Origin of the sequence: Sulfuricella sp. T08 (genome assembly GCF_000971475.1) — a bacterium.
In the GTDB taxonomy this organism is placed as follows: domain Bacteria; phylum Pseudomonadota; class Gammaproteobacteria; order Burkholderiales; family Sulfuricellaceae; genus Sulfuricella.
The window spans coordinates 145591-233137 of record NZ_DF967585.1; the positions used below are offsets into that span (position 1 = coordinate 145591).

Consider the following 87547-nt stretch of genomic DNA (forward strand, 5'->3'; position numbering starts at 1 on the left):
TGTCGGTGCAGCCCGCTGCGAACAGTCCTGCTTTGACGAAGCCAAGGCGCTGCGCACCGTGGTCAATAACTTCCTCGACGACATGCACCGCCCGGCCCTGCCATACAAGTTCAAGTTCAAGTTCTCCGGCTGCCCGAACGACTGCGTCAACTCGATTCAGCGTTCCGACATGGCCACCATCGGCACCTGGCGCGACAGCATCCAGACCGACGACGTACTGGGCAAGAAGTGGTTCGCCAAGCACGGCATGGACGAACTGGTCAACGACGTGATCAGCCGCTGCCCGACCAAGGCGCTGTCCCTGAAGAACACCAAGGACATCTCCACGGCCGAAGGCATCTCCAGCGTCGCGATCAACGACACCCAGTCGATGCAGATCGAAAACCACAGCTGCGTACGCTGCATGCACTGCATCAACGTCATGACCGGTGCCCTGGCTCCGGGCAAGGACAAGGGCGTGACCGTCTTGATGGGCGGCAAGAGCGTGCTGAAGATCGGTACCACCATGGGGACCGTAATCGTGCCGTTCATGAAGCTGGAATCCGATGAGGACTTCGAGCAGTTGGTCGAACTCGCTCAGAACACCATCGACTTCTTCGCCGAAAACGCCCTGGAGCACGAGCGCACCGGCGAAATGATCGACCGTATCGGCCTGGTTAACTTCCTGGAAGGCATCGGTCGCGATATCGACGCGAACATGATTCTTGAGCCGCGCGCCAATCCTTATGTCCGTACTGATGGCTGGGACGAGGAAGTCGAGAAGGCCAACCAGCGCAAGGCAAGCGCAGCCTGACGCAGCAAGACTGAGAGCAAGCACTACTCGTAACCCGCATGCCGGAAGGCATGCGGGTTTTTCATTGCCCTAACGCTTCGCGAGTTTTCTTATGCTTCCGGAATGGCTCCGCTTGATTCCAGAGTCATCAGGCTTTCCGCCTCCTGCTGGAGGAGAATGAGCTTGTCGGCAATGTCCGGGGCGCGATTACGGCACGCCACTTCCAGGCGCAGAGCGGCAATTTCAAGTGCGGAAATGCCACAGTAGAGCGTGCCACCACGCAACCTGTGAGCCAGCGCCTCCACTTTTTCAAGATCGGCAACCAAATAGGCTGCCTGAAAAGCATCCAGGCAGGAAGGCAATTCAGCAAGCTGCATCCTCAATGAAGTCAGCCAGCTCTGTCGGCAGCCACCCGCCCGCTCCATACCCAGACCGGCATCGATGATCGGCAGATCAGAGTGAGGCGAATCGGGAAAACTCTCCTCCACATTCCACTCCTCTTTTTTTCCGGCACCTTGGGCAGTAACTTGCGCGAGCGGACACCATTTCTCGATGGTCTTGCGCAAAGCCTCCTCGGTCAGGGGTTTTTCCAGATAGTCATCCATCCCGGCAGCCAGGTAGCGTTCCCTGTCCCCGCTCAGTGCATTCGCGGTTAGCGCAACGACGGGAGTCAGCTTACTTCCCTCCTGCAACATCCGGATGCGCCTCGTCGCCTCGATGCCATCCATCGCCGGCATATGCACATCCATCAGGATCAGGTCGTACTGCTGCCCGCCGCAAGCCTCCACGGCAGCGACGCCATCCGCCGCCTCGTCCACGGCAATACCCCACTGATGCAACAAAATCGTGTTCAATTTGCGGTTGATTTCGTTATCGTCCACCACCAGTATCCGTAGCTGCACCGGCAGCGCAGCCGGCGCCGGCTTTTCCTCCTGAACCGTGGAATTTTCCCGCTCCAGGCTCTCAAGCGGTCGCGGAAGTAGTAAAGCCGTCTCCCCACCCGCTTCCTTGAGGCAAAGCGAAATCGTGAATCGGGATCCTTTGCCTGCCGCGCTCTCAACCGCGATGGCGCCATTCATCAATTCAACCAGACGCCGGGTAATTGCCAGGCCCAGCCCGGTGCCACCGTAGCGGCGGGTGATCGAGGCATCCCCCTGGCTGAATGACTGAAATAGCTGCCCCAGTTGCTCGTCAGTCATGCCGATACCCGTGTCTGCCACACAGATTTCGATCTGGCCGGTGCCGTCGCTTCCATCCAGATACTTCACTGTGACAGTGATTGCGCCGGAGTGGGTAAACTTGATGGCATTACCGAGAAGATTGGCCAGGATCTGACGAATACGGGATGGATCGCCCATCAGGCTGGCGGGCAAACCCCGGTCGATCTCCAGGATCAGGCGCAATCCCTTGCTCTGTGCACTGGGCGTATAGAAGAGGATGCATTGCTCGATCAAGTAGCCCAGATCGAATGCCAGACATTCAACCGACAGTTTGCCCGCTTCGATCTTGGACAAGTCCAGGATGTCGTTGATAATCGCCAGCAAGGTCTGGGAGGAAGTTTCGCAAATCTTGAGGTAATCCTGCTGGACATTATCGATGTGGGTTTTACCCATCAAACCGAGGAATCCGATCAGGCCATTCAAGGGCGTGCGGATTTCATGGCTGACGTGGGCGAGGAACTGGCTTTTTGCCTGATTGGCCAATTCCGCGCTGCCTTTTGCTTGCTCGGCCTCTTCCTTGAGCCTTGCCAGATCTTTCGTCCTCGCCTCGATGCGCTCCTGCATGTTGGTGTAAGCCGATTGCAATTCTCCCGCCATAGCGTTGAAACCATGCTCCAGTTCCGCCAGCTCGCCGCCGGAGTCCACCGCAACACGAGTATCGAGATTGCCACGGGTCATGCGCACGACCGCATCGAGCAGGCGCGACAATGGATGGGTGAAATCGCGGCTCATGCGCAGCGCCAGCAGCAAAGCCCCGAAAAATCCGAATAAGCCGATGGCCAGACTGATCATGATGAAACGGCTTTTACGCTGCTGAGTGGCGGCCGTGGACAGCTCCACGTAAACCCGCCCGAGCATTTTCTTTTTCTTGCCGTTATTACGTTCCGCACGGTCAAACAGACCATATTCGTCAATGTCATTTTCACTCTGGTAAATCGGCGCTGCAAAAATCAGGGAATCCTTTCCGGTCGAATCTAGCTGGCCGACACCAGCAAGCTTGGCCACTTTATAATCGAATTGGCTGGGTCGACCGCTCACTGCGAGGATCTTGTCACGGTCATCGGTAATGATGATCGCATTGACGTCTTCTTCCTTCATCACCGCCTGAGTGAGCGCCTGAAGAATTTCGCGGTTGCCGGAAAACGCGCCATATTCGCTGGCCGGCGCAAGCTGACGGGCGATCAACATGCCGCGCGATTTCAGGGCGCCATCCATTTCCGTAATGCCACTGATCATGACCAGTATGCTCAACAGAGTGGCAACAACGACCACCGGGAGCATCGCCAGGAACAGAATTCTGTATTTGATGCTCCAGTGTTTCATAGCTCGCCCTCTGAAGCGCGCTTCAGTTTGTTGTTCAGGCTGGCTTCATCGTCGAGGCTAATGCCGAGCGAGCGGGCAACCTGAGCATTGATGCCGACCGAGAAATAGCGAGGTGGCTGGGGCAGCGGCAAACGCCGGTCTGCCGCCAGGCGCTGGATCATTTCCGCTGCCTGCTGGCCGATTTGCTCCGGCACGCTGAACACCGCCGCAATCGCGCCCGCCTTGACATAGGAAGGCGAAAACCCGAGCAACGGCACTTGATGGCGGTAGGTAGTAAGAAGAATGCTCTGGACAGTATTGCGGTTGTAGATCAGCGGATCGGGAACCGCCAGAATCACATCGCTTTCACCCAGTAGCCGCTTCAATTCCGGCAACAGGTCGGCTTCGCCCTCCACCATCCCGACAATCGCCACCAAGCCGGCCGCCTTGGCCGCCGCACTCAGCGCCGTAGCAAGTTCGGTGGAATTGGGGGCCAGCAGGATACCGACTTTCGTCCGCCCGGGAAGAGCGTGGCGAATCAGGGCAAACTGGCGTGCCCACGGCTGGTCAAGGTAGATCGCGGAAAAATTACGTGGATCGCCATAACGCCCGTTCTGCCGGGCAGTTTTCTCGAACGCCGCACGCGGCACCAGCACGCTGAGCACGGGTTGAGGAAGATTTTTTTGCGCCAGCTCCTCCATTGCTCCAGTACCGACCGCCACCAGCAACTGTCCGGGATCGGCGCGGAGGGAGTCCCCTTCCTTCAACGCTATCACTTTGACCGGCAGCCTGGCCGTGCCGCCATTCTGGGAAAGGACCGCGCGCAGCTTGTCCACCACCTGGGCGTAGGCGCCGCCTTCCTCGCTGAGCACCACAGTTACCCCATCCAGCGCTGCTGCCGTGAGCGGCAGGCAGAACATGGCCAGAGTGAGGCATAGAGCGGAAAGAAAGCGCCAGTAGTGCATCAGGGTCTCAGATGTCCAGCTTCAGATTAAGCCAGGCAGTGCGGCCCGGCGGCTGGTTCACAGCTTCATATTCGAAATAGCGCGCATCGAAAAGGTTCTGCACCACCAGTGCCAGTTCGCCGTTTCCGTTCCCCGATCTGAAACGATACGCCAGACGGCCGTCCCAGCGTTCGTAGGCATCGACTTTTTGCACACCACCCAGCGCCCTCACCTCGCCCACATGGTAGCCGGTCAGACTGCCGCTCCAATGTGCATCGAAGCTGTGTGCAAGCATCAGGCTGTGGCTGTTGGTGGGCACTGAATTGGTATAGGGCTGTTCGTTTTCATTGGGGCTGGAAACAATAGCGTGGGAAAGGCCGTAGATCAGCCGCGTACGCTCTCCCGGCCGCCACTGGAGCTGCATTTCGAAACCTTTGATGACGGCACTGCCATTGTTGAAACTGCCCAGCGAATCCACCCCATAGCAGGCCACCCCAGGCGCAGTCAGCCCGACTGGCACATTGGGCGGCAGCACAAAGCCGCCCGGCATAGGCAGCGTACCCGTGGGATTGCATGGATTGTAATTATGGGGTGAGATCAGGTCGCTCAGCTCGTCGTGAAACAGGCGGAAATCGGCATCGAGCCGGGAAAACTTGCCGACATAGCCGATTTCCGTCGACTTGATACGCTCCGGTTTCAGCCCGCCGACTGCGTAGCGGACGATCCAGTCATACGGAGCCGGCAGCGGAACACGATAGCGGTTGTCCGCCTCTTGCTCGTACAGGGTTGGGGTACGTGTGGCACGTGAATGGCTGGCGCGCAGCGTATGGCCCGGGGAGAAATGCCAGTTCACCGCCACCCGCGGCGTGACGTCAGTACCGGTAAAATCATTATTCTCGGCCATTGCACCCATATTCACCACCACCTCGGGCTTGACGCGCCACTCCAGGTTACCGAACAGACGTGCAAGATGGAAATCAAAACTATTCTGCCTGTTCAGATACAGTGGCCAATAGGTTCGGTCGAGGCGCACACTGCCACCCCATACCAGGCGCGTGGCTTCACTGGGCGAGAAGATGTGCTGAACTTCGAGATCGTAGCGATGAGCTTCCACACCGGCATTGAAGCTAAGCCCGGTGTAGGGTGGCATGGCATAGAGGGTATCCCTGGATTCCTCGTAGCCATGATAGAACTGGACGCCGACTTCGCCACCGGCATCCAGATGCCGGCGCCAGTGCACCAGCTGAAAATTGTTGGCCACCTGCTTCTGACGCGTATAGAAGCTGTCCGTGCCGAATCCCTCCTCGCGCATCCCGCCGTTGTAGCCGAATTGCAGCTCCAGTTCGTCGCGGACATCCAGGTGGTAATCGGCACGCAAGGTCAGCTGGCGGATACGTTTGTCATCCTGTTTGTTGGCCTCATGCTTCGTATCGTTTTTGATCGGGTCGAATATTCTCGCCTCCTCTCCCGCATCGTTGCGCAGCCCCGCTGTCATGCGCCAGGTGAAATCGCCGTCACCGCCGCCGTAGCGTGCCACCGCTTCTCCACGGCCGCGCCCGGTGCTGAGCGAGAGGAATTTCCCCTGGGTTTCGGCGGAGTGGCGGGTGGTGATATTGATCACCCCAAGAAAAGAATTGGCACCGTAGCTGGCCGAATTCGGCCCACGGATCACCTCAATGCGCTCGATGTCATCCAGCGCCAGCGGAATGTCGTCCCACAGCACCCCGCCGAACAGCGGCGAATAGACCGAGCGTCCGTCCACCAGCACCTGCATGCGATGGGCATAGGCGTCGCTCAAGCCATGGTAGCTGACCGTGCTGTTGGTGGTATACACGTTGCTGGCGTGGTAAGCGACATACATGCCCGGCACCAGCCGAAATATCTCGGCCAGATCCCAAGCGCCGGAATCCCTGATCATCTTCCGGTCGATTATCGTCACTGCCGCAGGCGCTTCGTCCACCGGCTGGGAAAGACGCGAGACACTGAGCACGACAGGCATTTCGTCCAGATAGACACTTTCTGAAAATGTACCGTTTTCACCTGCCGATGCCATGCCGGCAGAGAGCAACTGGGCGCTTCCCAGCAGTCCGGATATTAAAATGGAAAAAGATTTGCTCAGGTCGGCCTCTTGCCTGAAGTGGGTTGATACGCTTTGCGCACAGATAGCTGGTCACGGCTCTTGATTTGGGCAAGCCCGCTGATTTTGGAATAAACAGTAAATTACCAGAAACCCTCCCCAATTCGTATAGGGGATTCCCTCATACTATGGCCCTATCCATCACAATCAGAGATCAAGCTTCAGATTAAGCCATGCTGTGCGACCCGGAGGTTCGTTGTCGTGGCGAAATTCGAAGTAATGGTTATCGGCGAGGTTTTGTACCACCAGGGCTAGTTCGCCCCTGGTCGTTCCGGCCTGGAAGGCATAAGCCAGGCGGGCATCCCAGCGGCGATATGAGTTGACATAATATAATGGGTTTTCCTGTGGGCCAGTATCTGTCTCTGGAAAATGTACCGCCCCCGTCTTGTACCCCATCAGGCTCGTGCTCCAGCGATGGTCGAAGCGGTGGGTGAGCATCATACTCTGGATGCTGGTGGGCACCGCATCAGTGTAGGTTATCTTGGCCTGGTTAAGACTGGAAACCAGACTGTGAGAAAAGCCATAAACCAACCTGGTGCGAGGCCCGACATTCCATTGCAACTGGGTCTCGAAGCCCTTTACCGCAGCATTGCCGGGATTGAGGTTACCCAGACCTACCGACGTTCCATTTTCGACGATCAGATCGCTGAATTCATCCCTGAAAATCCTGAAATCCACGTTCAAATCGGAAAATTTGCCCAGATAGCCGATTTCGGTGGAATCCACCCGCTCCGGTCGCAATTTTTGTTTGACCACCCCAAGAGCCAAGTAGGGATCGGCGAGGACTTTCTCATAATTGGTCGGGGTCCGCGTGGCTTTGGAATTGCTGACACGCAGGGTATGCCCGGGCAGGAAATGCCAGTTTGCCGCGACACGCGGAGTGATATCCGTTCCGGTAAAGCTGTTTTCCTCCAGCATCGCCCCCAGATTGAACACCAGATCGGGGTGCGCGCGCCACTCCAGGTTGCCGAACAGACGGCCCAGGTGAAACGGAATCGCATGGGCATCGGGCACCTTGGTAATGCTATTTCTCAAATAGTACGGCGCATAAACGTTGTCATAGCGCATACTGCCGCCCCACACCACGCGAGTGCTCCTGCTGGGCGAGAAGGTGTGCTGCACTTCCAGATCATGACGCTGCGCAATAACATCCATGTTGTAGCTGGTCGCACCATTGATATCGGTCCCATAGCTGCTCTCATAACCATGATAGTACTGCACCGATAGCTCCCCGCCATCCTCCAGGGCGCGCTGCCAGCGCAACTGTTCGAAATGATTGTCAGCGCGTTTCCAGAATGGGTGCGTCGTCCCAGCATCCCCTTCCTGCCGGTCACCACCGTTATAGCCAAACTGAAATTCCAGTTCGTCCGTTGCATTGACCCGATAATCGCCACGCAGGGTAAATTGCTGAACTTTCCTGTCGTCGAACTTGTTCTTGTCCCACCCACCCTGCGTGGACAGGGCATTCACGATGATGGGATCTTCTCCCTTGTCGTTGCGCACGCCCGCCGTGATGCGATAGGTCAGGTCGCCTGCATCATTGCGTCCGCCGTAGCGCGCCACGCCTTCCTCTCGGTTGCGGCCGGTGGTGAGAGAAACGAACTTGCCCTGAGTTTCCGAAGGATGGAGAGTAATGATGTTGATCACCCCCATGAAGGAATTGGCGCCATAACTGGCGGCATTCGGGCCGCGAATTACCTCGATTCGCTCGATATCGTCGAGGGCAACTGGAATGTCGCCCCACAACACCCCGCCGAACAGGGGGGAATACACCGAACGTCCATCCACCAGAACCTGCATCGAGCGCGCGTAGGGATCGGACAGCCCATGGTAGCTCACGGTGTTGTCCATACTGTAGCCGCGCGCAGAATGGTAGGACACCACCATGCCCGGCACAAGGCGGAACACTTCCGCCAGATCCCAGACGCCGGATTCCTTGATCATCTGCCGGTCGATCACCGTCACTGCCGCGGGCGCTTCATCCACCCGCTGAGAAAGGCGCGAGACGCTGAGTACGACAGGCATTTCGTCCAGATAGGCGCTTTCAGAAAATGCGCTGTTTTCACCTGCCGATACCATGCCGACAGAGAGCAACAGAGTGCCCCCCAGCAAGCCGCACCCGGAGCTGAAGCGAAAAATAAAAAGGGAATTGCGCACGTAACCCTCCCAGGCCACAGTTTTTATAGTTAAATAAACCAGCTATTTTTTTGAAATTACAGACAAATTACCAGAAAACCCTCGCATTCGCCTAGGGTTTTTCCTTATCGATATTTGGGCCAAAAAGTCGCAAATATGGATCTTGAGCCTGCTAATCGAGCCAGCGCACCAGGTAGAACAGCCGAAAACCCTCGGACGAACGCGAGGGGCCGAACACCACGGCGGGCACGAGCCGCTTGGCAGGATCGGCGCCGGTTCGCGCCTCCTCCTCGGAAGCTTTCACCTCCACGCAGTTTTCCGGGAAACGCTTGCGATTGGGAGTCGGCGCATAAACCAGCGCGTAGCATTCGTGGGCAAGGTCGGTATCGGGGTCGATCAGGGAGGATTTCATGGTCGTTGGGCCCAAGGGCTGTTCCGCCCGTAGCAAATCAGGAATATTCATTTTACTAGGTTATGCATTCCCGGTCGCGCTTCCCGCCGCACAGCTGGCGTGACTGTATACTTAGGAAAGTTCGTACACCCCAATATAGCGCTGAGGAATCATGACAGACATCGATACGGCATCCGGCAACCCACGGCCTGCAGACTCGCTCGTGACCCTCACCCATGTGATTTACGCCCTGCACGCATTCACGGTGGTCACCGGCATCATCAGCTCGGCATTCATCCTGACCGCGTTCCTCACCGGCTGGCCGTCGATCCTCGCGGTAATTCTCAACTACCTCAAACGGGACGAGGCGCGCGGCACTTATCTCGAATCCCACTTCCGCTGGCAGATACGCACTTTCTGGTTTGCACTGCTGTGGGTGATCATCGCCTGGCTGCTGATTTTCACCCTGTTCGGCATTCCCTTCGCAGCGGCGATCTTTGTCATCGCCGGCCTGTGGGTGCTGTACCGCATCGTGCGGGGCTGGCTCCGGCTCAACGACAGGCTGGGAATGCCCATTCAGGAATAAGCCATGCGTATCGTGATCGCCCTGGGCGGAAATGCCTTGCTGCGCCGGGGCGAACCCCCGACCGCCGCCAACCAGCGCCGTAACGTGAGGATCGCGGCCGCAGCCCTGGCGCCCATCGCCTGCCGGCACGACCTGGTGATTTCCCACGGCAACGGCCCGCAGGTCGGCCTGCTGGCATTGCAGGGCGCCGCCTGCAGACCGGATGAACCCTATCCGCTGGATATCCTCGACGCGGAAACCGAGGGCATGATCGGCTACCTGATCGAGCAGGAACTGGGCAACCTGCTGCCGGATCGCCGCTGCGCCACCCTGCTGACCCAGATCGAGGTCGACCCGAATGACCCCGCCTTTGGCCATCCCGACAAGCCCATCGGTCCGGTCTACTCGGAAATCGAAGCGCAGAAGGTTGCGCAGGAGCGGGGCTGGAGCATTGCGCGCGACGGCGCACACTTCCGCCGGGTCGTTCCCTCGCCCCGTCCGCAGCGGATCTTCGAACTGAGCGTGATCGAACTCTTGGTGAGCCAGGGGGTGGTCGTCATCTGTGCCGGGGGCGGCGGCATTCCCGTCGTGAGCCGCGAAGACGGCAGCCTGATCGGCGTCGAAGCCGTGATCGACAAGGACCTGGCAAGCGCGCTCCTGGCCCGCGAACTGAAAGCCGACACCCTCATGTTGCTGACCGACGTCGACGCGGTTTACCGGGACTGGGGAACCCCGCACGCCCGCGCCATCCGCCGCATCACCCCGCAGGCTCTGCGCGAACTCGATTTTGCACCGGGTTCGATGGGGCCGAAGGTCCGGGCCGCCTGCGAATTTGTCGAGCAGACCGGCGGCATGGCCGGCATCGGACAGCTCAGTGACGCCCTTGTGATCTTGGACGGCAAGGCCGGCACGGTGATCGTAATGGATGCAGCATAGGCTGCACAGAGACAGCGTTCACCCTCATCCACGGCGTGGTCAGCCAGAGCACTATTGGCGTTGAATCAGTTCGCGGGGTGCCGCGATAGCTCGTGCCCAGACTTGCAGGATCAATGGTCGCCTTCCCTGGTTTTTTGCATGGACTGCTTCAGGCGGCCGATGGCGCCGGAAACTCCGGCCTTCAATTCCTCCCATTTTTCGCCAGTGGCGGACTTCAGGTCGGCAAGCTTTTGCTCCGCCGCCTTCAGTTCCGGCTCCAGGTCCTGGATTTGCCGGTCAAGCTTGGCCTTCCCTTCCCCGCTAAGCTTCTTCGCCTTCTTTTTGAGTTCCGCCATTTTCTTGTTCAGTTCAGCCAGTTCCTTCTGCGCCTTGCCGACGAACTCGTCGCGCTCCTGCCTGGCTTTGGCTTTCGTGGCGTCGACGGCCTCTCCGGCTTCTTTCCGTACATCTGCGGAGCCCGCCTTGGGTGGTACGTCTTCCTTTTTTTCGGCTGCGGGCACGCTTAATGCCAAGCCCAACAACACCGGCAACAACAGACTTTTCATCATGGATTCCTTTCGCTGGTCGGCCCTGCATTGACTCGATGATAGCCCCGCAAAGGCAGCACTTCACGTGCGGCACAAAACTTCCGAGTTTTTCTGTATAGAGTAAGCAGCGCTGATGTTCAAGTTGAGGCCGGACCCGCAGCGCTACAGGTCGCCCCGATGCACCGAGATCCCACAGTGGGTGGCCGCCTCTGCCCCGATCACACGCCTTTAAAGCAAACGCAGTTTATCCGCGCCCGGCGATTTAAGCAGGACGGCTATTCCGTCTCAGGCTCCGCCTGCGTGGAATCGACTGCCCCTTCGCCGTTTTGCTCCGGTCCGGGCGCCGGCTTCTTCGCCTTGCCTTTCTTCGCGGCCGCCATCCGTACTTGCTCGGGAAGGGGCTTGGCCGTTTCGATGAGCGGCTTCAGCGTGGGCAGCAAGTGTTTCAGGACTTGCGCAGAAAGTGATGAAGTGAACTCATACTTTGCTGCATCTGCACCGGGCACGAAGGCAGTTAGCGTGCCGAAGAAGCGGTCCCCGATGAAGAAAACAAACGTGGCGGAGCGGTTCACTGCGCGGGATTCCTTGATCGCACCCGCCGACGAGAAGGTGACATAGCGATGATCGCCAGTGCCGGTCTTGCCGCCGATCGGGATCAGCGTGCCGTCTTCTCTCACGATGGCGTGGGCAAGGCGCACGGCCGTACCCCCCTCCACTACATCTATCAGCACGCTGCGCACCGTAGCTGCCAGCTCAGGCGTAAACAGACGCTCGCTTTTAACGGGTGTGCGCTCGACGATGGTTTCATAAGGAGTATCTGCACCGAAGCGCATGCCTTCAATCATCACTGAGGGAGCCCGGACCCCATCGTTGAGTATGATGCCCATGAGTTCGGCAAGTGCAGCGGGGCGATCCCCGGAACTGCCGATGGCCGTGGCCAGCGATGGAACCAGTGAGTCGAACGGATAGCCGAGCCGCTTCCAGCGACGATGAATTTCCAGGAAGGCCTCCACTTCGATCAGGCTGCGGATGCGGATATCCTGTGCGTTCCTGTGCACGGTCCTGAGCAGCCAGTCATAGACGTCAATGCGTTCGGCAGCACTGGCCTCTATCATCTCCTTGTACTGTGCAACCGGATGAGTGCTCAGGTAGCGCACTAGCCACAACTCCAGCGGATGGACGTGCGCAAGGTAGCCCTGGTCAGCCAGCGAGTATTTTCCCGGGCCGTAGCTCTCATACATGGCGCGGAGGGTACGCCCGTCAGAACCTTTGAATCCGGGCAGGCGAGATTCCATGGATTTGGCGAACTGCTCCAGGGTAGCCAGCGGATAAAGATAACGGTAAGCCGCCGCGAGCCGCCGCGGAGTGGGCCGAATGCCGGAAAAGAAAATATCCTCGATCTCGGCTGCCGACTTGCCTTTGTATTTATGGTAGAAGCGGATAAGGAACTCCTTGCTTTCCTTGTCCGCAAAACGCTTCAGGTATTCCTGACGCTGCGGGTCGTCCATGTCCTTGAGGATATTCGCTCCCGGAGTCTGGAACATGGTGTAGCGCACGATATCCCGCATCAGGCGGATATAAACCAGGTTGACGGAAAAGCGGGTGGCTTCGCGCACGCTGATGACCCTGCTGTCGTCCTCGTGCTTGAAGTTGTGGAAGACATGCACGCCGCCGCCGGTAAAGAACTGCTCGTGCGGGCTGGCCGAATACTTGCGCTCCATGGCGGCGTCCAGCATGGCCGCGAGGCTTTTGTCCTCGCTTTGCAGCAGATGGTCGATTGCCCAGCGGGTAATGTTGTCACCGGGCTCCACCTTGACTTGCCGCAGTTCTTCCGGTGGCAAAGACGCATATAGTCCATGCAGTTTTTCGATGATTTCCAGGTAGGTCACCAGCGTTCTCAACTTGGCGGTGGAACCCAGGTCGAGCTTGGTGCCCTGGTTGATATCAAACGGCTGGTCGAAGTTGTCGGCCAGTATCCTCAGCTTTGCGCCCTGGGGCGTCAGTTCGTGAAGCGTAAAACTGTATATGATCTTGCCCGGGTCGGCTTCGCCCAGCATATGGCCGCCGTAGAGTCCGGCGGCGCGCGCCGACTCCGGTTTCCTGAGATCGCGCAAGATATCCGTGATCTTCTTCTGCCGGTCCCCGTCGAGTGTACTTTGCACGGAGAGGTCCATGCGGTCCAGCTCATATAGGCGGGGCAACCCCAGGAGGGAAGCCAGGTGTACACGCACGGCGCTGGCCGCCTTGCGTGGCAGAAAATCCCCGGTTTCTTCCGGAACTGCAGCAGAAAGAAACTGGAGATGCACCTTCAGGGCGGCGTCCCTGACAGTTGGGGAAATCACGCCGGCTTGCGCCAGTACCCTCAGATGGCTGTTCGTCAGCTCCTCCAGGCCCTTGCGCTCTTTCGCCAGGTAAGCCGATGGCCGGCGCTGGGCGATCATGAGGCTCAACACGTGCTTGTATACCTTTGCGAACTCGCCGATGTCAGCTTCGTTCGACGGCAAGGACTGCAACGTACGATTGACGTAATTGAAGTTCCACCCATACCAGGCCCACAGCCCGTCACCGATGCCGTTCACTTCCCCGAATCCGGCAACCGCGGCGAGTGGAACCGTATTGAGGTAGTTCACCACGATACGCCGACGCGCAGGCAGCGTGTTCTCCCCGTCCAGATAAGCGCGCACCGAAGCGGATGCGATCTGCTGCAGCTTGTCGCCGGCGGAGAGGGTCAGGCCATTGGGGGAGTGTCGGTACTTCTCGATTTGCGTGGCCAGCGTGCTGCCTCCGGGCACGTCATGCTCCGGGCGGAATAGCTGGATCACCTTATCCTGCACGGCCTTCCCGAGCCTGAACCACTCCACGGCCGGATTCTTCATGGCATGGCTGGGGTCCAGCAGATCGCGGTTCTCGATGAAGAGCAGGCTATTCACAACGACCGGAGGAACCGCCTCGAAATTCTTGTAGACGCGCACCGGGGAAACCGCCTTGAAAAATGGCTGGCCACTGGAATCCGTCACGAGCAGACCGGCCTGTGACTTCTCCCGGTAGGGGGCGAACAAACCTCGGTCGATCAACTCCTGCATGCGCGGTGATAGCCGTGCCTGGGAGCTCACCTGGAAACCCTGGCCAGCAAGGCGCGGGGTCATGGTCGACAACCGGCTGTAGCCCAGACGCTCGTCGTAAGGTCCGGCCTGGGGGATGGACAGGCCCGGATTAGGCCCGCTCTTCATTGTCCAGCGTAGGTCCTTGGCAAGCCGCGACAGGTAATCCGCCTGGAATGCCGAAGATTCGGCTTCCCTGAAAAAAAGGATACCCAGTATGACGAGGACGAGAATGGCGAGGATCAGGAATGCGAAGAAAATTCGCCTGAGCGTGCGTTTGATGATGCCGGATCTACCGAGATGGTTTTGTTCCACGTTTATCTATTGAATAAGGACATAATCCGACTGCAAATTGTACCCCAAATTGCACCCGTCACGAGAAAAGCCGGGCAATGAACCGTCCCGCTCAGTGGGCGCTTTATCGGTCTGGTTGTTCCTTGCCAAACGGAACGCTCGACCCACTGCCGATGTCTCAGATTCTATCGAATATTCCAATTGTCCTGCTAGCGGGCGTGGCGCGAAATCATGAACATCTCTCACCTGTGGTTTCTTGTTGGAACATTATTTATCGGCTGGCCGGCAGCCGCATGGTGCCAGGATACTCAAACGGAAATCCAGCGTCATTTACTCGAACGCCAGCAGCGGCAACAGGAATTCCAGCTCAAGCAACAGCAGTTCTCGGATAGCTTGAACACCAGGCTCACACCGGAGCAACAACGGCAGATGGAATCTCTCCACCTGGAGCAGCGCCAACGCCAGCAAGAACTGCATCAGCGGCAAGCCCAGCAGTTCGAACAAGGACTGCAAACCGTCAAACCCGAGTCGCCGGACCTGCAACAATTACAACTCGAAATTCAAACCCGGCAATTCCAGCGCGAGCAGGAACAGCAATCACAGCAATTCAAGCGGGAGCGACAGAAGCGTCAACAGTAAAGCAACAGGGAGAAATGGACAGGGTGCGCAGAGCGCACCCTGGATAGGCTTATTGCACTACAGAAACATCTGCCTTTCCGCTTTTCTTGTTGAGGGCATAACTGAAGCGGGGCGGATTCACCACGAAAGAGATCAGCATGAACACGAAGGCCAGCGCGGCCCAACCGAAGAGTGCCTGGACTAGGAAAGCAATCTGGCCGTCACCATCCAGCGCCACATAGTGCTGCCCCTGCGCACCGATAAACAGCATAAACCTGCCCAGGTCGAACCCGAAACTTCCAAACGCCAGCCAGAACGAGGCGGCCACAGGACAAAGGAAAATTGCCATAAACATGCGCCACAGGTAATCGGATATGTCTTTCATGTTCCAGTTCTCCTTTAGGTGAAACAACAGTTTTCTGTTTTCTTATTCTCCGCTACCAACCTGAATTTATTTAACCGCACCAAATCTCTGATCCAGCGATCTGACAATACCTGCAATCTGAAGAATACCAACATCATTCTGAAATGCAAGTGCTTCTATTATTTAGATATTCAGACCAACAAGTCGCCATATGCAGATTGAGCGCGCCAATCGAGCGAGCGCACCAGATAGACTTCCGGCTTACCTCCCAGAACCATACCAACATCATTCCTGATGCACCGGCTGGCGGGGGGTCGCATGCGCCGGACGCGGGCCGCATTGCGCTATTTCCCGATATCCAGGAAGGGCTTGGTGGAAAAATAGAGCAAGGCGGCAATGGCCGCCAAATAGACAACGAAGCGCAGCGGATTTTCCCTGATCACATCGCCTAACGTGCGATGTCTTCCCGTCCGTCCGAGTTGCGCATATTCCTCCCTGACCCGGTTCAGCCGCTCTTGCTGGTAATTGTCGATGAGCACTTTGGCCTTCTCCAGTTCATTCTCATCGTGCAGCCATATGCTAGGCACCGATATGCCCCAGTTTCCCGCGGGAGTCTCGTAGAAGTCGATCTCGTTGCTGCGCAATAATTCACGGACCTCTTCGGCCTCGTCATCGGGCACGTTATGCAGGGAGAACAATTTGACGGGCATGTTCGTACTTTCTCAGTCCGGGTTTTATTGGGAGCTAAGCCGGGTCATCGCCACTCGTTCAGCACGGCCTTGATCGCCTCGTCTGACACAGGTGTCGGCAGTACCGCATCGATGCGCATGCGCTCGCGCACCCTGTCCAGCGCGTGCGTATCCTGAGGATCGTAAAGGACCAGTATCCGGGTATCCTTGAACGGCTGTGCCGTCGCCAGCAGGGATTCGAGATTGCTCAGGCGATCACGAAAATCCGACTGGAAATAAAAATCCGCCACGATCACGTCAGGCTTCAGCTTGCGCACCAGCGAAACCGCCTTGCGCACCCGCCACTCGGTTGTCACTTCGAAACCGAGCTGTTTGTAGAGATCGGGCAAGCGGCCGTGGGTGATGAATTCGATTACAGCGAGGAGGGATTTGGGTTGGGGGGTCATGGTTGTTTGGTTCTGGCTTTCTGGTTTTGTAGGTGCGCCATGCGCACCGTTTATTTGGGCGCCGGGGCCACTACACCTTAAACTTTGGCCACTGGTTGTAACCAATAGCAGGGGCGTTTGATTTAAAGGCATTGATGTACTCGACCTCCTTCTGGCTTACTTCCTTGTCCGTTGCTGTTTCAGACTCCCAAAGAATTTCCTTCCGGATGGTGATATCTCGCCTTTGCTCCCTCGTAAAATCCTTTTCAATTAGCTTGTCGTCGGCACTACCGAAATAGTTGATGCTATCCGTCAAATCTTTGCCGACATAAATTTTCCCGTTGGGGTAGGTAATTTTGTAAATCACCTTCATGGTTGGCCCTCATACTCAGGTTTTGTAGGGTGCGCCATGCGCACCGTTTATTTAGGTGCCGGGGGTAGCCCGGCGGGCTAGTTGCTTTCTTTAAACGGCTAAAGAAAGTAACCAAAGAAAGCCGCCCCTATCCACCGCCCCTTCGGGGTTCCCTGCGCTGCTCGCCGAACCGGGCGGCGGCGGAACTCGCGCTTTGCGCTCAGACAGTCCTCGCCGACATCCCCCGGCCCGGCTGTGCTGCTCGGCGGCGGCCCAAGGGGACAGAACAACAAAACAAAACCGCCCTACCCAGCCCTCCCCAGCGGGGAGGACACCCAAAAACCGGGCTCCGCCCACAAAACCCAAATCCCCTTCTGCGCCGCCTCGGTTTTCCTGAAAATTCGGGGGCCGTCGGCGAGGACTGTTTGAGCGCGCAGCGCGAGTTCCGCAGCCGCCCGGATTTTCAGGAAAACCGAGGGAAGCCCGAAGGGCCGGCGCGGCAGGGTGCCCTTTTGTTTGGTTACTTGTATTTTGGGCAAGCAAAATAAAGTAACCTGCTGCCGGGCAGCCCCCGGCATCTAATAAACTGCGCGTAGCGCACAAAACAAAACCGAAGCAACCCCTTTTAACTGATTGGCTCCGGCCTCATTGCCACCCCTAGAGTTTCGCCTGCGTTCGTACCCGTACATCAGCCCTGATCTGCTCGCGCTCTTTGTCATCCGCTGCAAGGGCGGCGTGGTACTTCTCGCTCAGCCGTGTAGCTTTCGACTGAAGGCTATGCACTGCGACCAGCTTAGTTTCCAACTCAGAGTGCGCAAGGTGCTCATAGTTGGCGCTTGGATCAGGCACTTCAGCTTCCAGTGTCTTAGCCGCAGAAAGATCTGCCTCACATTCGCTAAGCCATTGCTGGAGCGCACCTGATCCCAAGTGGCCTATAGCCGACGCAACTGCAGTGTGAGAGTTTTTGGCTCGCTCTAGGAGGGACGGAAGGTTCTGCACAGCGGTTCGTAATTCGTTTACGGCTTTACGTAACTCCAGTCGCAGGTCAAGGGCCTTCATCTGTCCGGATCGGCGATAGCTGATGTAGCCCATCGTCGCTCCAGCAATGCCCGTAATGGCTCCGATCGTACCGGTGATTGCTCCGGCGTAGCTTAACCAAGCGGGTTCAGACATTTACATTCCATCGGTGAATGAAGGCATTCATTAGGTGCCCAATTAGATTTATAGACACCACTACAATAACAAAAAAGGCGCAGTCCCCTGCGCCTTTTTTAGTCAGCCGGTTAATCCCAGCTCAACGCTCCCCCACTCTGATACTCCGTCACCCGAGTCTCAAAGAAGTTCTTTTCCTTCTTCAAATCCATCATCTCGCTCATCCACGGGAAGGGATTCTCCGCCCCCGGATAAAGCTGATCGATCCCGATCTGCTGGCAACGACGGTTGGCGATGAAGCGCAGGTATTCCTTGAACATCGAGGCATTCATGCCGAGCACGCCGCGCGGCATGGTGTCTTCGGCATAGGCGTACTCCAGTTCCACCGCCTTCTTGATCAGGCCGGCGATTTCGACACGGAATTCAGGCGTCCACAGGTGCGGGTTTTCCATCTTGATCTGGTTGATCAGATCCACGCCGAAATTCAGGTGCATGGACTCGTCGCGCAGGATGTACTGGTACTGCTCGGCGGCACCGACCATCTTGTTCATCCGGCCCAGCGCGAGGATCTGCACGAAACCGACATAGAAGAAGATGCCTTCCATGATGCAGGCGAAAACGATAATCGAGCGCAGCAGCTTCTGGTCGTCTTCCGGCGTGCCAGTCTTGAAGTTCGGGTTGCACAGGATGTCGATGAACGGGATCAGGAATTCGTCCTTGTCGCGGATCGACGGGATCTCGTGGTACATGTTGAAGACTTCGCCCTCGTCCAGCCCCAGGCTTTCGACAATGTACTGGTAGGCGTGGGTGTGGATGGCCTCCTCGAACGCCTGGCGCAGCAGGTACTGGCGGCATTCCGGCGCGGTGATATGGCGGTAGGTGCCGAGCACGATGTTGTTGGCGGCGAGGCTGTCGGCCGTGGTGAAGAAACCCAGGTTGCGCATCACGATGCGGCGCTCGTCCTCGGTCAGACCGTTGGGGTCTTTCCATAGCGCGATGTCGCGGTTCATGTTCACTTCCTGCGGCATCCAGTGGTTGGCGCAGGCATCCAGGTATTTCTGCCAGGCCCAGTTGTACTTGAACGGCACCAGCTGGTTAACGTCGGCGTCGCCGTTGATGATGCGCTTGTCTTCGGCCTTGATGCGGCGGGTGTCGTGGATACCGGTGAGGGCAGCGGAAACGGGCTCGGCAGGTTGTGGTGTGACTGGTGGCATGGGCATGGCGGCTCTGGTTGGTGTGGTATCTTCGAAACTTAGCATATTATTGTCTCCTTAAATTACTTCTTCACCGCAGTTCATGTAGGTTGGGTTAGGCGCGGTTTTTTGCGCCGTAACCCAACAAACCCAAACTTCACCAAAAGTAGGCACCTCTAGGCGAAACCAACATTTTTAAGGAAGATTGGGTTTGTTGGGTTACGCGATAAAGCCGCTAACCCAACCTACATGACCGTGGTTAGTTGTTTTATTACTGGCAGGCCTCACATTCAGGATTGTCAATCGAGCAGAACTTGGTCTCCGCCACCATCCCCCCATCCACCGGCACGGCGTTCAGCGCGCCGGCCTTGGAGGTGGATTTCTCGGCGTGGGTGGCGCCCAGGCTGCGCAGGTAGTAGGTGGTCTTGAGACCGCGAATCCAGGCCAGCTTGTAGGTTTCGTCGAGCTTCTTGCCGGAAGGCTGGCCGATGTAGATGTTCAGGCTCTGCGCCTGGTCGATCCACTTCTGGCGGCGGGCGGCGGCTTCGATCAGCCAGCTTGGGTCGACCTCGAAGGCGGTGGCGTAAAGCTGGCGCAGTTCGGCCGGTATGCGGTCGATCTTGGCCAGCGTGCCATCGAAATACTTGAGGTCGGAGATCATCACTTCGTCCCACAGCCCGGCCGCTTTCAGGTCTTCCACCAGATAATCGTTGACCACGGTGAACTCGCCCGACAGGTTGGATTTGACGTAGAGGTTCTGGTAGGTCGGCTCGATGCTGGCAGAGACCCCGACGATGTTGGCGATGGTCGCGGTCGGTGCGATCGCCAGGCAGTTGGAGTTGCGCATGCCGAACTGCTTGATGCGGCTGCGCAGGGCTTCCCAGTCGAGGGTGGCGGACTCGTCCAGCTCCAGATAACCGCCGCGTGCCTCGCGCACCAGGGCGTTGGACTCGTGCGGCAGGATGCCGCGGTCCCACAGGCTGCCGGTGAAGGTGGCATAGCGGCCGCGCTCTTCGGCCAGCTCGGTGGAAGCCATGTAGGCGTAGTAGGCCACGGCTTCCATGCTGCGGTCGGCGAATTCGACCGCAGACTGGCTGGCGTAGGGAACACGCAGGGCGTGCAGGCAGTCCTGGAAGCCCATGATGCCCATGCCCACCGGACGGTGCTTGAGGTTGGCATTGCGCGCCTTGGCCACGGCGTAGTAGTTGATGTCGATGACGTTGTCGAGCATGCGCATCGCGGTGCGCACGGTTTTTTGCAGCTTGACCGTGTCGAGCACGCCGTCTTTCAGGTGCGCTACCAGGTTGACCGAACCGAGGTTGCATACGGCAATTTCGTGCTCGTTGGTGTTGAGCGTGATCTCGGTGCACAGGTTGGAGCTGTGCACCGTGCCCACGTGCTGCTGCGGCGAGCGCAGGTTGCACGGATCCTTGAAGGTGATCCAGGGATGGCCGGTTTCAAACAGCATGGTGAGCATCTTGCGCCACAGCTGCAGAGCGGGAATCTTCTTGTGCAGCTTGAGCTCGCCGCGCGCGGCCTTGTCTTCGTAGCCTATGTAAGCCTCTTCAAACGCCTTGCCGAACTTGTCGTGCAGGTCGGGCACGTCGTTCGGGCTGAACAGGGTCCAGTCGCCGGCTTCCATCACGCGCTTCATGAACAGGTCGGGAATCCAGTTGCAGGTATTCATGTCGTGGGTGCGGCGGCGGTCATCGCCGGTATTCTTGCGCAGCTCCATGAATTCCTCGATGTCGAGGTGCCAGGTTTCCAGGTAGGCGCATACCGCGCCCTTGCGCTTGCCGCCCTGGTTCACCGCCACGGCGGTGTCGTTGACCACTTTCAGGAACGGTACCACGCCCTGGGATTTCCCGTTGGTGCCCTTGATATGGCTGCCCAGCGCGCGCACCCGGCTCCAGTCGTTGCCGAGTCCGCCGGCGAACTTGGAGAGCAGTGCATTTTCCTTGATCGCTTCGTAGATGCCGTCGAGGTCGTCGCTCACCGTGGTCAGGTAGCAGGAGGAAAGCTGCGAGCGGCGGGTGCCGGAGTTGAACAGGGTCGGCGTCGAGCTCATGAAATCGAAGCTGGAGAGCACATTGTAGAACTCGATGGCGCGGGTTTCACGGTCGATCTCGTTGAGCGAGAGGCCCATCGCCACGCGCATGAAGAACGCCTGCGGCAGCTCGATGCGGCGCTCGTCGATGTGCAGGAAATAGCGGTCGTACAGGGTTTGCAGGCTGAGGTAGCCGAACTGCAGGTCGCGCGAGGCCACCAGGGCAGCGCCCATGCGCTTCAGGTCGAACTGCGCCAGACGCTCGTCGAGGCGCTCGGCTTCAATACCCTGCTTGATGAAGTCGGGGAAATACTCGGCGTAACGGGTCTCCATGTTGGCCTGGCTGGTGGTCTCGCCCAGCACTTCCTTGCGGATGGTGTCGAGCAGCAGGCGCGCGGTGACGTAGCTGTAGGCCGGCTCTTTCTCGATCAGGGTGCGGGCGGAGAGGATGGCCGCCTTGCCCACTTCCTCGATCGGCACGCCGTCGTACAGATTCCTCAGGGTATGTTCGAGGATAGGCTGCGGCGTAACGGCCTCGCCCAGTCCAGCGCAAGCGGATTGCAGCAGCGCGTTGAGGTGCGCCATGTCGAGCGGGCGGGTCAGGCCATTTTCGATGACATTGATGACATGTGGCGCGGCAGCGGGCTGCTCCAGCTTCTGCCGGGCGCGCTCCTGGGTGCGCTGCTCGCGGTACAGCACGTAGGAGCGGGCGACGTCGTGCTCGCCGGAGCGCATCAGCGCCAGTTCGACCTGGTCCTGGATATCTTCTATATGGAACGTGCCGCCGTTGGGCTGGCGACGCATCAGGGCGGACACCACGCTCTCGGTCAGCGCGGCGACAACCTCGCGAACGCGCGCGGAAGCCGCACCCTGGCCGCCATTGACGGCGATGAACGCTTTGGTCAGTGCAATCGAGATCTTGGCGGGTTCGAAACCGACCACTGAGCCGTTACGGCGGATGATCCGGTATTGGGCATAAATGGATTCACTGCCCGTCGCGGTTTCGCCGGAACCGAAATTCGAGGCTGCAAAAGGGGAAGGCGAAACGGAATCGGTAGAAAGCTGCATGGGTGGTTATCCTCCTGATTTATTATTGCGGTACATCTGCTTGGCTAACCTCTTGTCCACAACATATCCACTACATATCCACAACATGTTGTGTCTGGGCTATCAAATTACCACTAATTCTAGTATCGCGGTTGACAAAACGCAACCAGAATTTCCATTCAATTTTCATCTGCCGTGTAAGCCGCTGTGGGCGCCAAAGTTGTAAAAGGACCATTTGTTGGATAGTCTGAAATGGAGAGGGTTTCATCACATGCAGCCATCGCCACTAACCGTATTCGTCGCGCGCGGCCTGACCAAGACTTACCACATGGGAGAAGTGGAGGTACCGGCCCTGCGCGCGCTGGATATCGAGATCTACCAGGGCGAGTTCGTCGTGCTGCTGGGGCCTTCGGGCAGCGGGAAATCGACCCTGCTCAACATCCTCGGCGGCCTGGACACGCCCACCAGCGGCGAGGCATTCTGGCGCGACCACAACCTGGCCACCTCCGGCGAGCGCGAACTGACCGAATACCGGCGCGATCACGTCGGCTTTGTATTCCAGTTCTACAACCTGATTTCCAGCCTCACCGTGCGCGAGAACGTCGCCCTGGTGACCGAGATCGCGCCCAAACCGATGACGCCGGAAGAAGCCTTAAGACTGGTCGGACTGGAATACCGCATGGACCACTTTCCTTCCCAGCTATCCGGCGGCGAGCAGCAGCGCGTGGCCATCGCCCGCGCTATCGCCAAACGGCCGGACGTGCTGCTGTGCGACGAACCGACCGGGGCGCTCGACTACGAAACCGGCAAGGTGGTGCTGGAAGTGATCGCCAGGATCAACCAGGAACTCGGCACCACGGCGGTAGTGATCACACACAACGCCTCCATCGCCGGCATGGCCGACCGGGTGATGCGCATGGCCGACGGGCATATCGCCTCGGTGGAGACCAACCCGCACAAACTGACTCCATCGGAGTTGTCATGGTGACGTTAAACCTGGTGAGGGGTGAGGAGTCCGGGGTGAGGAGTTGCCACCCTCCGTTCTCCTCACTCTTCACTCCTTACTCCTCACTCCCGCAATGAAAGCCCTCGACCGCAAGCTGTTGCGCGACCTCTGGCAGATGCGCAGCCAGGCGTTCACCATCGCCCTGGTAGTGGCCTCGGGCATCGGCTCCTTCATCGCCTTGCTATCCACTTACGATTCGCTGCAATGGTCGCGTCATTCCTATTATGAGGAGGCGCGCTTTGCCCAGGTGTTCGCCGACGTCAAGCGCGCACCCCGGCCGGTGGAACGGCAAATTGTCGAATTGCCGGGGGTCGCCGCGGTGGAAACCACCGTGGTACAGGATGTGACCCTGGATATCCCGGGCGTGGCCGAGCCGGTGATCGGCCGCATGATCGGCCTGGCTAACGGCGGACAGCCCAGCCTGAACCGCCTGTTTCTGCGCCAGGGCCGCCTGCCTGAAGATGGAAAAAGGAATGAAGCCCTGGTTTCGGAGGGATTTTCCAAGGCACGAGGGCTTAAACCCGGCGACCACATCGCCGCCCTGCTCAACGGCAAGCGCGAAACCCTGGATATCGTCGGCATCGTGCTATCGCCGGAATACATCTTCGCCTCCCGCGGCGGCGAGATCCCGGACGACAAGGGATTTGGCGTGTTCTGGATGGAACGCGAGCGCCTGGCGACTGCCTTCGACATGGAGGGCGCATTCAACCGCGTGTCGCTGAGTCTGGCACCGGGGGCCAGCGAGGCGGCGGTGATCGATGCCCTCGACCACCTGCTCGAACCTTACGGCAGCCTCAGTGCTTACGGCCGCAAGGATCAGAACTCGCACCGCATCCTGAGCCAGGAGATCGACCAGCAAAAAACCATGGCCACGATTTTCCCCACCATTTTCCTCGGCGTGGCAGCATTCCTGCTCAACGTGGTGCTGGCCCGCCAGGTAGCCACCCAGCGCGACCAGATCGCGGCCCTGAAAGCGCTCGGCTATACCGACTTCGCCATCGCCGCCCACTACCTCAAACTGGTGCTGGCGATCGTGCTGGCCGGCATCGTTCTCGGCTTCGGCATCGGCGCCTGGATGGGCTATGAAATGACGGCGATGTATACCCTGTTTTTCCACTTTCCACGCCTGATCTACCGCATCCAGCCATGGATTGCCGTGGTGGCGTCAGGCATCAGCCTGGCAGCCGCCGCGGGCGCTGCGCTCGGCACCGTGCGCAGCATCCTGTCACTGGCGCCGGCGGAAGCGATGCGCCCGCCCGCCCCGACCCGCTACCGGCGCCTGCTGCTGGAACGGCTCGGCCTGGCACATCTGCTCTCACCCCAGGCGCGCATGGTGATCCGCACCCTGGAACGCCGCCTGCTGCGCACCCTGCTGACCACCTTCGGCATCGCCTGCTCGGTTGCCATCCTCGTGTCCGGGACTTTCTGGCGGGATTCGGTGAACTACCTGATCGATGTCCAGTTCTACATGGCCGACCGGGGCGATGTGAACGTGGTGTTCGTCAATCCGGTCGCCCGCAGCGCCCTTTATGAAATCGGCCGCCTGCCCGGCGTGCTGCGCACCGAGGAAGTGCGCTCCGTGCCGGTGCGCCTGCGTGCCGGCCATCACACTTACCGCACCGCCGTGTCCGGCTTTCCCCCGGATGCGCAACTGCGTCAGTTGCTGGATACCGATTTGCACCGCGTACCCCTGTCTCCCGACGGCATCCTGCTCTCCCGGCGACTGGCAGAACGGCTGGCGGTCAAACCCGGCGACCGGCTGACGCTGGAATCCCTCGAAGCCACCCGCGCGAAACGTGAAGCCGTGGTTGCCGGAGTCGTCAACGACCTGGTCGGCCTTTCCGCCTACATGGACATCGCCGCCCTGAACCGGCTGATGGGCGAGGGAGAATCCATCTCCGCCGTGGCTCTGACGCTGGATCCGGCACTGGCAAAGGAATTTTATGCGCGCCTCAAGGAAATGCCCCAGGTCGCCACGGTTTCCATCAAGGGTGAACTGCTGCGCAGCTTCCGCGAAACCAACGCCCGCTTCCTGCTTTTTTTCACCGCCATCGTGACCGCATTCGCCGCCGCGATCGCGGTGGGCGTAGTCTACAACAGCGCCCGCATCTCCCTGGCGGAAAGATCCTGGGAACTGGCCAGCCTGCGCGTACTGGGTTTCACCCGTCACGAGGTTTCCGGGCTGCTGCTGGGCGAGCTCGCGATCGAAATCGCACTGGCGATCCCGCTCGGCCTGTGGCTGGGCTACCTGTTGTCAGCGTTGATCGTTTCCATGATGACTGCCGAGACCATTACCTTCCCGCTTGTCATCACCTCCAGCACCTATGCCTATGCCGCTCTCGTCATCCTGGCCGCCGGCGTGGCCAGTTCGCTGATCGTGCGCCACCGGGTGGATCACCTGGATCTGGTGGCAGTATTGAAGACCAGGGAATAAACGGGCAATCCCTGGCTACCATCCAGACATCAGTTTAAAGAAATACGAAAATTCAACGTTCCTCCGGCAATCAGACTGAACAGGTTCAACAAGCCGGCCTTAAGACCGACAGGCCGCCAAAAGTGAACTATATTTATTCTATCTAAATAATCAGGAGGAGGAACACATGGCCACCTACCGGATCGGCTCCAGCGGAGAAGAAGTCAGACAAATCCAGGTAAGGCTGCAAGCGCTGGGTCTATACCGAGGCCCGATCGACGGCGCCTTCGGCGGCGGCTCCGAAGTTGCTGTAAAAGCTTTCCAGCAGAATACCGGCCTCGAAGTGGACGGCGACGTCGGCCCCATTACCTGGAAAACGCTGTTCAATGCCAAAATTCCAGCCCCCTCTCTGCTCTCCAAACCACTCGACTATCGCTGCCTGGCGCTGACCGGTGCGTTCGAAACCAATTCCGGCTTTCCCGACTGCTTTGCCGGCCTCTCTGGCGATTTCGACGGCCAGGGCATCAGCTTTGGCGTGTGCCAGTGGAATTTCGGCCAGGGTTCGCTTCAGCCGCTGCTCAAGGACATGATAGTGCAGCACCCCGATATCGTCCGGTCGATTTTCCGGGAACAGCACGACGTACTGGCCACAGTACTGAACGCCGGCAAACGCGAGTTGATGAGCTTCGCGGCCAGCATCCAGCACCCGGTCCGGCACACCATCAACGAGCCGTGGTGCGGCATGTTCAAGTCCCTCGCCAGAACGCAGGAATGCCAGGCGATCCAGCAGAAATACGCGGCGACACTGTATCAGTCGGCGCTCAGCCTGTGTTCCGATTTCGGCCTCTGGTCGCAACGCGCTGCCGCCCTGATGTTCGACATCAAAGTGCAAAACGGCAGTATCCGGGACCTTACCAAAGCACGGATACTGGCGGATTTCGCCAGCCTTGCGCCCGATCTGCCGCGCACAACGCTGGAGGTGGAGAAGATGAAAATCGTCGCCAACCGCCGCGCCGAGGCGGCCAACTCGCGCTGGGTCGAGGACGTCAGAAGCAGGAAGCTTTGCATCGCCAAAGGCGAAGGCATAGTTCACGGTATCCGCTACAACCTGGAAGAACAATTTGGCATCGTGTTAACTGAATAAGGAGAACGATCATGGCTGCTGGCAAGAAAACGAAGACACCCCAACGCGCCTACAACGTCCGGCCGGACACAATGGATTTTCGCGACAAGATGTACGAGGCGACGCTGATCGAAGTGCCGAAGCGCATCCCCCTGGAAAACTATGCAAAGGTGCAAGTACCCGTACTCAACCAGGGCCAGGAAGGTGCCTGCACCGGCTTCGGGCTGGCGACCGTGGCCAACTACCTGCTGCGCAAGCGCAAGGAATTAAAAGGCAAGGACTCGGTCAGCCCGCGCATGCTGTACGAAATGGCCAAGCGCTACGACGAATGGCCCGGTGAAAAATACGATGGCTCCAGCGCGCGCGGCGCAATGAAGGGGTGGAACAAGCATGGGGTGTGCGCCACATCGGTGTGGCCCTACGACCCGAAAAAACCCGACCCGCGACTGACCGAGACGCGCCTCGCAGATGCCGCCGGGCGTCCGCTGGGAGCCTACTTCCGCGTCAACCACCAGGATCTGGTGGCGATGCACGCGGCGCTGGCCGAAGTCGGTATTCTGTACGCCACCGCCAGCGTGCACGCGGGATGGGAAGCAGTGGGCGAAAATGGTGTGATCCCGCTGCAGGACGAGATACTGGGCGGCCATGCGTTCGCCATCGTCGCCTTCGACGAGCGCGGGTTCTGGATCCAGAATTCGTGGGGTCCGGACTGGGGGCAGCAAGGCTACGCGCTGGTCACCTACAAGGATTGGCTCGCCAACGGCACCGACGTGTGGGTGGCCCGGCTGGGCGCGCCGGTAATACTGGAAACTGCCGCCAAGGGCGCCGCGCCGCGTCATGCCGGCATCGCGCGCGCCAAAGCCTACTCCTATCCCGATCTGCGGCCCCACATCATCAGCATCGGCAACGACGGAGCGCTACGTACCAGCGGCACCTTCGGCACCACGGCTAGCGACGTGGAGGAAATTATCAAGCAGGACTTCCTGCGCGTCACCCAAAGCTGGAAAAAGAAACGCCTGCTGATCTACGCCCACGGCGGACTGGTGAACGAGGAGTCGGCCATCCAGCGCGTCGCCGACTACCGCAATGCGTTACTGGAGCAGGAAGTGTACCCGCTGGCCTTTAGCTGGAAAACCGACGCCTGGACCACGATCAAAAACATTCTGGAGGACGCCCACCACCGGCGCCGCCCGGAAGGTTTGCTCGATGTGGCCAAGGACTTCATGCTTGACCGGCTCGACGACGCACTCGAACCTCTGGCGCGGATGCTGGGCGGAAAGGCGATGTGGAGCGAGATGAAGGAAAACGGTGTGTTCGCCACGATGAAGGAGAATGGTGGAGCACGCATCGCGCTTGGCCACCTGAACCAGCTGCTGGCGCAGGATCCGTCGATAGAAATCCACTTTGCCGGTCACAGCGCGGGCAGCATTTTCAATGCACCGATTATCCAGCTGCTCACCGCCAAGGGAAAAATCGCCACCGGCCCGATGAGCGGAGCGACCGGCCTGGGCCGCAAGGTCGAAACCTGCACCCTGTGGGCGCCCGCCTGCACTGTCGATCTGTTCAAGCAGGCCTACCTGCCGGCGGTCAAAAGTGGCAGCATCAAGCGCTTTGCCCTGTTTACCCTCACCGACCAGGTGGAACAGGACGACAATTGCGCCAACGTCTACCACAAGTCGCTGCTGTATCTGGTGTCCAACGCCTTCGAAGAGCGGGTGCGCATCCCGGTATTCCAGCCAGATGGCGAGCCGATCCTGGGGATGGAGAAATTCGTCCGCACAGACGCCGAACTCTCCGCGCTGTTCAAGAACGGCAAAGCCGACTGGGTACGCTCACCAAACACCGCCGAGGACGGCTCGCCCATTCATTCCACAGCACGCCACCACGGCGATTTCGACGACGACAAACCAACCGTGCTCGCCACCCTGGCACGTATCCTCGGCCATGGCACGTCGCAAGCGCCGTTTGAATTTGCCCGTACCCCCGCGTCGCTGCGGGCGCGCAGGCTGAGATTGAGCTAACGATCATGGCGAACCACCGCCACGGATGGTGACCATCGGTTATAACGATGCTGATCTCTGGCTGTACCTGCAGTGCAGCCAGAAAACGCCAAAGTCAAATGGAATCTGGTAGTGCTGTCGAGCAGACAATACTTAAGCCCGGCAGGCTGCTAGAATCCAAACATGATGTGGATCAAAAGAACACTACTCGTCCTGCTCGCTATCGCCTTGCTCGGTGCGCTGGCCATGGCATTCCGTCCGCAACCGGCGCTGGTGGAAGTCGCTGAAGTCACGCGCGGCCCTTTCGAGCAGGTCATCGAGGACGACGGCAAAACCCGAGTGCGCGAACGCTACGTGGTGTCCGCTCCGCTCGCCGGCAAACTCCAGCGGATTACGCTCAAGGCCGGCGATGCAGTCACAGCCGGCATGGTGCTGGCGTTCATTGACCCCAGCTCGCCTGCCCTGCTGGATGTGCGCACCGAACGAGAACTCACCGAACGCGTAGGCGCAGCTGAAGCAATCAGGCTGCGCGCCACGGCCACAGTCGAACGGGCTCGGGCGGCGCTGGACAAATCCCACTCCGATCTGGAGCGCACCCGCAAGCTGGCTGCAAAAAACTTCGTTTCAGCTGCCCAGCTGGAACAGGTTGAACTTGAAACCAAGATCAGCCTGCGCGAACTGGAGGCAGCCCGCTATGCCGACCATGCCGCCGCACACGACGTATCAGTGGCCCGCGCCGCCCTGCTCCAGGTTCGCGGCGAAGCCGCCGGAAAACCCTCAGCGAGGCGCTGGGAAGTGCGCACCCCGGTTTCCGGCCAGGTTCTCAGGGTAGTGCAGGAAAGCGAGGCCACCGTCGCAGTGGGTACGCCGCTGTTGGAAGTCGGCCAGCCCGCCGAGCTCGAAGTGGTGGTGGATGTACTCAGCACCGACGCGGTACAGATCAAACCGGGCGCTCCGGTACGGCTCCTGCGCTGGGGAAAAGCAGATCCGCTCGAAGGTCGCGTCAGGCGGGTGGAGCCGGCAGCCTTTACCAAGGTTTCAGCCCTGGGAGTTGAGGAGCAGCGCGTCAACGTTGTGATCGACCTCACCTCTCCCGCCGAAAAATGGCAATCACTTGGCGACGGTTACAAGGTGGATGCGAGCATCATCGTGGCGAGCCTGGATAATGCGATCAAAGTGCCGGTCAGCGCGCTATTTCGTGACGGGGGGCAATGGGCAGTATTCACCGTCGCCAACGGCAAGGCCGTCAGACGCACGGTGCAACTGGCCCGGCGTGGCGGGCTGGAAGCAGTGGTGGAAAAGGGCCTGCAACCTGGTGAAAAAGTCATCGTGCATCCCGGCGATACGCTCAAGGACGGGCGCCGCATAAAGATTACAGCTGGTGTATGATTAATTTTTTCAGCAATTTTCTGTAACAATAATGACTAAGAACACCGCCATCCTGCTGATTTCCTGTCCAGACCGCAAAGGCCTGGTCGCGGGCATCGCCGATTTCCTCTACCGCCACAACGCCAACATTCTGCACGCCGACCAGCATCAGGACAGCGAACTGGGCCTGTTCCTGATGCGCGTCGAATGGGATCTGCACGACTTCGATCTGGAGATCGGCCAGTTCGAGCAGCACTTCGCGCCGATCGCCGAAACATTCCAGATGCAGTGGCACCTGGCACAATCGGCCTCCCGCCCGCGTGTGGCGATCTTCGTGTCACGCTATGACCACTGCCTGGTCGATCTTCTCTACCGCCACCAGAGCGGCGAACTTCACTGCGACATTCCGCTGATCATCGGCAACCACGACGACACCAAATGGATCGCCGATTCCTACGGTATCCCGTTCCAGCACATCGCAGTACACAAGGACAGCAAAGAGGAAGCGGAAAAGACCCAGCTCGCCCTGCTGCGCCACCATCACATCGACCTGATCGTGCTGGCGCGCTACATGCAGGTCTTGTCCGCAGACTTCATCCGGCATTACCCGAGCCGTATCATCAACATCCACCATTCCTTCCTTCCTGCCTTCCTCGGCGCCAAGCCCTATCACCGCGCCTTCGAGCGCGGCGTCAAGCTGATCGGCGCAACCAGCCACTACGTCACCGAAATGCTCGATGACGGCCCGATCATCGAGCAGGATGTCGCCCGCATCTCGCACCGCGACGCGATCGACGATCTGATCCAGAAAGGCCGCGACCTGGAAAAGGTCGTACTATCGCGCGGGGTGCGCTGGCATATCGAAAACCGCATCCTGCTGTATGCCAACAAAACCGTGATTTTCGACTGAAAATGCTGGCGGAACTCAGCGAACTGATCGGCTACCCGGCAGCTATCCTCACCACTGTGGCCTTCGTACCTCAGGCCTGGAAATCCTGGCGCACCCGCGACCTGTCCGGCATCTCCCTGCCGATGTATGCCCTGTTCACCCTCGGCGTCGCATTCTGGCTGGCCTATGGGCTGCTCATCGGCAGCACACCTATCATTATCGGCAATGGCATCACCCTGGCCCTCGCCGCAGTTGTCCTGTGGCTCAAGCTGAATGAGCGGAAATAAACGCAATGGAACGGGAAGACAGCCTATATCAATCGAACAGGCTGAACGCATAGCTGTACAGCCTGAATAAAAAAACCCGCCTGTCAGGGGGGACAGGCGGGCCAAAGAACCGCTTGCGGGCGGCTCGGAGGAGGACAACACAATCAAGTGTCTACCGCGCCCGCCTTGGGAACGAACGCGATAGGGTGATATTAGTCGAGAAGGGAAAGTACCGTCATTGACAATTCTCAATCGGCGGCAATCTTGTTAAGCGTGGCGGTATCACATTTGAGCGAGACGCTACCGGGAATCTCCTGCAGTGCCCCGCTGCGTTTGAACTCGGCGATGATGCGGCTGGCGGTTTCGGTGGTGATACCGAGCATCGACCCCATGTCCTCGCGCCCGAACAGTTCACAGCTGCCGCCTTCCCTGCCGCTGACCAGGCGCAGCAGCAGGCGAGCCATGCGCGCCCTGGCACTGCCGGTGGCGAGCTGGGTCAGCCAGGCATCCGCCTCGTCAAGCGCACGCTGCCAGCGCACCATCAACTCCTTGCGCAGCTTGTGATTATCCTGGTCCAGCCGCTGAATCACTTCCAGAGGAATTCGGCAAATTTCCGACTGATGCAAAACAATGGCGTCATGCTGGTAGGACTGGCCAAGCAGCGCTTCCAGGCCGGTGACATCGGTGGCGCGGAGCAGCCGGACGATGCGCTGGCGACCGTCCGGCAGATACTGGACCAGCTTGAGCAAGCCACTGCGAATGGTAAATACCGCCCGCGCCGTATCGCCCGCCCGGTAAAGCACTTCATTCGGGGCAAGCGCGATGTCGTCGATCGGGTGGTGTATGCTCTCGCAATCGCTGATTTCCAGCCCGGCGAACAGGACCGTCTTGCGGATGCTGCAGCTGACGCAGTCGGAACCGACAGGAGGTAATATTTTACTCATGCGCAATGATGGTTCAAGTTGGACATCGAAAAAGATATGCTCATTAATCTGACCCTGTGGTGGCAATCTGGTTCCGGTATCTCTGCCAATCGAAGCACGGCCCCGGGTCGGTCTTGCGCACCGGGGCGATATCCGAATGACCGACGATTTCCTTGATCGGGTAAGCCTCCTGTATGGCACGCGTCAGCTCCGCCAGCTTCTCGTACTGGATATCGGTAAACGGATCGTCATCGCTGCCCTCCAGCTCGACACCTATTGAAAAATCGTTGCAGCGAATGCGGTCGTGCCAGTTCGATACACCGGCATGCCAGGCGCGCTTGTTGCACGACACGAACTGGATCACCTCGCCTTCGCGGCGGATGAAAAAATGGGTAGAAACCTTGAGATCGGCAATCATCTCGTAATAAGGGTGCTGCCAGATATCGAGCTGGTTGGTGAAAAAATCGATCACGCCGCTGCCGCCATAGCTGCGCGGCGGCAGGCTGATGTTGTGGATCACCAGCAGCGGAATATCAAACTCCACTTCAGGCGGTCGATCGTCGCAGTTGGGCGAGGCAATGAAATTCACGCCCTGCAGGAATCCTGACTTGTCTATCTTCACGGGGCCTCCTCGGCAGGTAATGTTAAGGCCTTCTCCACCGCCTGCTGCAGCTTTTCAGGCAGCAGCGGGCTATGTATCTCGGCATGAAAATGGCCGTCCACGAACAGCAGCAACGCTGGCAGATGGAATATCTCATATTCGCGCGCCAGGGCGATGCTTTTTTCCACATCCACCTTGAACAAATGCTCCACCGTGCCTGCCAGTGCCTGCGGCAATACCGTCTCGGCCTTGCGGCAGGTGCCGCAGTGCGGTCCTGAAAACAGCACCAGGCTGATGCCCGGGCTTTGCGCCAATCGCGGGTAGAAATCGAATTCGGTCAAGTTTGTAAATTTCACAATGCTATAATCGCGCCACGTTTTTTCAGGGAAACCGCCCATGACCACTTTTGCCACTCTGTTCCTGATGCTGATCGTCATTTTAATTGCCGCCGAGGTATTTACCAATGCCTTGGAGCATTTGGGCGAAAAGTTGAAGATCTCGGAAGGCGTCACCGGCTCGCTATTTGCCGCCATAGGTACCGCCCTGCCGGAAACCATGGTGCCGCTGCTGGCACTGATGGCGGGCACGGCCGACACCCGCCTCAACGAGGAAATCGGGGTCGGCGCGATCCTCGGTGCGCCGCTGATGCTATCCACCCTGTCGATCTCCCTGATGGCACTGGCGGTACTGAAAAAACGCGGCATCCACGGCCATTTCACGCCGGAGCGGACTGGCCTGACCCGCGACCTGAACTTCTTCCTGGCGGCGTTTTCCTTTTCCGCTATCGCCCTCTTCGTACCGCACCAACAGGCGGCGATCCGCGCCGCCATCGGCTTCACCCTGGTGCTGACTTACTTCGTCTACATCATGCTCACCCTGCGCGCTTCTGCCCATCTGGTCAAGGAGGGCCATGGCACCGAAGCACATGAAAAAATGTTCCTGTGCCGCCTGGGACTGCCGCAAAACATGCTGATGATCCTGATCCAGCTTGCCCTTGGCCTGGGTTTGCTGGTGGCAGGCGCCAAGGGTTTCATTTATGGCGTGGAAGATGCATCCAGGCTGCTCGGCATCTCTCCCCTGCTGCTGTCGCTGCTGATCATCCCGATCGCCACCGAACTGCCTGAAAAGGTCAACAGCATCCTGTGGATCCGCAAGCGCAAGGACACCCTGGCCTTCGGCAACATCACCGGCGCAATGGTATTTCAGGGCACCCTGTTGCCCGCCATCGGCATCATGCTGACGCCGTGGGAGCCTCGCCAGGAAGTGCTGGCGGGCATCGTCATCACCCTTCTGGCCGCGCTATGGGTCAGGCTCATGGTCAGCCGCGGACAGCTCAAGGTCTGGCATCTGGCCGTTAACGGGGCGATGTATGTTTCTTACCTGATTATTGTACTGAGCTAAGAAACTTCTAAGTCACGCCAAACCTTTACCACCTACCTGCATGGGGGTATTCTGCCCGTAATACATGGTTCTGCTTCGACAGATCCGCATAACGGGAGATAACGCAATGGCCAGGAAACCGGCAACCACGGAGCCGTCACCTCAACCCGCGAAAAACAAGGATGCGGCGCCTTTCTGCCACGCACTCGCCAATCACCTCACCTATTCCGTTGGCAAGGACCATTTCACCGCCACCCCCCGCGACTGGTTCTTCGCGCTCGCCCATGTCACCCGCGACCAGCTGACCGGGCGCTGGATGGAAACCATGCGGCGCTATTACCGTGCCGATGCTAAGCGCATCTATTACCTGTCAATGGAATTCCTGATCGGCCGGTCCCTGACCAACAGTCTGCTCAACATGGGCTATCTGGACCGCTGTCACCAGGCCGCGCTCGATGCCGGCCTGGACCTGGAACAGGCGCGCGCAGTGGAACCAGACGCCGCCCTTGGCAATGGTGGACTGGGGCGCCTGGCTGCCTGCTTCCTGGATTCCATGGCTACCCTCGGCCTGCCGAGCTACGGCTATGGCATCCGTTACGAATACGGCATGTTCAACCAGCATATCGAAAACGGCTGGCAGGTAGAGCACCCCGACAACTGGCTGCGCTATGGCAATCCATGGGAGTTCCCGCGCCCTGAGGTGCTGTACCCAGTCAAATTTTACGGCCGGCCGCTGGAATATGTCAGCGAGGACGGCAGCCTGCACCACCACTGGGTGGACACCGAGGATGTCATGGCGATGGCCTACGACACGCCGGTGCCAGGCTATGGCGGCGAATCGGTGAACAATATGCGGCTGTGGTCGGCCAAGGCTTCGCGGGATTTCGATCTGCAGTATTTCAATGAGGGCAACTACATCAAGGCGGTGGAGGACAAGAACCAGTCCGAAAACCTTTCCAAGGTGCTATACCCTGACGACTCTACAGCTATGGGCAGAGAACTGCGCCTGAAACAGCAGTATTTTTTCGTCAGCGCCTCGTTGCAGGACATGCTCTACCGCTTCAATAAATTCCACAAAAATTTCGATGAATTGCCTGACAAGGTGGCAATCCAGCTCAACGACACCCATCCCTCGATCGCGATTCCCGAACTGATGCGCATCCTGCTGGATATATACCACCTCGACTGGGATCGTGCCTGGAATATCGTCACCCGCACCTTCTCCTACACCAACCACACGCTCATGCCGGAGGCGCTGGAAACCTGGCCGACCAGCCTGTTCGAGACGATTCTGCCGCGCCACCTGCAAATCATCTACGAAATCAACCACCGCTTCCTGAATGATATTCGCCACCACCATCCCGGCGACAGCGAGTTGCTGAAGCGCATGTCCATCATCGACGAGGACAATGGACGGCGCATCCGCATGGCGCACCTGGCCATCGTCGGCAGCCACCAGGTGAACGGCGTGGCGCAAATCCACACTGAACTGATGCGCCAGACCATTTTCGCCGACTTCGACCGCTTCTATCCCGGCAGGATCATCAACATCACCAACGGCATCACCCCTCGGCGCTGGCTCAACCAGGCCAACCCCGGTCTGGCCGAACTGATTAAGGAGCACATCGGCAGCGACTGGATCACCAATCTGGAACAGCTCGGCAAGCTCGCCAAATTTGCCGCCAACAAGGCCTTCCAGGAGAAATTCCGCCGAGTAAAGCAGGCCAACAAGGAAGCGCTGGCCAAAATAATCGAGAAAAACCTGGGCATTAAGGTCAACCCTGCCTCCCTTTTCGACGTACAGATCAAGCGTATCCACGAATACAAGCGGCAACTGCTCAACCTGCTCCATGTCGTCACGCTGTACAACCGCATCCGCGCCAATCCGGCGGCCGACCAGCTGCCGCGCACCGTGATCTTCAGCGGCAAGGCAGCCCCAGGTTATGTGCAGGCCAAGCTGATCATCAAGCTGATCAATGACGTGGCGGATATCGTCAACCATGACCCGGCCGCAAGGGATCTGCTCAAGGTGGTGTACATTCCCAATTACGATGTGACCACTGCTTCGGAAATCATTCCCGCTGCCGACATTTCCGAACAGATCTCCACCGCCGGCACCGAAGCATCCGGTACCGGCAACATGAAGCTCGCCTTGAATGGTGCGCTGACGATCGGCACCCTGGATGGGGCCAACATCGAAATTCGCGATGAAGTCGGTGCGGACAACATTTTCATTTTCGGACTGAATACGGCGGAAGTCGCCGAACTGCAGGGCAAGGGCTATAACCCCTGGGATTATTACCACAGCAACGGGGAACTGCGGCAGGTGCTGGAGATGATCGGCTCAGGCTTTTTTTCGCCGGATGACCCCAACCGCTTCCGCCCGATCATTGACGCGCTTACTGACGGTGGCGACCAATACATGCTGCTCGCTGACTACGCCGCCTATGTCGAATGCCATGAAAAAATTGAGGCTCTCTACTGCAACCCCGGCGATTGGGCACACAAGGCCATCCTCAACGTAGCGGGTATGGGTAAGTTCTCCAGCGATCGCACCATCAGGGAATACGCGGAGAAAATCTGGGGAGTGAAATCAGTGCTGCGTGAGCTTGGCGATGGGTGATGGGTGAAGGGTGTTGCAAAAAAAGTTTATCCCCTTCCCCATCACTCATACCCCATTGCTAATCCATCCCCAGCCGCTCCAGGCGATAACGCAACGCCCGAAAGGTGATGCCAAGCAGCTTGGCTGCCGCGGTCTTGTTGAAACGGGTTTTTTCCAGCGCTTCCAGAATCACCTCTTTTTCTACGGCGTCGAGGTATTCCTGCAGCGGCAAGCTTTTCAGATGGGCCGCGTCTTTCTGCGGCTTTGCTGCGAGTTGCAAATCCTCCTTGCCAATCTCACCCCCCGTGGTCAGCGCCATCGCCCGCTCAAGGATGTTTTCCAGCTCGCGTACATTGCCGGGAAAATCGTATTCCCGCAGTTCCTTCAACGCGGTCAGACTCAATTTCGGCGGCTCAGTGTTCAGACACGCCACTTTCTTGAGTATCTCCCCGGCCAGCAGCGGGATATCGTCAGGGATTTCGCGCAAAGCCGGCATCTTCAACACGATCACGTTGAGCCTGTAAAACAAGTCCTGGCGGAACCTCCCACTTTCCACGCATTGTCCGAGGTCTTGATGAGTGGCGCTGATGATGCGCACATCCACTGGCTCTTCCTGGGTGGCCCCCACCTTGCGCACCATTTTTTCCTGGATGACGCGCAACAGCTTCACCTGCATCGGCAGGGGCAGGTCCGCCACTTCATCCAGAAACAGTGTTCCACCGGCTGCCGCCTGAAAAAAACCATCCTTGTCCTGGTTGGCACCAGTGAAAGCGCCCTTCTTGTAACCGAAGAACTCGCTTTCCATCAGGTTTTCGGGAATCGCCCCGCAATTGACTGCAACGAAGGGAGCATCGCCACGCGGGCCATCAAGATGGAGCAGCCGTGCCGCCAGCTCCTTGCCGCTGCCCGATTCTCCGGTTATATGGATCGGCGCCTGGCTACGCGCCAGCTTTGCTATCATCTGGCGGGTCTGCAGCATCAGGGGTGAATTGCCGAGCAGTACCGGCTGGCCGGCTGCGGCTTGGCTCTCTTCTATTTTTCTTGACTGACTTGAACTTGGCAATTTGAGCGCGGAATTGACCAGCGCACGCAACTGTGCCAGGGAAACCGGCTTGGAAAGATAATCGAATGCGCCTGCCTTGAGGGCAGCGACAGCATTTTCCGCGCTGCCGTAGGCGGTGATCACCGCCACCGGTTTGCCGGGATAATTTTTGGTCACATATTCAAGAAAACCAAGGCCATCCCCGTCTGGCAAACGCATGTCGGTGAGACAAAGATTATAGTAGTTCTTGTGCAGGTACTGCTCCGCCTCGAACGTGCTAGCTGCCGCATCGACCTCCAAGCCCATGCGCTGCAGCGTCATTACCAGCAGCTCGCGGATGTCGGCTTCATCGTCCACAACCAGCACACGACGCGGTTGCTCTTCGTTATTCCGGGAAACTTGCAGTGTCCGGTTCAATCCATCACCCCTTCAGTACTTATCCTGAATTGCCCGCCTTGTGGGGCCTCAATGTAATCGAGCGTGGCCCCGTTCGCTTCACATAGTTCGCGAGCAATATAAAGCCCCAAACCGGTGCCAGTGCTGTCGGTGGTAAAGAATGGCTCGAACAGCTGGGTACGCAACACTTCGGCAACCCCGGGCCCGTCATCGGCCACATCCAATTGTACAACATTCCCAGGCAAGGCAACCGCAGCTCGCAGGCGTATGCTGCCATCCTGCCTTCTGCAGTAGCGCCAGGCATTGCGGCACAGGTTCCATAGTACCTGGTCAAGGTGATGCCGGTCGAAGCGTACTGTCAGATCATTCGCCACATCCAGAACAACAACCTTGGCCGGGATTTTTTCGGTCTGGCAAAACTGTTCGGTGAACTGGCGCAAAATCTCACCCAGGTGGAGCGTTTCCGGCGTGGCGCGGTCCCTGCGATTAAGCTGCAAGACATCCTGAACCATACGGTCAAGGCGATGGGTATTATCATGTATGATCTGCAACAGCCGTGCCTGGGTCGCATCCTTGCCGGGCTCTTCCTGCAACAATTCAGTCGCATGGTTGATCGCGCTCAGGGGATTGCGAATCTCATGTGCTATGTTGGCCGTCAGCCTGCCTAGTGCAGCCAGCTTGTTCTGCTGCGCCCGAGCCTGCATCAGGCTCAGATCCTCCAGAAAAATGACCGCACCCAGCACCTCATCCCAGCCGATCGCGGTAAAACTCGCCTGAATCCGCTTACCGGTGGCCGGCACGCTCAGTTCAAATCGATCGTTGCTCGGGTCTGTATGCCAGCGCTGCAGGCACTCAGATAATGCAGGGAAATAGTTGTTGAGGATGAGCCTGCTCCAGACAGCTGACGGCTTTCCCAGCAATTTCTCGGCTTCGCCATTGTGCTGACGCACCCGCCCCTGCTCGTCCACCACCAGCACGCCATCCTGCATGCCCTGAATCACCAGCTGGTTGACCTGGGCCAGATTGGCAAGGTCAATGCTCTGTTTCTGCGCCAGATTCTCGGTCACAGTCAGGCGCTTGGTCAGGACAAAAGCCAGACCGGCGATAGCGAAAAACCCCATGCTGGTCAGGCTGGTTTGCAGATAGTCCTTGGCGCTTCCCTCCAGCACCATCACCTGATAGGTCTGCTCGAGCAAAAGGGCTATGCTCGCCATCGCGGCATGAAACATTGCCAGTCGGCCGCGGCTGACCATGCCGGTGGCTACCAGCGGCCCCAGCAGGAACAGCCCGAGTCCGCTCTGAATACCCCCGCTGGCATGCATCAGCAGCACGATAAACACAATATCCGCACTCACCTGGGCACTCAGGAGCAGATTGAAGCGCGGCCAGCGAATATCGATCAGCACGATCATCAGCGCCGCAAGGAACACGTAAGCAATGCTGGTAGCGTAGAACAGGGAGGGATGGTAAGCACCAAAGGGATTGATGGCGCCAAATAGAGCATAGGCGACGGCAAAAGTACCTGCCAGGGTCAGTCGAAATAGATTGAAATAGCGGAGATACCGCCAGTATGACTCGGGTTGAGGCCTGGGCCTAACCTGTAGCCATTCTGTCAGCATTGTAGGGTATCGCTCGGCCGAATCGGCCGGGCGAACGAAGGATTACTTCTGATGAAGTTGGCGATGCTCATTGGTGCAAAAAGATACACCGTGACTGACGATGCTTTCGCTCCTCGGCAGATGCACTCCGCAATGGGCGCAACGCACCATGTCCTCGCCGGCTTCGAGTTTTGGAGCGTCCTCCTGCTTGATCCTGCGGCCATAGCTTTTGACGAGGCGGTAAACAACCCACGCACCCAAAGCAAGAAGTATCAGCTTGATCAACATCACTCTGCCTCAGTCAACGAGGCACCTCAGGGTTCAATATTCGGATGAACTGGTCGGGGTGAGAGGATTCGAACCTCCGGCCTCTGCGTCCCGAACGCAGCGCTCCACCAGGCTGAGCTACACCCCGTTTTGATTTATTTTCAGTAGCTTCGCGTTACCGAAAAGTCTGCCAATTGTAGCAAAGATTCCTTGTATTTTGAATGTGGCAGATGCGAAATCGCCTCGCACGCCACCCGTGCCTCAGCCTTCGCCTGGCTTTTCGCATAATCCAGCGCGCCGGTATCGCGGATCGCGGCCATCACTGCATCCAGCTCGCTCAGGCCGCCATGCTCGATCGCCCTGCGGATCACCTCTGCTTGCTGCGGTGTGCCGTTTTTCATGGCATAGATCAGGGGCAGCGTGGGTTTGCCCTCAGCCAGATCATCACCGACGTTTTTGCCGGTTTCGGCATGGTCACCGGAATAATCCAGCACGTCGTCGATCAGCTGGAACGCTGTGCCCATGCGCATCCCATAGACTGCCATGGCCTCCTCGTCGACCCTGGAGGCATTACCCAGGATCGCACCGAGGCGGGTGGCGGCTTCGAACAATTTGGCGGTTTTATAGTGGATCACCTGAAGATAACGCGCCTCGTCGATATCCGCGTCGTTACAATTCAACAGTTGCAGCACTTCGCCCTCGGCGATGACGTTGGTTGCATCCGCCATGACTTCCATCACGCGCATGCTGCCCGCCCCGACCATCATCTGAAAAGCCCGGGAATAGAGGAAGTCGCCTACGAGAACGCTGGCAGCGTTGCCGAACAGGGCGTTGGCAGTGGCATTGCCGCGCCGCAGGTTGGATTCGTCCACCACGTCGTCGTGCAGCAGGGTGGCGGTATGAATAAATTCGACCACCGCGGCAAGGACGTGATGATTGCTGCCGGAATAGCCGAATGCCCCCGCCGACAACAGCACCAGCGCGGGGCGCAGGCGCTTGCCACCACTATTGATGATGTATTCGCTGATCTGGCGGATCAGCACGACCTCGGAATAGAGCCGCTTGCGGATGACTTCATCCACGGCTAGCATGTCCGACTCGATGGGACTACGTATGGCTTCCAGCGACACAAAAAATCCAGAGGTTAGGTGAAAAGCGCTAATGGTAGGAACGAGGGCAATTCGGTGTCAAGTTTTTCCAGCCCTGCCACTGATTTCTAAACAAATTTCCAAACAATATTTAACCCTCGTCACAAAATTCTGGTACAATCGCGTTCCTTTTTAAAAGTAAGTGTGGAGCTCAATATGTACGCGGTCATAAAAACCGGTGGCAAGCAGTATCGCGTTGCCCCCGGCGAAAAATTGAAAATAGAACAGATACCGGCAGACATTGGCAGCGAAATCGTACTGGATCAGATATTAATGGTTGCAGACGGTGAAGCAGTCACGGTAGGCACGCCCCTGATAAGCGGCGCTACGGTCAAGGCGACGGTAGTCGCTCATGGTCGCGGCGAGAAGGTGCAGATTTTTAAAATGCGTCGTCGCAAGCACTACCAGAAGCATCAGGGGCATCGTCAGAACTACACCGAGATCCGCATCGACGGCATCGCGGCGAAGTAAGGAGAATAAGCAATGGCACATAAAAAAGCAGGCGGCAGTGTACGCAACGGCCGCGACTCCCATTCCAAGCGTCTGGGCGTGAAACGCTACGGTGGCGAACTGGTTTCCGCCGGCAGCATCATCGTTCGCCAGCGTGGCACCCAGATGTACGCCGGTGACAACGTCGGCATGGGCAAGGATCACACCTTGTTCGCCAAGGTATCCGGCACCATCAGCTTCGCCATCAAGGGTGCAGCAAAACACAAAGTGGTTACCATCACTCCGGCTTAAACCAGCCGGATAGTGGAGCCTTTAGGCCCTATCAAACGATAGGGCTTTTTTATTTGAGCACTCACGATGAAATTCATTGACGAAGCAAAAATCGAAGTCCATGCCGGTGACGGCGGCAACGGATCGGCCAGCTTCAGGCGCGAGAAGTACATCGACAAGGGTGGGCCGAACGGCGGTGATGGCGGGCGTGGCGGCAGCATTTATGCAATTGCCGACCGCAACATCAATACCCTGGTGGACTATCGCTTTGCCCGCATCCACCGCGCTGAGAAGGGCGAAAACGGGATGGGATCGGATTGCTACGGCAAGGGCGGCGAAGACATGGTGCTGCGCGTACCAGTCGGCACTGTTATCATCGACTTCAACACCAATGAAATCATCGCTGATCTCGCCAAGGACTGCGAGAAAGCCCTGATCGCCAAGGGCGGCAAGGGCGGTCTCGGCAACCTGCACTTCAAGTCCAGTACCAACCGGGCTCCACGCCAGTTCACCCACGGCGAACTGGGTGAAGTACGCGAGCTCAAAATGGAACTCAAGGTGCTGGCCGACGTCGGGCTGCTGGGCATGCCCAATGCTGGGAAGTCCACTTTCATCCGCGCCGTTTCGGCAGCCAAGCCGAAAGTGGCGGACTACCCTTTCACCACGCTACACCCCAACCTCGGTGTGGTACGCGTGGAGCACGACAAAAGCTTCGTCATTGCCGACATTCCAGGTCTGATCGAGGGCGCAGCCGAAGGTGCCGGCCTCGGCCACCAGTTCCTGCGCCATCTGGCACGCACCCGCTTGCTGCTGCACCTGGTCGACATCGCCCCCTACGACGAAACCGCCAACCCGGTTGCAGAAGCGCATGCGATCGTCAACGAGCTCAAGAAATACGATGAATCGCTTTACCAGAAGCCGCGCTGGTTGCTGCTGAACAAGATGGACATGCTGCCAGCAGACGAACGCGACCAGTACAAACAGCAGTTCCTCAAGGACTTTGGCTGGGACGGGAAATGTTTTATCATTTCCGCCCTCACCGGAGAAGGCTGCAAGGAAGTAGTCTACGCCATCATGGAGTTTCTCGATCAGAACCGACCGATAGAAGAACCTACAGAGGACACGCAGGAAGCACAGCCTTGAGTTCCATTATCGCCAACAGCAAACGCCTGGTCGTAAAAGTCGGCAGTAGCCTGGTCACCAACAGCGGCGCCGGCCTCGACCATGAGGCCATCGCCACTTGGGCGGCGCAGATTGCCGCCCTCAAAGCCATGGGACGCGAAGTGGTGCTGGTCTCTTCCGGCGCGATTGCCGAGGGGATGCAGCGCCTCGGCTGGAAGAAACGTCCCAGCGCCGTGCATGAACTTCAAGCCGCAGCCGCGGTGGGCCAGATGGGGCTGGTGCAGGTCTATGAAACCTGCTTCCGCAAGCATGGCCTGCACACCGCACAAATCCTGCTGACCCACGACGACCTCGCCGACCGCAAGCGCTATCTCAATGCTCGCTCCACCCTGCGCACCCTGCTCAAACTGAACACTATCCCGATCATCAACGAAAACGACACCGTAGTTACTGAGGAAATCCGCTTCGGCGACAACGATACCCTGGGGGCACTGGTCACCAACCTGATCGACGCGGATGCGCTGGTGATCCTGACCGACCAGACCGGCCTGTATTCTGCCGATCCGCGCAGGGATCCTACAGCCACGCTGGTGGCCGAAGCACGCGCCGGCGACCCGGCGCTGGAAACCATGGCAGGCGGAGCCGGCAGCGATATCGGCCGCGGCGGCATGCTGACTAAAATTCTCGCCGCCAAGCGTGCGGCTCGCAGCGGTGCTCATACCGTGATTGCCTGGGGACGCGAACCGGATGTACTGATCCGACTTGCCCAAGGCGAGGCGATCGGCACCCAACTGATTGCCGGCGAAATAAAGACCGTGGCCCGCAAGCAATGGCTCGCTGACCACCTCCAGGTCGGGGGCAGGCTCACGCTCGACGATGGCGCGGTCAATGCCGTGCGCAAGGAAGGCAAAAGCCTGCTACCGATCGGTGTGACTGCGATATCCGGCGATTTCGAGCGCGGCGAAGTGGTTACCTGCCTGGACGCGAAAGGGCAAGAAATCGCCCGTGGCCTGGTCAATTACAGTGCGCAGGAAACCCAAAAAATCATGCGCCACGCCAGTACGAAAATCGAATCCGTCCTTGGTTACGTTGACGAACCAGAATTGATCCATCGAGACAATCTGGTTCTGCTGTAAAAGCAGAGCCAGATTGCGGCGAAGACTAACCTTCTGCGAAGCATAAGGTTAGGTCGGAGCCACAACTTAGTGCTGCTCTGAAAGAGCCGCACTAAGCTGCAGTGAAGGCTAACGTTCGCGCAGCTAACGTTATGCTGGAGCTACAACTTGGTTCTGATTTAACCCGTTACAACTCCAGGCTGAATTCTGACTGTAGGTGCGAACTTATTCGCACTGGCCGAATGAATTCGGCCCTACAGGTTATTTCACTGTCTGAAGCCTCGCTTCAGCAGATCGACCGCTTCCTGCGGATTTTTCACGATAATGCCGTTGGGACAAAAGAAATCGTCGTAAAGCATGTGGTGGTGACGGTTACGGTCCTGGTAGCGGATCGGTTCCCATTTGGAGGAGCGAGCCCTTGACCAAGCCCCTTCCTTGCGCCCGAAAGCGTAAAGCTTCCTTTCGCGACTGGCACAGCGGATACCCTCAAAGCTCACATTGGAGGCACCCGCCGATGATTTGACGATCATCGTGTAGCGAACCACGCCGTCCTCACCTGCACTGATGGAAGCGGCATCGACAAAAAACTTGTTATCAGTGGCGGCGCTAACGAATAACGGCAGCAGATTCTCTTCCTTCGGATAAGGCGGGAGTTGAGCCTCAATCTCGGCCCACGGCTTTTCCTCATCGAATTCGTACTCAAATTTTCCCCATTCCGCATGGGCCGTCAGCGGAATAGCCAGTAGCAACAGTGCAAAGAGTTTTTTCATTCCCTACTTGGCGAGCTGCACCTGAATTTCGGCGAAGGTCTGGGCTATTTCCAGTGTCTGGATTTCCGTGCCTAAGAGTCTTGAAACCTGAGAAGTCGAAAAAATACCACGCACCTGTTGGGCATGACCCAGCCCTTCGGTATCCACCACCAAGGCATGTTGGCGACCACATTTTTTCAGGGTTGCGACGATGTGGCCCACTTTTGCCGCAGCGACATCCTTCATGCACAGCACTTCCAGTTTTTCCTGCGGCGTCATGATGTTGCGCACCAGGACATCCTCCCGCCTGCCGCCGGACTTCTGGATAAATTGCAGCGGTTTCTCGCCCAGAATGTCGGTTGCGGTAACCAGCCCGAGGACGGTTTCCTGATCATCAATCACCAGCAGCAACCTGACGCTGTGCCGAACCATACGTTCCCTGGCGGCATCCACCGTTTTTTCCGGCCCGATGGTGACTGCCATCACCTCTTTCAGGTCAGTCATCACCCGCACCGCCGGGTCGCCCAGTTCAACATGGGCAGGCGAGATTTGCAGGGGTTGGTAATAAGTCGCCCCTTGCACCAGGTTGCTGGGCGGTAGCGGGGGAAAATCAACCATCTTGACTCCAGTTTATTCTGATTTATTGAGGTAGCCTGCCAGCTCATTGAGCGCCAAGCGATACACGTCACGCTTGAATTCGATCACCGATTCCAGCGGCACCCAGTAATGATGCCATCGCCAGGCATCGAACTCGGGATGCGATGATGCGCGCAACGACACATCGCTGTCACGCCCTGTCAAACGCAATAGAAACCAGATCTGCTTCTGGCCCTTGTAACTGCCGCGCCACTCCCGCCGCACCCAGTTCTGGGGCACATCGTAGCGTAGCCAGTCCCTGGTGCGGCCAATAATCCTTACGTGCTGCGGCTGTAGTCCTACTTCTTCCTCTAGCTCCCGAAACATTGCCTGCTCGGGTGATTCGCCGGCCTTGATGCCTCCTTGCGGAAACTGCCAGGAATGCTCCTTGATACGTTTGCCCCAGAAAACCTCATTTTTTGCATTGCATAGAATGATGCCGACATTGGGGCGATAACCGTCCCGGTCTATCATTTGTGAAACACCTCAAATTCGTTAAGTTAACGTAATTTTTTCACATTTCACCCAGCAATGAAAGTCAAATAACGCATACCCATGACCGAAGTCACGATTACGAATGGAACAGACTCACCATACGCCTGGAAATCCGAAAAAATTACTGCATTACTTTTCATGAGACAAAGACATAAGGCACCGGTTCCACACGAAATATTATCTAAATCAGTAGGCGCTTTTCAGTGTGGACATTGAGGCTACGCAGACCTTCAACGAACTTGAGAAATTCCAGCCCATATGCCTGCTCCAGTTCTCTGGCGCGCTGGCGCAAATCGTCCCAGCGTGGATTGCCTGGGCTGCGCTTGAAGCCGAATACGACCATGTTGCCATGCTTTTCCGTAGGCAAACACAGTGTCAGGCCATTGAAACTGGTCTCGATACGCTGCAAGTAGACATCGAAATTCTTGTCGCTGCCCCACAAATTTACCGCGAGGATTCCTCGTTCACTCAGTGCTGAGGCACAGTCGTCGTAATAACGCTGGGTAACCAGCGAATCGGCCAGCGAAACACCGTCGAAGCCATCCGCCATCAGCACATCGGAGCTATCAGGATGATCAGCCACATACTGGCCGCCTTCGGCGATCACCACCTCGAATCTTTCATCTTCCGGAGGCAGCTGAAAATAGGCGCGCGCAGCTGCCGCCACCTGCGAGTTCAGTTCCACTGCCACGATGCGTGTGGCCGGCATGCGGTGATAAACGAATTTGGCTAATGACCCCCCTCCCAACCCGACCATCAGGAAGCGTACGGGATCAGGATTAAACAGGAGAAAACCCATCATGCTGCGGGTATAGGCAAGCTCAAGCTCGTTGGGCGCACTAATGCGCATCGAACTCTGCACAGTCTGACTGCCCAGATGCAACGACCGCACGCCGTCGCGCTCACTAACATCTACGACATCACCAGCGGCTACCGCTTTATGAATACGCCGCCCGAAAAACATTCCCATTGTTGCCTCGATGGAGCGGAGAAAAATCAAGCCTATCCCGGTAACTCCACTTCATGTATCCGGGGTGCTTCAGGAAGGGTGCAGGAAGAATTACACCTGCCGCCAGGATGCGGCAAGGAAACAAATTGGGCTAACACGAGATGAAAGCTGGCCAGTGGAGAAAATCAATATTCTGACACTGCCAATCAATTATGCTTCCCTTGCCCGGCTGCCATACCGCGGAAAAAACGCCACAGCGCCCAGCCACGGCCGAACCATTTTACCGCCCTGCGCGGCCGAGCCACCGCAAATACTACGCCCAGCCCGACCAGCAAGGCCGGATACATGCGAAAGAAACGCCATACTGTCACGCCCTGATCGGCTATCGCCAGCGGCAGGCGCCAGGCATGACCGATATCACCCAATTCAGCACGCTGCGCCGCGCTGCGCGCCACCAGTTCGGCACGCCGCCTGGAAAGATCGTCCAACCGTTGCTCGATTTCCATTACGGCAACAGCTGCTGTCGGTCTTTGCCCAGCTCTGCCAGGCTGGTCGCAAATAGCCTGCTCCCGGCCGAAGCACGAGCACGAAACATCACGACAGCCACACCGCCGAGGCTAAAAAAAAGTACGGCAAAACCGCCCAGCACCAACAGTCGGTGACTATCCCATAGCAAAATGGTGACGAATATCACGAGAAACACGCTACCCATAGCCAAGCAAAACAGCGCGATGCTGCCGAACAATAGCAACTGAGCAAAGCGGAGCTTTTCCTCCTCCACTTCATTCGCCAACAACTCCAGTCTTGTCTGCGCTACGCCCGAAAGCGTAGCGGCAAAATTGCACAGTGAGGCAAACAATCCAGTGGCATGTGCTATGCCCGCATCTGTTTCAGCCATAACAATCAGTATGTTAGCGACGTGCGATCAGGACACCGATTACCAGCCCGACACAGGCGGAAATACCCACTGCCTTCCACGGATTGTCATGCACATACTGATCAGTGGCACGGGCAGCCTGCTTGGTTTTGTCAATAATCGCTGCTTCAGCCTGTGCCAACCGCACTTTAGCGTCAACCAGGCTGGCCTGGATTTTTTCGCGCGCGGCAGCTACCTTTTCACCCGCATCATTAGCGGTCGCCCTGAGCAGCGCTTCGGCATCGGCCACCACCACTTTAAAATCTGCAACCAGCTTTTCCTTGTTGATATCGGCTGCTTCATCGACTTCGCTGTACATGATAATTTCCTTTTTCTTGTTTAACGACTAAATACAATTATAGGCTAGTGCTATTCGAAGGCCAAATCAATCCGATATACGCCTTGTTTTCGGTTAAAATCGCGAATTCAGAATTTGATTACGGGAATCCCCATGCGTGTCTCACAATTTTTCCTGTCCACCCTCAAGGAAGCACCAGCCGAAGCCGAGTTGGTCAGCCACAAACTGATGCTCCGCGCCGGCCTGATCAAGCGCATCGGCAGCGGCCTGTATACCTGGATGCCGCTCGGCCTCAGGGTGCTGCGTAAGGTCGAGAACATCGTGCGCGATGAAATGAACAAGAGCGGCGCGGTCGAACTGTTGATGCCGGCGGTCGTTCCCGCCGAACTATGGCAGGAAACCGGACGCTGGGACGTTTTCGGCCCACAGATGCTGAAGATCAAGGATCGCCATGAGCGTGACTTCTGCTTCGGCCCGACCCACGAAGAGGTGATCACCGACATCGCTCGCCGCGAAATCAAGAGCTACCGCCAACTGCCGGTAAACTTCTACCAGGTCCAGACCAAGTTTCGCGACGAAATTCGTCCGCGCTTCGGCGTGATGCGCGCACGCGAGTTCATGATGAAGGACGCTTATTCCTTCCACGCAAACTTCACCAGCCTGGAACAGACCTACCAGGTGATGCATGACTGCTACAGCCGCATTTTCAACCGACTGGGATTAAAGTTCCGTGCCGTGGCGGCGGATACCGGCGCAATCGGCGGCACCGGCTCGCATGAATTTCACGTACTAGCCGATTCCGGCGAGGACGCCATCGCCTTCTGCCCCAGTTCCGATTATGCCGCCAACGTCGAGCTAGCCGAGGCAGTTTCTCCCACAACTCCGCGCCCCGCTCCGTCCGCAGCGATACAAAAAGTCGCCACGCCTGGCAAACACAGCATCGAGGAAGTGTGCGAATTTCTTAAAATCCCCGCACACCGGGTCGTTAAAACACTGCTGCTGGAAGGTCGTGACGGCGACGTAGTGGCGCTGCTGCTGCGCGGCGATCACCAGCTCAACGAGGTCAAGGCCGGCAAGCTGCTCCAGCTTGCCCAACCGATGCGCTTTGCCGCCGACGCGCAAATACGTGCCGCCGCCGGCTGCAACGCCGGCTCGCTCGGTCCAGTCGGCCTGAATGTCACCATTATCGCCGACCGCGCGGTAGCCGCGATGAGCGACTTCACCTGCGGCGCCAACGAGGACGGACACCATCTCACCGGCGTCAATTTCGGCCGTGACCTGCCGGAACTGAAAGAACTAGTCGATCTCCGCAACGTAGTGGAAGGTGATGACAGCCCGGACGGCAAGGGTAAACTGGAACTGTGCCGCGGCATCGAAGTCGGCCACATCTTCCAGCTACGCACCAAGTATTCCGAAGCGATGAAAGCCACTTTTCTTGACGAGAACGGCAAGGAGCAGGTGATGGAAATGGGCTGCTACGGCATCGGCGTCTCACGCATCGTCGCCGCCGCCATCGAGCAGGGCCACGACGAGCACGGCATCATCTTCCCGCCCGCAATAGCACCTTTCCAACTCGCCATCGTACCGATCGGCCTCAACCGGAGCGAACTAGTGAAGGAAACCGTCGAGAAGCTCTACACCGAACTCATGGCCTCTGGTATCGAAGTGCTGCTGGACGACCGCGACGAGCGCCCCGGCGTAATGTTCGCCGATCTTGAACTAATCGGCATCCCGCACCGCATCGTCATCGGCGAGCGCGGACTGAAGGACGGCAACGTGGAATACCAGGGGCGTCGTGATGACAAAGCTACGGCCATCCCCTTGCAAAATATCGTGAGTCACATAAAATCAGCTACATGCATAAGCTAATTATCCTTGTTGCATTACTGATCAGCCTGCCGGCCCACGCCGGCGCACAGAGTGAGGAGCCGTTGAGCGCCAGCGTGCAGGCGGCACTGCATAAAACTGTCAGCGACGGTGCTGCCCCACGCCTCGTCTTTGCCTCAACAACCGACGCAAATATCTGGATGGCGGAAATGTCTCAGCGCCTGGAGAAACGCATGCCGGACAGGAAAGTGCGCCAGGACTTTCTCAAAACCGTACACTACGAAGCATCCCGCGCGGGTCTCGACCCCCAAATGGTACTGGGATTGATCCAGGTGGAAAGCGGCTTCAAGAAATATGCCGTATCCAGTGCCGGGGCACGTGGCTACATGCAGGTGATGCCGTTCTGGGTCAAAAATATCGGCACCCCCGACCAGAACCTGTTCCACATCCGCACTAACCTGCGCTACGGCTGCACCATTCTTCGGCACTACCTCGACATCGAAAAAGGCGACCTATACCGAGCCCTGGGCCGCTACAACGGCAGCCTGGGAAGGCCAGAATACCCCAACCTGGTGATCGGTGCCTGGCGCAACGGCTGGGCCTATCCGAGTAAAATCGGCAAAGCTGCATCAGCTCCTTTGTCGTAATCTGATCTTGTAAATGAAAAAGCCCGCTAAATGCGGGCTTTAAGACTTCTTTAGGGCTGCTTTGGGTGTGTTACTGGTGGATGACCGGCATGAAATAGTGCCATAAGAACGGCCATGGGCTTGGACATAAAAACATTACTTCCGTTTTATGCCCCCAAATATGCCCCCTGTTTCGTTTTGCTACCCCATTTCGCGAAACAGATTTACCCCTTGCCGGCAAGTTTCGTCACTAGGCCATCAAGCAACCGATTTATTCGCCCCAGTCGTTCCGCAATTCTAACCAGTAATCCCCGACAAAGGCTTCATGCTGGAAAGTTACCTTTACGAAACTCATCCAACTCTCGACAATCAGCAAACATGGCAAGTATTTGATTGGAATTCCCAATGCCATCTCTAGTTGAGCGCACCAACTCTACATCTGCGGGGTGCTTGCCAACTTCGCAATATCCAGTTGGGATTACAACATTAATTTGACGGCCCAATACCGTAACTATTGTGGCTTGCGCTTCGAGAGCAAAAACCGCAACCAGCGAAAACAAAATCAACCTTGCTAACATTTATTGATCCTCTTATTTGGCTTTTCCCATAATGCAGCTTGCGGATACCGCAACTAATAAATCTATGATGGCTTCACATTCTCCGGCGGATTCTCATCCTTAAGTTGAAGCACTCTAAGCTTGATATACTCCCGTCTGCCAATACCGAAATCCCCATTGGCGATCACAAGTGACTTTTCCCAAAGCCCATATTTTTGGCGTTTCTCATCCACCTCTGTTGCGGCAATCTCATATAGCCTTTCATCATCAATGAGGTGCCGTCCTGGTTTTGGGGTGGTCACTTTCTTCAGTGTATTTACTGTTTTAGAAAACAGGCCGGCAATCGCTTTGAAGATAAAAATGGCCAAAATCATCCCAATTGCGCCCAAGAGTCCCTTAAATGCTGCATCCATCATCTATGCCCTCCTAAATATGAACATTTATTTTAAATAAGCCACATCGCCTGATCCCATGCCTTGTCTTTGAGATTGGCCCCCACTCCAAACCAAGCGTTGTTCAGCCTTGCACCAGCACCGTTGCCTGGACGCACATGGTCGACACAGCCATGATCCGCAGGGGCCGTGAACGCATGTGTTGGGATGCATGCAGATCATTCGGCGATTTTCTGGTGCGTTTTTACGAGAAACGCGAAATGTGTAAATTTATTCTTGTAACAACTTGATATTATTATTGTTATATGAATTTCTTCTTCTTGACACGGGTAATGAAAGTCGGAAAACTTTTTTGCTTGATCGTTCTCCCGTCGATGATGATATTGCCAAACCTGTTAGTCTCGGCCAACTGGGTATCCACGAGATGCTGTAGGATTGTCTCCCAAGTCATTCCATCCCCTTTAACGCATCTGAGAATAGCTTTTTCGGCTCGTGTGGAAGGGCGAAGTGGTTTCTTTTTCCCCAATTTTCTTGTTCGGTTAAGGTGTCCGATCCTAGCGTCGGCAGTGAGCTTCATTATGTCGTTATGGAGAAATAGATGCTTGAACGCCTCGGCTGCCGCGAATTTTCCTATATCTAGGGCTATCCTCTCAGCGAGCGCAGGAGGAAGAATTAGCCCCGCAGCTCGTTCGGAGAGTGGCAGTTCCTTGATCCGAGCAATGGCATGTTCGGAAACAACTGTTCTCAAATGGGTTAGTGCGTCGGTGGTGGCTTGCCTAAATGCCTCTTTGTTGAAACCTTGACGTTGTTTCGGTTGGCGTGTGCCGGTTATTTTTCTCATACACACCTCATCTGGATAGGCATTGCGAACATGTCATCCCACTTGACCGTGTAGCGGTATTACCTCCGCACCAACCTTAAGCTTGTCCAGATAATCCGCCCATTGCTGCATCATCTTCCGCCGTTCAGGAAAGTGCGCCGTGCGGTTATAGGCTCGCCCGTTCGGATCTTTTACGGCATGGGCTAACTGGTGTTCTATGATGTCCACACGGAAGCCCAGCACCTCATCCCCAATTGTTCTTATGGCTGCCCTGAAACCGTGGCCGGTCATTTCCGTTTTATCGAAACCCATGCGGCGCAGTGCCGCGTTAATGGCCGCTTCGCTCATGGACTGCTCGCCGGTTCGGATGCTGGGGAAAACATATTTTCCACGTCCGGTAAGCGGCTGAATCTCTCGCAGGATTTCAAGCGCCTGCCGGGACAGCGGGACTATGTGATCTTCACGCATTTTCATCACGGAAGCCGGATAGCAGATCGTCGCAGCGTCCAGATCCACCCAGGCCCATTCCGTCTGCCGTAACTCGCCGGGTCGCACGAAGATCAGTGGTGCCAACTCTATGGCACACTTGACAGTAAAGGTTCCATTGAAGGCATCAATGGCGCGTAGCAACCCGCCGAACTTTACCGGGTCGGTAATGGCCGCGCGATGAGTGACGTTGGGTGATGGCAATGCCCCCTTGAGGTCTTGCGATATGTCACGCTCTGCTCGCTTGGTGCCTACTGCAAAACGGAATATCTGGCCTGCATACTGTTTGGCACGGTGGGCAGTTTCCAGAGCGCCACGCCCTTCGATCCGTTGCAGGACTGCCAGCAGGTCAACAGGCTTGATTTCAGCAATGGGCAATGCCCCCAGCCACGGAAACACGTCGCGCCGAAGTATGAAGCGGGTTTTCTCGATGGTTGACGCAGCTTTTTTTGCGCCGAACTTTTCCAGCCATTCATTAGCCACACCCTCGAAGGTGTTTGCGGCGCTCTGTGCCTTGGTGATCTTCTCCACCTTGCGCTGATGAGATGGGTCTATGCCCTCCCGAATCTGATTTTTGGCATTGGCCATCATTTGGCGCGCCTCGGTCAAGGCCACGGTCTCAGAACTTGCCCTCCCTGGTGCAGAATAAACACCCAAGGCGAGGCGCTTCTCTTTTCCGGCAAAGCGGAATTTGAGCCGCCAGTATTTAGAGCCGTTAGGCATGACCTCAAGATACATGCCCCCGCCGTCAGAGAGTTTGTAGGAGCCGCCTACAGTAACGAAGGTCGTCTTCTCACCCTTAACTTTAACGGGCTTTTCAAGTGGCTTGGCGTTGCGGATTTCCAGTTCGGTCAGCGGCATGGTGGGGGCATCTCCTATCAAGAATCACATTTCCATGTGATATGCCCCTTATTATGCCCCCATTTTACCTCGGATTCAATTGGCCTTACTTGGACTGCTCTGGACGTGAAAAAGGCCGTAAACCCTGTATTTATTGGAGTTTACGGCCTTCTTTGGACTGCCTGAAACATGTTACTGGTGCCGATGACCGGAATCGAACTGGTGACCTTCGCATTACGAATGCGCTGCTCTACCAACTGAGCTACATCGGCACACAAGCTCGGCATTATATCCCCCTTCCCCATCAGCCATCAACCGTTACAGCGCGCCATAACGGGCCGAACGGGCGATATTCGATAGAATCGAAAGGGATTTTGATCAGGCAGCAACCGCTTGTGGGCGAATACGAACGATAATGTCGATGCCTTCGGTAATCACACCAGGCGGCAACATGGGCAAGCCGCTGATTTTGAAGTCCGCCGCGTCGATATCGGTCAAATGACCGCTGACTACATCGTAGAAATGATGATGCTCGTGGGTATTGGGATCGTAGAATACTTTGCTGGGATCAACGATCACTTCACGGATCAGCTTCTTTTCCACGAACAAATTGAGCGTGTTGTAGACAGTTGCCTTGGAGGTTTCACTGTGCTTGGTATTTACGATCGCAAGAATCTGATCGGCAGAAAGGTGCTCCTGCCTCGAGAACAAAGCATAGGCAATCTCGAGTCGTTGATGAGTCGGATTGATTGCGTGCTGCCGTAGCAGGTCCGCCATGTTGTCGCGTGTATAAATTTTCATATCCATGGATTCATGCTAAACCAAGTGTTGGACTTTGTCTAATACTTTTTTAATTCAACCGAGGCCAATCATAGCTTGAAACATCAATGGGTTGTTCCTGGTTTAGTAGATGATTTACCAGAATTTGAGCGCTTGCAGGCGCCATGGTGACACCGTAGCGGAAATGTCCACTATTGAGGAAAAGATTATCAAGCTGCGGATGCCGAGCAATGGTCGGGATATTGTCGGGCGCAGCAGGGCGCAGTCCGGCCCAGTGCTTTACAAACTCTGCCTGGGCCAGTTGAGGCAGCATGCCCAGCGCTCGTGCATGAAGCGCAACCTTGGCCTCCTCGGTCGTAGCCTTGTCGAAGCCGACATCCTCCAGGGTGCTGCCGACCAGGATATGCCCGTCATCGCGAGGAATCAGATAAGCACCATTCTGTACAATAATGTGCCGCAGCATTCCAGGCTGCGCCTTATACAGCAGCATCTGGCCGCGCACAGGCTTGATATCGAGCTGCACGCCCAGCTTTCCCAGTAATTTTTTGCTCCAGGCTCCGGCGGCAACGACATAGCGCTCCGCCGCAAAAGGCCCCGCAGTGGTATCCAGTCGCGCCACTCGATCTTCCGTGGAAACGATCCCGGTCACTTCGACCCGTTCCACAATCCGTACCCCTATCCGCTCCAGCGCGAGGCGCAATGCCTTGATCAGGCGCGGATTGCGCACCTGCGCGACGTCCGGCAGCCACAAAGTCTCTCCGTCCTGCTCCAGCCTCACCCCATGACCAGCGCACCATTGCATGGCCCTCTCGCCATCAAACGGTGGCATAACCCGCATACCGCTGACCCGGTATTCCGGGTCGACACCACTCATGTCGGCAATGCGCTCCGTCCATTCCGGAAATAACTGGCAACTCAACTGCGTCAGATCCGTCACAGCGGGAGAATAATCCCAGGGCAGCAGAGGAAACAGGATCCCGCCACCCGCCCAAGAAGATTCGGCCCCACACTGCCCACGCTCCACAACGGACACGCTGGCACCCGTCCGGGCGAATTCGAGAGCACTGCTCAGGCCGGCCACCCCACCACCGATGATCAAAAAATCAGATTCCAAAACAATCAATTCCTTATAGTGCCGCTTATTCTAGCAAACTGACCGTTAGTCGGTTTATGCTAACGATGTATTTCAACATTAAGCTAAGCTTTGGAACGTACGAGAGGGGATATCCATGAAAACACAAAAAGGCTTCACACTTGTTGAATTGATGATCGTCGTTGCGATCATCGGCATCTTAGCAGCGATAGCCTTGCCTGCTTACACTGATTATGTGACACGCGGCAAGCTGACTGAAGCCTTTTCCGAACTCGCCTCAATGCGGGTGAAGCTGGAGCAGCACTACCAAGACAACCGCACTTACGTCGGCGCATGCGCTGCTGGCACGGTAGCACCGCTGCCATCTGGCACCCAGTATTTCACCTACACTTGCCCGACGCTCACCGCAACCACTTTCACAGTACAGGCCACCGGCATCGCCGCCCAGGGCACTGGCGGTTTCACTTATACCATCGATCAGAACAACACCAAGGGCACTACCGCGCTCCCCTCTGGCTGGACGACTCAGACTGGTTGCTGGGTGAGAAGCAAGGGAGGAACGTGCTAACCCTGCAATCCAGGCAGAAGGGCGCCACCCTGATCGAACTCATGATCGGCGTGGCGCTGATGTCCATTCTGCTTTACATCGCCATGCCCTCATTCAGTTTGTGGATGCAGAATACGCAAAACCGCGGCGCTGCCGAATCCATCCTGGACGGCCTGCAGCTGGCGCGCTCCGAAGCCGTCCGATATAACACCAGCGTGCGATTTTCCCCGACCAACGCAACCGGCCTGGCCGCCTGGACCGTAGGCTGCGTGATTGTCACGGCCGAATGCCCCGCCACCATCCAATCAAAAACAGCAGCTGAAGGTACTGTCAATGCCCGGGTAGGTACAGACGCTTCCGTACCCCCCACGCCACTGACCGCCGGCTTTTACGCTACAGCCCTCACTGCGGGAGCCGGGCTGCCCAATGGCGTCACCTTCGATGGCATGGGCCGGGTTCCCACTGCCAATATTGGCGCCGATATCGCCCGGATAGACATCACCAATGCGGTGGTAGCCGGCGCCAGAAGATACGTTATCACTATCGGCTCAGGAGGCATTATTCGTATGTGCGACCCTGCCTTGGCCCTAGCCAACAACCCCCAGGGATGCCAATAAGGAAACCACCATGCAAGCACACAACCCGCGCAATCAACAGGGTTCCGCGCTGCTCGAGGCGCTGATTGGCATCCTGATTTTTTCCATGGGCATTCTGGCCATCGTCGGTCTCCAAGCTGCTTCCATCAAGGTTACAGCCGATGCCAAGGACCGCACCGACGCCAGTTTCTTTGCCAACCAGATAATCGGTCAAATGTGGGTGGATCAAGGCAATCTTACCAACTATGTGGTCACCAACCAGTCCTTCACGAACTTGCCAAACGGCACCCGCACCGTTGCGGTAAACGGCACCGAGGTAACGGTCACCATCAGCTGGCAACCGCCAAACACAGCTGCACCGCACCGCTATACCACTGTCGCCCATGTCACCAACTGAGCAAATATCCATGAATACACTTCGCCCACATTCCCAGCACGGTTTCAGCTTGGTCGAAATCATGGTCGGCATGATTATTGGCCTGATCGGCACCCTGGTCGTCCTGCAGGTATTCACTGTTTTTGAAGGCCAGAAACGCACGACAACGACCGGTTCCGACGCGCAAACCAATGGTGCACTCGCCCTTTATACGATAGAACGGGATGTGCGCATGGCCGGCTATGGCACCAGCGCGTCGGCACTGGACTGCTCCAGCTTTTTCAGCTACTACGACAATGGCACGTCAGCGCCGGGGCCTTTAAACGGCTTCTCCACCACCCCGCTCAGGATCACCGACGGCGGCATGGGATCAGACTCCATTTCGATACAGTATTCCACTTCGCCGGGAGGTGCCCTCTCAACCCCCATTCGGACGAACATGGTAACCGCCGCAACCGAACTCAGTGTCAACTCCACCTATGGCTGCAACATCAAGGCCACCCAGAACAATCTGGTGCTCGTCAGCGAAGGCAATAACTGCACCCTGATGCAACTTACCACGACCGACCAGCCCGGGCTGAAGCTTTACCATGTCAACAGCCCTGCCCCCACGTACAATCCAACCGCAGGCTACATGAGCACCAATAGCTGGCCTCTCTACACCACGGCCGCGAAAGTCTCCTGCCTGGGCGATTTTACCTCACGCACTTATAGCATAGATGCATCGCCAAGCCTTCAGGTTCAGGAATCAACCTCGGCCACGCCCATACAACTGCAGGAAGGCATCGTCAGCCTGCAGGCGCAATACGGCATAGCGCTAGCCGGCAGCCAGCAAGTCACCTCATGGGTCAATGCCACCGGCTTATGGGCCGCCCCCACTGCAGCCGATGTCAAGCGCATCAAGGCCATCCGCATCGCCGTTGTTGCCCGCAGCGGCCTGATCGAAAAAAACAACGTCACGGGCACCTGCACCACGACCGGAGGCACCGTCAACAATGGCCCCTGCGCCTGGAACGACACTGTCGCCTTCCCCGCCCCAGCCATCGATCTGTCCGGGGATGCGAACTGGCAACGCTATCGCTACAAAGTCTTTGAGACCATTGTCCCCCTCAAAAACGTCATATGGGCCAACATATGAACACGACCACAACTTATCCAAGCCACTTCCATGGCGCTGCAAAACAGCGGGGCGTCGTTTTATTCATCGCCCTGATCACGCTCGTTTCCATGACGCTGGCCGCCATCGCCCTGATTCGATCGGTTGACACCGCCACGATGATCGCCGGCAACCTCGCTTTCAAGCAGGGCACCACCGCCATCGCCGATGCCGGCATTGAGACCGGGCGCGCCTGGCTGATCGGAAACGCTGGCACGGCGGTACTCAATAGCGATCAGATCGGTTTCGGCTATTACGCCAACAGCATGGATACCACGGATCTCACCGGCAGCATGACGCCACTCAACCCGCTCGATGACGTAGACTGGGAAGGCACCAACCCATTGCTGACCATCAAGGGGTACACCCTGCCCACCGCGTCCCTGCCTGCAACGATACGCGATGGCAGCTATACCGTTTCCTACATCATCCATCGGCTGTGCCAAGTCAGCGACGAACCGCTGGGCAGCAAATGCTCCACCTACATGCAAACCACCAGCTCCGGCAGCACCAAGGGCGGCGGCGGCATCAAGGGCTTGAGCGGGGTGCAGCAGGGTCATTACCGGATCACCTCACGAGTCAAAGGGCCGAGGAACACGGTCGCTTTTGTCCAGACCATTATCCGGCTCTAAGAAAAAACTTTAGGCAACAAACTCAAAGCTTGAGCAGCAGTTCAATGAGAGGAATGAAATCATGAACACCAAACCTACCCATCACACCCACTGGCGCATGCGCATGCTCGGCATGGTGTTGTTCATGCTGGCTGGCAACCTGTCGGCGGCACTCACCGACCTGAGCAACGTTCCTCTCGCCGAATCGAGCACCTCCACTATTGCCCCGAACATCATGCTCGTCCTCGACGACTCCGGCAGTATGGACTGGGATTACATGCCAGACTATATCAACGACAGCAACCCCGCCTATTGCCGCGACTCCACCAGCACGCCTCGGCAATGCGCTGCCGGCGACCCGCCTTACTACGCCAATGCCTTCAATGGCGTGTACTACAACCCGACCATCCAATACTCGCCGCCGCTCAATGCCGACGGCACCAGCAAGACCAGCTACAACACCGCCGCCCTGTGGGCCGCCGTGAAAATCGATGGCTACAATGTCCAGTCCACTGGCACCAAAAACCTGCTCACCAGCTATCCGGAACGCAAATGGTGCACCAACACAGGCTGTGGCGGCACCTGCAAGACCGCAACCGATGCCAGCGGCAATTACACCTACCCCGATGCCACCTATAAAAACTCTTGCACCGTCAACAGCGCACCGCTCTACTATGTCACCACCGTTCAATGGTGCCTGAACAAGGACGCCACCACCGGCTTCGGCTCCACCAGCTGCCAGTCCAAGAAAACCAGCACCTACAAATACGTCAAATATGGCACCTTCACCCGCACCGACATTGTCTCCAGCAACAACAGCTACCCCAAGGCCAGCACCCGGACCGACTGCACCGGCACGACCTGTACCTATAACGAGGAGATGACCAACTTCGCCAACTGGTACGCCTATTACCACACCCGCATGCAGATGATGAAGACCTCCACCTCGCATGCCTTCAACACCCTGACCAACAATTACCGCGTCGGTTACATGAGCATCAACAACAACACCGGCAGTGACTTTCTCAATATCACCAATTTTGATGCCACGCAAAAAAGTAGCTGGTACACCAAGCTGTTCGCCGCCAATCCGAGCAACAGCACGCCGCTGCGTTCCGCGCTGTCCACAGCCGGCCTGATTTATGCCCATAAGCTGACCACCCTGAACGGCTCGACTGTTAACGACCCGATCCAGTACTCCTGCCAGCAGAACTTTACCATCCTGTCGACTGACGGCTACTGGAATACCGGCAATGACAGCGGTTGCACCAGCAGAGGTGGCGCAGGCTGCACCATGGCAAAGAACGTGGGGGTCGGCAACCAGGACGGTAGCGCCCCGCGACCGCAGTATGATGGGGCCATCAGCACCACAGTCGCAACCACGCCGACCGTCACCACCTCCGTGGCAACCACGCCGAGGACGGTCGTCGACCGCAACACCAGAAACAACACCAGCACGACCAACAGCGCTCAAAGCAGAACCGATACCTATACCCGAACGCGCATTACCACCTCATCGACCGGATGTACCGGTAGTAATGTCAAGGTAAGGACAAGAGTCTATACCGGGCTCACCTCCACCGAAACTGCAACCACTACCACAGTCGTCAGTCAGCCTCAGGAGCAGTTGACCACCACGGTGTACTCCGACCAGGTAACCACCACCTCGACGGCTACACATACTGTCGTCACGACCAACGGCGTGGTCACCAGCGACACCACCGCGACCTCGGTTGTCGGCCCGACCACGGCCACCACCACCACTTCGGGGCCTACCACCGCTGCATGGGCTAATGTGGGTGGGACAAATACCACCGTCACCGGGCCGACCAGCACCTTCAGCCCAACTCCCCCAACCACGGGTTCCTCATGGGGAGCGACTACTTCTGACAGCACTTCAGCTTGCATAGCCAATCCTGGGGCAACAGACACTGTAGCACTCACCAGTTCGACTGCCTGGAGTGCGCCCACCGTAACCGGGCCGACCACCGCCACCGGAAGTTCAAGCCATAGCGCCGGCTACCCGCAAACCACCAATGGCGCAACGAGCACTGCCACCACCGGGCCGACCGTCGGCGCAACCACCACCACAACCACCACCAACGGCGGCTCCAGCGACTCGCTGGCGGATGTCGCGTATTACTACTACAACACCGACCTGCGCCCTGCCGGATCGATCGGCGCTCTAGGCACCGATGTCGGCACCGACAACAACGTCCCGGCGATCGGCACCAACCCGATCGTGGACGACATGGCTACCCACCAACACATGACCACTTTCACTCTGGGCCTGGGCGTGGACGGCACCCTGACTTTCACCGACGGCTACAAGACCAGCACCTCGGGCGATTACTTCGACATCAAGCAGGGTTCCAAGGATTGGCCGCTGCCTGCCGCCGACACGGACATGGCCGTAGACGACCTGTGGCATGCCGCAGTCGATGGGCACGGCACTTATTTCAGCGCCAAGAATCCGGACTCCCTCTCCGATGGCTTGAACAAGGCCCTGTCGGCGATCAGCATCAGCGTGGGTTCTGGCGCTGCCGCTGCCACCAGTAACCTGGAGCCAGTGGCCGGCGACAACTATGTCTACGTTGCAAGCTACCGTACCCTGTCGTGGGACGGCGATATCGGCGCCTATACCATCGACCTTTCCACGGGCAATGTGGCTTCCACACCCACCTGGCTGGCCGGCTCTCTACTGAACAGCAGGATTGCCTCCAACGGCAATAGCGACACCCGCACAATCTACACCTATGACAGCAGCGGCACCCCCAATCTCAAGTCCTTTACCTGGGCCAATCTGACAGCTGCCGAAAAAGCTTACTTCAACACCAACCAACTGACCCAATACGCCAGCTGGACTGCAAGCCAGATTGCGGCCGCCACCGGCGATACTTTGGTCAACTACCTGCGAGGCCAGGACCATAATGAAGATCAGGACCGGGACATCACCTACGGGGCTTATTCCCGCCTCTACCGCGACCGTAGCAATGTAATGGGAGACATCATTCACGCCCAGCCGACCTACGTTCAAAAGCCGCTCTTCAGCTATACGGACGTGGGTTATGCCAGTTTCAAGTCGGCCCAAGCCACCCGTCAGGGTACACTCTACGTTGCCAACAATGACGGCATGCTGCACGCCCTCAACGCCGGCACAGGCCAGGAACTGTGGGGTTACATCCCGCAAATGGTGTTGCCCAACCTCTACAAACTGGCCAACTCGAATTACGGCAACAACCACCAGTACTATGTCGATGGCGCACCCACCATCGGAGATATCTGCCCGAATGCTCCTTCCACCACCTGCCTCAGCACCGAATGGAAAACCATCCTCGTTGCAGGCCTCAATGGTGGCGGACGTGGTTATTACGCGCTGGATATCACTGACCCAAACAACCCCAAAGCCCTGTGGAACTTTAGCTCCAGCAATGACAGCAATCTGGGTTACAGTTTCGGCAAGCCGGTGCTTACCAAGCTAGGGGACGGCACGTGGGTAGTATTGGTGACATCCGGCTACAACAACGTTTCTCCGGGCGACGGCAAGGGCTATCTCTATGTCCTGAATGCCAACACCGGTGCGTTAATTCGTACCATCGCCACCACCGAGGGATCGACTACCAGCCCAAGCGGCCTGGCCCAGATCAACAACTGGGTGGATAGTCTGGATCTCGACAACACCGCCGTGCGCGTCTACGGCGGCGACCTCTATGGCAACCTGTGGCGCTTCAATATCAATACCGGTGCCGTGCAGAAAGTGGCCGCGTTCGGCTCCAGCCAACCCATCACCGTCCGTCCGGAACTCGGCGAGATCAGCAATAAAGCCGTAATCTTCCTGGGAACCGGGCGCTATCTGGGGCAATCCGACCTGGTCGATACCAGCACACAAAGCATCTATGCCATCAAAGACGACCTGGGTACGACCACGATTACCAATCCCCAGTCTGTCCTGGTTCAGCAAACCTTGACCACTTCCGGCCTGACTCGGACCGCGAGCAGCAATGCCGTGGACTGGAACACTCAGCTGGGCTGGTACATCAATCTGCCGGATTCGGGCGAGCGCATCAACATAGACCCGATCCTGGAACTTGGCACCCTGACCGTCGCCAGCAATACGCCGACCTCAGGGGCTTGCACCCCTGGCGGCTACAGCTGGTTATACAACCTCAACTACAAGACTGGCAGCTTTGTTTCCACTTCCACTGGAAGTGTCGTTGCCAACAAACTCAACTTTGTCACAGTGGGTCTTAACGTAGTCAAGTTGCCCGACGGCACGGTGATCATCTACCGCACTGGCCACAAGAACCCGGTCCCGGAAACACATACGATGCCGGTCGGCGGCGGTTCGGTCGAAGCCAAACGCATAACCTGGCGCGAACTAGTCAACTAGAAATGACAGCCTGAAAAATCAAGAGCGGCGCTTGCGCCGCTCTTTTTTTGCCGATTGATTCGAAAAACCCCGAAGGGCGCGTTCAGAAATCAGGCTGGTTCAGGCGAAGAAAGACTCTTCGGAATAGGAAACACCACGTTCTCGGCGATGCCGCTCAACTCCTCCACGCTACCGGCGCCGAGCTGTTTCAGCCGGGCGATCACTTCCTCCACCAGCACCTCCGGTGCGGAAGCTCCTGCGGTGACGCCGGCTTTTTTCCTGCCCTGCAGCCAGGCAGGTTCGATCTGGCTGGCGTTGTCCACCATGTAGGCGGCTACCCCCATGTTCTGCGCCACTTCGCGCAGGCGATTGGAATTGGAGCTGTTGGGCGAGCCCACCACGATCACCACATCGCACTGTTGCGCCAGGGTTTTGACTGCATCCTGGCGATTCTGTGTGGCGTAACAGATGTCGTCTTTCTTCGGGCCGCTGATACTGGGAAAGCGCTGTTTCAGCGCGGCGACGATGCGGCTAGCGTCGTCCACCGACAGGGTGGTCTGGGTGACATAGGCGAGGTTTTTTTCGTTGCTGACGTGCAGTCCAGCCACGTCCTCCGGCTTTTCGACCAGGTACATGCCGCCATCTGCCTGCCCCATGGTGCCTTCCACTTCGGGGTGGCCCTTGTGGCCGATCATGACGATTTCCTTGTCCTGCCTGCGCATCCGCGCCACCTCCAGGTGCACCTTGGTCACCAGCGGGCAAGTCGCATCGAACACTTTCAGGCCACGCGCTTCCGCCTCCTTTTGCACGGCTTGCGAAACGCCATGAGCACTGAAGATCAGCGTGCTTCCGGACGGCACTTCGGCGAGATCTTCGATGAACACCGCACCTTTGGCGCGCAAGCTCTCCACCACGAACTTGTTGTGGACGACCTCGTGGCGCACATAAATCGGCGCACCAAACAGTTCCAGCGCGCGCTCCACGATCTCGATGGCGCGATCCACACCAGCGCAGAAGCCGCGAGGATTGGCGAGCAACACTTCCATATTTACTCCAGAATTTCCTGAATCTCGACTTCGAATTTCAGCGGGTAGTCGCACAGGGGATGGTTAAAATCCACCAGCGCATCGGTCTCGGTTTTGTCGAGAATCACCCCCATCACGGCCTCGCCGCTGGGCAGGTTGAATTCGATCAGGCTATCGACTTCGACCACGATGTCATCCGGGAACATTTCCAGCTCGATCCGCTGCACCAGCTCCGGGTCGCTCAGGCCAAACGCCTGCTCAGGCTCAAGAAGAAATACGCGCTGTTCGCCCGGTTCCAGACCGATCAGACACTTCTCCAGGTTTTCCGCAATTTCACCCGCACCGATCTCCAGGACGACAGGCTCATCTTCCTCGTAGGTATCGAAAATCACCTCGCCCTCTTGAACAGAGATGGTGTAATGCACGCTCACTTTATCGCCGGCAGCAGCTGTTTGTTTGCTCATATTCAACTCCTGAATTTCACTTGTTAAGTCATCGTAGGATGGGTGGAGCGTAGCGATACCCATCAATCACAATATCAAAGGAAGATTGGGTTTGTTGGGTTACGCGATAAAGCCGCTAACCCAACCTACATTTCACCCCTCACCCCTCACCCTTCACCCCTCACCCCTCACCCTTCACCCTTCACCCTTCACCCTTCACCCTTCACCCTTCACCCTTCACCCTTCACCCTTCACCCTTCACCCTTCACCCTTCACCCTTCACCCTTCCTGGTTTTTTAAAACTGTCCCAGATCAGCAGCCCTGCGCCGCCGGTGATCGCCATGTCGGCAACATTGAACGCGGGCCAATGGTAGCCTTGCACATAAAAATCGAGAAAATCTACCACGTGCCCGAGCATGATACGGTCCATCAGGTTACCGAGCGCACCACCGAGGATCATGGCAAGTGCCAGGCTGAAAAATTTTTCCCCGTGATGCTTGCGCAGCAAGTGGACAATCACCACTGCCGCGACCACCGCGATCACGCTAAAAAACCCGCGCTGCCATCCCCCGGCTCCGGCCAGGAAGCTGAATGCCGCACCGGTATTATGGGCCAGCACCAGGTTGAAGGAGGGCATCACAGGGATCACCTCGCCAAAGACTAGCGACTGCGTCACCCAGTGCTTGCTCAGTTGGTCGAGCACGATCACGACCGCGCTTAGTGTCAGCCAAACCCACCAGTTACGCATACTGGCGCGGCTCGCCTTCGCCGTGCAGATTGGAAACACAACGTCCGCACAAGCCGGGCTTGGTGGCATCGGCACCCACATCGGCGCGGTAATGCCAGCAGCGTTCGCACTTCTGTTGTGGGCTGGCGCTAACACGAATGCCCACCCCTGCTTCACCGGCCACCGCTTCGGGATGGCTGCCCTGATGCAAACGCGCCTGTGACGTAATGAACACGAAACGCAAGTCGTCGCCGAAAGAATCGAGAAGGTCGAAGATTTCGCCGATAGCATAAAGATCCACCTCGGCGGCCAGCGAGGAACCGATTTCCCCAGCCACCCTCACCTCTTCCAGCTGCTTGAGCACATCTGCACGCACACGGCGCAACTGCACCCAACGCTGCCTGATCACGTCCTCATCCGGCTGGGTCAGCATCACGTCGTTCCAGGTATGCAGAAACACGCTGTCTTCCGGATTCTTGGCCAGCACCTGCCACACTTCCTCGGCAGTAAAGGAAAGTATAGGCGCCATTAGCCGCACCAGACTGTGGGTGAGGTGATACAAGGCGTTTTGTGCCGAGCGGCGGGCGCGGGAATCAGCACCGGCGGTGTACAGGCGATCCTTCAGGATGTCCAGGTAGAAGCCGCCCAGATCCTCAGAACAGAAGGCTTGCAGTTTCTGGACAATGAAGTGGAACTCGTATTTTCCATAATGTGCCTTGCAGTCGTTCTCGAAATCCCGTGCCATCGCCAGCGCGTAGCGGTCGATCTCCAGCCACTCTTCTACCGGCAGAGCGTGCTGCACCGGATCGAAGTCAGCGATGTTCGACAGCAGAAAGCGCAAGGTGTTGCGGATGCGGCGGTAGCTCTCGGACACCCGCTTGAGGATCTCGTCGGAAATGGTCAGTTCGCCGGAATAGTCGGTGGAAGCGACCCACAGGCGCAGCATGTCGGCGCCGAGGCTGTCCACCACCTTTTGCGGCGCGATTACGTTGCCCTTGGACTTGCTCATCTTGTGGCCGTTGCCGTCGACCACGAAACCGTGCGTAAGGAGAGCCTTGTAAGGTGCGTGGCCATCCACTCCGCAACCGGTGAGGAGCGAGGACTGGAACCAGCCACGGTGCTGATCGGAACCTTCCAGATACAGGTCCGCCGGGTGCTGCAAATAGTCGCGTCGCTTCAGTACGCAGGCGTGGGACGAGCCGGAATCGAACCAGACATCGAGGGTGTCGCTCACCTTTTTGTAGGTTTCTGCCTCGGCGCCGAGTAACTCGCTTGCGTCCAGGCTGAACCAGGCTTCGATGCCCTGCTGTTCCACACGCTGCGCCACCTGCTCCAGCAGCTCCGCGGTGCGCGGGTGCAGTTCGCCGGTTTCCTTGTGCACGAACAGCGGCATCGGCACACCCCAGTTGCGCTGGCGCGAGACGCACCAGTCCGGACGATTCTTGATCATCGCCTCGAGCCGGGCACGGCCCCACGACGGGAAAAACTCGGTGTTCTCGACCGCCTTCAACGCGGCTTTACGCAAGCTGCTGTGCTGCCCGGTAGCTTCCATGCCGATAAACCACTGGTGCGTAGCGCGGAAGATGATCGGCGTCTTGTGCCGCCAGCAATGCGGGTAGCTGTGCTTGAGCTTGATTTCCAGCAGCAGCGCTCCGCTGTTTGCCAGGGTTTCAACCACGGTCTTGTTGGCCGCCCAGATCGACTGGCCGCCGACCAGTGGAATACTGGCGTAAAACTTGCCATCGCCGCCTACCGGGCAATCCACCAGAAGGTTGTATTTGCCGCCGACGGCATAATCCTCCAGACCGTGCGCCGGCGCAGTGTGCACCAGACCGGTACCGGCTTCAAGCGTGACGTGGTCGCCGCAGATCACCGGCACGCTGCGGTCGTAGAAAGGATGCTGCAATTGCAGATGTTCCAGCGCCGAGCCTTGCACGGTCGCCACCACTTCCACCGCATCGAAACCGTAGCGCGTGATGCAGGCTTCAGCCAGATCGCGCGCCAGGATCAGGATGCCTTTCGGCGTCTGGATCAGGTCGTAAATGAAGTCGGGGTGCACACACACCGCCTGGTTGGCCGGCAAGGTCCACGGCGTGGTCGTCCAGATCACCGCAAAAACCGGCTGATGGGGTTCTTTCATGCCCAGCACCTTGGCCAGCGCGGCGACATCCTTCACCGCAAAGGCGACGTCGATCGCCGGAGAAGCCTTGTCCTCGTATTCCACCTCGGCTTCCGCCAGGGCGGAACCGCAATCCACGCACCAGTGCACCGGCTTCTGCCCCTGGTAGAGGTAGCCGTTGGCGTGGATGTGGCCCAACGTACGCATGATGTCGGCCTCGAACTTGAAGTCCATGGTGAGATAGGGATTGTCCCACTCGCCCAGCACGCCAAGGCGGATGAAGTCGGCCTTCTGCCGTTCAATCTGCGAAGCCGCATATACCCGGCACAGCTCGCGGAATTTGGCGGCAGGAATCTCCTTGCCGTGCTGCTTTTCCACCTGCAGCTCGATCGGCAGCCCGTGGCAGTCCCAGCCGGGCACGTAGGGCGCATCGAAGCCGGACAGAGTCTTGCTCTTGACGATGATGTCCTTGAGCACCTTGTTGACCGCGTGGCCGATGTGGATGTCGCCGTTGGCATAGGGCGGCCCGTCATGCAGGATGAACTTGGGCCGTCCGGCGCTGACCTCGCGTATCTTCTCGTAGAGCTTTCTTTCCTGCCACTGTTTCAGCCACCCCGGCTCGCGCTTGGCGAGATCTCCGCGCATCGGAAAGGGGGTGTCAGGTAAATTGAGCGTATCTTTGTAATCAGCCATTTCTTTCACCAAAAAATTTCTTCGCGTTTTCCACATCCGCCGCGATCTGCGCAGTCAGCATCTCGAGGTTAGGGAACTTCATTTCGTCGCGCAGCTTGAGCAGGAATTCCACGTGCAAGTGCTTGTTGTAAAGGTCGCCGTTGAAATCGAACAGGAAAACTTCCAGCGTTGCCTTGCCTTTATCGTTGATGGTCGGGCGCACGCCCAAGCTGGCCGCTCCCTGCAGCGGCTTGTCACCAATCCCGTGGACCTCGACGGCAAAAATGCCGGCCAGTGGCGGCTTGTTGTGCTTCATCTGGATGTTGGCGGTGGGGAAGCCGATCTTGCGCCCGAGGCTTTCGCCATGCACCACCTTGCCGCTAATGCTGTAATGGCGGCCTAGATAGCGCTCAGCGAGAGCGAGGTCGCCGTTCGTCAGCGCCTCGCGCACCACGGTGCTGGATGCGCGCTGGCCGGACACGGTCACGCTGTCCATGGCCTCCACCTCAAAACCGTATTGCTTCCCGGCCTGTTGCAGCATGGTGAAATCGCCGGCGCGTTTGGCGCCGAAGCGGAAATCATCCCCCACCAGCACCCAGCGCGCCTGCAAGCCCTCGCACAAGATGCGGCTGATAAAATTCTCTGCGCTGACCTGCGCGAAGCGTTTGTTGAAACGCAGGATAAATACCCGCTCCACGCCGAATCGCTCGAACAACTCCAGCTTTTCACGCAGGTTGGAAAGGCGCGCCGGCGCCTGCTCCGGGGTAAAGAATTCGCGCGGGTGCGGCTCGAAGGTCATCACGCAGGGCGACAGTCCACGCTCACGCGCCGCCTGCGTGAGGCGGGCGAGCATGGCACGGTGGCCAATATGCACGCCATCGAAATTTCCGATGGTAAGCGCGACCGGAGAAAGGGACTGAGCGGGTGTTCCGCGGTAAATCAGCATAGCCGAGTGTAAAAAAGATTGGATTATAACTCAAAAAGGCGTATTTCACCGCAGAGGACGCGGAGGACGCAGAGGAAAAACAAGGGCTTAAGACCCACTCTGGAGAGGGCTTTAGGCTAGCCAAGCTTTTGCCTAACTCTGCGTCCTCTGCGATTCATGGCTCTTTTCAAAAATAGCAGCAGGTCATTTAGCGCCGTGGCGGATAAAATCCTTGATCCTCACGCCAAACAGGGTGAGTGCGGCGAAATAGGCGGCGGCGCCTGCCACGACGGTCCAACTCAGGTGCACCACGCGGGAAACGATACCACCCTTGAGCCAGGCATCTTCCACGCCCATGGCGAACCACAGCACCCCTCCCATCACCGCCAGAGCAGCCGCTACCTGAAGAAAAAACTTCAGCCAACCCGGCTGGGGGTGATAAATATCGTGCTGGCGCAGGTGGTAATACAGCAGGCCAGCATTCAGGCACGCCCCCAAGCCGATGGACAGCGCCAGCCCGGCGTGTTTGAGTTCCAAAACAAAAACAAAAACGATATTCATCATCTGCGTCGAGAACAGGGTAAAAAGCGCAATTTTGACCGGCGTGCGAATGTTTTGCCGGGCATAGAACCCTGGCGCCAGTACCTTCACCATGATCAGGCCGAGCAAACCGAGGCTGTAGGCGAGCAGCGCTTCCCTCGTCATCCACAGGTCGGTGAGCGTGAACTTGCCATAGAAAAACAGCGTGGAAATCAGCGGCACCGCCAGGATCGCCAGCGCCAGTGCAGCGGGCAGCGCCAGCATCAAGGTCAGGCGCAGGCCCCAGTCGAGCAGGCGGGAGTACTCTACGGTGGAGGCATCGGCGTAATGCTTGGCCAGGCTGGGCAGCAGGATGGTGCCCAGCGCCACGCCGAGTATGCCGGTGGGAAATTCCATCAGGCGGTCGGCGTAATACAGCCAGGACACGCTGCCGGTGACCAGGAACGAGGCGAAGATGGTGTTGATCAACAGGCTGATCTGGCTGATCGACACGCCGAACACCGCCGGGCCCATCTGCTTCAATATCCGCCACACGCCCTCGTCGTTGAGCTTCAGACGAAAGCGCGGCATCAGCCCGAGCCTCGCCAGATAGGGCAGTTGGAAACCAAGCTGGAGCAGGCCGCCGAGCAGCACCGCAACTCCCAGCACCAGCACCGGTGGATCGAAATACGGCGCCAGCCAGAGCGCGCAGACTATGAAGGACAGGTTGAGCAGCACCGGCGTGAAGGCCGGCACGGAGAACTTGCTGTAGGTGTTGAGGACGCCGCCAGCCAGCGAAACCAGCGAGATGAAGAAGATGTAGGGAAAAGTCAGGCGCAGCAGGGCGACCGTCAGATCGAATTTGCTCGGCACTGCGGCAAAACCAGGCGCGCTGATATAGATCAGCACCGGCGCGGCAAGAACACCAATCACCGAGACCACAAGAAGAATCAGCGCCAGCAGTGTCGCGACATGATCCACCAGATCGCGCGTCGCATCATGGCCACGCTTGGACTTGTATTCCGCCAGGATAGGCACGAACGCCTGGGAAAAAGCCCCTTCGGCGAACAGCCGCCGCAGCAGGTTGGGAATCTTGAAAGCAACGAAGAATGCGTCGGAATACAGACCCGCGCCGAACACCCGGGCAATGATGGTGTCGCGCAGAAAACCAAGGATGCGGGAGATCAGGGTCATGCTGCCGACTGCGGCCAAGGCCTTCAATAAATTCATGGATTACGCTATAAAATCAAAAACAGCTATGTTATAGCGTTTGCCTTGTGCTTTCCAGACAAGAGATTTGGTCTATCATTGAGTGTTGCCGCAAACTATGAAAGTCGATACAATTAAACTTAGTCTAAGTTAACGACTTGTTTTAATCCACCCAACATCTGGAGCATATTCACTATGGAACACACACTGCCAGCACTGCCCTATGCCATGGACGCCCTGCAGCCACACATGTCCAAAGAAACCTTCGAATACCACTATGCCAAGCACCATCAGGCCTATGTCACCAACCTGAACAACCTGATCAAGGGCACCGAATTCGAAAACCTGGACCTCGAAGCCATCATCAAGAAGGCCCCGGCCGGTGGCATCTACAACAATTCCGCACAGGTATGGAACCACACCTTCTTCTGGAACTGCATGAAGCCGAACGGCGGTGGCGAACCTACCGGTGCGCTGGCTGATGCCATCAAGGCCAAGTGGGGTTCTGTCGACGATTTCAAGAAAGCCTTCCAGACGTCCGCTGTCGGCAACTTCGGTTCCGGCTGGACCTGGCTGGTGAAAAAGGCAGACGGTTCCGTCGACATCGTCAACATGGGCGCCGCCGGCACCCCGCTGACCACCGGCGACAAGGCTCTGCTGTGCGTGGACGTGTGGGAGCACGCCTACTACATCGACTACCGCAATATGCGTCCGAAGTTCGTCGAGACCTTCCTGGCCAACCTGGTCAACTGGGACTTCGTGGCAAAGAACTTCGCCTAAGGTATCAAACGATGTTTCGTGATAATAAAGTTTTGAACTAAATAATAAAGTTTTGAACTTTTGAGGTCACCGAAATAATAAAGTTTTGAACAAGTGTCGTGAAAAAGGGTTCGAAGATTTGTCTTCGAACCCTTTTTTTATGTCAGAACACTCTACTCTAGTTCTCGAATTTCTTGCCCAGGTCGCTGAAGACTAGAGCCAGGTCATCAGTATCGAGCGGCCACATAGCCGATTGGCTGCTGTGCGCTACAAAAAAGCGTTTGATGCCTACATGGACAAAATGAAGTATGCCGACTGTAAAGCGCTGGTGGCGTTTTCCGGGACGATTACCGATAGCGAAAGCCAGATCACCAAAGCCGACGAAGGCGACCTGAACGACCACAAGGAACGCGACGATGGTATCAAGGGTGCATTCGACACGGATAGCTATCAGGTGTTAATCGTGGCTTCAAAGTTTCAGACTGGCTTTGACCAGCCAAAGTTAGTTGCGATGTATGTAGATAAGCGACTTGATGGCGTTTTGGCAGTGCAAACCCTGTCGCGTTTGAATCGCACCTTCCCCGGCAAGGACAAGACTTTTGTGCTGGATTTTCGCAACAAGCCGGAAGACATATTGAATTCGTTCCTGCCGTTTTACCGTACTGCCAAATTATCGGGCATCACTGATCGAAATTTGGTGCACACGCTGCGCGAAAAACTTGATCAAGCGGGTGTCTATCTTTGGAGCGAGGTTGAGGTGTTCGCCAAGGCGTACTTTGATCCGAAAGGGAAACAAGCCGCCATCCAGCATCCGTTAAAACAGGCGCATGATCGGTACAAGGAGCACAAGCAGGAAGAGCAGGAGTTGTTCCGAGGTGAGCCGTGGGACGATCCCAACGACAGGCTATCAGCCATCATCAAAAAGATGAATGAGGTGTTTTCTGGAAACCTGTCAGATGCAGACTTTAGGGGGTATGCCACCACGCTGATTGGAAAAATGGTAGATGACCCTATGCTGCAAGAGCAAGCCAAAGCAAACGATACGGCGGAATCCTTCAGCAACGGTGCATATGAGCAGAAATTAACGGGCGCAGTGGTCGATGCGCTGGAAAGCCACGGTGCGATGGCAGATCAGGCATTGAAACATCCCAGAGTGTTCAAGGGGCTTGCCAGCTTATTGCTAGACGAGGTGTATCGTCAGTTAAGGGAAAAGGCCGAGGTGTAGGTTGTCCTCACCCCGGCCCTCTCCCGTCTGCACCCGTAAGGAGTGACCCCGCCGGGTTCCCGCTGTTGCACAGCGACCACGGCGAGACGGGCGAGGGGGTCTTTCGTGTCACTGACGCGACGTTCACGTTAAACGCAAAGCCTGCGGCTCAATCCGGAGCGATGGGAGATAGAGTGGATCAGACCGCAATGGCCAGATCCTGCTCCACATCGGCGGACGCGCCCGTCAGAACAGCGACAAACTCTTCCAGCGGCATGTCGATGCGTTGTATATTCTGCTCCGCGAGAAAGCGTGCTTCGTTGCGGGTCAGTTCGCCGGGCAGGACGGCCCAGTGTTTGTCTGATGAGCGCTTCATTATCTGGCGCGCGAAAGTGCGTTCCAGCTGGTTGCTGAAGCGACAGCCGAGGAACAGGAAATGAGCGCCCGTGCGCAGATGCTGGACTACCTCCGGAATCGGCGTCTGGATGTCGATCTCGGTCAGCACTTCGACATAATCGGAATCCGACACCAGGAAATTGCGCGCTGGCGAAATTGCGCCCAGGGGTTTGTACAGCACCACATCCCAGGTGTCCGCCTCAAACGCATCGGCCGGGGAGCCTTCACTGCGGAAATATTGCACCCAGGTTCCGAAATGCTCGGCCTGACTGGCTCCTTGCACCTGGCCCCAGCTCTGGCGGTGCTGTAGCGCCATCTGCATTGCGTTGTCGTACCACGCATCCACCACCAGCAGCGGTTTTTTCGGCAGGTCCGCCAGAAAACGGTGCAGTACCGTCGGCTCCACGTCAGCCAGGAAGGCTTCCGCCAGTAGCCCGGTCAAGGTCTTGCGGTGCTTGAAATTCTCGATGAATTGCGCGGCTGCCGTCAGATTCTTGCGGATCTTGTGCGGCACGGTTACCTTCGCGACCAGCCGCTCGACAAGTTCCCCCGGAGAGTTTGGCACCGGACAGGCGGGAGCGAGGTCAAGAACGCCTGGCCCCAGGTAGGGAACGATTTTTCCGTTGCCCAGCTCGGCCCTGATTTCGACCAATGATTGCGACAGGTTTATCATGACTATCCTTTCGTTTGGAACCTTAATTCGAATTCCATTATTCGATATTTTAAAATGGAATCAGGCGCTCAACAGTTCGATCGTGATGTTTTCAGTGCCGAGTATGGCCAGGCAGGCGAGACGCGATCCGGAACCTACGCCGACGAGGGTGTCCAGCATTTCGTTTTCGCTGCGCTGTATCTTCGACAGGCTCTTGCGCCCTTCGACTACGAAGAGATGGCAGGCTCCACACAGCTCGGTCTTGCCTTCTTCGCATTTGTGCGCGATGTTTTCACCGGCGGCGAGCAGCGCCTGCAGTATGCTCGTTCCCTCTGCGGCTTCGAGGGTCTTGCCGGTGTTCTTGACGGTGATGGTAGGCATTACGTTACTCCTTCAGTTGTTTTACAAAAAATGTTTCTCGGTTCAATAAATGGCTGCCCCGGCGCCCACGTTAAGCGAGGCGTCCTTGGTAGTCTTGACGATGAAACCAATCTGGTCTTCGTTCAGGTGCCCATGAAATGGCAAGGCGAGCGCGTGGTCGGCCACTTTTTCAGTAACGAAATAGTTGCCCTTGCGATAACCCAGTTCCTGATAAAACGCCTGCAAATGCAGAGGCTGGCAATAAGCAACAGCCTCGATTTGTTCCGTATGCAGATCCGCGATGATGGCGTCGCGGCTGCTGCGGCTGAAGCGCGTTCCCAGGTGCACCAGATAGAGCATCCAGTGAATATCAGTGACATCCGGCGCCACATAGGGCGGCTTGATGCCTTCGAAGGAGCGGATGTGCTCCAGGTAATCGATTTCGACCTGCTTGCGCCGCTGCAAAATGGCGTCTATACGATCCAGTTGCGCCAGCCCCAGCGCGGCGCTCACGTCGCTCATGCAAGCCTGATAGGGCAGCCTGCCGCCGATCACCACGGAAAAGCGTTCGTCCAGGCGGCGATTGCGGTAGGAGCGCAGCGTCCTGACCAGTTCCAGGTCATCCGTCACCACCATCCCGCCTTCGCCGCAGACCAGCGGCCCCGGCTGGGAGAAGTCGAATACGGCGCAGTCGCCGAAACTGCCGACGAGCTTGCCCTGGTAGCTCGAACCTATTGCTTCGGTGGAATCCTCCAGCAGTTTCAGGCCATGCCGATCCGCCATTTCGCGGAACGCCTGCCACGGCGCAGGGTGGCCGTTGGTATTGCTGGCCAGGATGGCGCGGGTGTTGGGCGTGATTTTGGCTTCGGTCTTCTCCGGCGACAGCGTGCCGGCCCAATAGTCGATGTCCGCGAACACCGGCTTGGCACCGGCGAGCGCGATGGCATGCGCGATCTGATGCCAGGAAAAAGTCGAGGCAATCACTTCGTCGCCTGAGCCTATGCCATGAGCCCTGAGGCACAGCAACAGCCCCATGCTACCGCTGGATACGGCCACCGCGTACTTGCGTCCGATATAATCCGCGAATGCTGACTCGAACGCTTCCACCACCGGCCCCTGGCTGAGGCGCGGCGACTGCAGCACGGTATTCACGGCATCCAGCTCGACATGGCTGATGTCGGGGTCGGAGAGTGGAATCCAGGATGGGCTCATATCGTTTTCCTAACGGTGCTGCGCTACGATTATCCCGGTGGCGACAGCAGGGTCGCCGGTAATGCGCCAGCAGTGATTGCTGCCGTCCACCAGGTACAGGTTGAACCCCGGATAGGTTCGGAACGGTTCGTCGCCGCCCATGTCGGAAGCATCGCAACGGGTAAGAGACAGGCTAGGAAAGCGCTGGCGAAAATCGGCCAGCGGATTTCCGTCCACTTCCGCTGAACCGAGCAGTACCTCCAGTTGCGCCAGGTCGTTTTCGGTCATAGCCATGGCTATGAGCTCACTTTGCGGGCGTCCACGGTCAACGGCAACGCGGTGTCCGCACTCATTTCCGGCAGTTCGAGCTGCCAGCCGTTGGCGAGCGTCACCATGCCGCCCCACATGCCTTCTTTTTCCATGGAAACGATATTTTCTTCCAAATCTTTCTTGGGCACGTAAGCAGACAATATGCCTGCGGAGTTTTTGCGGATCATTATTTTCATTGCGTCATCTCCAAAGTGATCTATCGGTTTTCGTGCGCATGCTGCACGCCGCCATCATGCCGCCTCTGCGTGCTTGTCCTGAACCACTGCCTGCAGCACTTCCAGTGCCTGGTCTATCATCGAATCAGTGGTATAGCGGCTCAATGAAAAACGCACCGAGTCCATGGCCGCCTCCTGCTCCAAACCCATGGCGGTGAGAACGTGGGAAGGCGCGCTGCCGCCTGCGGTGCAAGCCGCCCCGGACGAGGCGAAAATGCCGTTCTTGTCCAGTCTGTCCAGCAGCATTTCGCCGTTCACGCCGGCAAAACAGATGTTGGTGGTATTCGGCACGCGCTCCGTCCCTGCGCCATTCACCCGTGCGAACGGAATCTGCGCCAGGATCGCCGCTTCCAGCTTGTCCCGCAGCGCCTTCACGCGGGTCAATTCGTCGTCCATTCCCTCCTGCGCCAACCTGCATGCCACTCCCAGCCCGACGATGGCGGGCACGTTTTCCGTCCCGCCACGCCGCCCGCGTTCCTGATGGCCGAAGAACAGCGGTGGCAGCTTGATTCCCTTGCGCACGAATAACGCGCCTATCCCTTTCGGCCCATGCAGCTTGTGACCTGACAGCGACAGCAGATCAGCCGGCACACGCGCAAGATCCAGCGGAATCTTCCCGGCTGCCTGCACCGCATCGGTATGGAACAGGGCACCGTTCCGGCGTGCGATGGCGGCGACCTGCTCGACCGGAAACAGCACGCCGGTTTCGTTGTTGGCCCACATCAGCGTGACCAGCGCTGTGTCGCTGTCGACGGCGCGCTCCAGGCAGGCCATCTCCAGTCGCCCCTGCTTATCTACCGGCACGTAGGTGACACGCACGCCTTGTGTCTCCAGATGCTTCAGCAGCAATAGCGTGGAGGGATGTTCCACCGTGCTGGTGACCACGTGGCGCTTGCGCGGGCTCAGCGCAAGTGCGCCTTGGATCGCCATGTGGTTGCTTTCCGTCCCGCAACTGGTGAACACGATCTCCGGCGGCGTCGCATGCAGCAGGCTGGCTACCTGGGCACGCGCATCGCCGAGCCAGCGCTTGGCAACAGCCCCGGACCCGTGCTTGCTGGATGGATTGCCGTAGCTGTCCTGCAGGCTTGCGCACATCGCCTCCACGCATTGCGGCGCTACCTGCGTCGTGGCGTTGTTGTCGAGGTAGACGAATTTGTGTGTGCCGTTCATTGCCAGAATATCCGTTCAGGGTCCAGATTAAGTTGTTGCAACAGTTGCGCCAGTGTTTCGAATTCCCGGTACAGCAGCCATGTTCCGTGCACATGGTCCTTGCTGTGTAGACGCCAAGTCCGGCTTGCTTCGGCATACTCCAGCAGAGCGACGTCGACCACGCCCCCGCTTTTGTCGATATTGCGCGAACAGCACGGGCTCTCGATGCGGTAGCCATTTTCAGATGGACACACTTCGGGCGAGACGTAGCGGTAGCGGTGTCGTTTCGCCAAAGCGCGTTCTATGCGCTTGCAGTCCACCTCGTTGGGGTGGGGAGACGCGAACTTTGCTGCGCTAGTATCTGCATCGATCATGCCTCACCTCACACGGGAGTGATTTCCTCCTCCAGGCAGCCGACCACGAAGCCTTCGCCGAACTCCACCAGATAAACCGGCGTCTGCGACTCGGCATGGGTGCCAACCTGGACGATTTCGCCCTGCGCGCCCTGATCTACCAGCAGCGTGTCCGGCTCGCGTTCCGGGAAGGATCCGTCGTTGTACATGTCATCGCTGGCCGCAACGCGCTGGCCCCACTCGTACTTGGGCATCCTCGGCTCTATCATGCTGCCTCCCTGGAAGCCACCGCATTGTTGCTTTCGACCAGTTCCAGTTCCTTGCCTCTCATGCCCACCCGGTACCCCCGTTCCACCATGTCGATGCCGTAAATGTAGTATTGCTGCAAGAAAGTGCCGATGCTGGTCACGTAGCCTATGTCGCCTTTCTTCACCAGAATTTCTCCTATGTCCTTGCCTGGAAAGGTTCCGTCATTGCGCACCGTTTTGGTGGAACGCACCTTTTGTCCGTAGTCGAACTGCGGTTCGGCGCTGATTTCCACTATTTCACTGTCACGACTGATCTTGGCCATGTTCGCTCCTTGGTTCAAACCACACTAAAAATCTGCGCCTCTTGCACATCCTTACCCTGCGCAAGGCGGCTGGCGACGAGTTTACGTACCACTGAATCGTCGTCGGCCGACATTTGCGCGAGATGTTTCTCTGGAATTCGGTCGGCTACTTCGTAGCGCACCCGCCAGTCTGGGTCGCGCAGCAGCAGGTGCAACTGGCCGCCGTCGATGCGTCTGACCACCTCGATGCGCACCCGAGCGTCTTCATCGCATGACATTTTCACCAGCCATTCATCGCCTATCCTCTTGGCAACAGTCAGTCGGACTTCCGGGTCGGTGTCGTGCATCATCAGAATCAACATGCCAGTCGGCAGGCGCATTGCCACAATCTGACGCACGTAATAATCCATATCTTTCATCATCGAGCCGAGATGGCATTCTTCCAACCGCGATGCAACGCGGATACGTACTTCACGATCCGGGTCGGCACGCATCAGCAGCAAATAGCGCGGCGGCAGCCGCTGCGCGGCGCTCCAGCGGACGGTTTCGTCCGGGTCGTTGATGAGGCGAGGGAGATGGAACAGGTCCACATGCTTGGCGGCCACCGCCCGCACCTCGAAATAGGGGTGCACCAGGTATTTCACAGCCAGCTCGGGATTCCACTCGAAGAATCGGTCGATGCGTTTGGCGTAGCGGTCATGCACGCAGGCATGTCGTATCTGGCAGCGCTTGGCATCCAAAAGCGCCTGATTCGAGCAATCCGCACACCGCAGCTCGTTTCCCTGCCAGTCCATGGATTCATCGATATCAGTCATCGTCTTCCCGTCCTTCGCGTTCCAGCACTTCCAGTAAAATCTTGCCGCCCAATTTGTTGCCTGGGTCCAGTTCCAGCAGCTTTTCCACCGCGGCCCGTCCTTCTTCCCGGTTGCCCAGGCGCATGTGCAGGTAGCCATATGCCTTCAGCGCAAACAGGTAGAAGCGCGGCAGGATAGCATCGTAACTTCCGAAATTCGCATCGTCCTGTTTCACTTTGTGCCAGTCGACATCCAGCCCATTGTCGCCGGCAGATTTCAGCAGGCACAGCTCTGCAACATCCAGCGCCTCGCCCAGGCGCCCCTTGTAGAAGTAGTATCGATACAACCCGATCAGCACGGCAGCATGATCTGGCGCGATCGCCAGCGCTTTTTGCAGATGACTCTCCGCGACGCGGTCCTCGTGGTAAGTCAAACCGGCCAGGCGCAGGTGGAACTCCGCCTGTTCCGGCAGTCCTCCGCCGAAGCACGCGAGTTCCAGTTGTTCGACGTCGGCCTCATGCATGGATTTCAGCCTGATCAGTGTTTGTGCGCAATGCTGGACACACTGATCGTGGCAACGCCCGGTGCCGCACTGCTGCTGCAAGCGCATGACGCCGCATTGGGGTTGATGAAGGTCAGTCCACTGCTCATCAGCGCATCGGTAAAATCGATCGTCACGCCTTCCAGCAGCAAGCGGCTTTCCGCCGGCAAGAACAGCTTGACCCCATTGCTTATCAGCACGTTGTCGCCTGGCCGTGGCTCGGCTTCCACGGTGAATTCGGATGCCAGCCCGGAACAGCCGCCGGCGGTGACCATCAATCTGAATCCGAAACTTGGTCCACCGTTGAAGCGAATCATGCGACCTATGAATTTTTCGGCACTGGGGGTAATCGTGATGTTCATTGCGTTCTCCTATGCAGCAGCTAGATCTAGATAGCGGGGATATTGGGTGTCGATCACGCAGGTGTTTTCCACCGGACAGACCGCCACGCACTGTGGATCATCGAAATGCCCGATGCACTCGGAGCATTTTTTTTCGTTGATGACGAAGGTTCCATCCTGCTCGCGAATTGCCACGTTCGGGCACTCCGGTTCACACGCGGAACACGCGGTGCACTGGGATGATATGATTTTGTATGCCATGACTACTTCTCCTGATTACTCAACCAGACTGACTATGCCGCGATGTACGCACCTTGCCGGAGATCCGCGTCGCCGCGGGCTAGATGGACGACCTCACCGGATTTCACCTTGCCCAGATATTCCTTGAAGTAGCGCACCGCCGACTGCTCGATGAACTCGTGGGCGTATTTGTCCACCGGGTCGATACCCGCCGCGCGCAGTTCGTCTTTCGGGCAACCGCCGATCTTGGCCACGAAGACCGCGACGCAGTCGTTGATGGCGCGGATAACCGTGGGCAGCGTGTCTTCCTCACCGTAGCCGCCCTGGCAATACAGATCGACGCGGCGGTGGCCGACGAACTTGGAACCTTCCGTGCTGAGCTCGTAAATCTGGAACTCCTGGGCATGGCCGAAGTGCTCGTTGATGCGGCCATGGCCCTTGGTAGCAACGGCGACCAGTATCTTTAAGTCGCTGAACTCCTCCACCAGGTTTGCCAGTTCAGCCTCCTTGGCAGCCGCTGTCGCCAGTCGCTCCTGCTCCACTTTTTCCTGGTAGGCGGCGCGGCCCTCAGCGTCATACTGGATGTCCATTTCCATGACTTTTTCCGTACTGAATTCGGAAGAGCGGTCTTCGCCCAGTAACCCCACTGCATCGGCACGGCACTGGCGGCAATGGCGCATCATGTTCATCTCGCCCTCGCAGCTGTCCTGCAGCGCCTTCAGCTCCTGGGCGCTGGGCCCGCGCTGTCCGCTGAGGCCGAACACGGTGCCGTGTTCGGGTGCCGAGATGAGCGGCATGATGTTGTGCAGGAACGCCCCGCGCGATTTGACTGCCCGGTTCACTTCGACCAGGTGGTGGTCGTTGATGCCGGGGATCATTACCGAATTGACCTTGCACAGGATGCCGGCTTCGGTCAGCATCTCCAGCCCCTGCATCTGGCGCTCCGTGAGTATCCGGGAGGCCTCGATGCCGGTGATGCGTTTGTGATTCCAGAATATCCATGGATAAATATGCTGCCCCACCTCTGGATCAACCATGTTGATGGTGATCGTGACGTGATCCACATTGAAAGATTTGATGGCCTCTATATGATCGGGCAGAGCCAAGCCGTTGGTAGATAGACACAGCTTGATGTCCGGCGCCGCCTTGTAGATCAGCTCAAACGTCTTGAAAGTCTTGGCCGGATTCGCCAGGGGGTCGCCGGGGCCGGCAATACCCAGCACCGTCATCTGCGGAATAGTGGAGGCCACCGCCAAAACTTTCCGCGAGGCCTGCTCCGGGGTCAGCTTCTCGCTCACCACGCCGGGACGGCTCTCGTTGGCGCAGTCGTATTTGCGGTTGCAGTAATTGCACTGGATGTTGCATGCCGGGGCGACGGCCACGTGCATGCGAGCATAATGATGGTGAGCTTCCTCACTGTAGCAGGGATGGTTCTTGACCTTTTCCCACACCTCCGGCGCCATGTCCCCCTGGCCAGAGGACGAACCGCAACTCGCTTTTGCGCCCCCGCTGGAGGTGCCGCAGCCTTTATGCTCGGCGATTTGCTGCAAGACTTTATCCAGCGGTTTGATTTCCTGCACGCTTACGCTATTTGATTGTGCCTGATTTTGCATTGTTCGCTCCTGTTTGCCGTGTACAAGCCGGGCTGAAATGAAACCCGATTCAAGTTCCTGAATCCATGAACAGCAACAACCGTGCCAAACGGTAAAACCGCCGGGAAGGCGCAATAATGCTGGGTCTTAGCTAAGATGCGTGATTGTCTGAATCTCTACAATGCATGCATGGATGTTGTGAATTTGTTTCGAATACGACATCGCCATGAAGCATGTTGCGGGTGAGTGAGATGCAGCAGGGATGAAATATAAAAGTTGGGATGGGTGCTGAGACGGTTAGCCATCCGCCTGGCACCGACGCCAGGCTAGGTTTTGGTTCCTATTTCGCGTAAAAAAATGGTTTTTCAAGAGCGGTCTTTGCCGCGGTGCGATGGTTATCGCGGCCAAGACCGCTCCTGCTCGTTACCCAATCCGGATTGACTTTAATATCTTGTCGCAAATCCGACAAGTCGACTTAATGTCGACTTTCATCCCCCTTTTATTTTCTGTTGAAAATTTACAATCAATTGATAAACAACAAATAATTTCTGTTTATGTGATGGTGGCACGGTGCTTGCTCAAGCCTGTTCAGGCAATAACATTCCTGGCCTGATATTGGAGAACATCATGGTGACCATTAACGATACGACTTTGCGCGACGGCGAGCAGACCGCCGGGGTGGCATTTTCTTCTGAGGAGAAGATCGCCATCGCCAGTGCCCTGTCCGCCGCTGGCGTGCCAGAGCTTGAAATCGGCATCCCGGTCATGGGCGAGGAGGAGCGCGATGAGATCCGTGCCATCGCCGGGCTCGGCCTGAACTCGCGCATCATGGTGTGGGGGCGCATGCAGGAAGATGACGTGCGTGCGGCGGCGGAGTGCAATGTGAACATGGTCAACCTGTCGATACCGGTGTCCGACCTGCAGATTCGACACAAACTGAAGCGCGACCGCGAGTGGGTGTTGCAGGCCATACGTCGATTTGTACCGGCCGCCCTGGATTTGGGGATGGAGGTGAGCGTCGGCGCCGAAGACGCCTCCCGAGCCGATATCGATTTTCTGCTCAAGGCAGCGGAGACGGCCGAGTACGCCGGCGCCCGCCGCTTCCGCTTTGCTGACACGCTGGGGATGCTGGACCCGTTCGCTACCTACGAAGTGCTGCGCACCCTGCGGGTCACCGTCGACATGGAAGTTGAAATGCACGCCCACAACGATCTCGGGCTCGCCACAGCCAATACCCTGGCGGCGGTGAAGGCGGGCGCGACTCACATCAACACCACGGTCAACGGTCTCGGTGAACGCGCCGGCAATGCGCCGCTGGAAGAAGCGGTGATGGCGTTACGCCACCTGCATGGTATCGAGAGCGGGATCGACAGCCAGCGGTTCCCGGAAATATCGCGGCTGGTGGCCTTGGCCTCCGGGCGTCCGGTGCCGGCCAACAAGAGCATCGTCGGGGAAGGGGTTTTCACTCACGAATCAGGCATCCACGTGGACGGTCTGATCAAGAACCGCGCCAACTACCAGAATTTTGACCCCGAAGAAGTCGGACGCGACCACCGGCTGGTGCTGGGCAAGCATTCAGGCAGCAGCGCGGTGATCAGGACCTATGCCGAAATGGGAATGTCGGTTGACGAACTGCAGGCCGGCACCATCCTGGCGCGCATCCGGCAGTACGCCAGGTCGGTCAAGCATGCGCCCAATGCGAACGACCTGAAGCGGTTCTACCTGGAAACCGCGGAGCGGCATCCGCTGCGCTTTGAAGTTTGACTATTGGAGATTGATGACATGGAAATATTGATGCTAGCCCTGAAAAGGCTATCCACCGCCGAGGAGTTCCTGGATTTCTTTGCGATTGAGTACCAGCCTGCGGTGGTGCATGTGAACCGCCTGCACATCCTGCAGCGTTTTCACCAGTACCTCAGGCAGACGCCGCTTGCGGCAGATAGCAGCGAGGACGAGGCACTCAATGTCTGCAGAAAGCTGCTGGATCGGGCCTACCGGGATTTCGTCGGCTCCAGCGCAATCAAGGAAAAGGTTTTCAAGGTGTTCCGCGATGCCGAAGGGGTGAAAACCGTGTCGGTGGAAAACATTCGTGCGGCTCTGCCGCAACGGCAAAAAGTCGCCTGACAAGGAGAAGATCATGCACATCGTCGTTTGCATCAAACAGGTGCCGGACAGCGCGCAGATCCGCGTCCATCCGGTGACCAACACCATCATGCGCCAGGGCGTGCCGGCGATCATCAACCCGTATGACCTGTTCGCTCTGGAAGAGGCGCTGTGCCTCAAGGACAAGCACGGCGGCACAGTCACCGTGATTACCATGGGCCCGCCCCAAGCCGAGGCGGCCTTGCGCAAGGCACTGTCGTTCGGTGCCGACGACGCGATCCTGATCACCGATCGCGCCTTCGCCGGGGCGGATACCCTGGCGACCAGCTTCGCGCTGGCCTCGGCTATCCGCCAGATCCAGAAGAATATGCCGGTGGACATGGTGTTTACCGGCAAGCAGACCATCGATGGCGACACCGCCCAAGTCGGGCCGGGCGTGGCGAAACGCCTGGACATGCAGCTGCTGACCTATGTCTCCAAAATTGTGGCGGTCAAGCCGGAGGCCAGTGAAATCGTGGTGGAGCGCCGTGCCGAAGGCGGCGTGCAGCTGCTGAAAACCAGCCTACCGTGCCTGGTAACGGTGCTGGAAGGCAACAACCAGATGCGCTTCGCCAATATGCCCAATATGTTTCGCGCTGCCCGCCACCCGCTCAAGCTATGGAACAGGGAGGAGGCCGGTATTGCAGACGACGATATTGTCAAAATCGGCCTCAAAGGTTCGCCTACCGTGGTGAGCAAGGTGTTCGCCCCGACGCCGAAGTCGGAGCGCGCCGAGATGATCGAGGTAGAGAGCGGTGATCCCAAGGATATGGCAGTGACCGTGCTATCCAAGATGTTCACTCGCTTTCCGGCAGTGGAAAAAGAAATCGCCAAGCGCGCCCGATAGAAGCAACTCCTCCCCGAAGGGAAGCCGATCGCCCCCTCCCCATCGAGGGGGAGGGTTGGGGAGAGGGTGAAAAGCCAACGAAGCCTTTTACAAGGAAATAGCCATGACTGATGCAGCTCCAGCCAAGAAAAAACGCAAATTCGAGTTGGACCCCAAGCTCGCCGGTTACAAGGGGGTATGGGTTTTCGTCGAACACGAGCGGGGGCAGGTACACCCGGTTTCGTGGGAACTGATGGGCGAGGGCAGAAAGCTCGCCGATATGCTCGGCGTGGAACTGGCCGGCGTGGTGCTGGGCGAACCTGGCGAACAAACACGCCGGTTTTGCAACGAGGCGATGTGCCACGGCGCAGACCTGTGCTACCTGATGGCGGACGATATCCTCAAGGACTATCGCAACGAGCCATTCACCAAGGGAATGACCGACCTGGTCAACGCCTACCAGCCGGAAATCCTGCTGCTCGGAGCCACCACCCAGGGCCGCGATCTGGCAGGCAGCGTGGCGACGACCTTGCAGACCGGCCTTACCGCCGACTGTACCGCCCTGACCATCGACCCGGACAACCGTAGTTTGGCCGCTACCCGACCCACCTTCGGCGGCAGCCTGCTGTGCACTATCGTTACCCTCAACTACCGGCCGCAGATGGCCACCGTGCGTCCGCGGGTGATGGCTATGGCGGAGCGCGATGCAAGCCGCTCCGGACGGGTGATCGAACATCCTCTCGGCATGGTGGAAAGCAGCATCATCACCAAGGTGCTGGAATACATTCCCGATGCCATGCAGGACAAGCCTCAACTCGCCTTCGCAGACATCATCGTGTCCGGCGGGCGGGGCATGAAAAAGCCGGAGAATTTCCAGTTGATCTGGGACCTCGCCCAAGTGCTCGGCGCTGAAGTCGGCGCCTCGCGGCCCGTTGTGCAGGCTGGATGGGTCGACCTGGAGCGGCAGGTAGGGCAATCAGGCAAGACCGTGCGGCCCAAGCTCTACATCGCCGCAGGCATCTCTGGCGCGATCCAGCACCGGGTTGGGATGGATGCCTCGGATTGCATCATTGCCATCAACAACGACCCCAATGCGCCGATCTTCGGCTTCGCCACCTACGGCATCGTCGGCAATGCCATGACCATTTTGCCCGCGCTGACCGAGGCGTTCCGGCAGAAGCTGGCGGCGGTCAAGAAGGCGGGTTAAAAAAAGGAGCAAGTCATGAATGAAAAATTTGATGCCATCGTGGTCGGCGCCGGGCCTTCCGGTAATGCTGCAGCACTTACACTGGCCAAGGCCGGGATGAAGGTGTTGCAACTGGAGCGGGGCGAATATGCCGGCTCGAAGAACGTGCAGGGGGCGATCCTCTATGCCGATGCGCTGGAGAAGATGATCCCTGATTTCCGCGATGATGCGCCGCTGGAGCGGCACATCATCGAGCAGCGCATGTGGGTGCTGGACGACGACTCATTCGTCGGCACCCACTACCGCTCCGAAGGCTTCAACAAGGAGCCGTTCAACCGTTACACCATTATCCGCGCCCAGTTCGACAAGTGGTTCTCGGCCAAGGTGCAGGCGGCGGGCGCGCTGGTAATTTGCGAAACCACGGTCACCGATCTGCTGCGAGATGAAGGTAACCGGGTGGTGGGTGTTCAGGTTGATCGGGAGGGCGGTACCATCTACGCCGACGTGGTGATTCTGGCGGACGGGGTCAATTCCCTGCTTGCCAAGAAGGCGGATTTCCACCCTGAACTGGAGCCAAAAAACGTGGCACTGGCAGTGAAGGAAATCCACTTCATGCCCCAGGAGATCCTCCAGGAGCGCTTCAATATCGGCGAGGAAGAGGGCGTGGTGATCGAGCTGTTCGGCAAGATTACCCAAGGCATGATGGGCACCGGTTTTCTCTACACCAACAAGGAGTCCATCGCTGTCGGCGTGGGTTGTATGCTGTCCGACTTCAAGGATCAGAAAACCACGCCCTACGCTTTGCTCGAGGAGATGAAGAATCATCCTTCGATCAAGCCGCTTCTGGCCGGCGGGGAAATGAAAGAATACACCGCCCACCTTATCCCGGAAGGTGGCTACAAGGCGATACCCAAGATCTATGGCGACGGCTGGATGATCGTGGGCGATTCCGGCATGTTCGTTAACGCGGTGCATCGCGAAGGCTCCAACCTGGCCATGACCACCGGCCGTATCGCGGCGGAAACGGTGATCGATCTGATCAAGGAAGGCAAGGCGATGACGGCGGCGAACCTGGCAGTATATCGCAGCCGGCTTGATGACAGCTTCGTCATGAAGGACCTGAAAAAATATCGTGAAATGCCGGAGATTTTCCATTCCAACCGCCAGTTCTTTACTACTTATCCTGAACTGGTCAATCGCTCCGCCCACACCATGCTGCATGTGGATGGCGTGGATAAGAAAACCAAGGAACGCGAGATATTTTCCAGCTTCCGCGAGAAGCGTTCTCTGTTCGGTTTAATGGGTGATGCATACAAGCTTTGGAGGGCTTTCAGATGATGGTCAAAGTCGAAGAAAAACTGTTCCAGAACCGCTACCGGGTAGATGCCGAGCGGCCCCACATCAGGATCGTCAAGCCGGATGTCTGCGAATATGAATGCAAGACCCAGCAGTGCACTGTCTGCTGCCCGGCTGGCTGCTACACACTGGAGGGCAACGGCAAGGTGGTGCTGATCACCGATGGCTGCCTGGAATGCGGCACCTGCCGCATCATCTGTGACGATTATCGTAATGTGGACTGGGAGTACCCACGTGGTGGATATGGGATATTATTCAAATTCGGTTGATGTTGGTAAAGGAGGCCCTGAATGATGGCTTGTTCAGGGCTTCCCTAGATATGCAGTGTGAATCGCCCCGTTCCAGCTAGACACCTTTAAGCCTTAAACTTGAGGCAACAAGGAGGTGTTATGAGCAGCAAACGTTACCCGGAAGAATTCAA

At 57.7% G+C, this 87547-nt stretch carries 85 protein-coding genes, 2 tRNA genes and 2 pseudogenes; 33 read left to right on the forward strand and 56 right to left on the reverse strand.

The window, feature by feature from the left end; all coding sequences use genetic code 11:
- A pseudogene (locus tag SCT_RS15955) lies at nt 1–793 on the forward strand (sulfite reductase, dissimilatory-type subunit alpha); the annotation flags it as partial.
- An 89-nt stretch (nt 794–882) separates the two neighbouring features.
- Here the strand turns inward: SCT_RS15955 and SCT_RS15960 are convergent.
- From SCT_RS15960 to SCT_RS15980, 5 genes are all read right to left on the reverse strand, one after another.
- Nucleotides 883–3315, reverse strand: a complete 2433-nt coding sequence (locus SCT_RS15960) for an ATP-binding protein (protein ID WP_059424975.1) — start codon at nt 3313–3315, stop codon at nt 883–885.
- Nucleotides 3312–4259: an ABC transporter substrate-binding protein gene (locus SCT_RS15965; RefSeq protein WP_059424976.1), complete on the reverse strand. Its 948-nt coding sequence runs from the start codon at nt 4257–4259 to the stop codon at nt 3312–3314. The genes SCT_RS15960 and SCT_RS15965 overlap by 4 nt, the downstream gene beginning before the upstream one ends.
- A gap of 7 nt (nt 4260–4266) precedes the next feature.
- Complete coding sequence (locus SCT_RS15970) at nt 4267–6306, reverse strand: TonB-dependent siderophore receptor (RefSeq protein ID WP_237759718.1); 2040 nt, start codon at nt 6304–6306, stop codon at nt 4267–4269.
- A gap of 216 nt (nt 6307–6522) precedes the next feature.
- Nucleotides 6523–8532, reverse strand: a complete 2010-nt coding sequence (locus SCT_RS15975) for a TonB-dependent siderophore receptor (RefSeq protein WP_059424980.1) — start codon at nt 8530–8532, stop codon at nt 6523–6525.
- Between the two features lie 151 nt (nt 8533–8683).
- Nucleotides 8684–8974, reverse strand: coding sequence for a hypothetical protein (locus tag SCT_RS15980; RefSeq protein WP_237759719.1), 291 nt, complete (start codon nt 8972–8974; stop codon nt 8684–8686).
- A gap of 100 nt (nt 8975–9074) precedes the next feature.
- On the opposite strand from SCT_RS15980, the gene SCT_RS15985 reads away from it, so the two are divergent.
- The gene (locus SCT_RS15985; protein WP_059424983.1) at nt 9075–9488 is read left to right on the forward strand and encodes a hypothetical protein; all 414 of its coding nucleotides are present in this window, start codon (nt 9075–9077) and stop codon (nt 9486–9488) included.
- A 3-nt stretch (nt 9489–9491) separates the two neighbouring features.
- Nucleotides 9492–10403, forward strand: coding sequence for a carbamate kinase (gene arcC, locus SCT_RS15990; RefSeq protein ID WP_059424985.1), 912 nt, complete (start codon nt 9492–9494; stop codon nt 10401–10403).
- A gap of 110 nt (nt 10404–10513) precedes the next feature.
- Here the strand turns inward: arcC and SCT_RS15995 are convergent, their stop codons facing one another.
- Nucleotides 10514–10948, reverse strand: a complete 435-nt coding sequence (locus SCT_RS15995) for a hypothetical protein (RefSeq protein WP_059424987.1) — start codon at nt 10946–10948, stop codon at nt 10514–10516.
- Between the two features lie 257 nt (nt 10949–11205).
- Nucleotides 11206–14346: a transglycosylase domain-containing protein gene (locus tag SCT_RS16000; protein WP_059424989.1), complete on the reverse strand. Its 3141-nt coding sequence runs from the start codon at nt 14344–14346 to the stop codon at nt 11206–11208.
- A 210-nt stretch (nt 14347–14556) separates the two neighbouring features.
- Between SCT_RS16000 and SCT_RS16005 the strand changes: the two genes are divergently transcribed.
- Nucleotides 14557–14964 (forward strand): hypothetical protein, encoded by a 408-nt coding sequence (locus tag SCT_RS16005; RefSeq protein ID WP_059424991.1) that lies wholly within the window; start codon nt 14557–14559, stop codon nt 14962–14964.
- A gap of 49 nt (nt 14965–15013) precedes the next feature.
- Here the strand turns inward: SCT_RS16005 and SCT_RS16010 are convergent, their stop codons facing one another.
- From SCT_RS16010 to SCT_RS16050, 7 genes are all read right to left on the reverse strand, one after another.
- The gene (locus SCT_RS16010; protein ID WP_059424993.1) at nt 15014–15328 is read right to left on the reverse strand and encodes a hypothetical protein; all 315 of its coding nucleotides are present in this window, start codon (nt 15326–15328) and stop codon (nt 15014–15016) included.
- Nucleotides 15329–15651: 323 nt separating this feature from the next.
- Complete coding sequence (locus SCT_RS16020; RefSeq protein WP_059424997.1) at nt 15652–16017, reverse strand: DUF6164 family protein; 366 nt, start codon at nt 16015–16017, stop codon at nt 15652–15654.
- A 44-nt stretch (nt 16018–16061) separates the two neighbouring features.
- On the reverse strand, nt 16062–16442 hold the full coding sequence (locus SCT_RS16025) for a hypothetical protein (protein ID WP_059424999.1): 381 nt from the start codon (nt 16440–16442) through the stop codon (nt 16062–16064).
- Nucleotides 16443–16512: 70 nt separating this feature from the next.
- A complete protein-coding gene (locus SCT_RS16030) occupies nt 16513–16794 on the reverse strand; it encodes a hypothetical protein (protein WP_059425001.1) in 282 nt (93 codons plus the stop codon).
- A gap of 636 nt (nt 16795–17430) precedes the next feature.
- Complete coding sequence (locus SCT_RS16040) at nt 17431–17946, reverse strand: hypothetical protein (protein ID WP_059425007.1); 516 nt, start codon at nt 17944–17946, stop codon at nt 17431–17433.
- 110 nt (nt 17947–18056) lie between these two features.
- Nucleotides 18057–19184 carry a ribonucleotide-diphosphate reductase subunit beta gene (locus SCT_RS16045; protein ID WP_059425009.1) on the reverse strand — a complete coding sequence of 376 codons (1128 nt, stop codon included), beginning with the start codon at nt 19182–19184 and terminating at the stop codon, nt 18057–18059.
- A 205-nt stretch (nt 19185–19389) separates the two neighbouring features.
- Nucleotides 19390–22233 (reverse strand): ribonucleoside-diphosphate reductase subunit alpha, encoded by a 2844-nt coding sequence (locus tag SCT_RS16050; RefSeq protein ID WP_059425012.1) that lies wholly within the window; start codon nt 22231–22233, stop codon nt 19390–19392.
- A gap of 250 nt (nt 22234–22483) precedes the next feature.
- On the opposite strand from SCT_RS16050, the gene SCT_RS16055 reads away from it, so the two are divergent.
- From SCT_RS16055 to SCT_RS16085, 7 genes are all read left to right on the forward strand, one after another.
- The gene (locus tag SCT_RS16055) at nt 22484–23200 is read left to right on the forward strand and encodes an ABC transporter ATP-binding protein (protein WP_059425014.1); all 717 of its coding nucleotides are present in this window, start codon (nt 22484–22486) and stop codon (nt 23198–23200) included.
- 91 nt (nt 23201–23291) lie between these two features.
- Entirely contained in the window at nt 23292–25652 is a 2361-nt protein-coding gene (locus SCT_RS16060) for an FtsX family ABC transporter permease (protein ID WP_059425017.1), read from the forward strand.
- A gap of 166 nt (nt 25653–25818) precedes the next feature.
- Nucleotides 25819–26775, forward strand: coding sequence for a peptidoglycan-binding protein (locus tag SCT_RS16065; RefSeq protein ID WP_059425019.1), 957 nt, complete (start codon nt 25819–25821; stop codon nt 26773–26775).
- Nucleotides 26776–26786: 11 nt separating this feature from the next.
- Nucleotides 26787–28775, forward strand: a complete 1989-nt coding sequence (locus tag SCT_RS16070; protein WP_059425021.1) for a C1 family peptidase — start codon at nt 26787–26789, stop codon at nt 28773–28775.
- Between the two features lie 162 nt (nt 28776–28937).
- Nucleotides 28938–30143, forward strand: coding sequence for an efflux RND transporter periplasmic adaptor subunit (locus SCT_RS16075; protein ID WP_059425023.1), 1206 nt, complete (start codon nt 28938–28940; stop codon nt 30141–30143).
- Nucleotides 30144–30174: 31 nt separating this feature from the next.
- Entirely contained in the window at nt 30175–31032 is an 858-nt protein-coding gene (gene purU / locus SCT_RS16080) for a formyltetrahydrofolate deformylase (protein WP_059425025.1), read from the forward strand.
- A 2-nt stretch (nt 31033–31034) separates the two neighbouring features.
- Entirely contained in the window at nt 31035–31298 is a 264-nt protein-coding gene (locus SCT_RS16085; RefSeq protein ID WP_059425029.1) for a SemiSWEET transporter, read from the forward strand.
- A 227-nt stretch (nt 31299–31525) separates the two neighbouring features.
- Here SCT_RS16085 and SCT_RS16090 read toward each other — a convergent pair whose 3' ends face one another.
- The 3 genes from SCT_RS16090 to SCT_RS16100 are packed head-to-tail and all read right to left on the reverse strand — an operon-like array spanning nt 31526 to nt 33142.
- Complete coding sequence (locus SCT_RS16090; RefSeq protein ID WP_059425032.1) at nt 31526–32221, reverse strand: Crp/Fnr family transcriptional regulator; 696 nt, start codon at nt 32219–32221, stop codon at nt 31526–31528.
- Between the two features lie 43 nt (nt 32222–32264).
- Nucleotides 32265–32822, reverse strand: a complete 558-nt coding sequence (gene ampD, locus SCT_RS16095; RefSeq protein WP_059425035.1) for a 1,6-anhydro-N-acetylmuramyl-L-alanine amidase AmpD — start codon at nt 32820–32822, stop codon at nt 32265–32267.
- The gene (locus tag SCT_RS16100) at nt 32819–33142 is read right to left on the reverse strand and encodes a co-chaperone YbbN (RefSeq protein ID WP_159107928.1); all 324 of its coding nucleotides are present in this window, start codon (nt 33140–33142) and stop codon (nt 32819–32821) included. Before SCT_RS16100 ends, ampD begins: the two co-directional genes overlap by 4 nt.
- A 55-nt stretch (nt 33143–33197) precedes the next feature.
- On the opposite strand from SCT_RS16100, the gene SCT_RS16105 reads away from it, so the two are divergent.
- Together SCT_RS16105 and SCT_RS16110 are read left to right on the forward strand one after the other, a co-directional pair.
- Nucleotides 33198–34202, forward strand: a complete 1005-nt coding sequence (locus SCT_RS16105; RefSeq protein WP_059425043.1) for a sodium:calcium antiporter — start codon at nt 33198–33200, stop codon at nt 34200–34202.
- 106 nt (nt 34203–34308) lie between these two features.
- The gene (locus SCT_RS16110; protein ID WP_059425048.1) at nt 34309–36804 is read left to right on the forward strand and encodes a glycogen/starch/alpha-glucan phosphorylase; all 2496 of its coding nucleotides are present in this window, start codon (nt 34309–34311) and stop codon (nt 36802–36804) included.
- 58 nt (nt 36805–36862) lie between these two features.
- Here SCT_RS16110 and SCT_RS16115 read toward each other — a convergent pair whose 3' ends face one another.
- The 5 genes from SCT_RS16115 to ispB form a co-directional block, all read right to left on the reverse strand.
- Nucleotides 36863–38242: a sigma-54 dependent transcriptional regulator gene (locus SCT_RS16115; RefSeq protein ID WP_082098397.1), complete on the reverse strand. Its 1380-nt coding sequence runs from the start codon at nt 38240–38242 to the stop codon at nt 36863–36865.
- Nucleotides 38239–39840, reverse strand: a complete 1602-nt coding sequence (locus tag SCT_RS16120; protein WP_059425049.1) for a PAS domain-containing sensor histidine kinase — start codon at nt 39838–39840, stop codon at nt 38239–38241. The genes SCT_RS16115 and SCT_RS16120 overlap by 4 nt, the downstream gene beginning before the upstream one ends.
- A 42-nt stretch (nt 39841–39882) precedes the next feature.
- Complete coding sequence (locus tag SCT_RS16900) at nt 39883–40107, reverse strand: PP0621 family protein (protein WP_237759720.1); 225 nt, start codon at nt 40105–40107, stop codon at nt 39883–39885.
- Between the two features lie 50 nt (nt 40108–40157).
- Nucleotides 40158–40234 (reverse strand) — tRNA-Pro (locus SCT_RS16130).
- Nucleotides 40235–40247: 13 nt separating this feature from the next.
- On the reverse strand, nt 40248–41216 hold the full coding sequence (gene ispB, locus SCT_RS16135; RefSeq protein ID WP_059425051.1) for an octaprenyl diphosphate synthase: 969 nt from the start codon (nt 41214–41216) through the stop codon (nt 40248–40250).
- 174 nt (nt 41217–41390) lie between these two features.
- On the opposite strand from ispB, the gene rplU reads away from it, so the two are divergent.
- From rplU to proB, 4 genes are all read left to right on the forward strand, one after another.
- Entirely contained in the window at nt 41391–41705 is a 315-nt protein-coding gene (rplU, locus tag SCT_RS16140; RefSeq protein WP_059425052.1) for a 50S ribosomal protein L21, read from the forward strand.
- Nucleotides 41706–41717: 12 nt separating this feature from the next.
- The gene (gene rpmA / locus SCT_RS16145) at nt 41718–41975 is read left to right on the forward strand and encodes a 50S ribosomal protein L27 (protein WP_059425053.1); all 258 of its coding nucleotides are present in this window, start codon (nt 41718–41720) and stop codon (nt 41973–41975) included.
- A gap of 66 nt (nt 41976–42041) precedes the next feature.
- Complete coding sequence (cgtA, locus tag SCT_RS16150) at nt 42042–43097, forward strand: Obg family GTPase CgtA (RefSeq protein ID WP_059425054.1); 1056 nt, start codon at nt 42042–42044, stop codon at nt 43095–43097.
- The gene (proB, locus tag SCT_RS16155) at nt 43094–44212 is read left to right on the forward strand and encodes a glutamate 5-kinase (RefSeq protein ID WP_059425055.1); all 1119 of its coding nucleotides are present in this window, start codon (nt 43094–43096) and stop codon (nt 44210–44212) included. The genes cgtA and proB overlap by 4 nt, the downstream gene beginning before the upstream one ends.
- A gap of 245 nt (nt 44213–44457) precedes the next feature.
- Here proB and SCT_RS16160 read toward each other — a convergent pair whose 3' ends face one another.
- From SCT_RS16160 to SCT_RS16190, 7 genes are all read right to left on the reverse strand, one after another.
- Nucleotides 44458–44961: a CNP1-like family protein gene (locus SCT_RS16160; RefSeq protein WP_059425056.1), complete on the reverse strand. Its 504-nt coding sequence runs from the start codon at nt 44959–44961 to the stop codon at nt 44458–44460.
- A gap of 3 nt (nt 44962–44964) precedes the next feature.
- Complete coding sequence (locus tag SCT_RS16165; protein WP_059425057.1) at nt 44965–45558, reverse strand: CBS domain-containing protein; 594 nt, start codon at nt 45556–45558, stop codon at nt 44965–44967.
- Nucleotides 45559–45570: 12 nt separating this feature from the next.
- Nucleotides 45571–46050 (reverse strand): RNA pyrophosphohydrolase, encoded by a 480-nt coding sequence (locus SCT_RS16170; RefSeq protein ID WP_059425058.1) that lies wholly within the window; start codon nt 46048–46050, stop codon nt 45571–45573.
- Between the two features lie 202 nt (nt 46051–46252).
- Entirely contained in the window at nt 46253–47041 is a 789-nt protein-coding gene (locus SCT_RS16175) for a polyamine aminopropyltransferase (protein WP_059425059.1), read from the reverse strand.
- A gap of 185 nt (nt 47042–47226) precedes the next feature.
- Complete coding sequence (locus tag SCT_RS16180; RefSeq protein ID WP_059425060.1) at nt 47227–47526, reverse strand: YqjK-like family protein; 300 nt, start codon at nt 47524–47526, stop codon at nt 47227–47229.
- On the reverse strand, nt 47526–47918 hold the full coding sequence (locus SCT_RS16185; protein WP_059425061.1) for a phage holin family protein: 393 nt from the start codon (nt 47916–47918) through the stop codon (nt 47526–47528). The genes SCT_RS16180 and SCT_RS16185 overlap by 1 nt, the downstream gene beginning before the upstream one ends.
- A gap of 13 nt (nt 47919–47931) precedes the next feature.
- Entirely contained in the window at nt 47932–48255 is a 324-nt protein-coding gene (locus tag SCT_RS16190; RefSeq protein ID WP_059425062.1) for a YqjD family protein, read from the reverse strand.
- A 132-nt stretch (nt 48256–48387) separates the two neighbouring features.
- On the opposite strand from SCT_RS16190, the gene SCT_RS16195 reads away from it, so the two are divergent.
- Complete coding sequence (locus SCT_RS16195; protein ID WP_059425063.1) at nt 48388–50103, forward strand: proline--tRNA ligase; 1716 nt, start codon at nt 48388–48390, stop codon at nt 50101–50103.
- Nucleotides 50091–50708: a lytic transglycosylase domain-containing protein gene (locus tag SCT_RS16200; RefSeq protein WP_059425064.1), complete on the forward strand. Its 618-nt coding sequence runs from the start codon at nt 50091–50093 to the stop codon at nt 50706–50708. The genes SCT_RS16195 and SCT_RS16200 overlap by 13 nt, the downstream gene beginning before the upstream one ends.
- A gap of 302 nt (nt 50709–51010) precedes the next feature.
- Here the strand turns inward: SCT_RS16200 and SCT_RS17220 are convergent, their stop codons facing one another.
- The 7 genes from SCT_RS17220 to thiO all read right to left on the reverse strand — a co-directional run bounded on the left by SCT_RS17220 (nt 51011) and on the right by thiO (nt 55676).
- Nucleotides 51011–51265 carry a hypothetical protein gene (locus tag SCT_RS17220; protein WP_144408307.1) on the reverse strand — a complete coding sequence of 85 codons (255 nt, stop codon included), beginning with the start codon at nt 51263–51265 and terminating at the stop codon, nt 51011–51013.
- 62 nt (nt 51266–51327) lie between these two features.
- Nucleotides 51328–51660: a hypothetical protein gene (locus SCT_RS16205; protein WP_059425065.1), complete on the reverse strand. Its 333-nt coding sequence runs from the start codon at nt 51658–51660 to the stop codon at nt 51328–51330.
- Nucleotides 51661–51937: 277 nt separating this feature from the next.
- Complete coding sequence (locus tag SCT_RS16210; RefSeq protein ID WP_059425066.1) at nt 51938–52477, reverse strand: hypothetical protein; 540 nt, start codon at nt 52475–52477, stop codon at nt 51938–51940.
- Between the two features lie 33 nt (nt 52478–52510).
- Nucleotides 52511–53803: an integrase arm-type DNA-binding domain-containing protein gene (locus tag SCT_RS16215; RefSeq protein ID WP_059425067.1), complete on the reverse strand. Its 1293-nt coding sequence runs from the start codon at nt 53801–53803 to the stop codon at nt 52511–52513.
- A 175-nt stretch (nt 53804–53978) separates the two neighbouring features.
- Nucleotides 53979–54054, reverse strand: a tRNA-Thr gene (locus SCT_RS16220).
- 106 nt (nt 54055–54160) lie between these two features.
- Nucleotides 54161–54589 (reverse strand): Fur family transcriptional regulator, encoded by a 429-nt coding sequence (locus SCT_RS16225; RefSeq protein WP_082098398.1) that lies wholly within the window; start codon nt 54587–54589, stop codon nt 54161–54163.
- A 43-nt stretch (nt 54590–54632) separates the two neighbouring features.
- Nucleotides 54633–55676, reverse strand: coding sequence for a glycine oxidase ThiO (thiO, locus tag SCT_RS16230; protein ID WP_082098399.1), 1044 nt, complete (start codon nt 55674–55676; stop codon nt 54633–54635).
- A gap of 115 nt (nt 55677–55791) precedes the next feature.
- Here thiO and SCT_RS16235 point away from each other — a divergent pair, with 115 nt between their 5' ends.
- From SCT_RS16235 to SCT_RS16260, 6 genes and pseudogenes are all read left to right on the forward strand, one after another.
- Entirely contained in the window at nt 55792–56223 is a 432-nt protein-coding gene (locus SCT_RS16235) for a type IV pilin protein (protein WP_059425068.1), read from the forward strand.
- Entirely contained in the window at nt 56217–56819 is a 603-nt protein-coding gene (locus tag SCT_RS16240) for a GspH/FimT family pseudopilin (protein ID WP_059425069.1), read from the forward strand. The genes SCT_RS16235 and SCT_RS16240 overlap by 7 nt, the downstream gene beginning before the upstream one ends.
- Before the next feature lie 10 nt (nt 56820–56829).
- Nucleotides 56830–57195 carry a hypothetical protein gene (locus tag SCT_RS16245; RefSeq protein WP_059425070.1) on the forward strand — a complete coding sequence of 122 codons (366 nt, stop codon included), beginning with the start codon at nt 56830–56832 and terminating at the stop codon, nt 57193–57195.
- A gap of 10 nt (nt 57196–57205) precedes the next feature.
- A pseudogene (locus tag SCT_RS16250) lies at nt 57206–58231 on the forward strand (PilW family protein); the annotation flags it as partial.
- Between the two features lie 77 nt (nt 58232–58308).
- Nucleotides 58309–58962, forward strand: coding sequence for a hypothetical protein (locus SCT_RS16255; RefSeq protein ID WP_144408309.1), 654 nt, complete (start codon nt 58309–58311; stop codon nt 58960–58962).
- 61 nt (nt 58963–59023) lie between these two features.
- On the forward strand, nt 59024–63331 hold the full coding sequence (locus tag SCT_RS16260; RefSeq protein ID WP_059425073.1) for a PilC/PilY family type IV pilus protein: 4308 nt from the start codon (nt 59024–59026) through the stop codon (nt 63329–63331).
- Between the two features lie 89 nt (nt 63332–63420).
- Here SCT_RS16260 and ispH read toward each other — a convergent pair whose 3' ends face one another.
- From ispH to murJ, 6 genes are all read right to left on the reverse strand, one after another.
- A complete protein-coding gene (ispH, locus tag SCT_RS16265) occupies nt 63421–64356 on the reverse strand; it encodes a 4-hydroxy-3-methylbut-2-enyl diphosphate reductase (protein ID WP_059425074.1) in 936 nt (311 codons plus the stop codon).
- A 2-nt stretch (nt 64357–64358) separates the two neighbouring features.
- The gene (locus SCT_RS16270) at nt 64359–64799 is read right to left on the reverse strand and encodes a peptidylprolyl isomerase (RefSeq protein ID WP_059425075.1); all 441 of its coding nucleotides are present in this window, start codon (nt 64797–64799) and stop codon (nt 64359–64361) included.
- Between the two features lie 244 nt (nt 64800–65043).
- Nucleotides 65044–65526, reverse strand: coding sequence for a signal peptidase II (gene lspA / locus SCT_RS16275; protein WP_059425076.1), 483 nt, complete (start codon nt 65524–65526; stop codon nt 65044–65046).
- Nucleotides 65519–68317 carry an isoleucine--tRNA ligase gene (gene ileS, locus SCT_RS16280; RefSeq protein WP_059425077.1) on the reverse strand — a complete coding sequence of 933 codons (2799 nt, stop codon included), beginning with the start codon at nt 68315–68317 and terminating at the stop codon, nt 65519–65521. Before ileS ends, lspA begins: the two co-directional genes overlap by 8 nt.
- Complete coding sequence (locus SCT_RS16285) at nt 68310–69242, reverse strand: bifunctional riboflavin kinase/FAD synthetase (RefSeq protein WP_059425078.1); 933 nt, start codon at nt 69240–69242, stop codon at nt 68310–68312. The genes ileS and SCT_RS16285 overlap by 8 nt, the downstream gene beginning before the upstream one ends.
- Before the next feature lie 183 nt (nt 69243–69425).
- On the reverse strand, nt 69426–70970 hold the full coding sequence (gene murJ, locus SCT_RS16290) for a murein biosynthesis integral membrane protein MurJ (protein WP_059425079.1): 1545 nt from the start codon (nt 70968–70970) through the stop codon (nt 69426–69428).
- A 174-nt stretch (nt 70971–71144) separates the two neighbouring features.
- Here murJ and SCT_RS16295 point away from each other — a divergent pair, with 174 nt between their 5' ends.
- Nucleotides 71145–71729 (forward strand): superoxide dismutase, encoded by a 585-nt coding sequence (locus SCT_RS16295; protein ID WP_059425080.1) that lies wholly within the window; start codon nt 71145–71147, stop codon nt 71727–71729.
- A gap of 271 nt (nt 71730–72000) precedes the next feature.
- Nucleotides 72001–72933 carry a type I restriction endonuclease subunit R gene (locus SCT_RS16300; RefSeq protein ID WP_144408310.1) on the forward strand — a complete coding sequence of 311 codons (933 nt, stop codon included), beginning with the start codon at nt 72001–72003 and terminating at the stop codon, nt 72931–72933.
- 178 nt (nt 72934–73111) lie between these two features.
- Here SCT_RS16300 and SCT_RS16305 read toward each other — a convergent pair whose 3' ends face one another.
- The 14 genes from SCT_RS16305 to nifB are packed head-to-tail and all read right to left on the reverse strand — an operon-like array spanning nt 73112 to nt 81637.
- Nucleotides 73112–73981 carry an SIR2 family protein gene (locus SCT_RS16305; protein WP_059425082.1) on the reverse strand — a complete coding sequence of 290 codons (870 nt, stop codon included), beginning with the start codon at nt 73979–73981 and terminating at the stop codon, nt 73112–73114.
- A gap of 60 nt (nt 73982–74041) precedes the next feature.
- Nucleotides 74042–74341 carry a 2Fe-2S iron-sulfur cluster binding domain-containing protein gene (locus tag SCT_RS16310; RefSeq protein ID WP_059425083.1) on the reverse strand — a complete coding sequence of 100 codons (300 nt, stop codon included), beginning with the start codon at nt 74339–74341 and terminating at the stop codon, nt 74042–74044.
- 42 nt (nt 74342–74383) lie between these two features.
- Nucleotides 74384–75532 (reverse strand): DegT/DnrJ/EryC1/StrS aminotransferase family protein, encoded by a 1149-nt coding sequence (locus SCT_RS16315; RefSeq protein ID WP_059425084.1) that lies wholly within the window; start codon nt 75530–75532, stop codon nt 74384–74386.
- A gap of 9 nt (nt 75533–75541) precedes the next feature.
- Entirely contained in the window at nt 75542–75805 is a 264-nt protein-coding gene (locus tag SCT_RS16320) for a DUF6129 family protein (RefSeq protein WP_059425085.1), read from the reverse strand.
- 2 nt (nt 75806–75807) lie between these two features.
- On the reverse strand, nt 75808–76017 hold the full coding sequence (nifT, locus tag SCT_RS16325; protein WP_059425086.1) for a putative nitrogen fixation protein NifT: 210 nt from the start codon (nt 76015–76017) through the stop codon (nt 75808–75810).
- A 54-nt stretch (nt 76018–76071) separates the two neighbouring features.
- Nucleotides 76072–77226 carry a cysteine desulfurase family protein gene (locus tag SCT_RS16330; protein ID WP_059425087.1) on the reverse strand — a complete coding sequence of 385 codons (1155 nt, stop codon included), beginning with the start codon at nt 77224–77226 and terminating at the stop codon, nt 76072–76074.
- Nucleotides 77223–77579, reverse strand: a complete 357-nt coding sequence (locus SCT_RS16335) for a DUF3024 domain-containing protein (RefSeq protein ID WP_059425088.1) — start codon at nt 77577–77579, stop codon at nt 77223–77225. Before SCT_RS16335 ends, SCT_RS16330 begins: the two co-directional genes overlap by 4 nt.
- 8 nt (nt 77580–77587) lie before the next feature.
- Nucleotides 77588–77827: a nitrogen fixation protein NifZ gene (locus SCT_RS16340; RefSeq protein ID WP_059425089.1), complete on the reverse strand. Its 240-nt coding sequence runs from the start codon at nt 77825–77827 to the stop codon at nt 77588–77590.
- Nucleotides 77824–78129: a nitrogen fixation protein NifZ gene (locus SCT_RS16345; RefSeq protein WP_059425090.1), complete on the reverse strand. Its 306-nt coding sequence runs from the start codon at nt 78127–78129 to the stop codon at nt 77824–77826. The genes SCT_RS16340 and SCT_RS16345 overlap by 4 nt, the downstream gene beginning before the upstream one ends.
- Before the next feature lie 14 nt (nt 78130–78143).
- Nucleotides 78144–78923 (reverse strand): 4Fe4S-binding leucine-rich repeat protein, encoded by a 780-nt coding sequence (locus SCT_RS16350; protein WP_059425091.1) that lies wholly within the window; start codon nt 78921–78923, stop codon nt 78144–78146.
- A complete protein-coding gene (locus SCT_RS16355; RefSeq protein ID WP_059425092.1) occupies nt 78916–79425 on the reverse strand; it encodes a hypothetical protein in 510 nt (169 codons plus the stop codon). Before SCT_RS16355 ends, SCT_RS16350 begins: the two co-directional genes overlap by 8 nt.
- A gap of 14 nt (nt 79426–79439) precedes the next feature.
- The gene (locus tag SCT_RS16360) at nt 79440–79805 is read right to left on the reverse strand and encodes an iron-sulfur cluster assembly accessory protein (RefSeq protein ID WP_059425093.1); all 366 of its coding nucleotides are present in this window, start codon (nt 79803–79805) and stop codon (nt 79440–79442) included.
- A 9-nt stretch (nt 79806–79814) separates the two neighbouring features.
- Entirely contained in the window at nt 79815–80045 is a 231-nt protein-coding gene (locus tag SCT_RS16365; RefSeq protein WP_059425094.1) for a 4Fe-4S binding protein, read from the reverse strand.
- Nucleotides 80046–80077: 32 nt separating this feature from the next.
- Complete coding sequence (gene nifB / locus SCT_RS16370) at nt 80078–81637, reverse strand: nitrogenase cofactor biosynthesis protein NifB (protein WP_059425095.1); 1560 nt, start codon at nt 81635–81637, stop codon at nt 80078–80080.
- A 549-nt stretch (nt 81638–82186) separates the two neighbouring features.
- Here nifB and nifV point away from each other — a divergent pair.
- The 6 genes from nifV (at nt 82187) to SCT_RS16400 (ending at nt 87395) form a co-directional block, all read left to right on the forward strand.
- A complete protein-coding gene (nifV, locus tag SCT_RS16375) occupies nt 82187–83380 on the forward strand; it encodes a homocitrate synthase (RefSeq protein ID WP_237759721.1) in 1194 nt (397 codons plus the stop codon).
- Between the two features lie 18 nt (nt 83381–83398).
- Nucleotides 83399–83740 (forward strand): nitrogenase-stabilizing/protective protein NifW, encoded by a 342-nt coding sequence (gene nifW, locus SCT_RS16380; protein ID WP_059425097.1) that lies wholly within the window; start codon nt 83399–83401, stop codon nt 83738–83740.
- A gap of 13 nt (nt 83741–83753) precedes the next feature.
- The gene (locus SCT_RS16385; RefSeq protein WP_059425111.1) at nt 83754–84605 is read left to right on the forward strand and encodes an electron transfer flavoprotein subunit beta/FixA family protein; all 852 of its coding nucleotides are present in this window, start codon (nt 83754–83756) and stop codon (nt 84603–84605) included.
- Nucleotides 84606–84708: 103 nt separating this feature from the next.
- On the forward strand, nt 84709–85791 hold the full coding sequence (locus tag SCT_RS16390) for an electron transfer flavoprotein subunit alpha/FixB family protein (RefSeq protein WP_059425098.1): 1083 nt from the start codon (nt 84709–84711) through the stop codon (nt 85789–85791).
- A gap of 15 nt (nt 85792–85806) precedes the next feature.
- On the forward strand, nt 85807–87108 hold the full coding sequence (locus SCT_RS16395; protein WP_059425099.1) for an FAD-dependent oxidoreductase: 1302 nt from the start codon (nt 85807–85809) through the stop codon (nt 87106–87108).
- A complete protein-coding gene (locus SCT_RS16400; protein WP_202812172.1) occupies nt 87105–87395 on the forward strand; it encodes a ferredoxin family protein in 291 nt (96 codons plus the stop codon). The genes SCT_RS16395 and SCT_RS16400 overlap by 4 nt, the downstream gene beginning before the upstream one ends.
- Nucleotides 87396–87547 lie beyond the last annotated feature (152 nt).

Coding starts and splice junctions, on each gene's coding strand:
- SCT_RS15960 (WP_059424975.1), bottom strand. CDS start 3,315: ATGAAACACTGGAGCATCAAATACAGAATTCTGTTCCTGGCGATGCTC.
- SCT_RS15965 (WP_059424976.1), bottom strand. CDS start 4,259: ATGCACTACTGGCGCTTTCTTTCCGCTCTATGCCTCACTCTGGCCATG.
- SCT_RS15980 (WP_237759719.1), bottom strand. CDS start 8,974: ATGAATATTCCTGATTTGCTACGGGCGGAACAGCCCTTGGGCCCAACG.
- SCT_RS15985 (WP_059424983.1), top strand. CDS start 9,075: ATGACAGACATCGATACGGCATCCGGCAACCCACGGCCTGCAGACTCG.
- arcC (WP_059424985.1), top strand. CDS start 9,492: ATGCGTATCGTGATCGCCCTGGGCGGAAATGCCTTGCTGCGCCGGGGC.
- SCT_RS15995 (WP_059424987.1), bottom strand. CDS start 10,948: ATGAAAAGTCTGTTGTTGCCGGTGTTGTTGGGCTTGGCATTAAGCGTG.
- SCT_RS16005 (WP_059424991.1), top strand. CDS start 14,557: ATGAACATCTCTCACCTGTGGTTTCTTGTTGGAACATTATTTATCGGC.
- SCT_RS16010 (WP_059424993.1), bottom strand. CDS start 15,328: ATGAAAGACATATCCGATTACCTGTGGCGCATGTTTATGGCAATTTTC.
- SCT_RS16020 (WP_059424997.1), bottom strand. CDS start 16,017: ATGCCCGTCAAATTGTTCTCCCTGCATAACGTGCCCGATGACGAGGCC.
- SCT_RS16025 (WP_059424999.1), bottom strand. CDS start 16,442: ATGACCCCCCAACCCAAATCCCTCCTCGCTGTAATCGAATTCATCACC.
- SCT_RS16030 (WP_059425001.1), bottom strand. CDS start 16,794: ATGAAGGTGATTTACAAAATTACCTACCCCAACGGGAAAATTTATGTC.
- SCT_RS16040 (WP_059425007.1), bottom strand. CDS start 17,946: ATGTCTGAACCCGCTTGGTTAAGCTACGCCGGAGCAATCACCGGTACG.
- SCT_RS16045 (WP_059425009.1), bottom strand. CDS start 19,184: ATGCTAAGTTTCGAAGATACCACACCAACCAGAGCCGCCATGCCCATG.
- SCT_RS16050 (WP_059425012.1), bottom strand. CDS start 22,233: ATGCAGCTTTCTACCGATTCCGTTTCGCCTTCCCCTTTTGCAGCCTCG.
- SCT_RS16055 (WP_059425014.1), top strand. CDS start 22,484: ATGCAGCCATCGCCACTAACCGTATTCGTCGCGCGCGGCCTGACCAAG.
- SCT_RS16060 (WP_059425017.1), top strand. CDS start 23,292: ATGAAAGCCCTCGACCGCAAGCTGTTGCGCGACCTCTGGCAGATGCGC.
- SCT_RS16065 (WP_059425019.1), top strand. CDS start 25,819: ATGGCCACCTACCGGATCGGCTCCAGCGGAGAAGAAGTCAGACAAATC.
- SCT_RS16070 (WP_059425021.1), top strand. CDS start 26,787: ATGGCTGCTGGCAAGAAAACGAAGACACCCCAACGCGCCTACAACGTC.
- SCT_RS16075 (WP_059425023.1), top strand. CDS start 28,938: ATGATGTGGATCAAAAGAACACTACTCGTCCTGCTCGCTATCGCCTTG.
- purU (WP_059425025.1), top strand. CDS start 30,175: ATGACTAAGAACACCGCCATCCTGCTGATTTCCTGTCCAGACCGCAAA.
- SCT_RS16085 (WP_059425029.1), top strand. CDS start 31,035: ATGCTGGCGGAACTCAGCGAACTGATCGGCTACCCGGCAGCTATCCTC.
- SCT_RS16090 (WP_059425032.1), bottom strand. CDS start 32,221: ATGAGTAAAATATTACCTCCTGTCGGTTCCGACTGCGTCAGCTGCAGC.
- SCT_RS16105 (WP_059425043.1), top strand. CDS start 33,198: ATGACCACTTTTGCCACTCTGTTCCTGATGCTGATCGTCATTTTAATT.
- SCT_RS16110 (WP_059425048.1), top strand. CDS start 34,309: ATGGCCAGGAAACCGGCAACCACGGAGCCGTCACCTCAACCCGCGAAA.
- SCT_RS16120 (WP_059425049.1), bottom strand. CDS start 39,840: ATGCTGACAGAATGGCTACAGGTTAGGCCCAGGCCTCAACCCGAGTCA.
- SCT_RS16900 (WP_237759720.1), bottom strand. CDS start 40,107: ATGTTGATCAAGCTGATACTTCTTGCTTTGGGTGCGTGGGTTGTTTAC.
- rplU (WP_059425052.1), top strand. CDS start 41,391: ATGTACGCGGTCATAAAAACCGGTGGCAAGCAGTATCGCGTTGCCCCC.
- rpmA (WP_059425053.1), top strand. CDS start 41,718: ATGGCACATAAAAAAGCAGGCGGCAGTGTACGCAACGGCCGCGACTCC.
- cgtA (WP_059425054.1), top strand. CDS start 42,042: ATGAAATTCATTGACGAAGCAAAAATCGAAGTCCATGCCGGTGACGGC.
- SCT_RS16160 (WP_059425056.1), bottom strand. CDS start 44,961: ATGAAAAAACTCTTTGCACTGTTGCTACTGGCTATTCCGCTGACGGCC.
- SCT_RS16165 (WP_059425057.1), bottom strand. CDS start 45,558: ATGGTTGATTTTCCCCCGCTACCGCCCAGCAACCTGGTGCAAGGGGCG.
- SCT_RS16170 (WP_059425058.1), bottom strand. CDS start 46,050: ATGATAGACCGGGACGGTTATCGCCCCAATGTCGGCATCATTCTATGC.
- SCT_RS16175 (WP_059425059.1), bottom strand. CDS start 47,041: ATGGGAATGTTTTTCGGGCGGCGTATTCATAAAGCGGTAGCCGCTGGT.
- SCT_RS16180 (WP_059425060.1), bottom strand. CDS start 47,526: ATGGAAATCGAGCAACGGTTGGACGATCTTTCCAGGCGGCGTGCCGAA.
- SCT_RS16185 (WP_059425061.1), bottom strand. CDS start 47,918: ATGGCTGAAACAGATGCGGGCATAGCACATGCCACTGGATTGTTTGCC.
- SCT_RS16190 (WP_059425062.1), bottom strand. CDS start 48,255: ATGTACAGCGAAGTCGATGAAGCAGCCGATATCAACAAGGAAAAGCTG.
- SCT_RS16195 (WP_059425063.1), top strand. CDS start 48,388: ATGCGTGTCTCACAATTTTTCCTGTCCACCCTCAAGGAAGCACCAGCC.
- SCT_RS16200 (WP_059425064.1), top strand. CDS start 50,091: ATGCATAAGCTAATTATCCTTGTTGCATTACTGATCAGCCTGCCGGCC.
- SCT_RS17220 (WP_144408307.1), bottom strand. CDS start 51,265: ATGTTAGCAAGGTTGATTTTGTTTTCGCTGGTTGCGGTTTTTGCTCTC.
- SCT_RS16205 (WP_059425065.1), bottom strand. CDS start 51,660: ATGATGGATGCAGCATTTAAGGGACTCTTGGGCGCAATTGGGATGATT.
- SCT_RS16210 (WP_059425066.1), bottom strand. CDS start 52,477: ATGAGAAAAATAACCGGCACACGCCAACCGAAACAACGTCAAGGTTTC.
- SCT_RS16215 (WP_059425067.1), bottom strand. CDS start 53,803: ATGCCGCTGACCGAACTGGAAATCCGCAACGCCAAGCCACTTGAAAAG.
- SCT_RS16225 (WP_082098398.1), bottom strand. CDS start 54,589: ATGGATATGAAAATTTATACACGCGACAACATGGCGGACCTGCTACGG.
- SCT_RS16235 (WP_059425068.1), top strand. CDS start 55,792: ATGAAAACACAAAAAGGCTTCACACTTGTTGAATTGATGATCGTCGTT.
- SCT_RS16245 (WP_059425070.1), top strand. CDS start 56,830: ATGCAAGCACACAACCCGCGCAATCAACAGGGTTCCGCGCTGCTCGAG.
- SCT_RS16255 (WP_144408309.1), top strand. CDS start 58,309: ATGAACACGACCACAACTTATCCAAGCCACTTCCATGGCGCTGCAAAA.
- SCT_RS16260 (WP_059425073.1), top strand. CDS start 59,024: ATGAACACCAAACCTACCCATCACACCCACTGGCGCATGCGCATGCTC.
- ispH (WP_059425074.1), bottom strand. CDS start 64,356: ATGGAAGTGTTGCTCGCCAATCCTCGCGGCTTCTGCGCTGGTGTGGAT.
- SCT_RS16270 (WP_059425075.1), bottom strand. CDS start 64,799: ATGAGCAAACAAACAGCTGCTGCCGGCGATAAAGTGAGCGTGCATTAC.
- lspA (WP_059425076.1), bottom strand. CDS start 65,526: ATGCGTAACTGGTGGGTTTGGCTGACACTAAGCGCGGTCGTGATCGTG.
- ileS (WP_059425077.1), bottom strand. CDS start 68,317: ATGGCTGATTACAAAGATACGCTCAATTTACCTGACACCCCCTTTCCG.
- SCT_RS16285 (WP_059425078.1), bottom strand. CDS start 69,242: ATGCTGATTTACCGCGGAACACCCGCTCAGTCCCTTTCTCCGGTCGCG.
- murJ (WP_059425079.1), bottom strand. CDS start 70,970: ATGAATTTATTGAAGGCCTTGGCCGCAGTCGGCAGCATGACCCTGATC.
- SCT_RS16295 (WP_059425080.1), top strand. CDS start 71,145: ATGGAACACACACTGCCAGCACTGCCCTATGCCATGGACGCCCTGCAG.
- SCT_RS16300 (WP_144408310.1), top strand. CDS start 72,001: ATGGACAAAATGAAGTATGCCGACTGTAAAGCGCTGGTGGCGTTTTCC.
- SCT_RS16305 (WP_059425082.1), bottom strand. CDS start 73,981: ATGATAAACCTGTCGCAATCATTGGTCGAAATCAGGGCCGAGCTGGGC.
- SCT_RS16310 (WP_059425083.1), bottom strand. CDS start 74,341: ATGCCTACCATCACCGTCAAGAACACCGGCAAGACCCTCGAAGCCGCA.
- SCT_RS16315 (WP_059425084.1), bottom strand. CDS start 75,532: ATGAGCCCATCCTGGATTCCACTCTCCGACCCCGACATCAGCCATGTC.
- SCT_RS16320 (WP_059425085.1), bottom strand. CDS start 75,805: ATGGCTATGACCGAAAACGACCTGGCGCAACTGGAGGTACTGCTCGGT.
- nifT (WP_059425086.1), bottom strand. CDS start 76,017: ATGAAAATAATGATCCGCAAAAACTCCGCAGGCATATTGTCTGCTTAC.
- SCT_RS16330 (WP_059425087.1), bottom strand. CDS start 77,226: ATGAACGGCACACACAAATTCGTCTACCTCGACAACAACGCCACGACG.
- SCT_RS16335 (WP_059425088.1), bottom strand. CDS start 77,579: ATGATCGATGCAGATACTAGCGCAGCAAAGTTCGCGTCTCCCCACCCC.
- SCT_RS16340 (WP_059425089.1), bottom strand. CDS start 77,827: ATGATAGAGCCGAGGATGCCCAAGTACGAGTGGGGCCAGCGCGTTGCG.
- SCT_RS16345 (WP_059425090.1), bottom strand. CDS start 78,129: ATGGCCAAGATCAGTCGTGACAGTGAAATAGTGGAAATCAGCGCCGAA.
- SCT_RS16350 (WP_059425091.1), bottom strand. CDS start 78,923: ATGACTGATATCGATGAATCCATGGACTGGCAGGGAAACGAGCTGCGG.
- SCT_RS16355 (WP_059425092.1), bottom strand. CDS start 79,425: ATGCATGAGGCCGACGTCGAACAACTGGAACTCGCGTGCTTCGGCGGA.
- SCT_RS16360 (WP_059425093.1), bottom strand. CDS start 79,805: ATGAACATCACGATTACCCCCAGTGCCGAAAAATTCATAGGTCGCATG.
- SCT_RS16365 (WP_059425094.1), bottom strand. CDS start 80,045: ATGGCATACAAAATCATATCATCCCAGTGCACCGCGTGTTCCGCGTGT.
- nifB (WP_059425095.1), bottom strand. CDS start 81,637: ATGCAAAATCAGGCACAATCAAATAGCGTAAGCGTGCAGGAAATCAAA.
- nifW (WP_059425097.1), top strand. CDS start 83,399: ATGGAAATATTGATGCTAGCCCTGAAAAGGCTATCCACCGCCGAGGAG.
- SCT_RS16385 (WP_059425111.1), top strand. CDS start 83,754: ATGCACATCGTCGTTTGCATCAAACAGGTGCCGGACAGCGCGCAGATC.
- SCT_RS16390 (WP_059425098.1), top strand. CDS start 84,709: ATGACTGATGCAGCTCCAGCCAAGAAAAAACGCAAATTCGAGTTGGAC.
- SCT_RS16395 (WP_059425099.1), top strand. CDS start 85,807: ATGAATGAAAAATTTGATGCCATCGTGGTCGGCGCCGGGCCTTCCGGT.
- SCT_RS16400 (WP_202812172.1), top strand. CDS start 87,105: ATGATGGTCAAAGTCGAAGAAAAACTGTTCCAGAACCGCTACCGGGTA.